Consider the following 115,343-nt stretch of genomic DNA (forward strand, 5'->3'; position numbering starts at 1 on the left):
GGGATACGCCGGAAATTCGCACAAGAAATCGGTTTTTTGCCTCCAGTTGTGCATATTCGCGACAATCTTGAATTGCGTCCAAGTGCATATCGTATCACTTTGAAGGGTTCCGTTATGGGGCAAGGTGAGTCTTATGCCGGCATGTATTTAGCAATTAATCCTGGGCGGGTTACGATGCAATTACCCGGTACAGTTACCAGCGATCCGGCATTTGGACTTCCTTCCGTTTGGATTGAATCCTCGTTGCGTGAGACGGCACAAATTAACGGTTATACCGTCGTTGATGCAAGCACAGTAGTGACAACCCATATTAACCATCTCATCCATTTGCATGCGGCTGAATTATTAGGTCGTCAGGAACTGCAAAAGCTTTTAGATCATTTGAGTACGCAATCGCCTAAATTGATCGAAGATTTAGTGCCTAAATTGTTGCCTTTGTCTACGGTACAGAAAGTCCTCCAAAATTTATTGGATGAAAGTGTCCATATCCGTGATATGCGTACCATTATTGATGTTTTGATTGATCATGCAGTTGCAACGCAAGATGCTGCTGAATTAACTGTACTGGTCAGAAATGCGTTAGGTCGAGCAATTACCGAGCAATATTTCCCGGCTGGCGCAGAATTGCAGGTGATCAGCTTACATCACGAATTGGAAAGTATTCTGGTGCAACTGATGCATGCTGGTAGCACCCAAGCTAGTGGGGGTATGGAACCAGGACTTGCCGATACCTTATTAAAAGAAACGCGTAACGCAGTGGAACATCAAGAAAAATTAGGATTGCCAGCGGTATTGCTGGTGCCTAGTTCTATACGTCAATTGTTGGCGAAATTTCTTCGTCGCGCTATGCCGCAGCTCAGGGTTCTATCGCACTCTGAAATCCCAGATACTCGAAAAATTAAAATCACTTCCATCATTGGAGATAATAAATGAAGGTAAAAAGATACGTCGCGCCGACATCGCGTGAAGCATTGCGTCAAGTCAAAGATGAATTGGGAAGCGATGCTGTCATACTTTCAAATCGAAAAACTAGAGATGGGGTCGAAATCATGGCATTAGCTGAAGCAGAAATGTCAAATCTAGTGCAATCAAAAACGACGATAAGTAACCAAGAACAAAATGTTGATAGCAATGCGATATCTTCAACAGCATTGTACATGAAAGCATCGTCGTTTCAACAGAATGAAGAGTCAGTCATTGCGGCTAAGACACTCCCAGATGTGCTATCCGCTGCCTTTGCACAAAGCATCATTGCAGAAATACAAGCGATGAAAACTACTTTGGAAGATCAATTAGCCAATGTTGCCTGGGGTAACTTTACACAGCGTAAACCGGAGAAAGTCAAAATACTTCGTACTATGTTGGAAGCTGGCTTCAGTCCATCACTATCGCGTCGTTTGGTCGATAAGCTGGCTGCGGAACTTAATTATGAGCAAAGTTTGAAACAGGCAATTTCTGCTTTGTCAATGAATCTACAGACAGTAGCTAGCGACGAAATGATTGAGAAAGGCGGCGTTTATGCACTCATCGGTCCTACCGGTGTCGGAAAAACAACTACCACAGCCAAACTGGCGGCTCGGTGCGTGATTCGTCATGGTGCCGATAAGGTTGCGTTGCTGACGACGGATAGCTATCGTATTGGTGGCCATGAGCAACTGAGAATTTACGGTCAATTACTCGGTATTCCAGTTCGCAATATCAAAGATACCGAGGATTTGCATCTGACTTTGTCGGAATTGAAACATAAGCACATGATATTGATTGATACTGTGGGCATGAGTCAACGAGATCGCATGGTAACAGAGCAATTGGCGATGCTGATGCAATGCGGTATCGAGGTCAAGCGTATCTTAATTTTAAGTGCTGCATCAAATGGTAAAACTTTGGATGAGGTCATTTCCACTTACCAAAAATATGGCATTCACGGTTGCATTATCACCAAAGTAGATGAAGCGGCATCGTTAGGCGTGGTGTTAGATGTTGTGATACGTAGAAAATTGCAATTGCATTACGTTGCAAATGGACAGAAAGTTCCAGAAGATATTCATGCTGCACATGCCCGATATTTATTACACCGCATTTTTAAATCGTCGCAATCTGATTCTGCATTCACTCTTCAAGACGCAGAATTTGCTCTGGTTATGGCGAATCAAAATCAAGAAGAATCCTCGCGGTTGAATAACAAATCACTGACGGGGTTTGGATATGACTAGGATGATCTTGCACGATCAGGCAGCTGGATTAAGGAATTTAATTCCGCTTAAATCGCACGACCGTGCACGTGTATTTACTATTGCAGGTGGCAAGCCGCGTATTGGTAAAACAAGTATTGCTATCAATCTTGCAACTGCATTGGCCAAGAATGGTCAGCGCGTGCTATTGATTGATGAAAACCCGTGTCATAACAATATTTGTAGTTATCTAGGATTGCGTGCTCGTTTTGATTTATTGCATGTTATCCGTCGAGATAAAGCAATGCATCAAGTGCTACTACAAGGCCCCGATAGTATTAGTGTGCTATCGGCTACGAGGGGTATACGAGAATTAAATAAGCTAAGTCCTATCGAACAGGATTGGCTGATTCAAAGTTTTTCTGAGTTGACGCAGTCAGTAGATATCGTGTTAGTCGATACAGCCATTACTGGCTTGACTCATGTGTTGCCGTTAAGCTTAGCGTCTGAACAGGTCATTATTGTCATTTCAAGTTCGGCAGCGTCATTGACTGGGGCTTATGCGCTGATCAAAATCATGAGCCAGGTATATGCCAAAAAGCACTTCCTGATATTGGTTAACAAAGTTAATTCTGAAAAAGAATCATTTGCTATTTACCAGAATTTATATAACGTTGCGCGGCAATATCTGTCTGTCACGCTGGAGTTTGTCGGCCATATTCACAACGATGAGCGATTACGAACTGCCACACAATTATGTAAATCAGTGCTGACTACATTTCCAAACTCTGACGCATCAGTTCATTTTAGACAATTATCTCACGATATCTTTTGCTCATCTTGTCCGGATAAATATAACGGAGGAATTGACAATTTTATGCAACGACTCATCCGAACAAGCCATTTGAGTATGGCAAATCTTATGGCGTAATGGATATGTATACAGCGAGTGGAACTAGAAAAATAGATACCGAGCAATTCATTATAGAGTACACGCCATTGGTCAAGCGAATTGCTTATCACATGATGGTGCGTTTGCCTGCTAGTGTACAAGTGGATGATTTGATTCAAGCTGGCATGATCGGGTTACTCGACGCGATTACTCGTTATGAAGGTTCTTATGGTCGGCAATTTGAGAGCTATGCCGCACAGCGTATCCGAGGTTCTATTTTAGACGAATTACGCGATGCAGACTGGCTATCGCGTGGTCTACGTAAAAAGATGCGTCAAATAGAAGCTGCGGTAAATTTGTTAGAACAGCGTAATGGCCGTGCACCCAGTGAGCAGGAACTTGCCGATGAGTTGAAAATGTCGCTGGATGAGTATCAATCCACACTGCAAAGTGCTCGCGGTGCTCAGCTTATCTATTATGAAGATTTTCAACAGGATGACGAAGAGCCTTTTTTGGATCGCTTGGTGAGTAGCACTGAAGGCGATCCACTCAATGCATTGTTAGATGACGATTTCCGTGCAACCTTAATTGCTGCGATCGATCATCTTCCACCACGTGAGAAGCAGGTAATGGGCATGCATTATGAGCAAGAAATGAATCTGCATGAAATCGGAGAAGTTCTTGGCGTCAGTGAGTCTCGTGTTTGCCAATTGCATACGCAGGCCATCGCCCGTTTACGTAGTAAGCTGAGGAACACCTAAATAAGTCATCATCAATTTTAAGTGGTTATGTAATCTTGCTACAAGATAAATTGCATGTGGTTTCTGGGTTAAATGGATAAAAAATCGAATCTGGATTTTAACAGTGTCTTTGGCCTGTTGTTGGCTTTCGTGGCCGTTATTGGCGGACAAATACTTGAAGGTGGGCATGCCGGTTCACTGATACAAGCTGCAGCATTTTTGATTGTCATTGGCGGTACAGTCGGCGCTGTGTTACTACAAAGCCCGATCAAAGTTTTTGTTCGTGGCGTTAAAATGGCCAAATGGATATTTTTTCCTCCCAACTATTCTCCGCAGTCTTTGATAAAACAAATTATTAGTTGGGCTCATGTTGTTCGTAAGGATGGCTTGCTTGCACTGGAAGCCTATGTTCCTATTGTTAAAGATCCATTGATGAAAAAAGGCCTACAACTGCTAGCTGATGGTAGTGCAGCCGATAAGCTGCGTGAATCGATGGAGATTGATATTTCGATGCTTGAGAACCAACAACGCCAATCTGCACGTATTTGGGAAGCTGCGGGGGGCTATGCGCCAACTATTGGCATATTAGGTGCGGTATTGGGTTTAATTCAAGTGATGGAAAATTTATCTGAGCCCAATCTGTTAGGAAGCGGTATCGCGGTTGCCTTTGTAGCTACAATTTATGGTGTAGGGTTTGCGAACTTGGTTTGCTTGCCGATAGCCAACAAATTAAAAAGTATTATCAATGAACAATTGATCATGCAAGAGATTCTGGTGGATGGTATGGCTGCTATTGCCAATGGTGAAAATCCACGCTTTATAGAGAGTAGATTACAAGGTTATTGTATTTAAGATAACTGTCATCTTACAAAAATGTCAAAGCGAAGAAGACGTAGAAATGATGATTCCAGTAGCGACAACCCTGATCGCTGGCTTGTTTCTTATGCTGACTTTATTACGCTTTTGTTTGCTTTTTTTATTGTGATGTATGCTGTTTCTTCTGTAAATGAAGGAAAATATCAAGAATTAAGCTATTCATTAGTGACTGCATTTAAAAATACTGCTTCGGAAAGTTTGGTGTTATCCACAGAAGTTACTCCTATCCAGCTGCAGCAATTAAAGCTAAATAATGGCATTGAGCTACTAGAGCCCGTTAATAAAGTGGAAAAGCGTGAAAAAATGCGCGGTATGGCTAGAACCATTCTCGATGCACTAGAGCCACTAGTGAGAGATGGGCAGGTAAGGGTAACACAAAGCGCATTAGGTATCACTGTTGAAATTAATGCAAGTGTTCTTTTTTCACCTGGACAAGCAAAGCTTGCAGATAATTCGAGCGTGGCTTTGCAAGCGGTAGCGAAGATCATTAAAGACCAAGAGCATGAAATTCAAGTAGAAGGCCATACCGATAATTTTCCCATTAGTACCGATAATTTTCCTTCAAATTGGGAGTTATCGACAGCGCGTGCAAGCAGCGTAGTTCGGCTATTCATTGAACAGGGTGTTGATGCCAGCCGATTGACTGCGATTGGATATGGCGAAAACAGGCCGATTGAATCGAATGAATCAACCGAAGGAAGAAAACGTAATCGTCGTGTCGCGATTATGATTCTTTCTGCTGATCCAGACAAAATTACCGAATTACCAATTGATTAAGAACGTGCTATCAGACGTTTTGTGATCTAACTAATTTAATGAAATGAGGTTTGTCTTGTTTCTTAGTAATAGATCAAATCTATCGTTTTGTCTTGAGCATTATTAGTTTTTTGTTCTTTCAAAGAGCGCCAGTCACACCAAACTTTCTCGGCTTCTTTTACATTATTAAAGGTCCATAGTACGACACCGTCTTCGGTCATTAATGTTGCCATTTTATTGGGCCATTCTTTGATTAAATATTGCATGATTATTCTCTCTCCTTTGTGATAAACATTGAAAATGCTCAGAGAAGCTTAACAAGTCATTGTGACAGTGTTATGACAAAAATATCGAAAGGTTTTGTAAAATGAAAATTATACTAAACTGCTGGTTTTCCGTAATTTCTTATAAATAAGGTTTTTTTAAAGGCTTTGGTGCGACTATAATTAATTTTTTCTCTTTCTGTGTTGATATTAAAAAGGAGTTGTTATGAATAAAACAAAATGTACTCAATTAAGTATTGCCATTACAATTTTATTTTTAGCGGGGTGCGCTGCGAATCCAGGAGTTAGTACTTCCGATGGTGTTGCAGCACAAACAGGTCAACAGGCGCTCAATGCCGGTAGCGCTGCTGCGAGTAGCAGTGCGGGACTTAACCAAATTGGTTTGGTCGATATATTAGTTCATCGTCTGGGGGTGTCACCGCAACAAGCTTTGGGTGGAGCTGGTGCTGTCTTCCAAGCGGCAAAAGGAAACATGGATCCCCAGGCATTTACGTCGCTTTCTGAATCAGTACCGGGTATGAGTACTATGCTTGGCGCAGCGCCTTCCTTGTCTGGGGCTACAGGATTGGGTGGAATGTCTTCCATGTTAGGAGGAGCAAGTAGCGGTTCATCAGGTAGTCTCGCAGCACTTGCCGGATCTTTTCAGCAGCTTAATCTCTCTCCCGATATGGTTGGGAAATTTATTCCTGTTATAACGAATTACGTTCAACAATCGAGCGGGCAAGCTTCAGCACAACTATTACAATCTGCCTTGGGCGTACGGTAATATAGAATTTCTTGCGGAGAGAGGGAGTGCGTGCGATGTGTATTTGATAACATCACACGCACTAGAAGTGAGGATTGTAAGTAATATTTCTAGAACCCTATTCCTAAGTAACCACCTGCTGTCATACCGCTTAAGTTGATATCGTCCGTTTTCCCAGCGGTTAACTGATAGCGTCCGTCAATACCGATAAAGAAATCTTTCCAGATATTGTAGTCAATTCCGGCACCAAACTGCACGCCTGGTACAATGTAGGTAATCGATTCACTGGGTGGACTCATAACGTGAATGGCCAGACCGGCGGGAATAACCCAAGGTCTAATTTTTGAGCCCTCAAAAAATTTAATTTTGGGCGACGCTGTTATTGTTAATTGATTGACCGTTACATTGATCGGATTTAATGAGCCACCTGCTAGCATGCTAGGTGCATTACCTACAGCGCCATTGCCAAGTACGTGTGAGCCGAATTGTTTGTATTCAACCATCAGTTCCGCAAATACAGTGGTTTTGGGAATATATCCCCACACATCCCGGGTTAAACCCCAATCGAACCCAGCGCCGGCATACCAGCCATCTTTATCGCTACGATCTTGTGCGCCGATAGGAAGCACCTCATTCTTTATGGTAACGCCATCACGATGATTCATCATGTGCGCAAAACCACCGCGAAAAAACAACATGCGCGTTTTTTCTGTTACATCGTCACCTACCCTTTCTTTCATTTTTGCTTTTGTTTGTTCGAGATCGCTACTAACCTTTTGCACATTTTGATTGGTAGTTTTTTCTATCGTATTTACTTTCTCTGTGGCTTGCGACGATTCAGATTTCACTCTTTCAAGTTCTAATTGAATGGACTGAAGCTTTTGTTCGAGCAACCTAATGCGATCATTAGCCGAATCACGTGCCCAAGAATAAGGTGCAGCGATGGTCAATACGGCGACAGATAAGCATGCTAATGGGATACGTAAGGTAGTTTTTCTAAAAAAAGTCTGCATTGAGGCCTCCAATAATATGCTGTGATTTTTATCGTTATGCTGGATTGAGTAATAATCCGCCTTGCAGTATAAAAAATGTAGTTGCCGCTTATTTGATCTGAGTCAAAGAATGTCTAATTAGTATTTTCCCTAATTTACATAAGGATTTATGCGCTTTTGCTTGATGATATGCTTAAGAAACTGATTGGAGTATCAATTTTCGATAAAATATAGGATGCTGATGCGTGCTAATGTTGTTACTGGATAAATGTAACTAAATTCGTACATACAACATACATTGAGATAAGTAGTTATTTGGAACCATGCTATAATTATAAATTGAGCTAACATTTTGTATTATTTATTAATTGCTAGTATGTGTTCTAAAGTTAGGCTCTATTCAGTTAGCTTGAGGCGGAATTTGATGATTTGATACTGTCTCAATTTAGCATCACATGTATGCTTCAATTTGGCAATTTTCTCAATCATTTGAAAAAATGACTATGCAATTTGTGTAAAAGTATTCTTTTTGTGTGTATTGGCAATGTATGCAGAAGTCCTATGGCCGAAGGTATATTTAAGCAATTGCTCATTGGATCGGAAGTGGATTGCCGAGCGAGTTCTGCTGGACTCCATGCTTTAGTGGGAAGACCACCAGAGCCTTTTGCCTGCCAACTTCTACTAAAAAAAGGGATTGATATTTCTAGTTACCGGGCATGTCAAATTAATTCTGGAATGATTCGCAACGCTGACTTAGTTTTGGTAATGGAATTGAATCAAAAAGCTATTGTTGAGAAGCGCGATCCGAGTGCAAGAGGGAAAGTGTATCGATTGGGTGAGTGGGGGAAGTTTGATGTCGGCGATCCTTATCGGAAAGGGATTGCGGTATTTGAGGAATCACTCAAGCTAATTGAGACCGGAGTGTCACAATGGTTAGAAAAACTGTAAATAACGCAAAGAAATAATTTTTTGCGTATATAAGATACGTGCGATATATTTCACGTTTTTAGACCTATAATGAAAGCCTATAATGAAATTAAACCAGCAAAAAACTCATAAATTCTAAATAGCAGAATGAAGTCCTCCAGAGAACTTGATCAGCATATTTTCAATAAGACTAACATATTAGAAGCACTAAAAATACCGAAAATTTTTACATTGAATTGCTATTTACTTTTTTCTGTTCTGAAGGAATGTTTCAATAAAATCAATCATCTATTTCTTTCGGTATCGAATAAAGCACTTTTTTTAGCCAAATTAGTGTTTGTTCCAATCATAATCGTTCAGGTTTCTGCGTGTACGATAGTTCCTGGGCAGCATATGCGCCAGTTCGCCACGGAATCTAGTATTGAATTTCCGGTTACCGAAAATAATGATGTCATTTTCAAAAAACTTAATATTCAGACCATTAACGCTCAGCTCATTATTGATTTAGAAAAGAATATTAATAATAGAAGCTTGGGTGTTAATAATGTAGCAAATCATTACTTTGATTACCGTATCGGCGCTAAAACAATCAAGGCCGTACCGACGCAAGGAGCTTATAGTCAATATCGTGTCGGGCCGCGGGATATCCTTAATATTACTGTCTGGGGGCATCCTGAACTTACTATTCCGGCGGGTGAATTTCGATCTTCCTCGATGGCTGGTAATGTTGTTGGCGAAGATGGTATGTTTTTTTTTCCTTTTGCGGGAGTTATCAAGGCAGAAGATAGAACCGTTGAAGAAATACGTGAAGAATTAACCAAAAAATTATCCCGTTTCATTGAGAATGTTCAACTGGATGTCAGGGTCGCAGAATATCGGAGTCGACGTGTTTATGTGGTTGGCGAGGTAAGCAAACCGGGTGTTTATCTCGTTAGGGATATACCTTTGTCTGTTTTGGAAGCCATTAATGGTGCAGGTGGTGTGACACCCGATGCAGATTTGCGCAATATCACGCTAACCAGAAAAGATAAAACTTATAGCATCAATTTGTTGAGTCTGTATGAAGGAGGAGACACTAGTCAAAATGTGTTGCTTGAACAAGGCGATGTTTTGAATGTTCCAGACAATACGTTTAATAAGGTTTTTGTATTAGGTGAATCAATGTTTGGTCGTGGATTTGGTATTCGGCCGCGTAGCGTCATTATGAATAAAGCACGTATGACATTGACGGAGGCTTTATCTGAATCAGGTGGGTTCGATCAAGAGACAGCTGATGCGGCAAGAGTTTTTGTTTTTAGATCTGCTTTGGGGAAATCTGAGATATTCCTTCTGGATGCAAAATCTCCCGATGCTTTGTTGTTAGCTGAACGCTTTCCAATGCAACCACGTGATGTTGTATTTATTGATCGAGCTGAAGGTATACGCTGGAACCAAATCGTTGCTCAGGTTATACCGACAGTGCAAATGTTGAATCTTTTTGATGGTTCACTGAATGTTCAGCCATTCATGTCTCGCCCATGACCATGCACTTTCCTTATGGAGTGTAAATACTATATGCAAGTTAGGAATTTGTTTGGTTTTTTACGATGATAGATCCAAACAATACTAAAAAAATGACCGAATTCCAACCGGCTCGTGATGATACTGAAATCGACCTGATTGAGTTCTTGGCTATCCTAATGGACGGGAGATGGATCATTCTTTGGGTGGCATCGCTGATCCTATTGTTAGGAGTGGCGAAAGCTTTCCTTGATGAACCTATCTATAAAGCTGATGCAATTTTGCAGGTTGATGATAAACCTAAGATATTGATTGGAATGAAGCAATTGGATGATACTTATCAAGGCAACTTAACAGCATTGGCTGAAGTTGAGCTCATAAAATCAAGAAAAGTATTGGGTGAAGCAATAAGAAATCTTAATTTGGATATCGAAGTGAGCCCAAAGTATTTTCCGATCATTGGGAAAACGATTGCAAGTCAATTTCAAAAAGAAGCCGAGGAGAATCATAGAAAATCGTCGCTGAATAATATTTCTGTTCTTGCACAATATGCGTGGGGTGGAGAATCAATTCAGATCGATATGCTTTCAATACCGAAATCATTGCGCGATAAAGAATTACTTTTGCAAGCCGGCGAGCAAGGGTATTTTCAAATTATTTATGATGAGCAAATCATACTTGATGGAATAGTTGGAAAATTAATCAGTAAACCTATTCAAGATGTTGAGGGTGTTTTCGAAATTCGGATAATACGCTTAGAGGCAAATCCCGGCACGTATTTTACGTTAAAGCAATTTTCTGAAAATAAAGCCATTAATTTATTAAAGGAGAATTTGTCTGTTGCTGAGAAAAACAAACTGACAGGCATACTGGAGCTTACTTTTGAGTCAAAAAGCCCGGAGATGGCCGCCCGTATATTGAATGAGATCGCGAGTATCTATGTACAGCAAAATGTTGAGCATAAGTATGCCGAGGCTCATCAGACATTGGAATTTCTGGAGGAACAATTACCGATACTTCAGAAGCGAAAGGATGAGGCTGTCAATGCATTAAATGTCTACAAGAATAGCAAGGGTTCAGTCGATTTTACTACTGAAACCACTAATGTCCTCAGCGATTTGGTAAATTTACAGACACAAACTACTTTATTGGAGCATAAGCGCGATGAATTGAGACAGACTTACACACAATCACACCCAAATGTTATTGCCATTGACAAACAAATTGCCCGGCTGAAAGCGCAAATTAAATCGCGCGATAACATGATCAAGGCGTTACCTGAAACGCAGCAAGTTATTTTAGGATTGTCTGGAGATGTGCAAATCAGTAGTAATCTTTATAACACGCTATTTGATAAGGCCCAAGCACTCAAGGTAACCAAAGCGGGTACTGTGGGGGATGTTAGGGTGATAGATTATGCGATCGTACCTAACATACCGATCAAGCCGAAAAAAGAATTCATTATCGTAATTGCGTTAGTAATTGGAGTAATACTCGGTATTGCGATTGTATTTATCCGCAAAATGTTGCGTCGTGGAATGGACGATCCAGATCTTATCGAAAAACAATTAAATGTTCCGGTATATGCGACCATTACTTATAGTAAGAATCAGGAAATTCTTAACAAAAAAATTGATAAGCCCAATGCACACCAGAATAATGATTCTCTGTTATTGGCTAAAAGCTATAGTGAAGATAGCGCTATAGAGAGCTTACGTAGCTTTCGAACTACTTTGCACTTTTCTTTGTTAGATGCAAAAAATAATATTATCTTGATTTCTGGACCGAGTCCCAATGTTGGTAAATCTTTTGTTTCAGCAAATCTGGCTGCGGTTGTTTCCGATAGTGGGAAAAAAGTACTATTGATCGATGCGGATTTACGTAAGGGGGCGATTCATAAATTATTACGTGTTAAGAGAGAGCGTGGATTATCCGAGATTATTTTAAACGCCACATCGATTGAAAAAGCAACACATAATATTCCGGTAGCGAATATTGATTTTATTGCGACAGGGACATTACCGCCCAATCCTTCGGAGTTATTATTGCATGAAAGATTCGGTGCTCTTCTGGAAGCATTAACCGTGCGGTACGATTTGATTATTATCGATTCTCCTCCCATTTTGGCTGCTACGGACGCGGCTATTATAAGCCGGTTTGCCAGCGCAACATTCATGGTCATAAAAGCAGGGTTACATACTCGAAGAGAGCTGGACCAAAGTATCAAGAGATTTTCTCAGTCAGGTACAAACATTAAAGGCATTGTGTTTAATGGAATGCTTGAAACATCATCCCGATATGGATATAGCTACAATAGGTACGTTTATCAATATAGTTATAAAAATACTAAGCGATAATTTCTTGTTTAGAACAGATACTAGTATCTGTAGTGTGATCGGACACAATTAATGCTGTGAAGTCTGTATAGTCAGCAAAATTCTTCAAGGTATTTTATTGTGTCGCTCTAAATCAAGCTGTGGTCGAATATTATTTCCCCATACGGCGTGGTATGCGGCGATCATTTTTTCAAGGCTAAAGGTTTCCACGACTCTATTGCGTGCTGCTACGCAGCGCGATTGCCATTCATCGTGATTGCTATAGCATACTAATGCCGAATGGATGGCATTTGCAAGTAAACCGGCATCTGAGGGGGGGGCTATCCAACCCGTGTGACCAATAATGTATGCAGCATCACCGACATCCGTAGTAACACAGGGTGTGCCGCACGCCATCGCTTCGGCCAATACATTGGGAAATGCCTCGCAAGAGCTGGAAAGGATATGTAGATCTAACGCATTCATTACTGCGGGTATATCCGTGCGTTGACCAAGCAATAGCACCTCATCTTGCAAATCGTACTGCTTTATCCAGGAAACAAGCTGCATATTATTCCCATTGAGATCACGGCCTACCAGTATGCAACGAAAAGACACGCCATTTTGTTTGATTATTGTAAGCGCCGCTAAAAGATTGTGGTGATCTTTTTGTGGATCAAAACGCCCTACACAACCTAACAGCAGCGTTTGCTCGTTTATTCCTAATTCTGCACGTAATTTTTTTCTGCTTTCGCTGTCGGGTTTGAAATGATCAAGATTATATCCATTGGGTATCACGGTAAATCGGTCGACTGCAAATCCTAATTGCTGATGTGTTTGCTGTGCCCGTTCGGCGCAACAGATAATACCGGTTGGTACCCAGCGCGATAACAAGGCATTGGTATAAGCCACAGCAATAGTGCGCCATTTAGACTTTCCAACTTCCAGGGAACTGGTACGTATTCCCCAATAGATTTTATGGATACCCGCTAGGCGAGCAACCAAACCGCCAATGAGGTCAGCATGATACATCCAGGTTTGTGCTACATCTGGCTTTAAATTCCGTACCAATCGATATAATTTCAGAATGCTTGATAGTGTTACACGTCCTCTTGGCATGTCCAATTGGTAAACTTGAATGCCTTTTTCTCGCAATAACGGACCATATTTTCCCTTATTAGTCAGTGAAATAACGATGTTGATATTTGTTTTGTCTTCTGAACACAGACGATAGAGCACTGCTTCTGCACCTCCATCACTTAGTCCTGTAATGATATGAATAATCTTCACCTGTTAGGCCCTATAGTACTAAATTTAGAATAAATTCCTCTAAAATTGCGAGGACAGTGGAGTAACCTTAGAATATGGCGTTCTTTGCTATTAATTTTGTGCAAAGATATTATACAGTATCTCCAATCTTAGGAACTTGAGTATTAGTTCTTCAAGATGTTTTATTGTGTCGCTCGCTCTAAATCAAGCTATGGTCGAATATTATTTCCCCATACGGCATGGTATGCGGCGATCATTTTTTCAAGACCAAAGGTTTCCACGACTCTATTGCGTGCTGCTACGCAGCGCGATTGCCATTCATCGTGATTGCTATAGCATACTAATGCCGAATGGATGGCATTTGCAAGTAAACCGGCATCTGAGGGGGGGGCTGTCCAACCCGTGTGACCAATGATGTATGCAGCATCACCGACATCCGTAGCAACACAGGGTGTGCCGCACGCCATCGCTTCGGCCAATACATTGGGAAAAGCCTCGCCGTAGGAGCTAGAAAGGATGTGCAGGTCGAGCGCATTCATTACTGCGGGTATATCCGTGCGTTGACCAAGCAATAGCACCTCATCTTGCAAATCGTACTGTTTTATCCAGGAAACAAGCTGCACATTATTCCCATTGAGATCACGGCCTACCAGTATGCAACGAAAAGACACGCCATTTTGTTTGATTATTGTAAGCGCCGCTAAAAGATTGTGGTGATCTTTTTGTGGATCAAAACGCCCTACACAACCTAACAGCAGCGTTTGCTCGTTTATTCCTAATTCTGCACGTAATTTTTTTCTGCTTTCGCTGTCGGGTTTGAAATGATCAAGATTATATCCATTGGGTATCACGGTAAATCGGTCGACTGCAAATCCTAATTGCTGATGTGTTTGCTGTGCCCGTTCGGCGCAACAGATAATGCCGGTTGGTACCCAGCGCGATAACAAGGCATTGGTATAAGCCACAGCAATAGTGTGCCATTTAGACTTTCCGGTTTCCAGGGAACTGGCGTGAATGCCCCAATATATTTTATGGGTACCTGCTAGACGAGCAACCAAACCACCAACGAGGTCAGCATGATACATCCAGGTTTGTACTACATCTGGCTTTAAATTTCGTAGCAATCGATACAGTTTCAAAATGCTTGATAGTGTTACACATCCTCTTGGCATGTTCAATTGATAAACCTGAATACCTTTTATTCGCAATAATGGGCCATACTTGCCTTCTTCTGTCAAAGATATGACGGTATGAGTGTTTGATTTATCTTCTGAACACAGACGATAGAGCACTGCTTCTGCGCCTCCATCACTCAACCCTGAAATGATATGTATGGCTTTCATTTTTGCTATTATATTGTTGTTTTTAGTGTTTTATTTTCGAGAAAAAGATCATAATATTTTGAGAAAAAAGAAGAATTATTGAATGAGTGTTGGTAATTGACATTGCTTTTATTTATGGGATAGGGAAGCAAGATTTAAGCAGCTTATTCAAGATTTTTCTCAGGATTCTACTACCATTCAGGTAATACAGTTGTCCTATATTTCATTTGTCAATGCTAATATGCGATTACTGACAGGTATTTAGTATGGTAGTTTCTGTGATGAAGTGGTAGAAACAGGTAAATTCGAATCTTTAAGCGTACGATTTTTGGGAGATGAGGTATCAGATCATTCGATGTTATCGTACTTCAGATAGAACTTTTCGCGATTCGCTTTGACCGTTTCTGGGTTTGTACGACTATGGCTTGCCGATCGCCGTGCTATTTATGAAAATCTAAAAGTACCTAAAAATAAATATGGATCTTGAGCTTACATAGAAGCTAGGGTTTTAGCTGGCCTACGTATGGTATTTTCCGGCTAGCAAACGAGATCGCATGTTTGATATTCTTGATGGTAATATTAGCAATACGAAAAATAAAAGATCTTGGTTTTAATCGAAATCGCACGAACCGGAGCGGAGATTTTGCAGGTCATGTTTTTGAAGAGCGTATTCGATATCAAGTAACGCCTGAAATTGGCACCGTGCTAGGTATGCACACTTATCGCGGAAGATTTGTAAAAGCAGAATTGCTGTTAATCCTTCGTGTGCAGCGGTTTATGTGCGCTTTCGCATTGATCATCGCTTTAGTAATATCAGTTTTCTGTATGAATTAGATACACGGCTAACAATTAACAATGATTTTTTATTTTGTGGAAAATAAATTCTATTATCAGTGGCTTGGGTGTATTTATTTTATATCGAAAGGCAGAATTACCTTAATAAAATGATCCATTTTACCGTAAAAAAATTTTAGGTTTTATATTAACATAGCTCTGCTACATTCAAATCACTAAGGAATTATTGACAATGTTGACACACCTGCAGCGCCTCGAGGCAGAAAGCATTCAGATCATGCGGGAAGTGGTTGCGGAATGCGAGCATCCTGTAATGCTCTATTCTATCGGTAAAGATAGCGCTGTTATGCTGCATCTTGCGGTGAAAGCGTTTTATCCTTCCAAACTACCTTTTCCATTATTGCACGTGGACACTACCTGGAAATTCAGGGAGATGATCGAGTTTCGTGATGTTATGGCAAAAAAAATAGGTGCTGACTTGATTGTTCATATCAATCCAAATGGCATTGAAAAAAATATTAATCCTTTTACCCACGGGTCCGCCGTTCATACGGATATTTGGAAGACCGAGGGTCTGAAACAAGCGCTGGATAAACATGGATTCGATGTGGCCTTTGGTGGGGCGCGCCGAGATGAAGAAAAATCACGTGCAAAAGAACGTATTTTTTCAATTCGTTCAGCGCAGCATCGCTGGGACCCAAAGCTACAGCGTCCAGAGCTTTGGCGACTCTATAATGCACGTAAAAACAAAGGCGAAAGTATCCGTGTATTTCCATTGTCAAATTGGACTGAACTGGACATCTGGCAGTACATTTATTTGAATAATATTCCGATTGTGCCTCTGTATTTTGCTAAAGACCGCCCTGTTGTCGAACGGGATGGGACATTGATTATGGTCGATGATGATCGCATGCCGATGAAGCAAGGGGAGGTGCCTATGATGAAAAAAGTACGTTTCCGCACGCTGGGTTGTTATCCACTAACAGGTGCTATAGAAAGCGATGCAGAAACGCTAACATCAATTATCCAAGAAATGCTACTGACTAAAACTTCCGAACGCCAAGGTAGATTAATCGATCATGATTCAACGGGCTCAATGGAGAAGAAGAAACAGGAGGGATACTTCTAATGGCGCATGTATCTGATTTGATCGCAGAAGATATCGAGTTATATTTAAAAACTCACGAGAACAAAAGCTTACTTCGTTTTATCACCTGCGGTAGTGTGGATGATGGAAAAAGCACTTTGATCGGGCGGTTGCTGTACGAATCTAAAATGCTATTTGAAGATCAACTGACGCAATTGGAAGTGGATTCTAAGAAAGTAGGCACGCAAGCTGGTGATCTGGATTTTGCGCTTTTAGTCGACGGGCTCGCCGCAGAGCGAGAGCAGGGAATTACGATTGATGTAGCCTATCGATTCTTTTCTACCGACAAGAGAAAATTTATTGTCGCTGATACTCCGGGACACGAGCAGTATACCCGCAACATGGTTACTGGTGCTTCTACGGCAGATGTCGCTGTAATTTTGATCGATGCACGTAAAGGCGTATTAACGCAGACTCGTCGTCACAGCTATTTAGTTTCGCTGATTGGTATTCGTCATGTTGTGTTGGCAATCAACAAGCTCGATATGGTTGGGTATTCAGAAGAAATTTTTAATCAGATCAATGGGGAATATCACGTATTTGCAAAGAATCTGGGATTACAAAATATCGTATCTATTCCGATGTCTGCACTGAAAGGCGACAATATTACCGAGTTGAGTGCCAATACACCTTGGTATCAAGGACAAACATTGATGGGATATCTGGAAAACTTACAGGTTGAGAATGCCGTGATCGAACCGGGTGTTTTTCGCTTACCCGTGCAGTGGGTTAATCGTCCCAACCTGGATTTTCGCGGTTTTTCTGGTATGGTGGTACGCGGTAGTATCAAGCCCGGTGATACCATTCGAGCATTACCTTCGGGTAAAGAAAGTAAAGTTGCGCGCATTGTCACCAGTGATGGGGATCTCGATAAAGCAATTACAGGACAATCCATTACGCTGACACTAACCGATGAGATCGATATCAGTCGTGGTGATGTGATCGCCGCAACCGATTCTCCTCCCAGTGTGGCGGATCAATTTGAGGCCACCGTGGTATGGATGTCCGAAGAACCAATGCTGCCCGGCAGGCCGTATTTGATGAAAATTGGAACAAGAACGGTTACTGTAACTATTTCGATGTTGAAACATAAGGTTAATGTCAATACGTTGGAGCAGATTGCGGTTACAAAATTAGAATTAAATGAGATTGGTGTTTGCAATCTCAGCTCTGACCGCTTGATTGCCTTCGATCCGTATAAGGAAGATCGCGATACCGGTGGGTTTATCTTGATCGATCGTTTGACGAATAATACGGTTGGTGCTGGTATGCTGCACTTTGCGTTACGCCGATCGCAAAATATTCACTGGCAGGCAATCAATATCAATAAGAAAGCTCATGCGGCGCTTAAAGGACAGAAACCTTTTATACTCTGGTTTACTGGCCTATCTGGCAGTGGTAAATCAACTATTGCTAATTTAGTTGAGAAAAAGCTCTACTCGCTTGGTAAGCATACCTACTTGTTGGATGGCGACAATATCCGTCACGGATTGAACAAGGACCTTGGTTTTACTGATGCAGATCGCGTGGAAAATATTCGCCGTATTGCGGAAGTTGCAAAATTGATGATCGATGCAGGGCAAATTGTTCTCGTATCCTTTATTTCGCCATTCCGCTCTGAACGCAGAATGGCGCGCGATTTGGTCGAGCAAGGTGAGTTTTTGGAGATATTCATCGACACTCCGATTGAAGTGGCTGAACAAAGAGACCCTAAAGGATTGTATAAAAAAGTGCGTCGTGGTGAACTGAAAAACTTTACCGGTATTGACTCACCTTATGAAGCGCCGGAGAATGCTGAGGTACGCGTAAATACGGTGAATCAAGAACCTGAGCAAGCAGCTGAGCAAATCGTAAATTACTTGATAGAAAGCGGCTTACTTGATTCGCATTGACACGATTGTTTTAAACAACGCACCCACAAATGAATCACTACTACGTATTTAATGGCGACGCTGATGGATTATGCGCATTGCATCAATTATGTTTGACCAATCCGGAGGAAAGGGATGTCAAGCTTATTACCGGCGTAAAACGAGATATCAAACTGTTGGATCGAGTGGAAGCCGAATCGGGTGATCGAGTCACTGTGCTAGATATTTCGCTTGATAGTAACCGCAATGGTTTGGTGCGTTTATTAGATGCTGGAGTGCAAGTTGCATATTTCGATCATCATCATGCCGGAGAAATACCGCAATATTCAAATTTGACTGCACGAATCGATTTGTCGCCGGATATATGTACTAGTCTTTTGGTCGATCAGCATCTAAGCGGGCAATATCATTTGTGGGCAATGACTGCGGCGTTTGGCGACAATCTCGTAAAGAAAGCGCAACAGCTTACAGCAGAAGCGGGGCTCTCTCCGTCTGCATCTGAGCAATTAGCTTATCTCGGCGAATATCTAAATTACAATGGATACGGAGATCATCTGTCGGATCTGCATTTCCATCCTGTGGCACTCTACGAAGCAATCAAGCACTATACTAATCCTTTTGATTTTATTGCACAGTCTAATGCATTTACAAAATTGGCTGATGGCTATCGAGAGGATATGCGATGCGCAAATTCACTATGTCCGTTAGCGGGTGACGACAAATATGCAGCTTATGTATTACCGAATGAGGCTTGGGCTCGTCGTGTGATGGGTATTTTTGCCAACAAATTGACAAATGAAAATCCACAACGTGCGCATGCTGTGATAACGCCTAATCATTCAGGCGATTATACAGTCAGTGTTAGGGCTGCACTGAGGAATCCACAGGGCGCTGATTCGTTGTGTTTGCAATTCGATACGGGGGGAGGACGTAAAGCTGCTGCTGGTATTAATCACTTGCCGATTGATGCACTGGATAATTTTGTTGCAACATTTAAACAGCATTTCTGTAATTAAATATAGTGACAATTTTCGAAGAACTCATAGCAATTTAATTTATTTTTTAAAGGTACGAGATTATGATTCTTGTCACAGGCGGAGCCGGTTATATCGGATCACATACTTGTGTTGAATTACTTAACGCGGGTTTTGATGTGACTGTTTTTGATAATTTTTGTAATAGTAGTCCTGAAGCATTAATTCGTGTTGAACAGATTACGAGAAAGAAATTAACTTTAATTACAGGAGACTGCCGAGACCGGGGTGCTATGATAAAAGCGCTTAAGGAAAGTCAGGCATCTGCGGTGATTCATTTTGCTGGGTTGAAAGCAGTGGGTGAATCAGTTGAGAATCCAACGATTTATTATGATAATAACGTTGTTGGGACGTTACGGTTAATCGAAGCAATGCAGGAATGTCAATTAAAAACCTTGGTTTTTAGTTCTTCAGCAACCGTATATGGTGACCCTGTTAAATTACCTTTAACCGAAGATCATCCGTTGGCCCCAACCAATCCTTACGGACGTAGCAAGAAGATGATTGAAGAAATGTTATGCGATCTTTATCAGAGTGATCATTCATTTAAGATCGCCATTCTGCGTTACTTTAATCCAGTAGGTGCTCATGATAGTGGATTAATCGGTGAAGACCCGAGAGGTATCCCTAATAACTTAATGCCTTTTGTGGCTCAAGTGGCTGTGGGGCGGCAGGAATCGTTAAGTGTATGGGGTAGCGATTATCCTACTCCGGATGGCACCGGTGTGCGTGACTACATTCACGTGGTGGATTTAGCTCTGGGTCACCTGAAGGCCCTGGAAGCATTGAAGATTGCCAGTGAAAAGCGAAACAGCTGTTTGACGATTAATCTGGGCACGGGGCAAGGTTATAGTGTATTGGATGTTGTACGTGCTTATGAGAAAGCAAGCAAAAAAAATATTCCTTACCGTATTGCGCCAAGACGACCCGGTGATATCGCTTCTTGCTATGCCGATCCTAAACGTGCACACGATGTATTGGGATGGCAAGCAAAACTTGGTTTGGATGAAATGTGTGCTAACAGTTGGCATTGGCAAAGCAACAATCCCACTGGCTATCAGCAGAATTGATTTATTTTAAGGAGATATCGGTATGAAAGCGATAAGAAAGGCAGTATTTCCTGTTGCTGGACTTGGTACAAGATTTTTACCGGCAACCAAAGCTAATCCAAAGGAAATGCTGCCGATCGTTGATAAACCGCTGATACAATTCGCCGCTGAAGAAGCAGTTGCAGCAGGTATCGATGTGCTTATTTTTATTATTGGACGGAATAAAAATTCAATTCCGGATCATTTCGATAAGGCATTCGAGCTTGAGACCAAGCTGGAGGAAGGGAAAAAGCAAGAAATGTTGGGAATCGTGCGCAATATCTTGCCATCCCATGTCGATTGCGTTTACATTCGGCAAGCCGAAGCGCTTGGGCTTGGACACGCGGTTTTGTGCGCTCAATCAGTCGTAGGTGATGAGCCTTTTGCGGTACTTCTTGCCGACGATCTCATTGATGCGGGAGAACGCACTTGCCTAAATCAGATGGTAGACATTCATAACCACCATCATTGCTCGGTCTTAGGAATTGAACGAGTAGAGCCAGAAACTGTGAATCGCTATGGGATTATTGATAGTTCTGCGATGGCTGAACGGCTTACAAAAGTCAATGCGATCGTAGAAAAACCGGCTATTGACAAGGCACCCTCTAATTTGGCGGTAGTAGGGCGTTACATTTTGACACCTCGTATTTTTAAACTGCTCGAACAGACTGAACGTGGTGCAGGTAATGAAATTCAATTAACCGATGGAATTGCAAAGCTTCTTAAAGAGGAAACTGTACTAGGATATGAGTTTGAAGGAAAGCGTTTCGACTGTGGAAGTAAGTTGGGTTATTTACATGCTACTGTGGAGTTTGCATTGAAGCATACGGAGCTAAGAAAAGATTTTGAAAACTATCTTCGCGACCTAACTGAAAAAATATAGAAAACACAGCTTTGACAACCCCGCATTCTTATCCTCAGTAAGTTAAAAACATTTTCCTGTTTTCAATCTATTTGCTGAGAATAAGAATACGTGTATCTATTGGATAGATACCATCATTGCATGAGTTTTCTCAACACGTAAGGCAAGATTCCACCGTGATTGTAATAATCTGCTTCAATGGGTGTATCGATTCGGCACAATAGCTTTATCGTTTGACTAGAGCCATCCTTTTTGCGGACAATCAAAGTAACGTCTTTTTGTGGCTCAATCTTTTCCAAACCTTCAATATCAAATTGATCGTCTCCCGTGATATTTAATGATTGCACTGTGTCGTTGTTTTTAAATTGTAGCGGAAGAACCCCCATGCCAATCAGATTACTGCGGTGGATGCGTTCAAAACTGACAGCAATCACTGCTTTAACTCCCAATAGTTGAGTCCCTTTTGCAGCCCAGTCTCGACTTGAACCTGTACCATATTCCGCCCCCCCAAATACAACTGTTGGAATTTTTTGCGCCTGATATTTCATCGCAGCATCATAAATGCTCATTTCTACTGGTGCAGCGGGGTTCTCTGCATAGCATAATGTGATACCGCCTTCGCTACCAGGAATCATCAAATTTTTGATTCGAACGTTGGCAAAAGTACCTCGCATCATTACTTCATGATTGCCACGACGAGAACCATAGCTATTAAAGTCAGCCTTATCAACGTGATGATCTAACAAATAATGTCCGGCCGGTGAAGTATCTTTGATTGAGCCAGCTGGGCTAATGTGATCAGTTGTAACAGAATCGCCAAATATTCCCAAAGCAAAAGCATTTTTGATACTGACAGAGGTAGCACTGGGTTGCAATGAAAACTCATCAAAAAAGGGTGGTTGTGCAATATAAGTTGATTCAGGCCAGTCAAATACATCCCCGGTCACTGAAGTGATATTGTTCCACAGATGGTGATCTTTGGTGAGATCACCATAAAGTTGTCGAAATTTATCGGCATTGGTCGCAAATTTCAATAAATCGTGAATCTCGGTACTATTAGGCCATATATCTTTTAACCAGATTGGTTGATTATTGTGGCCTATGCCTAAAGGCTCCTGGGTAAGATCTTTTAAAATGGTGCCTGCGATTGCATAAGCTACAACCAGAGGTGGAGAAGATAGAAAATTTGCCTTTATATTAGCGTGAATACGCGCCTCGAAATTTCGATTGCCTGACAAAACAGCTGCGCATACCAAATCATTCTTGATAATGGCTTCTTCGATCGGACGAGCTAGCGGCCCAGAGTTTCCAATGCAGGTTGTGCAGCCGTAGCCGGCCAAATAAAAGCCTAATTGCTCAAGATAGGGCATTAATCCGGTAATTGTCAGGTAATCCGTGACTATTCGTGAGCCAGGTGCGAGCGATGTTTTGATGTGTGGTTTTACTGATAGCCCTTTCTCAATCGCTTTTTTAGCCAGTAGTCCTGCAGCAAGTAGGACGCTTGGGTTTGAAGTATTGGTGCAAGAAGTGATAGCCGCAACCAAAACATCACCATGCCCCAATTCAACGGACGATCCAATGCATTTTGCGTATTGATCTGTTTTTCCATGGACTGGCCGATTACTGGTCATTTCAGTAACATTTCGTATGGCTGTCTTAGATTCAGCTGCGTTAATTGCAGTGTTTTCCGCCATTTCTTCAACAGTATCAATAACGGTGTCAGATGAAATACATATATCAGAATCTACTTTTTGAATGTCTTGTGTCTGATAACGTTGGTAAATATCTTCGTTATCTTTGCCATATCCGTTATTCGTGACGGGTTTATTAAATAATTCAACAAATTTATTTTTGATCTCACCGAGATTGATACGGTCTTGTGGCCGTTTAGGGCCTGCCAGGGAAGGAATCACCGAACTTAGGTCAAGCGTCAATACCTGTGTGTAATCAATGCTGCCTGTCAATGGGATTCCATAGAGTCCTTGCGATTTGAAATATGCTTGAAACAAATCAATTTCCGATTGATCTCTTCCCGTTTCTTTGAAATATTTGATTGTTGCATCATCAACTGGGAAGAAACCCATTGTGGCGCCATACTCGGGTGCCATATTGGCAATGGTGGCGCGGTCAGGTAATGCGAGGGAAGCTGTTCCTGTACCAAAGAATTCGACAAATTTACCGACCACATTGGTTTTTCGCAGCATTTCAGTAATCGTTAGCACCAAATCAGTTGCGGTAACACCTTCAGTTAGATGTCCCGTAAGATTTACACCGATCACATCGGGTGTAAGGAAGTAGATCGGTTGTCCGAGCATACCGGCTTCTGCTTCAATGCCGCCTACTCCCCAGCCTACGGTGCCAATACCGTTGATCATAGTGGTGTGTGAATCCGTACCCACCAAAGTATCCGGAAAAACAACACCTTCTTTCTGATGTACGCCTCGCGCAAGATATTCCAGATTGACTTGATGAACGATACCGATTCCAGGAGGAATTACTTTGAAGTTATCAAAAGCTTGCATACCCCATTTAATGAATTGATAGCGCTCATGGTTTCTGGAAAACTCCATTTCCATATTATTGCTCAACGCTGTTTTGGTACCGTAATAATCAACTTGTACGGAATGGTCGACTACCAAATCAACCGGAACGAGAGGTTCAACCAGTTTGGGATCTTTTCCAAGATTAACTGCGGCACTGCGCATAGCAGCCAGATCTACTAATAAAGGTACGCCGGTAAAGTCTTGCAAAACAATACGTGATACCACAAAAGGTATTTCATCCGTCCTGACCGCATTGGGTTGCCAATTTGCCAGTTGGCGTACATGTGCTTCGGTAATTTTTTTTGCATCATAATTGCGAAGTACAGACTCCAAAATAATTCGAATTGAGACAGGCAGGCGGGAAATTTTTCCAATGCCATTTTTTTCTAGAGATGGTAATGAATAATATTTCAATTGACTTGATTTATTATTTGGTAATTCGCTCAATGTGTTGAATAAATTATGATTCATATAGAATTCCTGCAAAAAATATGAAAAGGCGCCTAAGTATGCATGTGATGATATATTTTTGAACAAACAAAGTCACGTTCAGTGCTATTGACCGCATTCTTAAAAGAAAAGAATCAGGTGAGTTGATTAAATTCGTGAATGAAGATATTTTTGGGAGAAAATACCAATGCCTGAACATAAACACGGAAAACCCGGACTCGAGAAAATTCGTCGGTGCATACTAAGCTAAGCCAATATTTTATAAGTCTTTGTAAGGAGGATTTCATTGTTAAGTACTGGTTACCAGAAAATAACTGCCTTGCTCAATAGCGGTACCGATCTATTTCCGCTTTTGATATTACGGTTAATCCTGGCCTATGAGTTTTGGGATGCAGGTTTTATGAAACTCAATAGTAAAAACTGGTTTGATCAGCTTAACTTTCCTTACCCTTTAAATCTGATCTCTGATGATAGCTTGTGGATTATGAGCACCTGGCTTGAAATTGTTGGTGCGATTGGTTTGTTGTTGGGATTAGGCACTCGTTTCTTCACCGCAGCATTGATGGTGTTGACTGTTGTAGCCATTTACACGGTACACTGGCCTATCGAGTGGCATACTTTGGCTGATCTCAGTAAAGGCTTTGTCATCACGGATAGCGGTTTCGGGAATTTTAAACTGCCTGTTATGTACCTTGCTATGTTCATGCCGCTACTATTTGGTGGCGCTGGAAGATTGAGCATAGATTACGTTATTAATAACTATTTGCGGAGAAAGAAATAAAGAACCAATGTGCTAGGTTTTAAAAGGTGGCAAATATTTTTAAGACGTAATTTCTATTTCTTATTGGACAACTTGGCTCATAAGTCTTGGGTAACCGCCGCATGTAATGAGTATTTTTTATTCCTGGCTCGAGATTTATTACGCTTAGATAAGATTTTCCTCTTACAGATCATGGTAGTATTCCTCTTTGATTCGATCGACATAATCAGTCAGATTGCGCTTTGATAATGCATATTCTTTCAGTGGCGATTCAATTGGACAGCGAACAATGTTGATGAGGTGGCCGAATGCGGATGCATCGAGTGTCGTCGGTTGATTTCCTAGGAAGTATTGCTTATTATCAAGCGTCGTAGATAGTGCATCGATATCTTGTTTGCCGAGCATGAAAATTTCTTCAGCTTGGTGTCTACCGGTGCCGTGCCCATAAATCTGTTGTTTTATTTTTTGCCGCCACACACTGCCAGCGATATCTCGAATAATGGGTGGGAGCCCTCCAAAGATTGCTTTCTTATTGATTTGCCAATTGGCATCAGTGTATTGCCAGCGTGTATACATTACAGCCCAGAATAAATGCTCGTCTAGCAAGCGTTGCATGGCTAACGATATTGCTCGTTCTGTATCATTGAGCGTTTTGTCCAAATCTTGATAGGTTGATTTGAGATAAGCAACGATAAAGCTGGAATCACCTAAAGCTTCATTGCCATCTTCTATAAAAGGTAATTTGCCTTTGGGTGCGCTAAAAGGGAGTGCCGGTTTGATGTCATATTCGATATCGGTCATTCGCAAATACGTTTCTATCTTACAGCAAAAAGGACTTAAGTTTGGAATGCCCCAAGTGCGTTCAAATTGGTAGAGCTTTATCATGTTGTTGATCCTTATCGTTATATTATTAATTGCTTAGGGTTGGTTGTATAATGCAAGTCAATATACTTTACATGCTTGTTAATTGCAAGTTATTATATTGTGACTGACTAAATGCTTTATTTCTTGAAGGTATGTTTCTTTATGACGAATGATTCGGACAAGCCAATTTTCGAGCGATCATGTTGTCCGGTTGCTTGTGCACTTGATCTACTAGGGGATAAATGGACATTGTTGATTATCCGTGACTTGCTGCGGGGTAAAAAACGCTATCAGGAATTTCTGGAATCGCCGGAACGGATTGCCACGAACATATTGGCCGATAGATTGAAGAGAATAGAATCCGCTGGACTTGTGATTCATCAAGCTTATCAACAAAAGCCGGTTCGTTATGAGTATGCTTTGACAAAAAAAGGAGAAGATCTGACGCCGATACTTCAGGCTTTGGTGAAATGGGGGAGAGCATATTATCCTGATACCAAAGTTTTTGAATCAGTAGAAAAATGATTTGTCAGATAAATTTGATTCTTGTTGCATTTAATCTTCGTTGGAATTATCAAAAAATATCTGCGTTATTACCCATCGTATTAGGAATTGAAACAACGGTATTTGATGTATAGAAACTACCACTCATTATTTATTTCCATAAAATTCGCGGTGACACTGCGGATATGATGGATGAAAAAACCTTATTCCTGCAGATTCATGGCTGATCACTCACAATCCTCGGAATCCCGTCGTTGGCTCGATATTAAAATGGCGGCCAAATTTATTGCACCCTATAAACGTCAAGTGATCTACAGCCTGCTGGCGTTGTTATTTACAGCAACAATCATGCTATCGATTGGACAAGGTATCCGTTTGTTGATTGATCAAGGATTGGCTACGCAATCAAAAGATATGTTGAGTCAATATGTGGGAATATTTTTGATGTTGGTAGCGGCTTTGGCTTTCGGAACATTTACCCGCTATTACTGGGTTACCTGGCTGGGTGAGCGGGTTATCGCAGATATCCGCCAAGCGGTATTCAATCACCTGATCCAATTGCATCCTGGATTCTTTGAAGAAAATCGCAGTCTTGAAATTCAATCTCGCCTAACGGCCGATATGACCTTATTGCAAACGGTTATTGGATCTTCCATCTCGTTTGCACTGAGAAATTTTATTATGATGCTTGGCGGCATGATCTGGTTATTTATCACGAATCCGAAACTGACCGGATTAGTATTGATTTGTGTGCCGTTAGTAGTCGTTCCGATTTCGATCTACGGTAGACGTGTTCGACGTCTTTCGCGTGAAAGTCAGGATAAAATTGCAGATGTAGGTGCTTATATAGGAGAAGTGCTTGGTCAAATTAAAACGGTACAAGCCTACAATCACCAATCGATTGACCAGCAAAAGTTTCATGATGAGGTAGAAGAAGCTTTTGTAATCGCCAAGCGGCGTACTATGCAACGCGCTTTGTTGATTACTATTGTCATTTTGCTGGTATTGGGTGCTGTGGGCATGATGTTATGGGTAGGTGGCATCGATGTGATTGAAGGTCGGATCAGCGCCGGGGAATTGGCTGCTTTTGTTTTTTATAGTGTCATTGTAGGATCAGCGGTTGCTGCGATCTCAGAAATTATCGGTGAATTGCAGCGTGCGGCCGGTGCGGCCGAACGGACGATGGAGTTGCTACAAGCAGCTAGTTTGATTCAATCTCCAGTCAAGCCCGATACATTATCGGAAGTTTCTGGAAATATCGAGATTGATCGTTTATGTTTCTCCTATCCATCGCGTCCCGAGACGCTCGTCATCGACAATTTGACTCTGAATATTAAAGCAGGGGAAACTTTTGCATTGGTGGGGCCTTCTGGTGCCGGAAAATCAACGATATTTGATTTGCTGCTGCGTTTTTTTGATAGTCAATCCGGTTGTATCAGGCTTGAAGGTGTTGATATTCATAATCTGGATCTTTTTGCCTTGCGTCGATGTTTTGCTCTGGTATCGCAAAATCCGGCACTGTTTTATGGCACGATTATCGATAATCTGCGATACGCGCGCCCTGATGCTAGCGATATAGATGTACAAGCAGCAGCGAAGGCAGCTTATGCGCATGATTTTATTTGTAAGTTTCAGAAAGGCTATGAAACACATTTAGGTGATCTGGGATTGGGTCTATCGGGCGGTCAGAAACAGCGCTTAGCCATTGCTCGTGCGATTCTAGCTGATGCACCGATTTTGTTATTGGACGAAGCCACCAGTGCGCTAGATGCGCAAAGTGAGTATTGGGTACAACAAGCGCTGCAACGATTGATGGAGAATCGAACCACGTTGGTCATCGCTCACCGGCTCACTACGGTACAGTCTGCAGATCGAATTGCCGTACTGAATCATGGCCGTTTGGATGCACTTGGCACACATACCGAATTGCTTCAATCGAGCGAGCTATATGCGCGTTTAGCGGCTTTACAATTACAGAGATAATTGGAGCAACGCAAGCACTCAATTTGTATGTTTTCTATAAAGTAGACAGCAAACTCTTCTTTCTTGTAATATAAAATGGAGCCTTCTGGCTCCATTTTATATTGAATAACCGAAATGAAAAGAACTAGCTTTCCGTAGCCGTGACGCTGATTTTCTTAGGTTGTACCGCTTCACGTTTGGGTATTACCACTTCCAGCACACCATGTTTCGATGCGGCAGAAATTGCATCGGCATTAGCTGTATCCGGTAAGCTAAAACGTCGATAGAACGAGCCATACGTGCGTTCTACACGCTTATAACCAGTATTCTCAGTTTTGGCTTCCGTTTTTTTCTCACCTTTGATGGTCAACACGCCATCGTGCATACTGATATCGATATCTTCCGGTTTAACGCCCGGGATATCGGCGTGAATCACAAACTTATCGGCTTCTTCCTTGATATCCACAGCGGGCGCCCACTCTGCCGTTGCCGTAGATCCTTCGACAGTACTTCTTTCCAGTTCTCTTTGTAATTGACTTAATAAGCCCCAAGGCTCATATCGTACAATAGCCATAATGAATCTCTCCTTATCAGTGAGTACTAATACAATTGACAACTTATGCGTCGGCAATTCCCTCAGTCAATCGTTGATTGCGCTAACGCATCTTCAGTGTTGTATATAAGGATGATTCGGTGTTTTTCAAGTGAAGAATTTTTAACGAACGCTACGGTAGCGCCGCCATTGGAAGCTTGCAGCAAACAGTAAAAATCCCAATATTGCTATCCATAAACCATTACGTTTGAGCCATTCAGACCAGTTTGCTTGTACTAAAAGGTTTGCTTCGGCGAGGTCGAGAATTTTATTGTTTAATTGCGAACCATCTTGTGTCATGAGGTGCAATTGCAAGGTTAATTCTTGTTGCCCGGAAGACTCGGGGGTAACACGCCAACGCCAATTTGATAAACCTTGATAGGTAGAAACGGGTTCTTGCGCGCCTTCTCGGTCAATCAGCCAATTTTTGCCGGTTATCTCCGCTCTCATATTGCTTGATACAGTGCCTACGATACCTTGATATGATGTGCCTTCCGACGCGCTTGAAACAATCTCGTTGAGAACTTTAGCAAGTTGAAGAGTTTCCAGGTTGAGTGCTACTTCGAAAGATTCATATTGTTTAGCACTGGATGGAATGGTTATTGCAGCATTATCCACCGGGATTTTCATAATCACAGGAGCGACTTGTCGTTGAGGCGATAATAAGTGCAATAAAGCATTAATCGAGAAAGGCACAATTAACAGCACTGCTAGCAATGCGACGGGTACTATTAAATTTAGATTTAAACTCGATTCTGTTTCTGAATCACGCACTTTGTCTCCTTTAGATTTGTTCATCCCGGTAGATGAATATTACGAGTTACTTTTTCTTGGGTTCTATTTTCTTTGTTTCGACTTTTTTCGTTACGGTTTTCTTACTTTCCAGGATAAAAGTCACTTGAAGATTAACGCGATACTCAACAATCTTCCCGTTTTTGATTTCTAGCTTTTGTTCCTTGACCCATGCGCCACAAACGTTACTAATGGTTTCGCAAGCGCGTGCGATGCCTTCATTAATAGCATGTTCAAAGCTTTTGTTACTGCTTGTGCTGATTTCGATCACTTTAGCTACAGCCATGAGTCATCTCCTTGAAAAGTTATATCGTTATTTTAACGATAGATTGGTGCAAGACTATGATTTCCTGCACTGACGTGAAAGTACTGAATGTTAATGGTATTTGTCAAGGTATGAATGCTCTTTATTCTGGTAGTGTGTGAAAAATGTCAGAGCATGCGTGTAATCAAATAGAGAGAATCTCAGTCACTGCGTTTTGTAGATGTTACTCACACTATCCAATAGAGGAGTGCATTTCCATTTCCCTGCGTTACCTGCAAACCAGGTTGTGTGGTTTTTACAAATATGTCTCGCTCCATTTTCGCGCGCCTCGGCTTTTTGCACAATTCCAATAACTCCTGCCGCTTATTGGTATTTCAGGGAGAGTTACTCGATATTGTGGTAAAAACAATTGTCTGGATTCGCCTATAAGGAATCCCGCGGCTCGACACCAAGTTTGTATCGAAGTGATGTGGGAACCAGATTACCGGATAATTACTTGGGAAGTCTACCTAATGCTAATAATTCCACCATTGTAGCCTCCTCGAATTTTTGATCCAATCAAAAGTAGAGGTTATTGAGATTTTGCTATTGCTGATACTTTCGTACTTATATTGGTTGCAATGACACTCGGTGTATTCATACAATGATTGGAGATATGGCACCAATAGAATTAAAGATTTAATAAAGTGTATCTGGGTAAAGAACCTCGGATATTGGTGCTGACATTAGTTAATGTTATTACTGTTCACTAAATTGATCTTCCTCAACGGGATCGACGAAATACTTTTCAAGGAGAGCTGTTCAGTGCAAGAACCAGATCAAGAACTAGATCCCAACCAAGCTACACAAGGAGAGCACGAAGCATCTTTTGCAACGGCCTTGCGGCTGTGGATCGTCGCCGCAGTCTATAGTACTTATCTAGTGATATATTTCGTCACTGGTAGCGTGCCATATGATCGTGAGTATTTCTACTGGCATGAAGGGGTATTGCTCGCTTTAGTGATCGTCGTGCTATGCAGAGCTGCAGCGCGGGCTAAAGGCGGAGATAGGCTGTTTCTGCTCGGCAGTGCGGTAGCTGTGATCATGCTACTGTTGGGTGAGGTTAGCCATGGGCGCGACATCGGACTGTGGCATGGTGACGATGGCGATGTTCTTATACTATCAAACGTAGCCTACACAGGGTTCTTGTTCACCTGGGTGGCGACCTGGACGCTGATGGCAACGATCCAAGTACAGCGGCAGAAACCAGGGACTAGCTCCATTGCCGTATTCACAGTGCTGATGATCGGATTAGTATTATTGTTCTTCAATTTCTATTCTCAGTTGTACGCGCAGCACTTAGGCAATGCCGAAGGGCGTCTTAATGTTGCCATAGCCATACTCGAACTGGCTGCACTGGTGGTTGGGATTGCGGTGACGCTGCTTGGTGCATGCTATCCGGTCGTAATGATGTTCGTAGGTATCGCGCTTGCGGCGGCTTCCGATATGTTATACAGCGTAGGGAATGAAGTAGTTATCGCCAATCCTCTGTGGATGCTAGGCCTATGCCTATTGTTAGCTGGTGCATTAGTGCTGCGGCCCGTCATCGGTAACGGATCGCTAATGCGCGAAGGTAATCGATCCGTTTTATCAACGCTGTTGTTGACGTTGTCGCTCGGTGCGGTATTGGTTTCTGCAGTCGTTGGGCAGGAAATTCAATTTCAAGGGACTAGCGGCTCGGCGCATGGAACTCTCTTCTTTGTGTTGTTTGTAATCGGGCTGGTAATCGTGATGGTAGCATTGACGGATCTCTTTGACCGCGCCATAACACGGACCAGCGAACACGTTGCATGTTGGCTGAATCAGAGACTCAACGGTCCTGACTGGCGTACAGCTCCAACGCAAATGGTGTGGGTGCTGAAAGTCACTGGCTTAGGCATGGTGCTCGATCGCTTACAAGATGCCGCCACGGCATTGCGGCGCGATGTAATCTTTCTTGGACCGGAGCGCTTGAATCCACCACCGCAGGAACCAGCGCCCAATGCAAAACCCACATGCTTCATCGTTATGCCCTTCGGACAACCTGAGTCGGGCTTAGTGCATCAAGTGTTACGCGATGCTTGTTTACGTGCCGGATTCCAACCGGTTCGCGGAGACGACCTGTTTACTCCGAGCGATATTCTCGATGATATCTGGCGTAGCATCACTAGCGCACAATGTGTCATCGCTGACATTACGGGTCGCAATCCAAACGTAATGTACGAATTAGGTATTGCCCATACGTTGGCAAAGCCAGTGCTGATCTTATCGCGGTATGCTGCAGACATTCCAATCGACTTGGCAACGCGGCGCGTTATTCTCTACGGTACCGGAACGGATGGTAAAGACCCAGATTGGGCCGAAGTATTAGCGCAGCAAGTGGGACCGGCGATTGAGGGGCTAAGAGCAAGTGGGGTATAAAACAGTAAAGCATATTCTCCCCTGTGCGCATTACGTACCTTTATGGATCTAACTCCATAGCCGCAAAATGGGATAGCCTGACTTTAGCGATGCCTTTTTCTGGCGCAAATTAAAGGCTATCGTGCATTCCTAAATATGGAAGTAATTAATAAACAAAAGATTCAAGTTAAATCACTATTAACAGCTTGTAGCAAAGGGATGCAAGTGATTCAGAGTGACATTTTTCTGAGCGTAAGTGACCCCAATACGTTGAATATCAGATATGTATTTCACTGAATCCATAACTTGCACATTTTCTGACTTTACCGTATTAAGACCCAATGCATCAAGACCTGTCTGACTGACATCAGGATCATAGCGTACATAAGTAAACTGTTTCTGGCCGGTCCAATTGGATTCGGCAGCACCAAGAGGTTGCACCATGTCTCCAAGTTCACGATCAATGGGCGCGCCGAATCGACAAGCGCCTAGTGTTCGACAAGCCATGTCCCATCCGGCGCTGGCTCCATTCATTAAAGCTGCCGGTATGTTTTTTGCGTGATCAATGAGCCAAAGCTCGCTCGCTTTTAAATCAGATCGTGCTTTGGCCGCATTACCTGTTCCCACCGATACGATCAATAACTGATCAACTCCTGTTTTCCAATTGACCTGATAAGGTCCTGCAGTGGCCATTTGGAAAGCAAGAAAAGCTGGATTGTTGTAAGTTGTTACACCGCCATCCACGAAAACAAATTGATATTCTCCCGGTGTTTCTGGTGCAAACGTAACGACTTCAGGTGGAAAAAAAGTCGGTGCTGCAGCACTCGCACGCGCTACTTGCCATAATGGTAAGTGGAGATTGCAATCTTTGCGATCCAGTTGATTATATTTTGCATCCGGGTTGTTCCATACCGGCCATGGAGAATCTGTACTATGGTTACGCAACACCATCATCAGTAATGTACGCAACCCCTTATCACCAAGCGTTGCTAACGATTCCTTTTTTCTTCCAAGTGCTTGGTTGATTTCGAATTTAAGCTTCTCTGCTAATGGCTCGTCGTTATAGCTGTAGTGCAATCGCTTAAATATCGATGCTTTGTCGAACATCAATTCTCCACTACTGACATAAAAAGCACGAATAGTATCCATCGACATGCCGGTTGAAATACATGTGGCGATCATAGCGCCTGTACTCGTGCCGCACACAAAATCAAACCAATCCGCAAGCACTAAATTCGGTTTTCCAAGTTGCGCACGGAGATCTGCCTCTAATTTAGCCAAAATTTCCACGCTGATTAACCCAAGAATACCTCCACCATCACAAGATAGAATTTTTTTAGGGCCAGGCGATGTCATACGTGCTTTTACTTTCTCGCTCATATTCTTTTCTCCAAGAAGTTATTATTATTTAGGAATCTTTGTCACAAAACATTAAAATGCTAAAGACTACGAGTGTCAATACGCGTGACTTTTCCTGTTCTGCGATTGACTTCCTCGTACATGTGCGCCGTGCCACCGGGACCATCGCTCCCACCACCGTCCCAAAGACAAACGAATATTACCTTATCAATACCGTAGGACAAGGCAGTATAGAGTAGCCAGAGATTGCAGCGCTCATATGGATTCACGCCTGCCGGGGGTGGACCCAATTGTTCTGGTGCCGAGCGGACTCCCTGCTGGGTAAGCTTGGCTTTGGCCGTCATATAACGCTCTCGCCATGTTTCACCACTGCAGACTACCGATTTCTGAATAAACTCTGACTCATTAAATGGTTGCAGCCATTGCACCTTTACCTCCAGTTGCTGGCAAGCTTCGGTGAATAAGAGATCGCCACCGCAGGCACCTTGCGTAAGTGCGAGATCATCTGGTCCAGCGCCCCATTGATTCAATACTTCTGCAATTTTTTGCCCAGCTACCCCTTCTTTTTCTGCCGGGAAACGTGGAGTGGCCCTTCCCGGCGCATCAATCATATGGCCGCTAAAGAGAAACACTTGTCGAGGTTGCCAATGCTCTTCTGGCTTGACAAGTTTTTGCAAGGCACGATCAAAGATGGCAATACCGGCCTCAACATTTTCAGAATGAAAGCCCAAATCCTTAAGGAATTTTAGTTGTGCGAGACTGGAATAGAGCGCAAACCAATCCTTGCCATTCTTGGCGATAGCTTCTTTATATGCAGCCTTTACGGTCTCCGGCGTACCAACCAGTACTTCCAAATCCCCAACAGTTGCTTTTGACCAAAATAGCTCCGATTCATCGGTAACACACTCAGCAGCATATCGAATAGCCCCTGCCATTATGACCATGTCTTTGTCGTAACGTGAATCATTTGTGAGACCTCGATACAGATGCATCAAGGTCAGCGCATTGATACCCGAATAGTAGTGCCCAGGATTATAACGATAGCCCATTGCATAACTCTCAATCGCGGCACGTAACAATGCATCTTCGTAGGCCGCTTCTTCCCGCAACTGTTCCATGGATTTACCTGGCTGATACCACGCAGCTATCCAAGCATCCTTATCGACCCGACCCAGTAGCGCCCAAGTTTCCGGATCGCGTTTGTGGTTTTCTTGTTCCACCATATTGCGATAATGCGCGCGCGCGCGATCTAATGAATGACCTAGTTTTCCTGCAAGTGCTAAGCGCTGAAGACAGATGCCTAATTCCCGAAGTCCTTGCAAATTATCCGGTTCAATAGCCAAGCCACGCTCAAGTTGTTCAAACGCAAAACTAAAGTGCTCAGCTTGGCGTAATGCTTTTCCTGCTGCTATCCAAGCTTCAGCCCGAAAAGCTGCGACCGGTGCTTCATCAGCAAGCACCAATACATCGCCAATAAAATCGGTTTTTCTCGCTAATGCGATGCGCTTTTCCCAAGCTTCGTACTGCTCCCAGAATTCACAAACGTCACCAATACGGAGCGATTTCCAGTCTGGTTCTTGAAGATTCGGTAACAAATGATACACCGGACTGATCTTGCGCCCATGCCACGATTCCATCGTGGCTTTTACCATTTCAGATAGCTTCTTCATGTCCTTTTCAAGGGTAATAGAATCGGGGCCAGCGTCCTTGATGCCATAACGCAATTTCCGATCGGTGTAGAGATCGAATGCTGTAGTCGCCCGCCCGCCACTGATTAAAATAACACCCCGTGCACGCAAGGCATGTCGTACGCCAAGTTCATACCAAACATTGGGATTATCGATCGTGAGATCCGCCACTACGAGATCCGCGATCAGAAGTTCTTGAAACATATCCGTACGGATATCGCCAGCACGCTCCTCTTCATCCGCGCGAAATGCATCCATACCTGCTGCTTCCAATGCGGGTTTGATTAATTCGTTATAAATGCGATTAAAATCTATTTCGTTACCTTGACCATCTTTCTTTAAGCCAAAAGGCATTGCCACAAATGCATGAGGTCTCATGATCGCACCTACTATAATCTTCCTTAGATGGGAGCCTACAATACACTACCCCATCACAAAGTGATATTAAATAATTACATGGTTTGCTACAACAGCCCATTAAATGGGGCTGTAGTAGATTAGCTTAGTTGTTACGTTAATCAAATAAAGGTAAGTCATTGTAGATTATTAAAGAAAGTACAGTTAAGGTTACTGGAATTTTTTGTGCTGGAAGTTACAGCAAAATCAGCAGCCAATATACTCGGAATACACCCAATAGCGCCGCGTTATTTGCGCAAGGCAAGAATCACATTAACGGGATTGAGAATTTTTGGAATCAGGCCAAACGTGTTTTAAGAAAATACAATGGAATTTCCAAAGAATCATTTCTATTCATACTTAAAGAATGTGAATTTAGATTCAACTATGGGGCACCTAAACATCAACTAAAAATATTGAAACATTAGACTCAAATTTAAATTGATCTACTACAGCCCTTATAAAAATTGTCCTCTGTCGTATCATTATGAGACACGGAGCTTAACTGCTTATTTATATGGGCCAGAGTATAGGTCAGCACGACGATCTATGTAAGTAATCACAACACAACAAGTCGTCATTTAAAAAATTACTCGATCAAGTTTATTACAAGACTCGGTTTAACGTCTATGCTGACCATTTCTATTGGTTCGAAATTAGTATAATCGGATCAAAGTTCCTAAAATTCTTCCCAATCCTCTTCGCTACCTGCAGCTTTACGAGTCGTCGTAGTTGATTTATCGGAATTAACAGCGACCTTTCTTGTAGACATATGGCTTTGCATTTTGGTGACTGTGGCCGCTGGACTAGAACGATTGCTCTTTCTTACCGCAGTTATTGACGCATGGTCATCCGAGAGTTTGAATGTACTCACAGCTTGTATGAGCGCTTTGGCTTGATCTTGCATAGCTATTGCTGCGGCTGCAGCTTCTTCTACTAATGCTGCATTTTGTTGGGTCGATTCATCCATTTGTGTAACTGATTGATTGACTTGCTCGATACCGGTACTTTGTTCGTTTGAAGCTACAGAAATTTCGTTCATGATGTCAGTGACACGTTTTACAGAATTGACAATCTCGCCCATAGTCGTGCCAGCTTCGTCGACTAATCGCGTGCCTTCACTAACTTTACTGACTGAGTCATTGATTAATTCTTTAATTTCCTTAGCTGCAGCGGCAGAGCGTTGTGCTAATGTACGAACTTCTGTTGCAACCACTGCGAAGCCACGGCCTTGCTCACCTGCGCGAGCTGCTTCTACGGCTGCATTCAGCGCTAAAATGTTAGTTTGGAATGCGATACCGTCAATAACACTGATGATGTCAACAATTTTATGCGAGCTTTCGTTGATCGATTTCATCGTGTTGACAACCTGGCTGACCACCTCACCACCCTTAATTGCAACAGTCGATGCACCTTCAGCTAGTTGATTGGCTTGACGAGCGTTGTCGGCATTCTGTTTGACAGTCGAAGTCAATTCTTCCATCGATGAGGCGGTTTCTTCCAAGCTGGATGCTTGTTCTTCCGTGCGATTGCTTAGATCAGAGTTGCCTGATGCAATTTCAGAACTAGCTGTCGCGACACCTTCAGCATTTATACGAATGGTATTAACAACGCTGGCAAGTTTTTCTTGCATGGTATCCATGATAGATAGCAATCTACCTTCTTCACTATGATCCGAAGCGCTAATCTTTTGATGTAAGTTACCCTCAGCAAAACCTTCTGCAATGTTATTTACTTGCTTCAATAAAGCCGAAGTACGATTTCTAACGACAAGTAACGCTATCAAAACCATAATCGACATAATAATTGTTGTAGCTATAGCTACATATTCCCAGCGTGTGCTTAGGGTTTGAGCGCTAATTAGCTCATTTTGTGTGCGTTGATCGAGCAGCAGAAAGAACTCATTGACTGGTTTCATAATTTTGGCTTTATATTGATGATAAGCCAAGTTATGCATCATATCACGGGCTTTTGCCAAATCTGGCTCACCTTTCACGGTAAAACCGCCATTGCTATCTGCGTATAAGCCTTTCACCATATTCATCGCAATCGTTTCAGTTTGTACCAATTCGTTTGAATTGTCCTGTGCCTCAGAAAGCTTAGCAAGCTCGGCTTCTGAAATACCATATTTTTTCATCAAATCGATCAAAGCAACTGTTTCACCTGAACCCTTCGAAGGATCAATATCGGCAGCGCGAAAGTCCCAATAAATTTGCTCATAGCCTTTGGGGCGCGGTATTTTACCGTTGCGGATATCGAGAATTTCAAGATATTGTTTTTCCCATTTGATCTCGCCAGCACTGACAACATACGTACGGGCTAGGCGTGTTAAATCATCGGAGCTTTGACGCATCTCATCGGCTAATTGATACATTTTGTAGCGATTCGTTGCCGCGTCATTTAATATGCCCGAGTAGTGCCTACTCATGATAATACTACCAATAGCAATTATCGCTAACAAAGCAACTAAACTTCCCATTGCTGTAAAAATTTGCTTAAGGCTCCAGTTCATCGCACAATTCCTTTAATAAATTTGAGTAACTAAATTTTTCGAATAGATCGAAAATGCAATTGTGAAGAAAGCTATAAAAATTTCTCTGGAAAATATAACAAATTTATTGATAGCTCTTTTTTGTAAAAAGAACCATTATAGGTAGGCATTTTTTTATATCAGCAAACCTAGATGCAGAGGTAATCTGCTCATTTTTAGAGACCTTACATGGACGCCCACAATTTGCAAGGCATTCAATTTGATGTATGCTGATATTCATGGAGTCCGAAGAGTTTCATAAAATGAGGGGATGAAATGGAGGATAAGAATGGAATTACCGCGTACACAGTATAGTTAGGAGTTTCGTAAGGAATCAGTAAAGTTTTTCAAAGCAAGTGGATTGACGTTGGTTGAAGCGGCAAAGCGACTGTCATTACCCAAGGGGACGCTAAAGAACTGGGTTTATGCTGACGGGGAGAACTCGCTGCGGTAGGCAAGCGTCAGAAGGCGCTGACTGAAGTTGAACTAGAGCTATCCAGAGTGAAACGGGAATTAGCGGAAGTGAAGCTGGAACGTGATGTTATAAAAAAGTGTGCGACGTATTTCGCCAAGGGGTCGCGGTGAGATACGATCTGATCGAATCGCTGCGACAAAGCTATCCGGTTACGCTCATGTGCCGGGTGCTTGAATTCAAGGTGACGACTAATTCTAAGCATAATCTGCCAATTGTCCCCAATATTTTAGAACGGGAATTTACTGTTAGAGCGCCCGGTAAAGTATGGGTCAGTGACATGACTTACATTCCTACCGATGAAGGTTGGTTGTATCTGGCTGGAATAAAAGATCTATTTAATGGCGAGTTAGTGGGCTATGCGATGAATGAGAGAATGACAAAGAGCCTGGTTATGCAAGCATAATTTCGTGCAGCTGCAAGTAAACATTTAGATCAAGGTAGCCAATACTGTGCGCACGATTACCAGAAGCTATTGCAACAATTTGGCATAACCGCCTCCATGAGCCGCAAGGGTGACTGCTATGACAATGCCCCGATGGGAGGAAGCTTCTGAGGGATACTCAAAACCGAACTGGTGTATCACCGGAGATTCAAAACACGCCCACTTTTTGCCAAGCTTTCATTCAATGATTTGAGAAAGTAAAGATTGCTGCCATACATCCGGACTCTGTATGAGGCGCATTGCCTCTGCCCCTGATGGAATTCGCTGAGTAGCGCCTTATCACCTCAACGTGCTTGATGCACTATGTGCTGTTCAGGTTTAGCCACTCACGGTCTAACCAGTCTCGCCATCATGTTATGATTGCCTGTGCAATCGGTGGTAATCTTTCTCTTTAAACTCGTTTTTAATGCAACAACCAATACGCCTCTATTCAACCGTCGCGATCAGTGAGCTGCGGCAGTTGCTACCATAGTGTGATCGGGGTGAAATGTAGCTTTTTTGGTAAGCAATACCCAGATAATGCGGGCATTTTTGTTTGCCAAGGCAACAGCAGCAACGTTCTTATTGCGCCGCGCTATCAGCTTGCACAGCCAGCTTCCGGGCTCGGCCTTTTTCTCGGCAATGCGGATGACTGCTCTTGCTCCGTGGATCAGCAGGGTGCGAAGATACGTATCTCCGCGTTTGCTGATACCGAGCAATAACTGTTTGCCTCCGCTTGCATGCTGCTTGGGCACCAACCCTAGCCATGCCGCTAATTGTCTGCTGTCCTTAAACTCCATTGCATTTCCTACGGTTGCCACAATGGCGCTCGCTGTAATCGGGCCAACACCAGGAATGGCTTCCAATCTTTGGCTGGCCTCACTCTCCTTGTGCCAAAGCTTGATTTGTAACTCTAATTCGTCCACTTGGCGATCCAGTTCTTTAAGGTGGTCTTCAGTCTTTCCAGCAATCGGCGCATGGTTCCTGGCAATCCATTTTCAGCATCTTCCAGAATGTCAGGTATGCGTTTGCCAATCGATTGGATACCCTGTGGGATGACGATACCAAACTCAGAGAGTAGGCCCCGTATCTGATTTGCCTGCGCAGTTCTAGCTTTCACAAAACCCTGTCTGGCACGATGCATCGACAGAATTGCTTGTTACTCAACGTTTTTGATCGAGACAAAACGCATGTTCGGTCAACTCACCGCTTCACAGATCGCTTCTGCATCCGCCATGTCATGCTTGTTGGTTTTGACGTAGGGTTTGACGAATTGGGGCGACATGAGCCTGACGGTGTGCCCAAATTCACCCAGCTTCCTCGCCCAATGGTGTGAACTACCACAAGCTTCTATGCCAATCAGGCAGGGCTCAAGATTGGCGAAGAACCTTACCATCTCGCTGCGGCGCAGTTGCTTGCGAAGCACCGCTTTACTATGCATATCTACACCGTGAACTTGAAATACTTCTTTTGCCAAATCAATGCCTATCGTTGTAATCTTCATATCGGACCCTCCTCTCTGGGTTAGTGGGTTTTATTGCACCACTACTTTGGCACTTCGATGCCGTTTAGGGTAGTGGGCGTCCATTCCATTACCTCACCTTCGGTTTCTGCCGTATTAGGAGGGCTCTAAAAGCTGCGCGTGTTGACCATCACTCTTTTTGTATTATATTGTTGTTACTGATATTGATATCTTGACTCCAATTCATAGGATTAAAGTAAGCACAGCGAATCACTCTTACCAGAGTATATTTCTTGATTATCTCGACCAATCCAATTGCCTTGATAGCCTAGTCACTAGTCAAAAATGCTTTGCTATATCTATATTTAAGAGCGGTTTGATGTTTTACTCATTTGTTCTTGCTTAGTAATATACCGTTGAATCAGCGATTCTGTTTTTGGTGGTAGATCTATAAACTCACATCCTACACGTTGATAAATATTACCGGTTTGTGATTTGATTTCATTAGTGTTTTTTACTTTAATGGTTGTTTTTAGAATTCCGATCTCTGGTAAAGCGATTTGACAATTGATATATACGCTGCCTGGCTCTAGATTCAATGAATTTTGCTTATCAATAGCACCAATGCCTCCGCAACTGATATCTAGTAACGTAATTTCCGCATTAGTCGATCTGCTTTCCATAACTAGCGGGATGAGGCATTTAATTGGTTTAGCAATAGGTGTCGGAACCCGATAACTATCTCTTCTTTGTATTCGTAATAAAGATTCAGGAATATTTACAGAGAATGCATCTTTCCCATCATATTGGGTTTTTTTTATTTGATTGCAGATAAACTCAATTTTAATCCTATTCTGCCGAGTGACAAATAATAACTCGTTGCTGCTAAGGACTCGTTGGTTAGCTATTGCGTCAGTTCCGTAGTCGATAATAATTTCATTATTATCGACGTCTATGTGAAGAATTGATGTAAGAATGAAGCTGTTTTCTTCTCCAAAATAAAGAGTAACAAGCGAGTCTGATTGTTTTAAGTCTTTTAAAATAAATAGAATATCCACTCTCGAATGTAATCGGAAATTTTCATTCTTTTCATCTTCAGGAATCCAAGTTTGTTCTGGAGGACTTGTTGTTTCATCTGTTGGATAAGTTTTTTTCATCATTAAAACTCCCTTAGATTTTTGACATTACATTTGAATTAATTGTATTTTTATTTGGTGGAATATTGCAGTTATGCTCGAGGCGATAAATCCAAGCTAATAATTCAGCGACAGCAACATATAATTGCGGTGGAATACGGTCGTCCAAATCAACTTCCATGAGTAGCGCAACTAATTCTCGTGATTCATGCACATATATACCCGCTTCCTTGGCACGCTTAATAATTTCTTCAGCGATTAGGCCACGACCTTTTGCGACGACTTTAGGCGCTACTTGCCCTTCCTGATAAGCGAGGGCAATAGCGGATGTGGGTGGATTATGTTCCGTCATCATGGCTTTGAATTTTAATTGATTGAATATTAATTCCTGAAGCATGCATCTCACTGGCAAGTGGGTGCTGATTATTTTTTAACAGACAACTTGTTTCTGGTTGCAAAGCATTAATTTTAATTTCAATATTATGATTATATAGGGACATTTTTATTAGGATTTCTCCAAGATTAGGCAATGATAATCGTATTTGACTATCCCAGGAAGCGAGATGTTCTGATTCGTTTTCTTTATCACCCTGTTTTTCCTCATGAATATCCCAATCCATCAATTGGTTTTCCCAAACTATTCCTCGCCAGATTATATGGCCTGTCTCCAAAGTTGATAATTGTTGAGAAACTAGAGAAATGGCTTGGCTAGGTATTGATAAATCAGTGGTGTGTAATTGGGTTGTTGTTTGCATTTTGAGTGTAGATGATTCTGATGCAATCGTTGCAATTTTGTTTTGGGGCTCTTGCCGCAAATTTTCAAGTGTGTTTTCTCCGTTTATCCACTTTGCTTGATGTGACTCATAGAATAATCCACTTTGGGCAATTGTTTTTTGCAATAAACTGGGTAATTCTGTGTTATTTAAATTCGTATCGGCTATAACCGGAGTTTGGGATACAATCGTTTGTGTATTATTGGGATTCTGATTTTTGAGTAGATCTTGTGCAAGATTACCTAGAAATCGCCCGGTGGCGCTGAGTAATGTATGCTCATCCTGCGTTTTAAGTTGAGCTTCATTGACAATCGTGAATTTGAGTTGTGGTTCGACTGATGCAACCATTAATGTGAGCTTAGTGCCTGGTTGGAAGATGTCAGGTAATCTGATTTGTAGTTGTTTATCTGCTATGAGGATTTGTGCATTGTTATTGGGTAAACGTGCTTCAACAAGAACTGGGTATTTTTCACCTTGCTTGAATTCGGTTTTTGGAAGATTTGAGTTAAGAGGAATGGTTGCAGATGTAGAAGACCTTATCTGCAATAAAGTGGCGATTAAGTCGTTTTTTGTTATCGATGGAATCACGATAATTTATCTTTATTTTGTTTATATTTGTCGATCAATAGCATTTTGGATTTAATAAAAATTATATGTTATCAACTGAATGGTAAGCTTGTTGGATTCTATGAGAGTGATCGGTCGTATTCAGCATATATTGTAGTTTTTCCATCCAGGGTTGGGTAATTGCTCTAATTTGTGCATCGTCGTCCAATATTTCCTGAATTATTCTTATCTTATTTTTTAACAGGTCTTCTTCAAAAATAGGTTGTGGGTCATTATTTATTAGCTTATCTGTAAGGCTTCTGCATTCTTTTTCTAAAATGATTAACTCATTCCATTGGTTGTTTCGAGCTGCAGATAGCATTTGTCTTGTAATTGCTAAAATAGCTTCATAAATCATAATTGTTTCTGCACTAGTCATATATTTTACTTTTCAATTTTTTTGGACTAAACCGCAATTGTTTTTGCTGGTATTAACATTGATTCGGTATTTCCAATCTGCCTCCAGGCATCGTATAGCTCGAATAAAAGCTTACTTACCTCATCAACTGTCTCAAAATTATTTTGAATATTGGCGATTAATAATTGATTTGCCATATATTCGTACAAGGCGTGTAATTTTATGGCCAAATCGCCCCCAACATTCATATCGAGACTTGCTTTTAATCCATGATCAATGATCATAATTGCTTTTGAGAGCATCTGTCCCTTCTCTGCAATCTCATTGTGTTTCATATGTTTTTTTGCTCTAGCCAAGGCTTCCTGTGCCCCTTCAAATAACATCAAGATAAGCTTGTGAGGGTCTGCTGATTCCACGCCTGTTTCCACACCGACACGTTGATAAGCAGATATCGCATTGTTTGCATACATTTTTATTTCCTCTAAAGAGCTAATTGTCAATTGATAATTATTTTGTTTTGGGTATTTCGATAGCTGTCGTTATTTGTTTGCGGATAGCTGTTGTTGTAAGAAGTTACTTGTTTTGGTCATGTTGGCAACCATGGAATCAAGGGCCGTGAATTGTGCTCGAATGCGTGCTTCTACATCAACCAAGCGGCGATTTAAAGTTTCGCGCTGAGTATTTATGTCTTTTATGGATGAATTTATACCGTCTATTCGACTGTCAATTAAGTGATTGCCGAGCATTTTATCTACCAATCTGTCTAATTTTGCTGCAAAACCATGTGCAAAATTGATTTCTCCTCTGGCACCGGTACTACCACCAATGATATTCAAAACCAATCCGCTACTATCGCCTAAACCAGTTAATTTTTGACCTGAGCCTATAGCCGTAATACCATTAATTGAACCTGCTACATCTAATCCGGCGGTTTCAACGGGAGTGCCAAATAGACTTGCTTTCGCATTTCCTCCTGTTATGGAAACAGTTGATGTTGAGCCATATTGATCAGATGAGATTTTTAATACTCCTGCAGATTCGATTACAGCTACTTTAAGACCCGCTGATGTAATTGCTGACGAGCCATTGATTTTGGACTGAATCTCTGCCGCTAAAGAGGCTGCTGTATAAGTTCCTGCTGCAATGGTGATATTTGTGCTTATTCCGTGAATAGAAAGATCAAGCCGATCATTCGATCCTGAATTAATAGTCAGAGATGCCGCGCTACTTCCTAAAGCCATGCCTTGAGTTGCCATTTGTGTGATATCCAATGAATATTTTCCATTCATTGTGTCAGGAGTGGCGCTTATGAAAGATACTTGACTGTCTGTCGTTTTCCCAATCGAAGCAAATAAGGTCGAAATATCTTTAGTAGAATCGCTTAATGCTTCGGATAATTTTGTTTGATCGAGTGTAAGTGTTCCATCGGCCTGAAAAGATACACCGATTTCTGATAATAAACTTAATCCACCGCCCGCAGAATTCAGAGGATTCGATATTTCGTTACGTAAGCTTGTCTGTATGGATCGTACCGTTGAATCACCCGTTAAAATGGAAGCTTGTTTTGTGGTTGCATCATATTTAGAGAGGTCGACAATGGTTTTGTTTAAATCGTTAAAAGATTTTACAAACGAAGTAACAGCGCTTTGAACACCTGCGGCATCATGCGCCAGATTTAAAGTCGTTGTTGCGCCTGGGTTCGTTTTTAGTAAATCGATCGTGACACCTTCAATTGCATCGGTGATTTTATTGGATGCTTTACTGATTGAGATTCCATCAATAATAAAGTTGGCGTTGCTGGCTGCTACCGTTTCAGTTAGGTTCGATATCCCTCCCGTAGAGGCATCATAAACAAGCTGAGACAAGCCAGTATTGTCCGAATTGTTTCCATCGGAATCTATAGCAGTAATTTTTAAAGCGTTGCTTATGCCAGTATCTTTTGATGCAATGACTAGGCGATTGCCGGAACCATCATTGACAATACTTGCAGTTACTCCTGCATCAGCTTGATTGATAGCATCACGGATTCCTGCAAGAGACGAATTACTCGGTGAGATAGTAATTGATTGCGCTGCTTTATCCGCATTTAATGTGAATGTGCCACTGCTGTATGTGCCAAACTGTATTGTTAATGTTCCGCTACCTACCGTAGTATTTGTAGTCGCAAAGTTCGTCGATTTCAGTTTTTGTGATTGCGCTAGTGATTGGATCTCTAGCGAATAACTGCCTGCTACTGCAGACGGCGTGGCGCTCACATTGGCTAAAGTTGAGTCGGAAATAGTTGCCGTTCTGCCATTAAATTTTGCCGGATCGGCTAATGCTGCAACGCTACCTTGGAATGAGGAAAGGGCTCCTTTTAAAGCACCAAAAGCCGACAATCTTGTTTGTAGTTTGGCTTCTTTGGTATCAAGAGCGGTCAGGGGGCGACTCTCCAGCGTCATCAGCTGTTTAACGATACCGTTAACATCCAAGCCTGATCCAATTCCTGGCGATGCGAGTGTTTGCATTTTAATTCTCTTTGTTTAGATTTTCATAATTGGATTAAGCTTTATCACTAAACAATAATCCTTGTACTCTATCAAGGGTATGCGCAATTTCAATGGCTTCCTTGGTTGGGATTTGACGAATAATCTCGTCTGTATGCACATCCATTACTTTTATAATGGTTCTGCCGGTATCCTCATCAATAGAAAAACGCAAGTTATGTGCCAGGTTTGCTACAGCTTCTTGTATTTTTTGTACGGCATGTTGGACATCTTGATCTGAACTGGAAGTGGTTTCAGATTGAGTATCTTTAACCTGCGAAGGTGGAAGAACCTGCAAATAATTAGTTGCTGATTTTTGCGTATTAGCAGTTGGAGGTGGTAGGTATACGTTTGTTACGTTTAATGCATTGATATTCATGATATTCTCCTTAAGGCTGAATGGAACGCGAGAGCTTCTAGCTGTACTCCCGCGCCTCCGGCTTTAGTGAAAACGTTAAGTCATTACATGGAATGATTAACGGAGTAATGAAAGAACGTTATTGGGTAGTGAATTTGCTTGCGCAAGAATCGCCACGCCTGCTTGTTGCAAGATTTGTCCGCGCGTCATGTTAGCGGTTTCCTGAGCGAAGTCGGCATCTTGAATGCGACTACGGGAAGCTGACAGATTTTCGGAAGTGCTTTGCAAGTTCGCAATGGTTGAACTGAAACGGTTTTGAATCGCACCCAGATCACCGCGTGTACTGTTAATTTGAGCTAAGGCGGCATCGAGTGTTTTTAATGCTGCTTGCGAATTCGTGGCTGTTAATAGATCCAGCGTAGCTACTGAATTGAATGCACTGACGGTAGTTCCAAACACATCAGCGTTTGCATTGCCTGCAGTAATTTGCCCTGCAGAACTGGCAAGCTCAATTTTGCCGGTTATTGTTGTTGAATCTGTGTCAGCTACACCATCTAACGTCTGTGTAGTTGTTCCTGCTACGACGCTAGCCGTTTTGAGGGTATCGGTATTGGAAAAGTCATTAATGACGATATCTCTGCCATCAGTGGTCGATAACGTGATCACGGATTTGTCATTCGGAGTTGCAAATGAGGCCGTGACGCCAGTGGTTGATTGCAAACCATTGATCGCGGCAGCGAAGCTGCTTAAATCGGATTTATCGGTCACCACGGCTGACACTGTGTTGCCATTCAGTGTCATAGAGACTGTTCCAGCGCCACTTAGACTACCCAATGTCGCACTATTGGTGGCGGTTGCAGTAATGCCGATACTCGAAGCTGCGGTATTAATAGCTGCTGCAATGGTTTTTGCGTCAGCACCAGCCGCATAACTAATACCAGTTGCTACACCTTTGCTGGTTGTAAGCGCCAAATCGGTTTCGGCAGTGACTCCATTTTCAGGTGTTGAATTGTCATGAGGAGCAGTTGCTGTTCCCATGGCAGTTCCAGTGGTATTTAAAATATTGCTACCCAATGCAGTCGCGCGTGAATCACCAATCGAGGAGATATTGATCGTTTGATTGGCATTGGCTCCAACCTGGAAGCTCTGATTCAGGAAAGAACCATCTAGCAAGTTTGTGCCGTTGAACTGGGTTTGACTGGCAACACGCGTTATTTCAGCCGTTAACTGCGCAGCTTCCGCTTGAAGTGATGCACGGTCACTGGCGCTGTTGGTCGCGTTAGCAGATTGCACCGCCAGTTCACGGATACGTTGCAAGTTGTTACCGATTTCTCCTAATGCGCCTTCAGCAGTTTGTGACAGAGAAATACCGTCATTTGCATTACGCACAGCTTGGTTCAAACCGCGGATTTGTGAAGTCATCCGTTCTGAAATTGCTAAGCCTGCTGCATCGTCTTTGGCACTGTTGATTCGTAAGCCAGAAGAAAGGCGTGTCAAAGAGGTATTCAGTGATGATTGTGACGTATTTAAATTACGTTGTGCATTCAATGAGGCGATATTTGAATTAATGATTTGTGGCATTTGAGTTCTCCTTTTACTTCACTAAGTAGTATTGGCAAAATTGCCATTTCCATTGGTTTTCCCCGCAATCCAAGAGGGTTTGTAACCGCTGTTGTAGCAGTAATCGGATAGCATTTTCAAAAGTTTAGAATTTTATAGTTCGGAATTAATACTTAATTGACTGATTTGTGTTAGTAATTAACGAAATAAATGGCTATGTTATTTATAAATAATCTTGTAAAATATTTTACAAATTCAGTTGGTTAATTCGTGCTTATCCGGTTAACTCCCAAGGTAGCTAGATGTAGTAGTGGGCCGTGATTTTTTTGTATAAAGTTCAGCATACGTCGGCGCAGTGACATCACCAGCAATGCCAAGCAGGGAACGGAATGCGTTGAAAGGGTAGAAACGGCGGTTGAATCGAAACGTGAATTCGTTGAGATAGGCTTGCAGGTGTTGCGGGCTGACGCCGTGGTGAATGCCACGTAACCATGTTTTGAGATTGGAGAACACGAGGTGAATGATGGGCAGAAAAGTTTCGGCAACTTGCATGTCGCCACGTTCCGCAACGGCGGTATGAAGATACCCTCGCTTTTCAAGCGCCGCGTAGCCGCTCCAGTCATCGGTAATGATGGTGGCGCCTGGCGTAACGACGCGCTCAATGAAACCGCCCAACGATTTGGCACTGCGGTCTGGCACCACAGCGAGCCGAACACGTCCGGCGTAACGCCCAGTCCTCCGCTTATTGAGGCTGCCACCGTGCTTGCGCTGTTTAACCTCGACCGCACCGGCGACGAGAACCATGTCGTGAACGCCTCGACCCTTGCCGCGAGTACGTCCTCCGACGTAGGTTTCATCGGCCTCGACGGCATCGAAGGGGTTGCCACCAATCCGATCTTGGTCGGGACGCACCATGCCGACCCGCAGTTTGTGGAGAATCTGGAAAGCAGTCTCATAACGCGACAGCCCGAGTTGCCGCTGGAATTGGGCAGCAGACATACCGGGTGTTTGGCTGGCAACCAAGTAGGCTGCCCAGAACCATACGGAGAGAGGTGTGTGGGTGCGTTCCATGACGGTGCCCGCAGTGAGGCTCGTGTCTCGGTTGCAGTGACGGCACCGACAAACGCTGGGGCGATTGGCGAAGCGATAAGGCTCTCCGAGTGTGCCGCAGTAGTCACAAACGAATCCGTCGCTCCATCGGGCGCGCTCAAGATAGGCCGCGCAGGCCGCTTCGTTCGGGAACAGTCGCTGAAAATCAGGAAGCGAGCGAGGGAACGGCAAATCGTCTCGCTCAAGCACGTCGATAACCATGACCACCTCAGGTTGGCGCAGATGCTCAACATACTACCGGTAGTGGGCTTGGGAGACAACCGGATAAGCACGGGTTAATTGTTAGAGCAATTTAGATTCTCGACTTCGATCAAGAAGGGACTTGGATGGCCAATAAAGATAAACTGAAGGTACTAATGGTTGAGAATTCCGAGCATGATGTAGAGCAAGTTATGTTGTTGCTTGCTAGAGGCGGATTTCAAACGGAGCACTTGCAAATAACTTCAATTGAAGCATTACAAAATGCATTGTCAAATCATTGCTGGGATTTGATTTTATCTGATTACGATTTGCCGCAATTGACTGTCCATGATGTGTTGCGGATTGTCCGTGAAAAAAATCTCAACATTCCACTCATTATATTATCCAGCCATACCGATGAAACAGCGGCAGAGCATATTATGGCTTTGGGTGCGTATGACTTTATGATGAAGCATCACTCGACTAGATTGGTGCCGGTGATACGCCGCATGCTAAATGAAGCCGAAAACCACCAACGTTTTATCGTGGCGCAAAGCGCGTTACAAAAAAGTGAGGTGCTATTTCAAGCCATTACAGCCAATCTTCCGAGTGTCGTTTTTCAGTTCTTATTGACGAGTAATGGAGAAACCAGTTTTCTGTATGCGAGCGATGCAAGCGAAACACTGCTGGGTTTGCGTCCAGAAAAACTAATTGATTACCCCGGTTTATTTCCTGAACTAATATTGCCTGACGATAGGGAATCTTATTGTCAGTCATTTGTGGTATCTGCGGAACAACTTTCTACCTGGGATTGGGAGGGTTGCATTCAAGTTAAGGGTGATAGCGATATCAAATGGATTAGCTTACGCGCTACGCCAAGAAGGATAGATAATGAGGCTACGGTGTGGGATGGCATCATGATCAATATAACCCGCAATAAATTAGCCGAACGTGAAATAGCGCGTTCACGTGAGCAATTGGCTGAATTGTCTTCATATATGCAGAAAGTCAAAGAGCAGGAGCGTGCGCGTATTGCTCGGGAGATTCACGATGACATAGGTGGAACCCTGACGGCTATTAAATGTGAGCTTTTTCCGTGTATTGATCGAGAATCCAGAGCCCCTGAATTTTATCAACAGAAAATGAAATCTGTTGAATCGCTGGTCGATCGCGTTATTGATAGTACACGCCGTATTTCCTTAGATTTGCGCCCAGGTATTTTGGACTGTGGTATCGTTGCCGCAGTCCAATGGCAAGCTAAGGAATTTAGTGCTCGTACAGGAATCGCTTGTAAAGTTTCTTGTGATAGTGATGACATAACGCTAGACTCGGATTTGGCGATTGCAATTTTTCGTATATTTCAAGAAGCGCTTACCAATATTTCGAAACATGCCGGAGCATCTCAAGTACATGTTACGCTCACTGATCTAGACCAATTGATTCTTCTTGAGATTGGCGATAATGGCCGTGGTATCACTAATACAGATATGGAGAAACATGATTCTTTTGGAATTAGAGGAATGCGTGAACGTTGCCAACAGTTGAAAGGAAGTTTTTATATTTCCGGAGGCCCTAATGAAGGAACAAAGGTAACCATTCTTATTTCCAAAGGCGACAATACAATCTCTGCAAGAGAACCTATTGATTTTGAAATGGAAACCAATAGAGAATGTTTTGCCAATCATTCAATGAGGAAGTGATCTCATGGTTTTGAATAGCAGAAGATATATATGATTAATGTCATGATAGCCGATGATCATGCAATTGTTCGTCAAGGCCTAAAACAAATACTTAGCGAGACCGATGACATTAAAGTAACCGGAGAAGCTGAAACAGGGTTTCAAGCAGTTAAAATCGCGCGGCAGCAATCTTTTGATGTAATGTTGCTTGATATATCACTACCTGACAGAAACGGTATCGAAATTCTTAAACAAGTTAAAAAAGATAGACCTACTCTTGCTGTTCTAATGTTGAGTATGCATAACGAGCATGAATTTGCAATTCGCGCATTAAAAGCTGGTGCCTCCGGCTATCTAAACAAGCAAAGTGCACCAGCGCAGCTGGTTGTGGCGATTCGACAGGTCGCTACTGGCAACAAGTATGTCAGCCCAGTAGTGGCACAAGAGCTAGCAAATATCATTAATACTGACGCCGATAAACCACTACATTCGACTTTATCGGATAGGGAATATCAAACTTTGTGTTTTATTGCTGCAGGGAAAACATTATCAGAAATATCGGGTGAAATGTTTCTAAGTCCCAAGACAGTAAGTGTTTATCGTGCACGTTTATTGGAAAAGTTAAAATTGACCAATAACTCTGAACTCATTCGTTATGCGATAAAAAATAAATTGGTTGATTAATGCATTATTTTTTCCACAATGAGGAAAGAATTCAGTCGATATACTGATTCGTTTCTTTTAACATGTAAAGTGGCTAGGCATGAGCAACGCGGCACAAATATTAGCAGTCGTTTACAATATTTTTTCTATTGCGGTCTTTCGAATTGAATAGCTATGAACGAGTTAAAAAACGCAAACCCAACAATTGTTGCTCGTGAAACCTTAAAGCAGCTTGCTACGCTCAAAATTCCTCCAACACCTGATAATTATTACAAGCTTTATAATCAAATTGCCGGGGTTTCTGATAGCTCAGTAGAAGCGAATTCCTTAAGCGCTGATGCTACTGCAAATCAGGCGATTGATAATGCTAATTCGATTTCTGAAAGTCCCCTGAACTGGGGGGAAACACTGGAAATGTTATTGAAACAACTGGAAAGTAAGCACGGTAAGTTAACGGTTGCCAAAAAAAGGGAAGGTGTTACTCGAGTTTTAAGTAAGTTTTCCAAAGACTCTAGTCAGTTGCATATCAAGCTAAAAGGATTAATAGATTCATGGGGGGCATTAGCCGCCGTTCCCCCTAAGTCATCTCAGGATGATCTTGATGAGCGACAAAAAGTACCGCTCGAATTGACACCGTCCGTAGAATCTGTAATCGCTGAGACAGAAAATACACAAAGGCTATTACTAGATGAGCAAGATATTCAAATTGACATCGATCAGATAGTAGATGTTGCAGGACAAATTTTGGGTCGAATCGTCGCATGTCAGATTGAAGATACTACCCTATCAGAAGAAGCTAAGGAGTTAGCGCATCAAATACGCCAGGTAAGCAGTCAGTCGGAATTGGCATTATTTGTAACGTGTTTCCAGCAATTCTACAGTAATTTTAATGCTTATGATAAAGATCAAAAAACGCTTCGTCAGGGATTACTGAAGCTGTTAGGTATGCTTATGGATAGCACCGGAGAATTATTAGCAGGCGATCAGTGGATCAAAAACCAAATCGATAAATTGCGTATAACGATGTCGAAACCATTGAATCAAGCAGTTATCGAAGAAGCGGAACAGTGTTTAGGAGTAATAACGCAAAAACAAGACCAGATTCGATTGAGCCTAAATGAAGCCAAAACAACACTAAAACAAATGGTGACCTCGATCATCACTAACATCGAAGAATTAACCGATGCTACTGGAGAATACCAAGAGAAACTTGAGGATTATTCAGATAAAATCAGCAAGGCAGATGATATTGTTGATATAAATCAGCTGCTTGGATTGATCATGGGTGAAACTAAGCAAATGCAAAAGAATGCACATAGCTACCGTAATGATTTTCTGGCAGCTCGTGCCGAAGTTTCTAAAGCGCAAGAAAAGATTAACCAGCTTGAAACTGACCTCATGGAGATGGGAGAAAAAGTTCACGAAGATCATCTGACAGGTATATTGAATCGACGCGGCTTGGACAGCGCGTTTATGCGAGAAACTGCTCGCTCAATCCGCCACCGTATTTCTTTATGTTATGCCTTGCTTGATATTGACAACTTTAAACAACTCAATGATACGCATGGTCATAAGGTTGGCGATGATGCATTAATCTACCTAGTTCAATCGATCAAAGAAACAACGCGACCTGAAGATGTTGTTTCACGCTACGGCGGAGAAGAATTTGTAGTTTTATTACCGAACACGGAAAAAGAAGAGGCTTTTGAAGTATTGTCCAGGATACGGCGCAATTTAACCAAGAAATTCTTCTTGCACGACAATAATCGACTGTTGATAACGTTTAGTGCGGGTATCGCGCAATTTAGTCCGGGAGAAAGCCAAGAAAGCATTTTCAAACGAGCGGATGAGGCGCTATATCGCGCCAAGAAATCTGGCAAGAACCAGATACTTATGGCTGAATGATTGTTTGTGATCTCTACCATCAATGTATTTCTTTAAAACAGTTTAAATAACACTAATTCTCCTTTTTATTTCTTCAATTCAACCCCAAATTCCTCTGTTAATGTTGCTGATATGGCAGTGCATAAGCGGGATATGGGTTCTCCTTCGCAATCCAACGAAAAACTACCCCCTGGTCCGCGGCGCAGGCCTTCATACGCTTAATGAGGAGGTTAGTAATGCAAAAAGCCACAAATAATAAAAGAGGAATGTTGAGACTAGTTAAGTCACCAAACTTAGTTGAAAGTGAGCAGAAACCTATGACTGACTCAGAGAAATACTATAGGCAAGTTCAACAATATGCTGAACAGATACGTAATACGAGAAATGCCGATGAAATTGTTCGGATTCTTGATATTGTTTTGTCCGAAACGCGAGAAGTGAAGTTCAGTGATGAAGCATTCGTCGCACAGGAGCAAGTGAAACTGGCGGAACAAAAAATAGAATCGCTAAAGAATGAAGTTGAACAGTTACGCAACCTTGTGCAGACAGATCAAATGACAGGCGCGTTTAATCGTCGAGGTTTAGAAGATATTTTTAAACGCGAGGCAGCTCGTGCTGATCGGAATGCGCAATCTCTGGGGGTTGTTATGGTTGACTTGGATGATTTTAAACGAATCAATGATTGCTTAGGGCATCCCTATGGCGATAACGTTTTGATTAGTCTGGTTACCGTTGCAAAGGAAACACTACGTCCTACTGACGTGGTGGTGCGCTTTGGTGGTGAGGAGTTTGTCATTTTATTGCCTGATGTTGAAATGAATGAAGCGCTAACAATTGTGCAGCGGATACAAAATAACCTCGCAAAAAGCAGTGCCCTCCCACTCGAAAACCAACTTATGCCGATTACCTTTAGTGCAGGTATTGCGCTGCGCGCTTTTGGAGAAAATCAAAACTCGGTAATTAGTCGTGCTGATCAAGCGCTATATCAAGCTAAGCGCATGGGGAAAAATTGCACCATTCCTTCAGTGGCTTGAGATTACTATATAAATTAAAGTGTTATTTTACTTTGATAAGCATTCCTTAAAGCACTAAATTGCTGGATAAAATTATGAATCAATGTGGAGAATTAGTATGACCGGCTTTTTTCTTGGACGGCAGCCCATCTTAGATCGCGATCAGAATTTAGTGGCATTTGAATTGCTATTTCGGCAAGAGGAGAATGAAGAAGGAGTGACTGTCACAAACGAGTTAGCCGCTTCTTCCAATGTTATTGTAAACGCTTACGGTCAATTTGGTATCCAAAATGTACTTGGAAATCAACGTGGATTTATCAATGCGGATCCGGAATTGATCATGAGCGATATCATTTCTTTGTTACCAAGTAAGCATGTCGTTTTGGAACTAAAAGAAACGGCAGAGATCACCCCTGAATTTTTACGTCGCTGCGGTGAATTGAAAAAAACCGGATATCAATTTGCACTCGATAATGTTACTGCTATTAATGCTCAAGTAGAGCAGTTATTGGCCATCGTGAGCATTGTAAAAGTAAATGTTCTTGATCTCGATGAAGAGAGCCTCACTAAATTGGTGACTGCATTAAATCGTTGGCCTGTGCTATTGCTGGCACTAAAGGTAGAAACTCGTGAGCAACAAGTACACTGTATGAAACTGGGTTTTCAAATGTTTCAAGGATACTTTTTTGCTAAGCCTGAAGTATTGACGATAAAACGTGCAGATCCAGGGAAATTAGCTTTATTGCAATTATTGGCTGTTATCACAAGTGATAGCGATATAGAAGAAATAGAAAAAGAATTTAAACACCAACCAGGCTTAAGTTACAACTTGATGCGTATGGTAAATTCGGTTGCTAATGGGTTGCCGCAAAAAGTTAATTCGATTAAGCATGCCATCACGATGCTTGGTCGAAAGCCATTGCAGAAATGGATTCAACTATTACTTTATACCTCTAATCAGTCAGGCGACAGCATGTCAAGCGCTTTGCTACAAACTGCAGCTGCGCGTGGCAAACTCATGGAATTAATCGCGATAGCTGAGCGACCTCACGACAAAAATCATCATGAAAGAGCTTTTATGGTCGGCATATTATCACTTCTAGATGTGTTACTCGGTATGGACATGCAACAGATAGTGGATAATCTCGCTATTTCTGAAGACATGAATCAGGCACTCGTATCGCGTGGCGGTCGTTTAGGACAGGAATTGAAGCTAGTAGAAGCCAGTGAAAATAGTGAAGTTGAAACGATGCAATCGATTTTAACTGAATTAGGATTTTTAAGCCTAAGCGAGTTAACCAACATTGAAATGCAAGCAATTGGATGGGCTAATCGTATGAGCGAAGCTACAGGTTAGGAAAAGTTTGCAATCTAAATTATTTATATTCCAACAAGTAATTTCTCGATTCGGAATCGGTAATAAAAATACTATAAGTGATCAGCGATGCAATAAATAATAATTTAGCAATTCACTTTTCTCCCGTGTTAAAAAATTGACTCTCACTCATCGTGAGATGTTGTAGCAATGCTCTACTGACCATAAAGAGTTTCAATTAAATTACAACAGGTAAGAGGAATAATAGGTAAATGACCAAAACAATTCTTACGGTCGATGATTCTGCATCTATCAGGCAAATGGTTGTTTTTACGCTTAAAGGTGCGGGTTATGAAGTAATTCAAGCAGTTGATGGTGAGGATGCGCTTGCAAAGGCGAATCAGCACACTGTTAATCTAGTGCTAACCGATATCAATATGCCGCGAATGGATGGTTTGAAACTTTTAGCGTTGCTACGGAAATTATCCAACTATAAGACGATACCTATTTTGATGCTCACAACAGAATGCAGTGATGACATTAAGGCCAAAGGCAGGGCTGCTGGTGCTACTGGTTGGTTGGTCAAACCATTTGATCCGAAGAGATTACTCGAAGTGATTGCTAAAGTTATTGAGTAATTCATGCATCAACCAGATTCATTTTAGTGAATAGCTAATTTTTATGGTTTTGTTTTTTATTTTATTCACTTAAATGCAGTGTTAGGCTATTCGCTATCTTGAAAACCTAAATAGGTAATCTATGAGTGATGATCTTGAACAATTCTATGAAATATTTTTTGAAGAATCTTCAGAATTACTTGCGGATATGGAAGCCTGTTTGCTCAGGTTAAATGCTAATTCGCCTGATCTCGAAGATTTAAACGCGATATTTCGTGCTGCACACTCTATCAAAGGCGGAGCAGGAACATTTGGTTTTGTCGATATAACGGAGACAACGCATATGCTGGAATCATTGCTCGATAAATTGCGTAAAGGTGAGCTTGAGGTACGCAGTGAAATGATTGATGCTTTTCTTAAAGCGGGAGATGTGATTAAAAATCAGCTCGCGGGGCATCGTGGTGAAGGCGCGGCAGATCCTGCTGAAGTAGCTATGGTTTTGGATGAATTGAAAAAACTAAGCGATGAAACGCAACTATCATCGAATAAGGAATCCTTCAGTGCTGAGGGTAAAACTGATGCTTCTATTGAAGGCTCTCGAGCTGTCGAGAATGTCACTGCGGTAATAGAAAATAAACTAAAGCATGTTTATAGTATAGAGTTTTCAAAATTTGGTTTAAATGAGGCCATATTAGAGAATTTATTTAATAATCTTCGGTTATTGGGTGCTCTTGAAGACGAAGCTAGGAATAATGATGACCATTTGTGCAGACTAAAGCTGGCTACCGAAAATAGTGAAGAGGATATTTGGGAGACTCTGGCTTTTGTTGTAGATCCCGAGAAATTAAAAATTGAATCTGAGGCATCAAGTAATATCAATGAAAATGTGCATAGAGAAAAAGAAATTGTGGCTTTACCCCGTCCAGACGTACCTGTAGATCCTCAAAAGAATGATTTCTCGGAAATAGTAGAAAAGTCATTACTCCATCCGAATACAGGCCAACCTCAAACGGAAAAAACGACTACCAAAACTAATGTATCTGCTACATCGAATGAAGCTTCTTCAATTCGAGTAAGTATCGAGAAAGTGGATCAGATGATCAATCTGGTTGGGGAATTGGTGATTACACAAGCGATGCTGGCTCAGACAGCTTCTCAATTTGATCCGATTGTTTTTGAGAAATTACACAGTAGTATGAACCAATTGGAGCGAAATACTCGTGATTTACAAGAATCTGTGATGTCGATTCGCATGATGCCAATTAGCTTTGTATTCAGTCGATATCCTCGTGTGGTGCGTGACTTGGCTTCAAAAATGAATAAGCAAGTGGTATTAAAAACAGTCGGTGAAAATACCGAACTTGATAAAGGACTCATCGAGAAGATTGCTGACCCCCTGACACATTTAGTTAGAAACAGCTTAGACCATGGAATCGAGCGGCCTGAAAATCGTAGAGCCGCAGGTAAGCCGATGCAAGGTACGATTACGTTGCGTGCGTTTCATCAAGGAGGCAGTATTGTGATCGAAGTTAGCGATGACGGTGCGGGTCTTAATCGAACAAAAATTCTTGCCAAAGCTCGGGAGCGTGGATTGTCAATTCATGATGGCATGACCGACCAAGAAGTTTGGCAGTTGATTTTTGAAGCAGGATTTTCTACTGCTGAAACTATCACGGATGTTTCCGGCCGAGGTGTCGGAATGGATGTGGTGAAGCGTAATATTCAAAGCTTAGGCGGGCGAATTGATATCGAATCTTCGTTTGGTGCTGGTACGCGGATATCCATTCGTTTGCCATTGACACTGGCAATATTGGATGGATTGTCTGTTGCAGCCGGCGATCAAATGTTTATCATACCGCTCAATTATATTATCGAGTCATTACAACCGACTGCTGCCGATATCAAAACCGTCAGCGGCAATGGCAGAGTTGTGCAAGTGCGCGGAGAGTATCTCCCTGTCATAGCTTTGCATGAGATTTTTAATCTACATCCTAACGTTGCTTCAGTACACGATGGTATTTTGGTTATCCTGGAAGCAGAAGGTCGCAAGGCGGCACTGTTTGTCGATCATTTGGTTGGTCAACACCAAGTCGTCATCAAGAGTCTTGAAACTAATTATCGTCGAGTTAAAGGCGTATCGGGTGCAACGATTATGGGTGACGGAAAAGTTGCACTCATTCTCGATACAGCAGCTTTAGTAATGGCATCACAGCAAGAAATGGTGTGATGCTGATGTCTTTTTGAACGGTTATTCTTTGATACAAATATACGCTAGCCGCCATCCTATAAAGCTTATCAATACGAGTTTCTTAACAGTATAGAACACTAATTTTCGCACGAAAATCTGATCGTTAAGTCAAATTTTAATGTGCGTTTGATTTTCTAGAATAAAGATAGAAATTGGCATACTATGGAAATGAGTGCGGACAGAGAGATTGTTGATAATAATGAGCGAGAATATGCTTTTACTCAGCAGGATTTCGAGTGCATTAAGAAGCTTATTTATCAACACGCAGGAATCTCGTTATCATCGAGTAAGCAGAATATGGTTTATAGTCGTCTTGCACGACGAGTTCGCGCAAATGGCTTAAGGAGCTTTAAAGACTATTTAAGCTTTTTGGAGAAAGGCAATGCTGAAGAATGGGAGGCATTTACGAATGCGTTAACAACTAATTTAACGGCTTTTTTCCGTGAACAACATCATTTTCCTATCTTTGAGAAGCATCTAGAACAGCGTAAAAATCAGAAGAAGATACAGCTTTGGTGTAGTGCATCTTCAACAGGTGAAGAGCCTTATTCAATGGCTATGGCAGTGACTAACGCGTTTAAATCCATGACTCCGCCGGTACATATTTTGGCCACCGACTTAGATACCAATGTGCTCGCAAAAGCTCAGCTTGGAATTTACCCATTAGATCGGTTGGAAAAAATTCCCAAAGAAAAACTTCGTCAATTTTTTTTGAAAGGCAAAGGCCATCATGCCGGACTAGCTAGGGTTCGTCCAGAGTTACGCAATATGGTCACATTCCGGCAATTAAATTTACTGGATGAAGTTTGGCCAATTCGTGGCCCTTTTGATGCGATATTTTGTCGTAATGTGATGATTTATTTTGATAAACAGACGCAGTATAAAATCCTGAAGAAATTTGTTCCGTTGTTAGCACCCGACGGATTGCTATTTGCCGGGCATTCGGAAAGTTTTCAGCATGCATCTGATTTGTTTAGGTTGCGCGAGAAAACAGTGTACGAATTAGTTCATAAATGAGGCAGCGTTATGGCTCAAACTCCTGTTGGTCAGGTTGCGACTAATTTTTATTTTGATAGAAACTTTGACATTGAAGCGGTTAAGCTGCTACCCGGTGAATATTTTGTAACCGACAAAGATATGATGTTGGTCACAGTTCTTGGGTCATGTGTGGCGGCTTGTATCCGAGATCATCGCAGCGGAATTGGTGGGATGAACCACTTTATGTTACCGGATGCTGGGGGAGACTCTAATAATCCGCTCAATGCATCAGCCCGTTATGGCACTTATGCAATGGAAATACTAATTAATCAACTTCTAAAGCTAGGCGCCCAGCGATCGAATCTTGAAGCGAAGCTGTTTGGCGGTGGAAATGTCATCGAGGGTATGACCGTTACTAATATTGGCCAGCAAAATGCAGATTTCGTCTTGAATTTTCTTAAAGTAGAGAAAATAAAGGTGATAGCGCGGGATTTGGTCGATATATTTCCACGCAAAGTCTATTTTTTTCCAAAAAGTGGTAAGGTAATGGTAAAAAAACTGAGAAATATCCGTAATATCGAAATTTCGGTGCGCGAGAGTGCTTATAAACAAGCTTTGAATAAGGTAAATATGGGTGGTGGAGAAATTGAATTGTTTCTTAAGTGAGCCATTAGAATAAATGAGACACTATTATGAACAAAATTAAAGTCTTGGTTGTTGACGATTCTGCATTAATACGTAAACTACTTGCCGAGATAATCAATAATGAATCCGATATGGAAGTTATTGGTGCTGCTGCTGATCCGCTCATAGCACGCGAGATGATTCGTGAGAAAAATCCTGACGTGCTGACACTGGATGTCGAGATGCCTCGTATGGATGGCATTGATTTTCTAGAAAAATTGATGCGCCTTCGACCGATGCCGGTGGTAATGGTATCCACCCTGACCGAGAAAGGATCCGAAGTAACTTTTCGCGCTCTGGAACTCGGGGCAGTGGATTTCGTATCAAAACCTAAAATTGGCATTGTGGATGGGCTTAAAGAATATAGTAGTGAAATTACCAATAAAATTCGTATTGCAAAAGCTGCACGAATAAAAAAGTATACTGCGATTACAGCAACTCAGAGCAATGCCGCGGATGTGGTTTTGTCATCATTGTCCAATCGCATCGTCTCAACGGAGAAATTGATCATTGTTGGGGCTTCTACTGGAGGCACGGAAGCAATTAAAAATTTTCTTATACAAATGCCTCCTGACTCTCCGGCAATCTTAATTACGCAGCATATGCCAGAAGGCTTCACGAAATCCTTTGCTAATCGGTTGAATAGCCTTTGCAAGATATCAGTGACAGAAGCGCGTAGCGAAGAACGAGTTCTACCGGGGCATGCATTTATTGCGCCAGGACACTCGCATTTACTATTGAAACGTAGCGGTGCAAATTATATTACCGAATTGAATCAAGGTGAGCCGGTGAATCGACACCGTCCATCGGTTGATGTACTATTTCGCTCAGCGGCGAATTGTGCGGGTAAGAATGCGATTGGTGTTATTATGACGGGCATGGGAAGAGATGGTGCGTCTGGAATGTTAGAAATGCACAATGCCGGCGCCTATAATTTTGCCCAAGATGAGGCTAGTTGTGTGGTTTTCGGGATGCCAAAAGAAGCGATTGCGGCTGGAGGGGTCGATGAAGTTGTACCGCTAAAAGATATTGCCAGAAGCGTGCTGTCGAAGTTATCTTCTATGGGGACCCGTACCAATCGCGTATAGTTAAATTTCCTTCATTTGTTGGAGACCAATATTCAATGTTGATTGTGCTGAATATTGTCCGATTCGTGGTACTGATTTTTGCTACTAGCTTGCTAATAAGCTGTGGAATTTTGCAAGAAAGAAGCTCGCCATCACTCAATACTGCTAAGTTGGCTGATTCTGCGTATGTAAAGAAAGTACTATACTCTCAATTTAATGACTGGCAGGGCGTTCGTTATCAATATGGTGGCTTAAGTCGCGCGGGAATTGATTGTTCAGGCTTTGTTTATATAACGTTTAAAACAAAATTGGGACTGGATCTGCCCCGAACAACTGCGTTGCAAACTAGACTAGGGAAAGTAATCAACAAAAGTGAGTTAAAGGCAGGCGATTTGGTTTTCTTCAAAACAACTTTTCAATCAGGGCACGTCGGTATTTTTTTAGAGAGTAATCGTTTTTTGCATGTTTCCGAAAAAAAAGGTGTCACGATATCTCGACTGGATGACAATTATTGGAACTCCAATTATTGGAAGTCGGTTAGAATATAGTCTCTTCTCAATTAATAAATTCAGTGTTTTTCAAAAGTGATTTTTAGAGACTATTAATTTTATGCCTGAATCAGAAGTTCTATTTTCTGAAGTAGCACAGTATCTTAAGCCCGAAGACGTTGAACAGCTGAAAATTGCGCATTCCTTTGGTAGTGGTGCGCACTCAGGGCAATTTCGTAAATCTGGCGAGCCTTATTTTTCCCACCCAATTGCAGTAGCAAGGATTCTAAGTTCTTTGCATCTTGATGCACCTACATTAATGGCGGCTTTGTTGCACGATGTAGTCGAAGACACTGAAATTTCCAAAGCCGAAATTGGAGAACGTTTCGGTGATTCCGTGGCTGAATTGGTGGATGGTGTCTCTAAACTAGCAAAGATCAAATTTCAAACGCAAGAAGAAGCGCAAGCGGAGAATTTTCGCAAAATGCTGTTGGCAATGGCGCGTGATGTGCGTGTTATTTTGATTAAGCTAGCGGATCGATTGCACAATATGCGTACGCTGGAGTCTATGAGTTTCGCAAAACAACAGAGTATCGCACGTGAGACACTAGAGATTTATGCTCCTATCGCTTATCGACTAGGTCTTAATAATGTTTTCCAAGAATTGCAGGAGCTGGGCTTTCGTTATTCCTATCCAATGCGTTATAACGTATTGGTTAAAGCCACAAAAGCAGCGCGAGGTAACCGCCGTATGGTGGTTGGTAGAATCCTCGATGCGATTAAAATAAAATTGAAAGAAGCAGGTTTGGATGCGGAAGTAACGGGACGGGAAAAGCATCTTTATAGCATCTATACCAAAATGTTAGATAAGCATTTGTCTTTTTCTGAAGTACTTGATATTTATGGGTTTCGTGTGATTGTCAAAGATATTCCTGCTTGCTATGTAGCCTTGGGAATATTGCATGGGCTGTATCGCCCTATTCCTGGAAAATTTAAAGACTACATTGCGATACCTAAGAACAACGGCTATCAATCGTTACACAGCACTTTATTAGGGCCATTCGGCTTGCCGATTGAGGTTCAAATTCGTACGATCGAAATGCATAGCGTTGCAGAAAATGGTATAGCGGCGCATTGGCTTTATAAATCCTCAGATAATAGCGAGTTCAAAAACGAACACTTGAAGTCTAGTCAATGGTTGCAAGGATTACTAGAGGCGCTATTATCAAATACTTCCGATTCTTTGGAGTTCCTGGAGCATCTTAAAATTGATCTATTTCCTGGCGATGTGTATGTATTTACCCCGCAAGGAAAAATATTGACCTTACCAAGAGGTTCTACAGCAGTTGACTTTGCATATGCGGTACATTCAGATATAGGGAATTGCTGTGTTGCGGCAAAAATTAACGGCGAAAGCGCTCCTTTGCGCACTAAATTAAAAAGCGGCGATCGCGTCGAGATTGTTACAGCGCCTTACGCAAAACCTAATCCTGCTTGGCTCAGTTATGTGGTAACCGGAAGGGCGCGTTCTCATATTCGTCATTTTCTCAAGAATATTCAATATGACGAATCGGTGAAATTGGGAGAACGATTATTAAATCAGGCGCTGCAGTCATTCAATATCAATCCAGAAGCGATTACTGACGCACAGTGGGAAAAACTTCTTCGTGATACTGGTGTGAAGTCTAAAGATGATTTATTTGCAGAAATGGCTTTAGGAAAACAACTTCCTGCTGTTATTGCAAAACGACTTACTTCTCCTCTTGAATCTATTGCTAACGAACAAATAGCAAACCCCATCATAATACTAGGAACAGAAGGGTTGACCGTTCAATTTGCTAAATGTTGCCGGCCGATCCCAGGGGATGAAATTGCAGGTATCATTAAAAAAGAACATGGCTTGATCATTCATACGCATGACTGCGCAATCATTGCCAATAGTCAGAAAAACCTAGAGAACTGCTCAAATTGCTTGGATGTGGCTTGGGGTAAAGATATTGACAGAAGTTTTGAAGTAAGTATTCGGGTTACTGCGGCAAATAAAAAGGGTGTACTGGCGCAAGTTGCGGCTGAAATCGCCAAAGCTGAATCTAATATTGATGATATCGATATGGAAAGCGGGGATGACTACACTTATATGCGCCTGATTATACAAGTCAATAATCGCCAGCACCTTGCCCAGGTGATGCGAGGACTTAGGCACATTAAAGACATCATTAAGATTACCCGAATCAAGGATTAGCGGCTTCCTCTTAATCGCTTATTTTCTTGCCTCATCATAGTCTACCAATCAGTTAAAAATAGATGAATTCCGTGCATTATTTAGCAGGTTTGATGTTGGTTTTGTTTGTGAGAATTCTGCTAAAATATAAGATTCTATTTTGTACAAAGCGTTTAGCAAGGAAGAGTTGTCATGGCTTATGTAGTAACTGAAAGTTGTATTAAATGTAAGTATACAGATTGTGTGGATGTGTGTCCGGTTGATTGTTTTCGTGAAGGTCCTAATATTTTAGTTATTGATCCGGATGAGTGTATCGATTGTACATTGTGTGTTGCAGAGTGTCCGGTGGAAGCAATTTTTGCAGAAGATGATGTGCCCGATGGACAAACACATTTTATTGCATTGAATGCAGAGCTCTCCAAAGAATGGCAACCAATCATTGAGAAAAAAGATGCATTACCAGATGCTGATAACTGGGCCAAAATTAGTGACAAATTTGATCAATTGGAACGTTGATTGATTACGGCGGTAATTTTTCTACCGCATGACCGACAGATTTTTCAAATTCTCAGAAATTCCCATAGATGAAGTTTTGAGTCGCCTCAGAGCGGGCGCTACGGTTGTTACTCCGAACCGCAGGCTAGCTTTGACACTGACAAAAAAGTTTAATCGGAACAATGCTTGCTCTGCAAAGTTAGCTTGGAAAACGGCAGATATTCTGCCGTTTTCCGCTTTTCTCGAAAGAATATACTCCGATGCGTTTTATTCATCGCAGACGCAAGTTGCGTCGCAATTGCTTTCCGATTTGCAGGAGCGGTTGTTGTGGGAATCGATTATTTGCTCCTCAGATGTCGGGTATGGTTTACTACAACATTTCCAAACCGCTAAACTAGCACAAGAAGCATGGCAGTTTTTGCATGCCTGGAAAATTTCTCAGGTGTTTGCAAGTTATCCTCTTGGCGATGACGCTAGTACTTTTTTAGCATGGGCTAGGTTATACGAAAAAACAACGTGCAATCATCTACAAATTGATCAAGCACGGCTTTGTGATTGGGTTTCTGAAAATTATCAAAATATATCCATAAAAAAAATAGCTTCATTGATCTGCTACGGCTTTGATTTTTTTACTCCGCAGCAAATTCAATTACTGGAAAAACTCCAGAACAGTGATTGCGAAGTAACAGTAGCCTATTCGATTTCCTCTCATCAATTCGATGCGAATCGACATTTCAAGAAAATAGGCAAAGTTGGATTTTTAACCAGCAACGATGAAATTAAGCAAGCTGCTATTTGGGCTCGTACACGCTTGGAAGAAAATCCTCAGACCTCTATCGGTATCGTCGTACCCGATTTAGCCAACTATCGTAGTGCAATTTTGCGCATTTTCAATTCCGTGATGTATCCCGATGCGCATTCTTTATTACCAGGAGCTGATCGTAGAGCAGTTCCTTTTAATTTGTCATTGGGACTTTCTCTGAGTTCTTATCCACTAATTGACGCAGCTTTGATTTGCCTTGATTTATTGCAGGCAGCAGTTCCATTCAATCGAGTGAGTCAGCTTTTACATTCACCTTTTATCGCCGGCTCGGAAAGTGAAAAAATGCCGCGCGCATTACTGGATGCTAAATTACGCCGATTTAGCGAACCTACCATAACGCTTGATCGTTTCATTGCATTGATACGGTATATTGATGACGGAGTATCTTGCCCACTGTTATTTCAATGTTTAAATAAGCTAGCCGCTTTTTGTAAAGCAAAGCAATTGAATTCGGGTAGTTATGTTATTTATTCCGAAATGATTACTGAATTATTGCAATTACTGGGTTTCCCGGGCGAGCGACGTTTAAATTCTGATGAATATCAAACCTACCAGAAATGGCAATCGCTGCTGATAGATTTCGCATCGTTAGACCGTGTTAAATCGGAAGTTTGTTTTAATAAAGCAATATCACATTTAAAACAAATAACGCATGACACCTTATTTCAGCCTGAATCACCATCTGTACCGATACAGATTTTGGGGGTATTGGAAGCCAATCTAATCACATTCGATCATCTCTGGGTGATGGGTCTTTCAGACGAACAATGGCCCTTAAATGCCGATCCTAATCCATTTATCCCACTGGAATTACAGACTAAAACAGCATTTCCTTTTGGATCTTCATCGCAGGCATTCGCATATTCTAAGAAATTGACGCAGCGATGGCTTCTCAGTGCTAATGAAGTAATTCTAAGTTATCCTGAAAGCAGTAATGATGGTCATGTGTTATTACCGAGTCCATTGATTCACACGGTTGCAAAAATTTCTATCGAACAGCCTTCCTGGAAATCCTACGATGAACGAATTACTCAATCTTGTACGCTAGAAACGATCGAGGATCATCAAACCTTTCCACTACCGTTAGAAATCCTTAAGCAACCTGTCACTGGTGGCACTGCTGTTATCAAAGATTATGCTGCGTGCGCAATTCGCGCTTTGATCAAGCACCGGCTAAAAGTAAAACGCTTAGAAATACCCCATAACGGACTCAATGTTATGGAACGCGGCATACTCATGCATGATGCCTTGGCCTACCTATGGAAACAATTGGCGAGTAAAACAGAACTAGACACACTCAATGATGTGGATTTGGAAGAGGTGCTTGCGAGCAGTGCTAATAACGCGCTATCGAATTTGCAATCGGATAAACACACTAGATTTTCTCCAGGCTTCTATGAAATTGAATTACGGCGGTTGACAAATGTGCTCAGCAATTGGTTGGATATCGAAAGAAAGCGATCTGGTTTTACGGTAGCTGCAATCGAACAAAAGGAACTTATACAAGTCGGTAATCTGATTCTGAATGTTCGTATAGATCGCATAGATGTGTTGGAAAATGGCCAATCGATCATTATTGATTACAAAACAAATCGACAATCGATTCAAGCTTTGATCGGCGACTATCTGGATGAGCCTCAGCTACCGTTATATTTGGTCATGGCGAACTTGCATCAGCAAGCGTCGGGTATTGCATTTGCTATTGTCAAAGCAGGTGAGTTTGGGTTTATAGGCATTTTGCAAGACTCGGATTTATTGCCTGATGTGAAAGCCTATTCGCAGCTAACTGGCTGCAAACACTTTGGTTCTTGGCGAGAACTGATAGCAACTTGGCAGCAGCAATTGATAGTGCTTGCCGAAGGATTTTCCAGTGGTGATGCACGTGTTAATCCTAAAAACTACCCTGTAACGTGTCAACAGTGCGATATGCAATTGATCTGCCGGATCTCTCAGCGTTTGAATGTCGACTCTTTTACACAGTCAAAGAGCGAGAATGATGATTGATCATCCTGTTCCTGATGTTTCAGAACGTTACCGCGCTTTAAACCCGGAAAATTCGTTTATTGTTCAGGCACCGGCCGGATCTGGAAAAACCACGTTGCTGATTCAACGTTATCTAAGATTGCTGGCTTGTGTTAGTTCACCCGAAGAAATTGTTGCCATTACCTTCACGCGCAAGGCTGCTGCAGAAATGCGCACACGTGTTTTAGCGGTATTGGAGATTCAGCAAGGTGAAGAACACAACAATTCAGGCATAGAGCGGGATCGACTGAATCGCGAATTATCAATGGCGGTACTGGATCGCGATCAACAGTTAGGCTGGCAACTAATCAGTAACCCGCAGAGATTACGCATACAAACCATCGATGCATTATGCGCTTCGCTTGTACGGCAAATGCCTATTTTATCAGAATTTGGTGCGCCACCAAGAATCGCTGAGCATGCTCACGATCTTTATCGTGAGGCGGCGCGCATTACCCTGAACTTAATAGAAAAAAACGAAGTAATTGCACAAGACATAAAAAAGTTATTGGTGCACTTAGATAATGATTGGGCCAGAGTAGAATCCTTAGTCGCAGAAATGCTAGCAAAGCGTGATCAATGGTTACGTCATTTGATGATCGGGAAGCCCAGAGAAGAATTGGAAATTGCCTTGCAGAATGTACGCAACAATGCACTGCAATCGGTTTATCGATTATTTCCGCACGAACTTCAAAATGAATTATTGCAATTAATAAGGTATGCAATAGGTAACCTTGGACAAAGCGGGCCAGAACAGCAAGCTTCAGAAATTAGTATGGCTAGTGAATTAGAAAATCTGGCTACAGCAAACATTCAACATTGGAATGGAATAGCAGCATTGTTATTGACTGGAAAAGGTGAGTGGCGCAAGAAAATCACGGTCAATGAAGGTTTTCCTTCTGGTAACAGCCAAAATGAAAAAGTATCGGCAAAGAAGTGGAAAAGTAGGTTGATGGATCTATTGGAATTGTTGCGATCAAATGAAGAGTTGCGGCAATCTTTGCAGGCTGTCCGGTTATTGCCACCTCCTAATTATTCTGAGCAGCAATGGCAAATCATCGCTGCGATTACCAGTTTATTGCATCACGCAGTAGCCGCACTGGAAATTGTTTTTCAACAATCTGGTCAGGTGGATTTTGCCGAAGTTACCCTACGAGCTTTGCTAGCGCTTGGGGATTCAGAATTTCCTACCGATTTGGCCTTGGCTTTGGATCATCGCATCAAGCATCTGCTGATTGATGAATTCCAAGATACCTCGATCAGTCAATTTCAGTTAATTGAAAAGCTGACAGCGGGATGGGAAATAGGAGATGGCCGCACTCTATTTGCAGTGGGCGATCCCATGCAATCCATTTATCGTTTTCGTGAAGCAGAAGTAGGGTTGTTTCTGCAAGCAAGACAGCAAGGTATCGGTAACGTAGTGCTGCAACCAATCACACTGACGGCCAATTTTCGATCACAACAAGGTATCGTGGATTGGGTGAATGATACTTTTGGTCGTGTCATGCCTGCCGAAGAAGACATTTCTAAGGGAGCGGTAGCATATGCTGCTTCGATAGCCATGCATGCTTCGGATACTGAAAAGGCAGTCAAAGTGTATCCTTTTTTGACCCGCAATGATGTTGAAGAGGCTTATCAAGTACGCGATATTCTTGTAGAAACCAGACGTAACAATCCAAACGATACGATTGCAATTCTGGTACGCAATCGGAATCACTTGGTTGCAATTACCGAGGAGCTCAAAAAAGCCAAGATTGCTTTCCGAGCGGTTGAGATTGAACCGCTACAAAACAAATCCGTTGTGCAGGATTTATGGGTTTTGATCCGAGCACTCCTCAATCCTGCTGATCGTATTGCTTGGATCGCTCTTTTACGGACACCTTTTTGCGGCATTCGCTTGGATGATTTGCTTGCTTTAATCGACTCTGGACAACAGCATAGCCAAAGCAACCTCACACTAGGTGAGGTAACAATCTGGGAGTTATTGTGCAATGAAATTTACTGGAAGAATCTTTCAACCGATGCCACCGAACGTATTTGCAGATTAAGGGATGTGTTGCAGCTTTGTATTGAACACCGCCAGCGTCGATCATTACGCGATACCGTTGAAGCAGCTTGGCGAATACTGGGTGGACCGGGCTGTGTGGATATTTATACTGGAAATCACGCGCAGCATGAAATCGATTTAAGCGATGCAATGGTTTTTCTAGATTATTTGGAGAAACAGGAAAATGCATGCAGCATTCCGGATATTGCGAATTTTGAAGCGGGCCTGAATGAACTATACGCATTGCCTGATCCAAGCGCCGATGATCGATTACAGATTATGACTATCCATAAGGCCAAAGGGCTTGAGTTTGATACCGTTATTGTTCCTGGACTGGGCCGCAATCCTCGCAATAAAGACAAACAATTACTAAAGTGGATTGAGCAACCGAGTCATGAAAAAAATAAGACGCAAAATGTAATAACCGATCTTCTATTGGCTTCTATCGAGAAAACTGGTGAACCGCCGGATTCTACCTATCGTTGGATTGATAGCCTTAATCAGGAAAAAGAGCAATTTGAGTCAGTGCGATTGCTTTATGTTGCTGCTACCCGTGCGCGAAAATATCTGCATTTATTAGGCCATGTTAATTTGGATGCTACACAACAAGAATTGTTTGTTAAAGAACCTGGCGCACGTTCTTTACTATCGCCGTTGTGGGTAGTTGTTGCACCGGATTATCTGGCTGTAGCAACAAAAGCGCAAATTGAGGGTAAAGTTCACTCACTACAGGAAGATAACAAAGCAATCAATCAAAATTTTTATCGCTTGCCTAGAGATTGGAAACTACCTAATGCTTTTCCTGCTGTGGTCTGGCAAGAACCACCGTTGAATGAGGAGTTTGAGCATGTTATTGAGTTTTCCTGGGCCAGTGAAATCGCTCGATGTGTTGGCGTAGTCACGCATCGTTGGTTGCAGCAAATTGCGGAAGATGAAATGCGTGAATGGAATGCGGTAAGAATACAATCGATGCAGAATCAACTCAAAAAGAATCTGTTTGCGGTGGGTTTGAATACCAGTGAAGAAAAGTTAGACAACGCAATTGATCTAATTACACATGCATTGACGAATGCGGTAACAGATCATATAGGTCAATGGATATTGGGTCCGCAACAAAATGCGCAAAACGAATTAAGAATTACTGGTGTTGTGAAGAGTGGTTTTGTTCAAGGGGTGATTGATAGAACCTTTTATGATTCCGATAAAACACGTTGGATCATAGATTACAAGATAAGCAGCCATGAAGGTGCAGATTTACAGGAATTTCTTAATCGTGAGCAGCTTCGCTATCAGCATCAACTGGATCAATATAAACAGTTAATGCAACAAATAGATCCCAGTCCGGTAAAGCTGGCGTTGTACTTTCCTCTAATGCGCAGTTGGAAGGTTTGCTAAAGTGGATCAATTCTGAACTACTACATCTGAACATACTACAATGTATGTTACTTAGCTTTGTCACCTGATGGTTTGTAAAAAAGAAAATCTTCAACTTCAGTCGTTTTTATATATTCCTTGGACCAAGAGGGTGAGACCTTCTTGTGATGAAAATACAAAGCACCATTTGTTTGATCCACTAATTGATGATTCAACGCTTTTCGAGTAATTTCCTTTGCAGTAGCATAAGATTCGTCCTCTTTTGCGTCATCTGGACGGCCGTCGCACCACCATGAAAATTGACACGCCCCTTTTTCCTGCCCTTGTTTCACTACTCCGCAAACAGTTTCTGGAAACCCCTCATGACCAACCCGATTCATTACAACATTGGCCACGACCTCCATTCCAGAAATACTTGTGCCGCGCGCTTCCCAATAAATTGTACGAGCTAGACAAGTGATTGCATCTTCCATGGGTTCTTTACCTGACGGATCAACAGCCTGTACTTGAGTTTTTGTAATTAATTGACTGGTTGGGGGCGGAGAAGCTTGACTTCCCTCAGTTGCAACTTTCTCTTCTAGAACCTCAGCTTTTTCTTTTGCAACTTCAGCTTTCTGAGCTTGGTCGTCTGCAAAAGCTAATGAAATTGATAATATAGTTACTAATTGAATCCCGAATATAATTATTTTCATGAATTTTTAATACGCTGTTTTACGACTATCACATTTGATAACCAAATTCTACTGGCTTGTAAGGTCATTTTAAATAGGAGAATAGTCCTATGTATTGATACCGATTTAAAACTGATCATCCACTGCCGTTGAGAAATGACAAAATCAATCTGTAACACATCGGCAAGGGTGCTGGCATAATCAAGGGCAGAAATGCGCGGATTGTCATTAAAAACCACTTTCTCGTATAAACACAGATGTGATCATTTCATAGATTCTCGTTGCGAATGAGATGGGAGTTCCTGAAATAAGAATGCTTCCTTTAATTTCTTTTTGCGGTACTGCGGAGGAAACATTATCTAAGTAGACAGCATAAATCGTTTCTTCCGGTACGAATGTACCATTCTTGCCACTCCGAGTAGCCACACTTCCACCATAGTTTGAAACCAGATAGGTCAAGTCAAGGTTCCTGATTTCGCTTTTATCGATTCTATTAACGGAAGCTGTTAATTTAGGTAATTGAAGATCCTCAGGATAGAATGAGGCTTGTTGTCCAGGTTCAATTCGATTCAACTCATATTCTGAGACAACGCCCCTGATTTCAGAGGTGTTCGAGTCCATAATAGAAAGAAGTGGTGTCGCGCTTTTAACCCAGCGTGATACGTGCAGTGTTTCGTCCATTTCTGTAACGACACCCGAAAATGGTGCACGCAGGGTAAGCTTCGTCTGCTGTTTTTCCAATCCTTCCAGTTTGCTAGATTCTGATGCAATTTCTTCCAGTATTACCTGCAGATTATCCTGTTCTTGACGACTGATCACTGATCTTGTGGCGCGCAGTTCTAGTAACTCGAGTTGTCTGCGTGTAAGTGCTATTTCTACATCGAGTTTCTGAGATTTCAGTACTATAAGAATTTGATCCTTATCTACTTTCTGTCCTGTTTGAATCTCAATGGAAACAATTTGGGCGGATTCAGGTGTGAAAATCGTACTGTAATTTGCTGAAGTCAATACGCCTGGAATATAAATATTTGAATTCCAAGGGATAAATAAAAGGCTTATAAGACTTATAAAAATAAGTATCCATATTCGTAACCGATTATTTAACCGGATGCTATTTTTTAACATCCACCAATACCGAATTTCTTTAAAAAGAGGAACAAGAATAAGTGCAACGATCTCTACTGCGAATAGAATAATACCTAGTAATTTGAAAAATAAATGATAAACCAATAGGGCAATTCCAATGAATAGAATCAAGCGATAGAGCCAGGTAAACCATGCATAGCCAATCAATTTAAATTCTATTTCAGGGGAGAAATGCTCAGGTTTTTCTTCGATGGATCCAAACAGTAATTGGCGCAATTTCCATTTTGCTAGTAGAAATGATCGCTGCTGCAAATTATCGATACCCCACCAGTCTGACAAAATGTAGTAACCATCGAAGCGCATAAAGGGTGTGATATTGATCAGCAGACTACCAATCAAACTGGTAGTTGCAACTACAAAACAAACGCTACGCAATATTCCTTCGGGTAAAAATGCCCAGATAAATAAACAAATACCAGCGATTAGCAGTTCATTCAAAACTCCAGCCGCAGCTACATGCATTCGCTGCCTTTTTGAAGATAGCCGCCAAGTATCCGACATATCGCTATAGATCATTGGTACCATGACCATGAAGGCTAACCCCATGCTAGGTACGCGACAACCATAATGCTTCGCCGTATACATATGTCCAAGTTCGTGAATGGTCTTTACGCCTATTAATCCAACCGCATAAACCAGAATGCCTTGCAACGAGAAAAAGTAAAGAAATGTGCTTACAAACTCATCCCATTGACGTGAAACCAAATATAAGCCTGCTATACAAATCAGAATAGCAAAACTTAGAGAGGTGACAGAAAAGAGCTGCTTGATAAAAGGATACGTTCGATTCAGAAATACATCAGGTTGAAAAAGAGGAATACGAAAAAATAAATATTGATGGGCTATTTTCATCAAAAAACTGGTATGAGTATTTCTATGTTGCATTAAATACTCAGAGGCTGGCTGCGTGTGGGATTGATTCGTTAACTGGTTGTACTGTAGGAAGTTAATTAGGGTTGTCACATCTTCTTGCGTCGGTTTAAAAACGGTTTCATTTGCGATCTGATCTATTATTTGCTGACTATTATTAATTGACCATCTGCTCAGCATATGGTGGATCAAAACGCTTATCCGGTAAAAACGATTATTGACTGGATCGTATAAAGTCCACGTGGTTGATCCATCATGGGCATTAGGCGCTTTTAAGAAATGCAAATCGCTTCGTAATGAAGGTAAGGATTGAATATCGTTTGAAGACATATTTTCTTTTTCCCCAGAACACATCGTGCCAATCTCTTAACTTAAAAATCAAAATATTGGCGAGCTGCTGCAAGAGGTCTACGAAAAAGATAAAAAAATAAACTAACCGAGTTACCATATATTTTAGCCGTACCTTGCCAGCCAATTCTAAGATGATCCATTGTCTGTGCTGCTTCAGCATCGATTCGGTAAACTAGAATATCTCCTGGTATTACTTCAGCACGAAAACCGATATTAGTAACTTCTGCACTGATTGACCTAAGTGGATCAATGTTTAGGTATATTTTTACCGGGGCTCCGATAGAAAATTCAATGTTATTTTCAACGGGTAAATCAATACGAAACATGAATTTTCCAGTTTCTGCAATTTCCATCAGTCTTTCACCAACAATCACTGGCTTCCCAATTAATTCCAGCTTGTCACCAAATAACAAAAATCCGTCTTTATCTGCCATCACATTAAGATGATCAAGCATTTCTTTTGCGTAATCTCTTTTGATGTTAGCTAATTCAACTTTTGTTTTTAATAAAGCAACTTCTGCTTTACTTTTTTCATCTTGGAATGCGCTTTGCGTCGCTTTTTTCAATTCGGCTTCGGCGACGGCCAAGGATTGCTGAGCAACCACATATTCGTTTCTATAGCTGGTATCTTCATAATTGACTAATATTTGTCCTTGAGAGATCGATTGATTGGGCTCAACTGGTATTGATGCGATTACTCCGTCGATAGGCGCGCTCACAATCAATGGATCTTTGGCAATAACTTTAACGGATCCTAAGGTTGAGTGCTGGATGGGTAGAAAAAACAAGATTACCGCCAGAACACCAATTACCCATCGGGTTTTTCGAGAAGCAAGCCATGTTTTTAATTGTTGATGTTTATCAAAATAGCCCCAAGCATGTGCATAGGTATCGGCTAATCGCTTTATCAAGAACAGTTCGTTATCATTCCACGCGGTTTCTCTTTCAAGCCATAAAGCACCTATTAACATGCCATTTGGTAACCGCATGCCAACCCAAACAGGAAATGGTAGTAATAAGCTCTGGTGATCTTGTTGCAATTCATCTGGGAGTTGTTCAAAAATGACTTGAAAAGGCTGATTGCTCGAAGATTCTTTTCTTTGATAATGAACGATGCGTTCAATCAATTGGTTTTTGGGAATTGTGCGATCAACTACAGTAAGACCTGATGTTCTGATTGTTTGGAAACTAGGGTTTTCCAGTCCGATAGCTTTTAAAAGTGTTGCGTGCCGGTATTTTAGTAAACGCCGTGTTTCATTGACTATAAGATAATGTAACGCCAATAAATCTTCTGCATTACGTGCATCTGCTTCTAGCTGAAGTAGGATTAAAGTCGCTTTATTTTCTTCTGAAAAGTCTTTCCTGTCATCCATGACACATAGACCCTTATGTGTTTTTCTAGATCAACATTAATCTGGGGAATTAATAGTAACGGCTCCGCTCATTCCAGCCAAAACATCTGCTGCATCGCTCTTAAAGCCTGAAAAGATACGTATGGTTTGAGAAACAGGGTCAACTCGGGCTCCAATTCTGGATATTTCGAGATCATAATTTTTCCCCGTTTCATCGATTGCTATAGAAATATTGATACCGGGTTTTATCCATTTTAGCCAACCGGATGGGACTATCATTTCAACCTCAAGACTTTTATCATCCAAGATTTTCATAATTTCACGACCTGGCTCAATTACTTCGTGTGCGTTTGCTTTAATCTCAGTGACTCGTCCATTCCATGGCGCTCTAAAAGAGCAAATGAAGTAATTGCCAATTTTGATTGCCTCCAATTCCGCCATGGCCTTATCCAATTGCACTTTGGATACTTCCAGTTCAAGCGAACCGACAGCATTAAATGTCGAAAGGCTTTCGTTATTCTCGGAAATCATTTTTTTTGTTAAAACCTCAGCTTCTGCTGCTTTTAGTTGTGCCCTTTGTCGGCTACATTCAAACTGTACTAGTTTTTCTCCTTGCTTAAAACGATCTCCTTCTTTGACATTAATATGCGTAATCTTAGCGATTACATCGGTTGATAGCACAGCTTCACGTAACGGTTTAACCAAGCCTCGGATCTTGGTCGTTGCAGTGGAAGAGGGAGTAGATTGTTCTTTAGTTTGTTTTTCTATAGTACTCAAGACAGATGCAGCCTTGGGTGCGGTAGGTTCCGCATAACTATTTGTTATGTAGCATGAAACAGAAAATACAAAAATGAATGCAATATAACTAGAAACTTTCATTTGATCTCGGCTCTTAATAGGATTAATAAAGATGTACGATGAAAGCAATAAGTCAAAGAATTCCAATTCAACACTATGTATTTATAGCATATTAAGTTAAGGAAATGTCACTGATTAACGATAAAAAGTTTCTTTTCGGTTACCAAACTAAGTTGTTTAAGGGCAGTATAAGCGTGTTCTTTTGGCATAGGGTGCCCAAGTAAATAACCTTGAGCTTCATCGCATTTTAAATTGTATAAATGTTTAAATTGTTTTTCAGTTTCTACTCCTTCTGCTACAACAATCATTCCCATTTTTTTCGACATTTCAATGATTGCCAAAACGATAGCACTATTGCTGCTATTCTCATTAATGTCGCTGATAAATGAACGATCTATTTTGACGATATCGATAGGGAATTTTTGTAAATATTGGAAGGATGCATATCCCATACCAAAATCATCAAGCGCAATTTGAACTCCCATATCATGGAGTTCATTTAAAAGCTGTGCCGAGCCTTCGATAGATTGCATAATCATGCTTTCAGTGATTTCAAGCACTAAATTCTTGGAGGGTACTTCATATTTACGTAAATAGCTGAGTATTTTTTTAGCCAAATCTTCAAATTGCATTTGTGTGGCTGATATATTCACTGATATTTGTATTTCGTCTGATACTTCTTTGCGCCAAATAGCAAGCTGTTTGATTGCTTCACGAAGAACCCAGTCGCCAATATGTAGGATCAAGCCGCTTCGTTCGGCAATGTCAATAAAGCTTGCTGCTGTTAGAATTCCTTTTTCAGGATGATGCCAACGTAGCAGTGCTTCAAATTTGCTGATCACATTATGTTTAATGTCAACGATGGGTTGATAAAAAACTTCGAATTGGTTCAGCTCAATGGCATGTATAAGATCTGACTCAAGTTGTATTTCTGAAAAATACTGGTGGTTCATTTCTTTTGAATAGAATTGGCATGTTCCTATGCCGCTAGACTCAGCATTATTTAATGCTAGGTCAGCATAATTCAGTAAATTAATAGGATTCAGGTCATCGACTGGATAGATACTAACGCCAATTGCGCTGTCAGTATTGATGTTGAAGCCATCAATAATTAATGCTTGATTTAGCGCAAGATAAATACGGTTAATAATCTGTGTTATCGGTTCGTTTTTCTGTAACTCAGAAAGTAAAATATAAAAACCACTTTCATTCTTTCTCGACAGCATTGAATCGATACCTGCGGTTTCCGTTTCAGAGGATACGGCATCCGTTGTGCGCAAAATATTGCTTATTCTGCGAGAGGCGTTGATGATGAATTTTTCCGCCGCCTCATAACCTAAAGTGTTATAAACCCGTTTATAGCTATTTAATGAAAGGGAAAGGATTGCCACATAGCAATCTGATCTAGCGGCATAGGAGATTGCCGTTTTAAGTCGCTCCTGTAAACCAAAACGATTCAGTAGGCCGGTTCCGGAATCATAGTTTATATGACGTTCAATCAGTTTTTGTTGTTTTTCATTGAGCTGCTCCAATTCTTTGATTTTTCCGATTAATTGATCAATGTCGATGTTAGCTCTATCGTGAACTACAGCTATTGAGGTATTATTTTCTTCCATATTGTCTACCGTACTAGCACTGCCTTCCTGCTGTGCAATATCTTTCCACAAGGTAACGCGGTTCCGGCCGTTTCTCTTAGAAAAATAAAGTGCCTTATCTGCCAAATCAATCATTTCATTAGTATTTTTTGCGCCATCTGCTATCAAAGAGATTCCTAAACTGATAGTCACGCGTTCAATTCCAAAAGCATGGTAAGCAGTAGTATTCATTACGTTGGTACGAATGCGCTCGGCAATTTTCAAAGCAATCTCAGTATCAATATTTGGTAGTACAAGACAAAACTCTTCCCCTCCATATCGACCTACAATATCTGTATCTCGTAAACTTTCTCTGGAAATCGTGGTAACTAATTTAATGATCTCATCGCCGACCTGATGTCCGTAGTTATCATTTACAGATTTAAAGTGATCGATATCGAGCATAATGCAAATAAGATTGCTGTCTTGCTCGCGTGATAAATTAAAAGCTTCGTCGAAATAGAGAGTCAATGCTCGTCGATTATAAAAACCAGTGAGCGGATCGACGTCTGCTAATTTTTTTAATTCATTATTTTGGCGTGATATTTCGTTCCTTGATGATTCTAGGTCTTTTAACATTAAGTCAAGCTTAAGATTGTTTTCTTCAATTTCTGTAACATCATCAAAAGTAACTAATGCACCTTTGCACTGATTGTTATTACCCATAATTGGTGAACTATTAATCATAAAAATGCTTTTATTCTGTTGCGTTGAATTAAAAACCAATCGTATACGTGTTTGTATTTTTCTTCTTTTAAGAGATTCAAACCAGGGATAGAGCCAATCTTCTTTCAATTGTTCTACGGAGCACTTTTCCCAGTTTAATTTTGAAACTTCTTGACCAATTAAACTATCAGGTGGCAGCTTTACTTTTTGGCTGAATGCGTTGTTTGCTAATAGAATACGTCCTTGTCCATCAAGAATCAGTATGCCTTCGGTTAAGGTATCAAAAGCAGATTTAATTCGTTGCGGTACAACGCCTGAAGGATCCAGTTCCCTTAATACGCGTTTAAGCATTAATAAGTAGCCAAGAAAACCAAATACGGTAACAAACAGTACAAAACCCCAAAATGAGTTTTTTATTTCATCTAATAGATTATCACCAAGGAGAGGCGCAAAGCTTATTTCAACGACTCCCCATACCTGATCATCTTGCAAGATAGGTACCTGAATATGTGTCAAGGATGGGGTGCCATTTTCATTAACTTGCCAGTGCTCATCATGAGCACCTGCAATTGCAAGAAACACTCCGTCACTTTTTCGAATGGCACCTGAGAGAATATCTGAATTACGACTGACTAGAATATTTAAAGTCTTTTCTATCTGGGTGAAATCATTTTTTTCTGCTGCTAGCGCAAACTGTATGGCAAGAATCTCTGTTATATTTTTGCGGTTTTCTAAAAGGGATTGTGATTTATCAGGAGCGATGCCAAGCGATTGAGCAATCAATAAAATACCTAGGATTAATGCAATTAACCCTAAGCTAAGTCGAACGTATGGCCGCAGTGTAAACATGCGTAACTAATTATTTATCTGGATGAAAAAGCTCTTCGGCAGAACTCTCTTTTTGTTCAGTATCATCGCTATCCACTAAATTTCCAAAAATACCTTTGCCTGATTTTGCAACGACTATCGAAAGAGGATCCACACTCTTCCACGCGGGAACGATGCTTAAGAAACTTGCCAGCATCGAACCTGATCGTATTAACCATCCTACGACACCTGCAGTTAATGAGATACCTGCAACAGACGCAACATTTGTGGTTAATTCTCTTTCATCGAATGCTTTTTGAATGTCTGTTTGTATATTTTCAACTTCTTCCCATAACTGTTGGCCGGCGACTACAGTGTTCTGTGTAAGTAAAGAATGTGAGGTTCGGCTACTAATTTCTTGTAAATATTCAGGGAAATTGCTATTTTCCTGATCTTGCAGGAATCTTGTGGATTGAGATGGTGACCTGGTGCTTTCGGTCGTATTTTCTGAAACGGAGGCGGCGGTTGGCTCAAATAAATTCTGTATTACTGGTAATGCAATTGTAGGTGTTACGGGTGGTATTGTTCCTTGGACAGAGGTATGGGAATCTGTTACTGGCGTCGTCGAATGTGGTGTTATTGGTACTATTGGTGGTGACGGTGTTTCGGGTAATGGAAGCACCACCGGGTTCACGGTTAATATTACGGTAACAGGAGAAGAATTTCCATAACCATCGTAGATGGCATATGTAAACGAATCCACTCCGACAAAATCTTTATTGGGAGTGTAAGTAAAGCTGCCGTTGGAGCCCATAACTAGCGTACCGTTTTCGGGGCCACTCACTGGAATGATTGATAGCTTATCGTTGTCGACATCACTATCATTGATGAGTAGTCCAGGTGCTTCTATGGACAATATAGCGTTCTGTATTAACGTGTAATTATCATTTAAACCAACAGGAAGGCTGTTGTCGTATATAACATTAATAATGACAGTATCAATGTCTCGTGCTGAATCGCGATCGCTACTGATGACACTTAAAGTGTCAGTTCCGATGTAATTGTGGCTACCTTGATAGATTAAGCTTGCCAAGGTTGCATTGATATCAGCGAGACTGCCTGATAAAGTCAGAGAATTTGTACCATTACTTCCAGCGCTAATGCTAGCAGTACCTGATAATGCAATGTTTAAAGTACCATGTGCAACGACTAATTGCACCGTATTTAAATTATTATCCGCATCAGAAACAGATATTCCTCCAAGGGTCAGTGGCGTGTTCTTATTAACAGTTTGGGAATCTGGCACTATGTTTATCGGCGCTTTATTGCCATTAGTCAGATTGATAGTAAAGGTCTCACTATAGGTCTGCCCTCCTGAGTCGGTGACTCTGACGGTAATGCTATGATGAGTGGCTGCTTCGTAGTCCAGTAACATGCCATTAGCCACGGTAATTTCGCCGGTGCTGCTGTTAATGGCAAAACGCCCGTCGGCAGTATCGATGAGGGTATAACTGAGGATATCGCCACTATCGGGGTCGGTTCCGGCCACAGTGCCCACCGGTGTACCGTTGGCGGCGTTCTCGGCGACACTGTTGCCAGCCAAACTTAAATTGGTGGGAGCTTCGTTAACGTTGGTTAGATTGACAGTGAAGGTCTTATCATAGGTCAGTCCACTAGAATCGGTGACCCTGACGGCAATGCTATGACTGGTAGCTGTCTCATAGTCCAGTAACGTACCATTGGCCACGGTAATCTCGCCGGTGCTGCTGTTAATGGCAAAACGTCCTCCGGCGGTATTAGTGAGGGTATAGCTGAGGATACTGCCATTGTCGGGATCGATTCCTGAGACCGTGCCCACCGGTGTGCCGTTGAGTGCGTTTTCGGCGACACTGTTGCCAGCCAAACTTAAATTGATGGGAGCTTCATTGACATTGACCAAATTGATGGCGAAGGTTTTATCATAGGTCAGTCCACTGGAATCGGTGATCCTGACGGTAATGCTATGACTGGCAGCTGCCTCATAGTCTAGTAACATGCCATTGGCCACGGTAATTTCACCGGTACTGCTGTTAATGGCAAAACGTCCGCCGGCGGTATTGGTGAGGGTATAGCTGAGGGTATCGCCATTATCGGGGTCGGTTCCAGCGATCATGCCAACTGGGGTGCCGTTGGTGGCGTTCTCAGCTACTGTGTTGCCGGTCAAGTTTAAATCGGTGGGGGCTTCGTTAATGTCGGTTAGATTGATGGTGAAGACTTTATCGTAAGTCAATCCACCAGAATCGGTGATCCTGACGGTGATGTCGTGACTGGTGGCTGTTTCGTAGTCCAGTAACGTACCATTAGCCACGGTGATCTCGCCGGTGCTGCTGTTTATGGCAAAACGTCCGCCGGCGGTATTGGTGAGGGTATAGCTGAGGGTATCGCCATTATCGGGATCGGTTCCGGCGACCGTACCGATAGATGTACCATTGGCGGCGTTCTCAGTCACCGCGTTGCCAGTCAAGCTTAAATCGGTGGGGGCTTCATTACTGTCGGTCAGATTGATGGTGAAGGTTTTATCATAGGCCAATCCGCTGGAGTCGGTGGTCCTGACGGTAATGTTATGGCTGGTGGCTGCTTCGTAGTCCAGTAGCGTAGTATTGGCTACAGTAATCTCACCGGTACTGCTGTTTATGGCGAAGCGTCCACCGAGGTTGTACATAAGACTGTAGCTTGGGGTGTCGCCACCATCAGGATCGATTTCGGTGACCGTACCTATCAGGGTACCGTTGGGAGCGTTCTCAGCCACCGTATTGCCGGTCAAGCTTAAATCGATGGGAGCTTCATTACTGTCGGCCAGGTTGATGGTGAAGACTTTATCATAAGCCAATCCACCGGAATCGGTGACCCTGACGGTAATATTGTGACTGGTGGTTGTTTCGTAGTCCAGTAGCGTAGTGTCGAGAATAGTGATCTCACCGGTGCTGCTGTTAATGGCAAAACGTCCACCGGCAGTATCGGCGAGGGTATAACTGAGGGTATCGCCACTATCGGGATCGACTCCGATAGCTGCAGCTACAAGAGTGTTGTTGGGGGAGTTTTCAGCGACGCTGTTGCCGGTCAAGCTTAAATCGGTGGGGGCTTCGTTAATGTCGGTTAGATTGATGGTGAAGATTTTATCGTAAGTCAATCCACCAGAATCGGTGATCCTGACGGTGATGTCGTGACTGGTGGCTGTTTCGTAGTCCAGTAACGTACCATTAGCCACGGTAATTTCACCGGTATTGCCGTTAATGGCAAAACGTCCGCCGGCGGTATTGGTGAGGGTATAACTAAGGTTATCGCCATTGTCAGGGTCGGTTCCAGCGATCGCGCCAACAGTGGTGCCGTTGGCGGCGTTCTCAGCCACTGTGTTGCCGACCAAGCTTAAGCTGGTGGGGGCTTCGTTAATGTCGGTTAGATTGATGGTGAAGACTTTATCGTAGGTCAGTCCACTGGAATCGGTGACTCTGACGGCAATGCTATGACTGGTAGCTGCCTCATAGTCCAGTAACGTACCATTAGCCACGGTAATTTCACCGGTGTTGCCGTTAATGGCAAAACGTCCGCCGGCGGTATTGGTGAGGGTATAGCTGAGGGTATCGCCATTGTCGGGGTCGGTTCCAGTGATCGTACCGACAGAGGCGCCGTTGGCGGCGTTCTCAGCTACAGTATTCGCGGACAAGCTCAGATTCGTCGGTGCGCCGTTTACTGGCGTAATGTCGATCGTCATCGTAGCCGTCGTACCGATTTCCGCATTCCGGTCGTAGGATATCAACTCGAAGTTATCGAAATAGGTTCGCCCGCTGTCACCGATCATCCACAGTCCAAACCATTGCCCGTCCTGTGATGCGAATGCTCCGCCGTTCACCTGCATGGTGACTTGGGTGAATGATCCTTGAATCTCAGCCACCTGCGTTTGATCAATGGTGCCCAACCCTGTACCGCCGGCCCACAGTTCGATGCGATATTGGCTTGTAGGAAAGCCGCTCTGCCAACCGACATTAAGGCTGAGCACATAGTCGTTGGTTGAGTTGAAGTGGGTATACAAGATCTGCCCCACCCAGGTACCGCCCGCCTCAACAAAAAACGCATTATCATGGTCCCTGCTAAACTGGGCAGTTGTCGGGTTCTCCACCCCCGCGGTATACGGTGACACCGTATTCACGGTCCAACCGGTTACACTCTGCTGCTGCGTCCCTTCAGTGATGACGTCGGCTTCGGCATTCGGGTTGTTCATCATAATCGGAGTGCCTTGAACCGGCGCAAAGTTGAACTGCGCATAGTCATTGCGCTCGTTCCCTACCCCTGAAATGCCGTAGCCATCGTATCCACTTTGCTCTGCGACGGGCACATAGCGCAGATTCCCCGCATCGATGGTGGCCTTTGTGATGATCTGGTTCACGACCACTGACTTCCAGTCTCCATCCACCAGTGTTTGCAGACTGCCCAGCACCGGGAGTGATCGGATCTGCAGCGCGCTGTTCGCCGTAATTGCCGAATCGACATCCGATATGTTGAACTCGACCCAGGTGAACACCAGCGGCGTGTCCTCGACACCCGTCACTGAACCGCCGGCGGAGATTGGGGCATCATTGACCGGCGTAATACTCACCGTGACACTGCCGGTCGTCGTTAAGGACCCCCCACTGCCTTGACTCCCATTGTTGTGATCACTGAATGTCCAATTAATCTGCACCGAACCCGGCGGCGAATCACTTGAGTTACTGTACGCAATCTGCCGCATCGCTGAGTTCACCAGGACGTTGGTCGCATTGCCATTGAAGGCGACCATCAGCGTGCCGCCGCTGTTGGTATAGGTGCCGATCGTTGTCCCCCCGATCACCACATTGCCGCTGGCGGCCGAAAGGGCCCCCAGCGTGCCGGTGGCGCTAAACACATCCTCGGCGTTGGCCCCGCCATTGCGAACAAGGGTGAGCGTTGCCCCGTTGAAGTTATTGGCCGTACTCAGCTCGGCATCGAAAATCTGGACATCGGCATCCAGCACCACCGGCATACCTCCTCCGATAAAGGTCGGCGCCGCATCGAGAGTGTTAATCAGCGCTGTACCAAATCGGGAATCGAGAGAACCATCCGTGTTGTAGCGCAACAGAACGATGTCATAGTCGGTACCATTCCAAGATTTTCCGGAGACAACAATCTTTCCGTCTGATTGAATTGCAACAGCCAATCCTTCATCTTCGCCAGACCCGATCGCAGTGGTGACCACTCCGTCACCACCCCCAAAGCTGGTGTCCAATGTTCCATCACTGTTGTACCGCACCACAGCAACATCATTATTGCTGCCAGTATCGGTATACCCAACCGCGACCATCTTGCCGTCACTTTGAAGGGCAAGGCCGCATCCGCTGCCGGCACCAGGGCCGAGGGTCGTAACGACAATTCCTGTTCCGCCAAGACTCGTATCGGGCGACCCATCGGTGTTATACCGGGCAAGGACCATTTCGTTGCCTGAATACCCGCAAGCCACAAGCTTGCCGTCCGACTGTATCACCAGACCGGTAAACGATTCCACATTAAGAATATTGACATTGGTGGCCACCTGCCCACCAGTGCCGAAACTGGTATCCAGAGACCCATCGCTGTTGTATCGGACAATCATCAGGTCATAATTTCCTCCTCCTCCAGCAACGACGATCTTGCCGTCCGGTTGTACGATCATATGGTTTATGGTGTCGCTGGCACTCCCGCCAAATGAGGTGGTCACGATCCCATTACTGCCGAAGCTGGTATCCAGCGACCCATCTGCCTGGTACCGAGCGACCATAAAATCGACTCCGGCTCCGTTGGTATAGCCCCCGACGAGAATCTTGCCGTCTCCCTGCACGACCACCGTCGTTGCAGTATCATCGGAACTTATGTCCGTGGTCACGATGCCATCGCCGCCGCCGAAACTCGCATCCGGCGAACCGTCGGCGTTCAAGCGCACCAACAGAAAATCGCCCTGAGAAGCAGGATAAGAATAGCCTGCGAGAAGAATCTTTCCGTCCGTTTGCAATGTCAGAGCATTTCCCTCCTGTTGGACAGCGGCAGGAAGACTATAAATTCCGTCGCCGCCGCCAAAACTGGTATCAAGAGAGCCATCGCTGTTGTAGCGTGTCACGATCATTGCCGTGGGGCTCCCGGAAGTCCCGACCACCAAAATCTTCCCGTCCGGCTGCACCACCACATCTTCGCCAGTTTCACTGAAAAGCACATCCGTCGTAACGATCCCACGACCAACCGTAAACGTCGGTCCTTCGTTGACCGCCGTCACGTTCACGTCGATGATATCGGTGGCACTCGAGAACGCCGTCGTCCCCCCGCTGCTCGCCGTACTGACTTTGCTGCCTGCGGTCCCACTCGTCTGATCCCACGCCCGCACCGTCAACGCGCCCGGACTCGTCCCGTTGTAGTCGGCGTTGGGGGCGAAGTAGAGCCGCATGCTCCCCGTATCGGATAGCAAGAGCGCGGACGTCGGGCTCACTGTTCCCACGGTCGTCCACGTCGTCCCGCCGTTCGTCGTGTAGTACCATGTCCCGTTCGTCTCATTGCTCCCCGTGATCGCCAGCCCCTTCGCCGCCCCACTGTCCACGTCCGTGATCCCGCCCGTCCACGCACTCACCAGCGAGCCTACCGCCCCGCTGGGCGGCCCCGCATCTTCCGGCACCGTCAGGCTCAACGCCGTATCCGTCAGCCCCGGCGCATCGTTGATGGGTGTAATGTCGATGCTCATCGTTGCTCCAGCGCCAATGTCGGTGGCTCTGGAAAACATGTTCAGCGTAATGTTGTCAAAATTGGCTTGGTTACTAAGTCCCACCATCTTGATTGTCAGTGATTGTCCATTGAGTGCATTGAAGCTCGTACCATCAATGGCCAACGTCCCGTTCACGAACGAACCTTTGACCATCATCACGCTTGTTTGATCAACGTACCCCAGCCTCGTGCCACCGGCCCACAGCTCCACCCGGAAGCTCGGCGGCGTGGGGTATCCGACATCACCCCGCCACCCAGCTTCGAACGACAAGCTATAGTCATTGGATGAGTTAAAATTCGTCGGCAGTATCTGGGATAACGTTGCACCGCTATTGACGTACAGATTGTTATCGTGATCATTAGTAAACTCTGACGTTGACAGGTTTTCAGCACCGGCATCTGCACCTGAAGTCGTCCAACCGGTGGCTGGGTCGATCCAAGCACCTTCGGCGATCACCTGTGACTCACCGCCCGAGTTGGCAATCACAATAGATGTACTCTGTACCGGGATAAAGTTGAACTGTGCGTACGTTTGGAGGCCATTACCGACACCAGACATCCCATACCCATCGTAACCGGACTCATTGGCATCCGGTACAAAACGAACGTACCCCGCGTCGATGGTCGATTTAGTGAGCACTTGGTTTACTGATACAGTGAGCCAGGTACTGCCATTGTAGTATTGCAACGTGCCGTCGGATGGCAGTGTCGACACTCGCACGGCCGTATTCCCTCCAGTGGCCGTATCGACATCAGCGACATTAAAGTCAGTCCAACTGAAAACCTTAGCCGTATCTTCAGTCCCAGCGACGCTCCCGCCGATCGAGGTGGGCGCCTCGTTGACATTGGTCACCGTCACGGCAATGGATTGGGTATCGGCCCCGCCATTGTTATCCTTCACCGTCACGAGGACGTCGTACACATTATTGCCGCCGACGTCGGTCGGCGACTCGTAGTTGGGTGCGGAGATAAAACTCAACGCGCCGGTACTGCTGTTGATCGTAAACTTGGTAGCATCGGCGCCGCCGCTGATCGAATAGGCGCGCGTCGCCCCAACGTCGGCGTCGGTCGCTGTCACCGTGGTGACGGCCGTGGTATTCTCGGCAACACTGACCGAAGCCGTCACTCCTCCTCCGTTGCTCGTAATTGTCGGGGCACTGTTCCCCCCGGTAGCCGTATATCGCTGCATAAACATCCCGGATGCGTCGCCCGTGCCGTTTCCGGACCAAGTGACTACAACTTTCCCATTCTGGTAAGCAATAGCAGCGTAATCTTGGTCTCCCGAGATGGTGGTTGCCACAGCCCTTTCCGTGGTGAGCGCAGTTCCCGTGGAATCGTATTGCCTGGTATACGGTCCATAACCTGATCCATCTTGAGAGTCACTCTCCCAAGACACGACGAAGTTTCCGCCCGCATCCATCGAAACATTCGGGAGGTCTTGCCAATAGGATGTGGTATTGGTGACAGAAATGACACTGCCTTGCGCAACTCCTGAGCTATTGAACTGCTGTGCTTGAATGTCGGAATCCGTATTGATCTGGCGATTCCATGTCACCACGAAATGACCACTGTCATTCATGCTGATCGAAGCATGTCGATCAGTGTCGCTGGCAACTGCATTGATCAGAAATTCTCCGCCCTGCGCTACACCAGATGAGTTATACCGCTGACCGTAAATGCTATATACGCCACTGCCGGCGGTGCGCTCTGCTTCCCAAACGACCACGGTGTTCCCTGCAGAGTCCATTGCAATGTCAACCTGGTCTTGATCTCCCGCTGTTGTTGTGTTGACCACAAAGTTGGAGCCAATCTTCGTCCCCGCAGTGTCATACCGTTGGGCATATATGTTGTCGTAATACGTCCCGGCTTCTTGATTGCCTTGCCAGGTCACCACAAAGTTGCCACTTAGGTCTATCGCCACTTTGGCATAGTATTGGTCATTGGTCGTAGTTTCATTCACAAGAAATCCGCTGCCGACCGCCGTGCCGAACGCGTCATAGAGACGGGCATAGATATCACGGTCGCCGGTTCCCTGATTCTGCTGCCATGTCACCACGAAGGCGCCGTTCGCATTCATGGCAACACTGGCATTGCGTTCAATTGCAGCATTCGAAGCGATCACAAACTCGCTACCTTGAACCGTTCCCCCGCTGTCATATCGCTGCCCATGAATATCGCCAGCGCTCTCCCATACCGTGACGTAGTTTCCACCGGCATCCATCGCCACACTCTTCGTAGTTCTGTCCGTCCCCGCGGGATCGACGCCTTGGAATCCGTTTGTGATCGTGTTGATTCTCGTTTCACCGCCGCTGGTGGTGACGCTCAACAGATTGAACCAATTCTCCTGGGTGTCGTCATTAAGCGCAATCTGGGTCTCGATAGCACCCGTCTGCACTTCTAGATTCCAGTCACCGCCGAGATCAGTATGCCCGGTTTCATTGTTGGATGCGGCTACATCTGCGCCTGTTAGTTGCTCCAGAAGTATTGTCGTTTCCTGACCAATTTGTCCTTCGGCAAAATCGCATCCATATATCAGAATATCCGCTTGTTCGGATAACGCTTGTTTGATCACAGCCATTTCTGCGACGTACTGCTGTGTCATAGAATCGAGTGTGAGTGATCCTGTTCCAAGTTGTAGAGATCCGGAGCTGCCGTGAGAAATGATATGAATCGCATCTACTGACTGGCGTTGCGTCAGATAGTCCGCTATTTGCTTGACACCATCCTTCTGACTGTCAAGCAGGACTATTTGTATGTTTGGGTCGATTCCGCCTAGAATCGCTTCATAATTCTCAACATGAGCGTCAACGAAAACAATCTCGTTGACGGGATCGGTTGGGGCTTCATAATTCAATAGCCATTTTTCCAGTTCGTTTTCTAATTGGATTGTTGGAAGATTTTGGTAATCTGCTTCAGTGTCAAGAACCCCGGTGTCAGTCGAAGTTAAATTGGATAAGATTGAATGATCAGCGGAATTGTTTTGACTCGTTTGTTGATTCATTGAGTCAAATAATGATGTTTGCTCTGTCACCTCTATCGCAGTACTCACGGCGGCGCCGTCGAACATCATGCGAGGTTCTAACTGCCACAGAATACCCAATCCGTGATTGGATTTGACTTGGGGTGGTTGATGAATTTGCTTGGATCTTTTTTCCGCCACGTTATTAATCCATTTTTTGATGGACTCACTTATTAACAGTAATAGATAATTTATCGGGATTTTTGCTAAAATCCTTTAATGAGTAAATTAATTTATTGTTTTTATTGAGTTAAATTCTGGAAGGGGAGAGGATGAAAAAATCTCTTACCGTTTATGCCAGTGTTCAGCTAGTTCAGCGGTCAATTCTGATAAATCTTTATTATTTAGGTTACCGGGAATAGGATCGACTCCTAGCGAAACGTAAATGCCTGCGTAAGAGTTTTCTAAATCGGAATAAATAGAATCACATCGAACTTCTGCTAAGAGTGTATTGAGTTCTTCGCGAATTAAAACATGACCGCTAACTTTTCCTACAGTTGCTTCAATCCGGGTTTGCTCAGTGATGCGTTTCTGAACCTGATAGTAATCATAAGCAGATCGATATTCTTCATTAAAATGACTGAATTGAGCTAAGCTGACGTGTACTTGAGCGAGTACAGCCATACTCATGGATAAACGTTCGATGTCTAGTAGCTTTTCTTTAGTCTCCAGTTCAGCGAGTTTCGTGGGCGCCGAAATGATGCTAATCAGATTCCATGATAATTGTGCACCAAGGCTTAACCAATCCGGATTAAATAGAAAATTATTAGAGCTATAGTTATATCGACTTCCTAGCTCGATACCGGGCAACATCTGTAGCATCGCTGCACGGACTTCCTTTGCATTGGCGCGTTTTTTATAGAACAATTCGCGCAACTCAGGGCGACTTTCAAGCGCAATTTGCTCCATATCTTCAATTGTTATATTGATCTTTTTGGTAAATAAATCCCGGTCTGGTATGACTAGCGTAAATTCTGTGCCTGGTTTAATATTCATCAACTCAGCTAATTGTGATTTGGCTAGTAATAAGTTGCGCTGCAATAGATTGAGTTCTCGTTCTATGCCGTATAAATCACGTTTGAAAGTAAAATTGATTTTGGGATTATTGATCCGCTCATCTCTCATTTGATTCACTTGATCAAGCGACTCGCGTACTTTCGTTTTTAGGCTATGCATTCGTGAAATGAGTCGTTCATAACTGACAGCACGCCAATATGCTGATCGTACTTCTTGCACAATTCGATTGACCGCATTGCGTTTCTGTTCTTCTTGGATCAAAACGTTATCGGCTGCTTGTTGAGCGCGATAATACGATACCCCGAAGTCAAGAATGTTCCAGCTTAGCCCTAATGCGGAGGAGAAAATATCTTTGTCGGCGGAGGTAGATGGTTCGAGTGATGTTCTTCCAGTTAACAATGACTGGCTTCTTGCGCCGCTATAATTGCTACGTGAATCATAATGCAGGTCTACCACCAGCTTTGGTAGCATGTCGTAACTCTTAAGATTGAGTTGTTTCTGAGCCAGTGTTTTTTTGGTTAGTTCAATTTGTAATTCGAGGTTATATTTCAATGCTCTGGCAGTTGCTTCTTCCAGGGAAATAGGGCCTTGTATCGGATCGTGGATTTTTTGGAGTAACAAAAGATCGCTGGATACTCTGTGCTTGTTTTCTTCTTCAGTTACTACCTTAGGTTGTATTGCGCAACCCGATAAAATTATTATGGCAACAATAATGATTGAGCATTTGCAATAGATGCCATCATCTTGGTGTGGTAACTGATTGCAGTGATAAAGTTTATGTCTCACGAGATATTCCTATAATGCATAAATATATCGGTTATGAGCTATGTTTGTATGCGCAAGCAGATTGACTTTTAAGTCTTATTTTCAAGAATATGTGGGACTCAATGGCGTTGAGCTGCATAGCAAGCACCTGCTTGCCGCTTAGTAATATTTGTCATTCAGTGAATAAATAGTGGGGAAAAATTATTTTTTAGAGGTGACTCACTGGCAGAATAAGTCGTAGAACGCATTTAAAAAATGCGTGAAAAACAAAAATGGTTTAGATTGAATCAGGCTTTGAGATGAATTTAGCTAAATGTTTGATCAATGTATCTTCTTTGTAGGGCTTTCCTAGGAATACATTAACACCCAATTCTTTGGCTAATTTTTGATGTTTTTCTGCTGTTCTGGATGAGATGATAATAATAGGGATTTCTGCCGTTTTACTGTGAGTGCGGATATTTCTGATCAATTCAAAACCGTTCATCTTGGGCATTTCTAAATCGACCAGCATAACATCTGGTATCGTATCTTGTAAGATCCTAATTGCTTCAGCACCGTTCTTCGCAATTAAGACATCACACCCTTCGCGTTCTAAAAGACGGCAGGTTACTTTTCGGACTGTTAAAGAATCATCGACGACCATAATCGTGGGCGGTGTTTTGGTTTTTTTACGTTGATTTCGGTCGAATGATAATTTTGTCGGTGTATTCAAAATCTTTTGAACATCGCTGCGCGGCATTAATTTCACCGGATTCATAATCAGGATCATTTCACCGTTGCCTGTAATGGTCGCACCTTCGATTCCCGGCGCTTGTGTTAATTGTGCCCCGAGATTTTTAATGACCACTTCAGTGTTATCAAGTAGCTCGTCAACATGGATAGCTAAGTGCTGTGTACCACTATGCAAAAATAATACTTGGCTTTTCTTATCTGTCTCAGGTGTATGATCTGGTTCTCCGAGCAAGTGTGCTAAGTGCGAAAACGGATACTGCTTGTCATTAAATAGCACATAGTGCTTCTGATACGCTTGTTTCAACGCGTCCAGATCCATTTCACAAAAACTAGCGACAATAAAAGCCGGAATCGCATAATGTTGTTTTCCGACACGAACCATCATGACCTGTGCAACGGACAACATCAGCGGCAAATTAAGGATGAAGGTGGTACCTTTGCCTGGAGATGAGTTAACACTGATGCGGCCGCCTAAAATAGAAATTTCATTTTTTACGATATCTAAGCCAATACCGCGTCCAGCAATGCCTGTAACTGCTTCGGTGGTTGATAGTCCCGGTGCGAAAATTAAAGACATTGCGGTGTCATCATCCAATACACTAGATTCTTCTATTAGCCGCAGTCGCCGAGCTTCTTCACGAATACGTGGCAGATTTAGGCCTTGACCATCGTCGGACAAAGATAAAGTCACTTCGTTGGATTGTTGATGTAAACGAATGGAAACTGCACCTACTTCAGGTTTTCCTATTTTGGTGCGTTGTGCTGAACCTTCTATTCCGTGTGCAATAGCATTGCGCAGCAGATGTTCGAGAGGCGGATTCAGCTTTTCTAGTACATTACGGTCAATTTCGACCTCAGTGCCATGAATCTCGAGATGCACTTTCTTGCCCATTTCTTCAGCAACTTGCCGAGCAATGCGATAGTATCGCTCGGCATAATTACCAAAAGGTATGGTGCGAATTTGCATCAAAGATTGCTGTAGTTGCTTATGAATGACAGCTTGCTGCGCTGTAGCTTCTTCAGCAATGTGGTGCGTGGTACGTAGGCTTTTTTGTGCGGTAGTAATATCATCGACACTTTCAGCCATTAATCGGGTAAGTTCTTGGAATCGAGTGAATCGATCAAGTTCAAGCGGATCGAATCCTTGTTCAAGATCGCGCTGTTGTGCGTTGTGCGCTTGCATCCGCGTTTCTGCTTGAATTTCAATTTCACGCAGTTGATCGTGTAGTCGATGTGTGCTTTCCGATAAATCTTGTAGCGATAATTTAAACGCATTTAATTGTGTTTCAATTTTTGAACGAAGCGCGTTCACTTCACCCGACTCGTTGACTAAGCGGTCAATCAGGTCTGCATTGATTCGAACGATGGATTTCGATTGCAACAAGCTACTGTCGTCCGAGCCATCTACGGTCGAATGAATGGATGGAATATCCGTATCTGGCAAATCTTGATCCGGAGCAACAGCATTCACTTGCGCGGTTTGTAGTTGTTCGATTTCTCCGCTGATGACATCAAATTCGTTTTCAAGCTGATCGAGAGCAGTTTCTGCAATATGGTGTTGCTGGAATGCTGCAGCAACATGGCTTTCGAGTGTATGGATTCGGGTGCCTAGATGTATGGCGCCGATCATATGAGAACTGCCTTTTATCGTATGAAGCAGGCGCATCAACGCATGATGGATATCTTGATCTTGTGGCAAGATACGCCAAGCGCGTAATTTACTGCCGATCTGCGGAATGATATCTTGCGTTTCTTCAATAAATACCGGCAATAACTCATAATTAATCTGATCGTCGTTGTTTTGATGATGCAGTGGTTTATCGACTTGAGCAAATTGTGGCGTAGAATCAGCCAACGTGGATTCTCGAATCGGGGTAGGGATGGCGGTGACCGGTATGTCGTCATTTGTGATAACAGTGGTAACTACCTTATCAGGTTTTGATGTGTCGGCTTCGACAGCAACTAAGGGGTGATCTTTTGTAGTATTAAGTAACTCCGATGCAGATCGTAATAAATCTTCAGCTTCAATGTCTGTTGCACCATAAGTACTTAAATTTTTGCACCATAAGCTATAGGCGTCGATAGTTCTTGAGATCAGATCAAGTAATGGATTTGAGGCATACCTTTTTTCAATAATCCAACGATTTAGGACTTGTTCAAGATGCCATGCCACTTCGCTCATTTCATCAAGCATGACCATGCGACCACTGCCTTTAAGCGTATGAAATGCACGTCGCAGGGCAACTAATGCGACGCCATCGTTAGGATTTTTCTGGCAATTTTCTAAGTCGTGAGTAATACTGGCTAACAACTCATCGGCTTCTTCGAGGAAAATATCCAGCAATTCTCGATCGGGCTCTGGTTTGGTTGTTTTTTCTAGGACTTCGGAATCTGCGGAATCTGGCTGCTTGGTAGCTTCTGCTCCAACCGCAGCCTCTAGTGCAAGTAATGATGCATCTTCCGGCAAGGAAGCAATTTCAAATAAAGAAATAGCTTCCTCGAGGATTTGATAGCTATCAGGACGACCATTATTCAACGATGCAATGAAAAAACTGAGGCTACTTAAGCCGTCGACTAATAGAATCTGCTCGGCTTCAATGATTTTATGTTCCGAATTCAAAAATTTTGTGACCAGATTCCGGCAGAGTTCCAGTAAATTACTGGCACGCTCCAGTTCTAGTACAGTAAATGCACCGGAAATCTGCTTGAATAACATGGGAAGCTTAGTCAGTTCTGAACGTTTCTCAGGTTCGAAAAAGAAGGTATCTAGAATATTTTCGATTGATCCTAAGTTAACCTGAATTTCTTGTGCAATTTGCGCTAGCAGTTCTTTTTCTTGTTTACGATTATCAATGATGCTAAATGACAGGTGTTCCAGATCTGTAGAACTTGTTCCGCTGGATATCGTAACTTGTTGCAGTCGAGCAGTCAGCGCTTCAACTTGTTGCGGTAAGTCAGTGGAAAGCTGATTAAAGTCATCAATAATACTTTCGGCCAACAGTAAAGCAGTGGCCATTTCCATCGCCAGTTCTTCATCGATGTCTGCTTGTTTATCGTGTAGATAACCGACAGTTTGACTAATGCCTTCCACTAATTTCTCTAGTGGTGTGCATTGTGTTTGCTGTGACAATTGTTTTAGTTGCTTAACATTTTCACGAAGTGAAATCAGGCTTTCTTGATGACCAGCACAATACTCTCGCCAAATGTCATTGGCTTCCATTAGCCTACTATGGAGTTTGCTAAGAATCGGCGATAAGGCTTCCGATTGTTCTAACGTCAGCGGGCTTGTTTTTGTGTCTTGTCCGGGCCATACATAACAACGTTTGATATCAGCAATACGTTGGCTGGATTCTTCGCTATGTGCAACGTGATATAGCAATTCGCGTAATAATGATTGTGTATCGACCAACGCTTCGGTGGTTAGGTGGCGCATGGTCTGTTCAATTTTTCCACATAGCCGCCGAATCGCAAGATCAATCTCAGTTGATTTAAGTTGCATCAAGTCTTCAAGAAATCCAGCGGTAACCCACCAAAAAGCACGCTGCTCTAATGTTCCTGGTAATTTCTCAAATTGAAGGACTGCAGTGGCCATGAGCTGCAAGCCTTCCTGTTGCGTGGGATCTCGCAGCCATTTGAGTAATCCGGTTTGATATTCGCTACCGGCTTGCTTGATGATGCTTTTCGCCTCAAGAGCATCTGTTTGCATTGAAATTTTGACTAGAGGCGGTTCAATAGTCAATCGAGGGAAAAACAGATCGCTTTCAGGAATATATTCACTGCCATAAGCTTGCATCAGCGAACGGTATGCTGGAAATAGTTGGAGCGGGTTTTCGGATTTCCCCTCAATCAGTTCGCTTAAATAATGCTGTAAGGTTCTTGAGGCCAGTTGTAGAGCTTCTGGGATTTTTGGGTTTGCGGTGATTTTTTTGTCGATCTGCGCATCGATCAACTGTACCATCTGTTTACTGAGAACTGTGATACTGCTAAGTTCCAGCATTTCGAGCAAGCCATTCAATTGTAGAATGTAATTTCTGCAATCACGAATTAGACTAATCTTCTCTGGATGCTGTGTATAGCTATCCAAGTTCTGATCAATCAACGAAAAAACCTGATAGATTCCTTCTTTAATTCCGTAGATCGACGAAATATTGAGTTTATGTTGAGCGCTCATACTGGAATATTATCAGTCAATGTACTGATTGAAAACAAAGCTTACACTTTAAAGTTCGATACTGAAGCTTTTAGTTCAGAAGCAAATCCGGCAATTTGTTTAATTGAGGTAGTGGTTTTCTGGGTTCCTTCGGTGTTTTTCCTGGTGATACGGAGGATCTCTTCCATGTTGGCTACTACCTGGTGAGCGGCTCGCGTTTGCATATTGGTGACATCAAAAATGTGCGTTACTTGCTTTGCCAACTGTTTGGAAACTTGTTCTATTTCTTCGAGTGCGCGACCGGCAGCATCGGATCGTTGGGCGCCTTGCGCAACACCAAGCGTACTTCTTTCCATCGCGGCTATGGCGTCTTGCGTATCACCTTGAATGGTTATGATTAATTCGCCGATTTGTTTGCTGGCTTCGGTAGAGCGCTCTGCCAAACGTTGTACTTCCTGAGCGATGACGCTAAATCCGCGTCCTGCTTCTCCAGCAACATTAGCTTGTAATGCAGCATTTAGTGCGAGGACGTTGGTTTGATCTGTAATGTCGCTAATCAATGCAATAATTTCACCAATTTCCTGAGAGCTTTCTCCTAGCCGCTTGATGCGTTTCGAGGTATCTTGAATGTGTGCGCGAATTTCATTCATGCCGGCAATTGAGTCTCGTACCGCCTTCGTACCTCGTTCAGCAGTAGTTAACGATTGTTCTGCAACTTTTGCAGATTCAGTCGCTAGATTCGATACCTCACTGATTGATTCAGCCATACCCAGTACCGCTAAAGTGGTTTCCTCAATTTTAGCTGATTGATGCTGTGCGGCTGACAACAGTTCGGTCGATACATACTGTGCTTGATTAGAAGATTTGACAACCAGTGCACCAGCTTGATTAACTTGTTCTACCAAGGTATGCAGTTCTTCAATAGTGCAATTGATCGCATCAGCGATAGCGCCGGTGGTGTCATTTGTGATATCAGTGCGAACCGTCAAATCACCTTCAGCGATTCTTTTCATGTCACTGAGTAATTTTCGAATTGCGAGCTGCGTATGCTTGATTTCATCCTTGTTTTGGGAGGCTTTATCTTGTAAGTTTTGACGTACATGATAAATGAACGATATTAGACATAAAGTTAGGATGGCAGCAAGAAAATAAAATAATGTGTCTAATATAGAAATAAATGCAAAATTGTGTTCTCGCGCTTTATTTTTTATTTCTTCAATTGAGGTTATGACTTCATCACTTTTACTGCTAATTTTTTGTATCGTTGATTGCACAGTCATTGCTGCAGCGATTTCTTTCTGAACCAAATTGATGTGCTGGTCAAACTTTCTTAATAATGAATAGATGTGTGACAGTAAATCTTGAATCATTTCATCCTTGTCTGAAATTGCACCAAGTCCTTGTGAGCCTTGACTGATTGTTTGGGTGATAGCCGTAATCTGCGCTTGATCTTGGTTGAGTTGCGCGGCAATTTCTGCGAATGATAGCTCATTTAAGAAAATGACTTGGATGTTTTGGGTTGCATTGCGAGCGCGTGCGCGTATGGTTTCCATGATTCGCATTTCATGCGGTAGATTGCCTATCTCAAGCATGCGGTATAAGGTTTCATCGATTCTCCGCGTTAGTTGGCTATAGAGAGTTTCGATTGTCTTAATGCTACTATTCAGTTTAATGATAGCGTCCTGATAGTTGAGTAGTAGATTGATTTGTTCATCAATTTGTTGCCAATCACGTCGGTAAACTTCTAGTGTTGCTAGAGTAGCGGGGTCAGTTACAGCAACTACGGTTTCACCCTGATAGTTTCCACCTTCACTCATGATATTTATTAACGTATTGATTTTGTTTTTATAATCGAGTAAATGAGTAAAAGTGATCGAATGAGCTTGAGGAGTTTTTTGGATGTTTTTTGCTAGCTGCAGGTGAAGAATTGGTAAATCAGAAATCAGCAGTGTTTGAGTGAATGCACGCTGGTTATGGTATTTGCTGATGATCGAAACAGTCACTATGCACAGTATTAAGAATACGATCCAAAATCCCATGGTTCGCTGTTTATTGAGAAATGTTACATTATTCTTTCCGCTACCAGCTTTGGGGGATAACACAATAATTGGCAAATTTGCTCTTAGTGCAGAAATTCCCGTTGCCAGTTTTGATTTTGAAAAATGTTCATCCATTGACATCTCCAGGCTTAATCATGGCTTTTCAGAATGCCTCAAACTTCTTAGCGAGGTGATCATGCTTATCGAGGAGTAGCATAGCTGCTAACAGATTCGGTCAAAAACACAATAAGACCCGATAAATGGTGTCTTTTAGAAATTGAGGCGTCAGGCGAATTAGGTGACACAGGATAGTAATTTATATAAAGAATTACTATATTCTTTGGATGAACGCTCAATCATATATGCTGGAGTGTATTCATATAGCCATGGGTGAATTACTAAATACTGTTGAATTCAGTGAAGTGGAAGAATTGTGTTTTTGAGCGCTAAAGGGGAAGATTCGAATGCAGGTCTTTGGTGATTATAGTAGTGACTTCTGTGCAATACGCGTTAACACTGGTAGAAAAGTAGAGACCTCTGCATAACTGCGTAAATTGGTTGAAACCTTACATGGACGTATATGGACTCCTCCGTTTTGTGTGAGATTTTTTGATGAGGTTTTAGCTGAAGCACTTGCACTCGTATATCCGGCCTGTAATGGGATCTGTTTATTATATCCCTGACCTTGATGGAAATTCGCTGCTGGGGCCTCATCGCCCACTCGTGATCATAAGCCACTGTCCATGTATCAGGCTTCCCAGCTGCGGATGTACCCGCTTTACCATCACTCGAAATCACACTGCAAATCAAAGAAATCTATTACGTTTGTAGCATACCTCTATTTACCCTAATATTGGTGGCAAGCCAATACCGTATGCTAATGTTGTCTAGAGTTATCCATGGTGGCTTGACGCTGCACCCTCAATAGTGCTGAGCGACAAGTCGCTGTGGATAACTCGGGTCATAAGCGCAGTCGTTAGTAAGTACCGCCCAGATACGCCTTGCCGTTCGGTGTGCCATCGCCACCACCACTTTGTTGAGAGTCTTTCGTTGCAGCATTGCCTGTTGCCAACTGTTGAGCTTGTCGATACGTTTAGCATAGCTCAGGGCTGCACGAGCACCATGCACCAGCAGGCAACGCAGATAGATATCGCCGCGTTTGCTGATGCCCTGCAACTGGGTTTTGCCGCCGCTGGAATTTTGTCGCGGAACCAGCCCAAGCCAGGCTGCGAACTGGCTGGCGCTCTTAAAGTTCTGGATATCGCCAATCGATGCCACTACAGCCGTAGCAGTCAGCGGACCTACTCCTTCGATCTGCAGGATACGCTGACATTCCTTGCTGCTACGAAGATGCGATTCGATCTGCTTATCGAATACCTTGATCCGGCAAGTGAGATTGGTCAGCTCCTGAAAGAGTGAGGAAAACATTACATTGAGATCCCTGGGTATTTGGCTATCTTGTGAACTGATGATCTGTATCAGCCGTGTATTGAGCTGCTTGAAGCTCCGCGGAATAGTGATGCCGAACTCAGCCAATAGGCCACGAATCTGGTTGCCGAGTGCAACGCGTTGTTTGACGATGCCGGCACGTACGCGGTGTAACACAAGCACTGCTTGCTGTTCCTCACTTTTGATCGGTACAAAACGCATATTCGGACGTGTCACTGCCTCGCAAATTGCCTCCGCATCACGAGCATCATTCTTGTTGGTTTTGACATAAGGCTTGACAAACTGAGGTGGCATCAATCGTACTGTATGTCCCATATCCGATAGGCATCTGCCCCAATAATGGGCAGACGAGCAAGCTTCCATGCCGATCAGACATGGGGAAAGTTGTGTGAAGAATTCAATCATCTGTCTGCGAGAGAGCTTCTTCTTCAGGACAGTAAATCCTGACGGATTAGTGCCATGTATTTGAAAAACGTTTTTGGCAAGATCAATTCCTATTACAGCAACTTGTTTCATTTTGGTCTCCTCGGTTAGTTAAAGATACTACCGTACCCCTTCCTGGAGGGAGGAGTCCNNGCCATACATTCGGATTATAGTTGGAGAAGGTTCTCCTATCCCTGATGGAATTCGCTAAATAGCCCCTGATCATTGCAGCGCACTCGAAGTGCCAGGTCTCGTTAAGGTTAAGCTATTTACGGTCTTACCAGATTCGCCATCATGTCATGATTGCCCTAGCAATCTGTGAAAAATTGTCCCTATTTAAAATACCAGTCTGTTTTATCGATTGTTAATCAAATTAATTCCAATACCAGTTACACTGGTACGCAGTTGGCCTTAAAGGAAGTGCCTTTGGTCAGGAGTGCCCAAATAATACGCGCATTTTTGTTGGCCAAAGCGACTGCCACTACATTTTTATTGCGCCTGGTCAATATTTTTCCAAGCCAGTTGTCAGATATTTCCTTGTTATCGGCATACCGGATTACGGCGCGTGCACCATGAATTAACAAGGTACGCAAATAACTATCACCCCGTTTGCTGATACCGAGCAAGACTTGCTTACCTCCGCTTGAGTGTTGTCTGGGAACCAGACCTAGCCAAGCCGCTAATTGCCTGCCGTTCTTGAATTCTCGTGCGTTACCTCAGGTGGCTACGATGGCGCTTGCGGTAATGGGGCCAAGACCAGGGATTTTTGCCAGCTTCCGGCTGGCTTCGTTATCTTGGTGCCAGCGCTGAATTTGTATTTCCAGTTCATTGACTTGCTTATCTAGCTCTTTGAGATGATCGGTCAAGCGTGCTAATAATTGCCGCATGGTCTGTGTCAGCCCGTTTTCACCATCTTCTAGTATGTCCGGCATTCGCTCGGCGATAGTATAAATTCTCTATGTACCGACAGAATCGATTGTCGCTCAACGGTCTTTTGGGTGACAAAACGCATCGTCGGTCGGCCTACTGCTTCACAGATGGCTTGTGCATCTGCCACGTCATTTTTATTCGTTTTGACATATGGCTTGACAAATTGTGGTGCCATGAGCTTCACCCTGTGACCATAAAGCTCCAGTTTCCTAACCCAACGATGTGCACTACCACAGGCCTCCATGCCGATCAAACAAGGTTCGAGGTTAGCAAAGAATTTGCCATCTCACTTTGGCGCAACTGCTTGCGCAGCACAGCCTTGCCCTGCACATCCATACCGTGAATCTGAAACACTTCTTTTGCTAAATCAATGCCTATCGTTGTAATCTTCATGTCGGACGCTCCTCTCTTGATTAGTGGGCATTATTGCACCATTACTTTGGCACTTCGATGCCGTTTAGGGTAGTGGGCGTCCATATAAGGTCTCTGGTTGTGATTAATGAGAGAGGTATGCAAATGACAGTCGTTACACGTCATTTTGGTGGAAAGTGAAGTTTTTTCGCTTTTTTAGAAGAGTTTTTCCACTTATGCAACATATGGACGGATTGACCCCTTAATGGTTGATGCAAGAAGACTTTGTTGGCAACTTTTTTCAGATTCACGCAGATACTTTTCGGTATGACTTGGGTGTTGACTTTTACCGTACCGAAGTAGCTGTCGTGTCCCATTCTGAATAATTGTTTGATGGTGTCGAAACACTGTTTGACAATGTAGCGTTTCTTGCTGATTCATTGATTCGCCAGTTTCTGGCGTGTCGAAAGTGGTTTGTTCTTATACCTTATTGTGCGTTCACCAGGTAACTGCGGTAGCCAAACTGCGACTTCTTGCCTTTCTTTAGCCAGGTCCGTATCCGGATCCGCACTCTGCTCTTCAATACAACTCATTCCCGGTTGACTGCCATCTTCAAACTGAACGGCATTCCCTTCGGCATCCACGCTCTAGCGTGATGGTCTTTTTAGGGCGTGCCGCTGATTCAATCAGCGTGGTATCAATCACTGCCTCCGCTGGGCCCTTGATCATCAATCCGTGTGATTGAAGCTGTCCATTGATAGAGACCAGCAGATCATCTAGCCGGCCGTTGATTACCAGCCGGTTTCGGAACCGGCATAAAGTGATTTCGTCCGGTATCGCGTCCGGCAAGGACAACCCATAAAATTGTAGAAAATCAATCCGTATATTTAGCGCTTACTCCAAGCCCGCATCCTACAAACTATGCCACTGCCCCAGCAGGATTGCTTTGAACATCATCAGCGCATTAATCTTCATCAGAACATTATCTCGTTTCAATCGTTGTGCCAATTCCAATGTTCCAAAACTCATCTGCATCTCTTGCTACAACTCTCTTTTAGCTGCCACTATTTTAATGGGTTATTGCATTGACAGGCGAGGTCGTGCAGGAGTTTAAGTATGGAATTTGTTCTTTTGCGTTGGACCAGTAGCATTAGTTATACATTTTTTTAACCTTTTTACCTGAATTAAAGTACGAATGCGTTTTTTGGGCAGAGATTGTCTTTCTAGCATATAGTTATTTATTTTGTCTCGTAGGGTCATCGTGTCGGTATCGCTAGCTTAGGTTCTGTTTTATTAAGACGGCAATTTTTTGACTTGCTGCTTAATTTCTAGGGAAAGTTCAAAAACAAAGTAAATCACAATATAGCTAAAAAATTTCTTGACCGATTATTAGGAGTCTGTATAATTCCGTTTCTCGTTACTTAGCAGTATCGAAGCAGAAAGTAACGAATGCTCTTTAAAAAAACAATCGATAGGTGTGAACACTTAGTAATAGTGAAAGCAAAATAGTATTTGAAAGTTTAAGTTCAAATATTTATGTAAATATGAATCACAAGAGTTAAAGCAGGAATTAAACTTAAGAGTTTGATCCTGGCTCAGATTGAACGCTGGCGGCATGCTTTACACATGCAAGTCGAACGGCAGCACGAGTGCTTGCACTTGGTGGCGAGTGGCGAACGGGTGAGTAATACATCGGAACGTATCTTAGAGAGGGGGATAACGCATCGAAAGATGTGCTAATACCGCATAATCTCTGCGGAGAAAAGTAGGGGATCGTAAGACCTTGCGCTTTTAGAGCGGCCGATGTCTGATTAGCTAGTTGGTGAGGTAAAGGCTCACCAAGGCAACGATCAGTAGTTGGTCTGAGAGGATGGCCAACCACACTGGGACTGAGACACGGCCCAGACTCCTACGGGAGGCAGCAGTGGGGAATTTTGGACAATGGGGGAAACCCTGATCCAGCAATGCCGCGTGAGTGAAGAAGGCCTTCGGGTTGTAAAGCTCTTTCAGTTGAGAAGAAAAGGTTATGACTAATAATCATAATTAATGACGGTATCAACAGAAGAAGCACCGGCTAACTACGTGCCAGCAGCCGCGGTAATACGTAGGGTGCAAGCGTTAATCGGAATTACTGGGCGTAAAGGGTGCGCAGGCGGTTATGTAAGTCAGATGTGAAATCCCCGGGCTTAACCTGGGAATTGCGTTTGAAACTACATGACTAGAGTGTAGCAGAGGGAAGTGGAATTCCATGTGTAGCAGTGAAATGCGTAGAGATATGGAGGAACATCGATGGCGAAGGCAACTTCCTGGGTTAACACTGACGCTCATGCACGAAAGCGTGGGGAGCAAACAGGATTAGATACCCTGGTAGTCCACGCCCTAAACTATGTCAACTAGTTGTCGGATCTTAACTGATTTGGTAACGTAGCTAACGCGTGAAGTTGACCGCCTGGGGAGTACGGTCGCAAGATTAAAACTCAAAGGAATTGACGGGGACCCGCACAAGCGGTGGATTATGTGGATTAATTCGATGCAACGCGAAAAACCTTACCTACCCTTGACATGTCAGAAAGATTTTAGAAATAAATTCGTGCCCGAAAGGGAATTTGAACACAGGTGCTGCATGGCTGTCGTCAGCTCGTGTCGTGAGATGTTGGGTTAAGTCCCGCAACGAGCGCAACCCTTGTCATTAGTTGCCAGCATTTAGTTGGGCACTTTAATGAGACTGCCGGTGATAAACCGGAGGAAGGTGGGGATGACGTCAAGTCCTCATGGCCCTTATGGGTAGGGCTTCACACGTAATACAATGGCGCGTACAGAGGGTTGCCAACTTGCAAAAGGGAGCTAATCTCAGAAAGCGCGTCGTAGTCCGGATCGGAGTCTGCAACTCGACTCCGTGAAGTCGGAATCGCTAGTAATCGCGGATCAGCATGCCGCGGTGAATACGTTCCCGGGTCTTGTACACACCGCCCGTCACACCATGGGAGTGGGTTTCACCAGAAGCAGGTAGTCTAACCGAAAGGAGGGCGCTTGCCACGGTGGTATTCATGACTGGGGTGAAGTCGTAACAAGGTAGCCGTAGGGGAACCTGTGGCTGGATCACCTCCTTTCTAGTTATAGCTATTTTAAGTGTTCACAGCCTATCGATTGTTTGTATAGTAATCAAAATAATCAGGCGATTAGTAACAAGAGAATTAATATTGAGTGCGCAAAGACTTAATAAAAGGGTCTGTAGCTCAGTTGGTTAGAGCACACGCTTGATAAGCGTGGGGTCGATGGTTCAAGTCCATCCAGACCCACCATATATTGGGGGTGTAGCTCAGCTGGGAGAGCACCTGCTTTGCAAGCAGGGGGTCATCGGTTCGATCCCGTTCACCTCCACCAATTTTTTATTTAAAAAATATTAATGATTATTTTTGTATTACGATGCCTCGTTGATGATGACGAAGTATAGAACGACAGGTTTTTTGTTCTTTAAAAATAGAGAAAGAAAAGTAGATTCATTGAAGTGATACTTCAGTGAAAAAAGCGGATGATTGTATTAATAAATGTAATATTTGTAGTAATTGAGCTTAACTTTTAAATAAGTTTTTGTAAGTTATTAAAGTTATAGGATCAAGTGAATAAGTGCATGTGATGGATGCCTTGGCGATTACAGGCGATGAAGGACGCGGAAGTCTGCGAAAAGCTTCGGGGAGCTGACAAACGAGCATTGATCCGAAGGTATCCGAATGGGGAAACCCGATCCGAAAAGGATCAACATTGATTGAATATATAGATCAAATGTGGCGAACCTGGAGAACTGAAACATCTAAGTAACCAGAGGAAAAGAAATCAACCGAGATTCCCAAAGTAGTGGCGAGCGAAATGGGATGAGCCATCAATATTTAACATTCAAATTAATCAAATTTTCTGGAAAGTTAAACCATAGTGGGTGATAGTCCCGTAGGTAAAAATTTGAGTGTGGAACTAAGATTGAGATAAGTAGAGCGGGACACGTGAAATCCTGTTTGAAGATGGGGGGACCATCCTCCAAGGCTAAATACTCGTAATCGACCGATAGTGAACCAGTACCGTGAGGGAAAGGTAAAAAGAACCCCGGAAGGGGAGTGAAATAGATCCTGAAATCGCATGCATACAAACAGTGGGAGCTTAATAGTTTACTATTGAGTGACTGCGTACCTTTTGTATAATGGGTCAGCGACTTACATTCAGTAGCAAGCTTAACCGAATAGGGTAGGCGTAGCGAAAGCAAGTCTTAATAGGGCGCTAGTTACTGGGTGTAGACCCGAAACCAGATGAGCTACTCATGGTCAGGATGAAGCAAAGGTAACACTTTGTGGAGGTCCGAACCCACTAATGTTGAAAAATTAGGGGATGAACTGTGAGTAGGGGTGAAAGGCTAAACAAATCTGGAAATAGCTGGTTCTCTCCGAAAACTATTTAGGTAGTGCCTTACGTATCACCTTTGGGGGTAGAGCACTGTTATGGCTAGGGGGTCATTGAGACTTACCAAACCATTGCAAACTCCGAATACCAAAGAGTGCGAGCGTGGGAGTCAGACATCGGGTGCTAACGTCCGGTGTCAAAAGGGAAACAACCCAGATCCTCAGCTAAGGTCCCAAAGATACAATTGAGTGGGAAACGAAGTGGGAAGGCATAAACAGTCAGGAGGTTGGCTTAGAAGCAGCCATCCTTTAAAGAAAGCGTAATAGCTCACTGATCGAGTCGTTCTGCGCGGAAGATGTAACGGGGCTAAATTGTACACCGAAGCAAGGAATTTGCATTTTAATGCAAATGGTAGGAGAGCGTTCCGTAAGCCTGTGAAGATGATTCGTAAGAATTGTTGGAGGTATCGGAAGTGCGAATGCTGACATGAGTAGCGATAAAGAAAGTGAAAAACTTTCTCGCCGAAAACCCGAGGTTTCCTGTGCAACGTTAATCGGCGCAGGGTTAGTCGGATCCTAAGATGAGGCAGAAATGCGTAATCGATGGGAAACTGGTTAAAATTCCAGTACCTTTATTCAATGCGATGTGGGGACGAAGAAGGTTAGCTTGGCCAGGTGTTGGATGTCCTGGTTTAAGTATGTAGGTGTGTTGTTATGGAAAATCCGAACAATGAAACCGAGATATGATGACGTAACGCTCTTAGGAGCGCCAAGTAAGTAATACCAAGCTTCCAGGAAAAGCCACTAAGCTTCAGTTGAATAGAGACCGTACCGCAAACCAACACAGGTGGGTAGGATGAAAATTCTAAGGCGCTTGAGAGAACTCAGGAGAAGGAACTCGGCAAAATTACACCGTAACTTCGGAATAAGGTGTGCCTTTTGTATGTGTAGTGCTTCGCGCATGAAGCAGAAAAAGGTTGCAAAAAATAGGTGGCTGCGACTGTTTAATAAAAACATAGCACTCTGCAAACACGCAAGTGGACGTATAGAGTGTGACGCCTGCCCGGTGCCGGAAGGTTAAATGATGGGGTGCAAGCTCTTGATTGAAGCCCCGGTAAACGGCGGCCGTAACTATAACGGTCCTAAGGTAGCGAAATTCCTTGTCGGGTAAGTTCCGACCTGCACGAATGGCGTAACGATGGCCACGCTGTCTCCTCCTGGGACTCAGCGAATTTGAAATGTTTGTGAAGATGCAATCTTCCCGCGGCTAGACGGAAAGACCCCGTGCACCTTTACTGTAGCTTTACATTGGATTTTGATAGCATCTGTGTAGAATAGGTGGGAGACATTGAAGTGAGTTCGCTAGAACTCATGGAGTCATCGTTGAAATACCACCCTGATGTTGTTGGGATTCTAACCTAAATCCATTATCTGGATTGGGGACCGTGTATGGTAGGCAGTTTGACTGGGGCGGTCTCCTCCCAAATTGTAACGGAGGAGTACGAAGGTACGCTAGGTACGGTCGGAAATCGTGCTGATAGTGCAATGGCATAAGCGTGCTTAACTGCGAGACTGACAAGTCGAGCAGATGCGAAAGCAGGTCATAGTGATCCGGTGGTTCTGTATGGAAGGGCCATCGCTCAACGGATAAAAGGTACGCCGGGGATAACAGGCTGATTCCTCCCAAGAGTTCATATCGACGGGGGAGTTTGGCACCTCGATGTCGGCTCATCACATCCTGGGGCTGTAGCCGGTCCCAAGGGTATGGCTGTTCGCCATTTAAAGTGGTACGTGAGCTGGGTTTAAAACGTCGTGAGACAGTTTGGTCCCTATCTGCCGTGGGCGTTGGAAGTTTGAATGGGGCTGCTTCTAGTACGAGAGGACCGAAGTGGACGCACCTCTGGTGTACCGGTTATAACGCCAGTTGTATTGCCGGGTAGCTAAGTGCGGAAAAGATAACCGCTGAAAGCATCTAAGCGGGAAACTTGCCATAAGATAAGACTTCCCAAGGATTTAATCCTTCTAAAGGTTCGTTGAAGACTACAACGTTAATAGGTCGAGTGTGTAAGCATAGTAATATGTTCAGCTTATCGATACTAATTGACCGTGTGGCTTGATCCTATAACTTTAATTACTTAATCATATTTTAAAATATACCTAACATATATATAGTTAATATTATTTACCGATCATACTTGGTAGTCATAGCGCTTTGGAACCACGTCTTCCCATATCGAACAGAATTGTGAAACGAAGCTGCGCCAATGATAGTGTGCATTCGCATGTGAAAGTAGGTTGCTGCCAAGTTCTTTTTTAATTGTTACTAGTAGTGATAAGTTTTTATACTAATCTTATCTAAGCAGAGTAAAAGTAATATTTCTTTAGTTTTCCTGTATACTTTAGTTCTGGTATCTCCTGTGCGATTTATATCACTTGTAATTTTCCTGCACTCTAAATATCTTGAAATTTAGCTATATCTAGCTTAACTTAAACCGATGATATTGGTCAGCCAGTAAGCGTGAGTAGTGCTAATACGTAGCGGAATGATCGAGAGCTTTTTTGGAATGTGAACTGATCAGCAATTCTAGATTGGAGAACTAAAACTGGGACCTGAACAAACAATTCTCTTTTCACAACCTGAAAACTTCCCAGAACTTGCACCTATTTATGTAGGCTCTAGATTAGCAGAAGTAATATGTTAGTCTAGAAAGATGTTAAGAAATAGTAAATTAAGTGACTATTCAGTTAAAAAAATAATTCAATGCTTTTGCATTGATATACCTGCCAGCAAAGCGGCACTGCTGTTGGGCAAAAATCGTAACACGATTAATCGTTGGTATGGCATATTCAGGCAAGCAATATATGGCCATCAGACAGCGCTAAAAGACAAGTTGTTAGGTAGAGTGGAAGTTGATGAAAGCTATTTTGGTGCGAAACGTCACCGTGGTTATCATGGCAAACTCAAACGCGGTCGCGGCACGGGATATAGGGATAAACCTTCAAGCGAACGATTTTGACCACACTTTTGAATGAATCTAGTGTTTCTCATCAAGCAATCAAATTCAACCCCCAAAATTATCGAAATTTTTTCGACAGAAATTTAAATAAAAAGGCTGCTTATTTAAAGCAGCCTTTGATAAAACTAAATACGGTAGCGGTAAATTTATGATGCGCTATTGAAAGAATTGCTACTTCCTAATGCTCGTTCGAGTTTTGTGCGCATTGATGCTGTGATATTGCGTCTGCCATTCAAAACATGAGATAAATTGGCTGAGTCAACGCAGGATTCTTTGGCAATTTTCCTCGTACTCTGCTGATTGCACATGTCCTTAATCATCCTCAATAAAATTTGATTCTTCTGATCAGCCTGATATTTCTGAGCCTCTGAATCTTGAGCAGCTCGCATCAGTTTCAACCAGATCTCAACCCGAGGATTACGCTTACCCGACAATATATCGGAAACGTCGCCCACGGATAAACCAGCTTGCCGAGCAAGTTTTGCCAGGCCAAAGGATCGGCAGAGATTTAAAGTCGTGCCTCGTATTCGCTCCTTCAGTTCTGGTGAAACTCCGTATTCAATTTGCGCTTCTGGATTCTCCCCTAAATACAATTGCTCTTCCCATCGATTTGCTTCTTTGCCGATATACTTAATTGCTTCCACTTGGATATGCCGCCTTTGCACAATTCCTCGATCTAAATAATCTGCATTGTGGAATTTATCCTCAGGATGTAAGTGATACTGCGCTAAACATTGTGCATACGTTTTGAGTTGTTCCTTTGAAATGGACTTTCCCGTGTTTCTATCAAAGCAATTATCTAATGCAATTGCTGAATCTTTGCAAAATAGCGCTATCACCTTCGATAAATATTTTAATTTGATGTTTTCTTCATAATCATCTATACAACTCGCATGTTTTATTTTTGATGCCTGAAACATCAATAAAAAATTAAAAGGCTTGACTTGCTTGCTGTAGGATTTACCCTGATTATAGGTCTTGAACCAACGCAGTAAATGAGGACTTGTTGCCGAATAACGACTAACCGCTGGTAAACTCAATGCAGGATGATAGATTAAATCAACCTGGTCAGGATTACCATCTCAGGTGTACTGCGTGGCCAAAGGAAAAGACCACAAACAATACGAATATGGCAGCAAGGCATCGATAGCAAGCACCGCGCAAGGCAATCTGATCGTCGGTGTAGTCAGTCACGAACAAAACCGGCATGACAATCATACGCTGCCGGAAATACTGCGTCATGTTGAGGCATCTCGCGGCAAAGCCGTCAAACAAGCAGTATGTGATCGCGGCTATCGCGGCAAGCGAGAAGTTAATGGCACGAGTATTATTTTGCCGGGGAAAGCACTCAAACAAGATACTCGTTATCAAAGGGACAAGAAACGAAAGCAATGCAGAAGACGTGCAGCGATTGAACCCATCATTGGTCATTTGAAATCGGATTTTAGGTTGATCAGAAATTATTTAAAAGGTGCTATCGGAGATCGTATCAATCTATTGATGGCTGCTTGCGCATGGAATCTGAGACAATGGCTGCTGGCCATTCTTTGGCTGTTCTTCTCATGGCGAAAAACGCAAATTACCCCAATTTGTTAATGAAAACTTCAACCAGCGAAAGTTGTTTTCTACATGTAGCAAGGAAATCTGATCCACCCCAAAAAATAGCAATCGTCGAGGCTTTTTTCAGGGGCGACTAGTCTAGAGCCTTATGTATTGTCAATTCTTTCCAGTAGATTGATGTCAGCTGAGCGGAGTGGTTAGTCTGTAAGGTGTTTTAAATACCGTGGATTTTCTAAAAGTCTTTGAGAATTTGATCTACAGCTTTTTGTGCTAAGCCAACCGATCCATTCCATGAAGTTACATCTGGATAAACCTGAGCTGTTGTTGCCATATACAGTTTTCCTGGTATAAGTACTGTTGGTGGTTTGCGTTTTTGATAACCTACAGTATATAAAGGCTCCACAAAAGGCGCTCGGAACAAGAAGCGATCAACAATATCTCCATCTTGAAGATCTGGGAATAGTCTTTTCAACCCAATAATATAGCTATCAAGAATCTCATTCTCCGATTTATTAAACAGTGCGTCGGTACGGTGTATATAATTCATCAAATAAATCAAATGCATTCCGGCTGTATCTGATTTCTCTAGAAGAGTTGTACTTTCTACTACACCTTGGAATGGTATGTTTTCGTCAATTGCAGCTACCCAATAGTGTTTAGTGAAACCGCGGCGAAGCATAATAACAGCATTAACTACCCCTTGCATGTCAATAGTATCGTCAATTCTCGGACATTTTTCGGCTAATCGACTGCCACTTATTGCTTTGTTAAAAAAAGAGATTGGTGTTGCGATAACTACACGATCAAATAATTCTGTTTCAGAATGAGGAGTTAACACGGAAAGTTGACCTTCGGCATTCAAGTCTATTTTTTCAATCGAAGCTTGAAGTTTAATTATACCTCCTTGTCTCTTGATCGATTCAGACAGAGTTTCTACAATGCGTCGATAGCCGCCGTGAATATAGCCTTTGCATTCTTTTTTATTACCACCCTTCTCGCGGTTGAACCGCGTCCAGAACCAAAGCGCTGGAACTTCATGATATTGATTACCAAATTTGGCTTGCAGCATAGGCTTCCAGAATGTTTCGAATGCTCTTTTTCCTGAAAGGCGACTAAGCCACTCAACACATGTTATTTCATCTAATCCGTTCGGTGAGCAAATGCTTCCCCATAAGCCAGTTAAGCCAACTCTAAATCTATCTATAAATGGTAATGGGCGGAAACGTAACAATTCAAGTGGAGTATTAAGGCCATATAATTCTCCTTTGTGCATAAAACCAAAGCTAGTATCCTTCCAATAAACTTTATTTTCTAAATCGATCTCTCGTAGAAGACCTAGAAGATGTTTATCACTAGGCAGCATACAATGGTAAAACTTTTCAAGAGAAACATTGCGATATTGAAAAAAAGTCCCTAGTCCACCTAGCTGATCAGATGCTTCATATAGAGTGACAGGTGAACCTGATTTTGAAAGCCAATAAGCAATTGCTAAGCCGCTAATTCCTCCTCCGATGATTGCAGTACTGGAGTTTTTCATATCTTTGGAAATTTTAGCGCTATTAGTATCCTTAGTCATTCTATGCTCCGCTTCGTTTTGGAGTTGCCCGCCAGGAAATTGGTAGATAACCACGTGTTAATGTGACAACATAACGCCACATAGTACGTAGAATGCGCATTTTACTCGCCCCTTCTTTTAGGTCATATCGCAAAATTAAGGGGATTTCTGAGGCGCGGGCACTAAGGGAACGTAGATTAAGTAACAATTCAAACATGCAAGAAAAGCCATTTTCACGGATAAAATAATCACCAAAAGTTTGAATCAAATGACGCAGTGTTTCTGCTTTATAAGCGCGAAACCCGCACGTATAATCTCTTACACCTTGATATCCGACAAGTATGCGAATACCAGCGCTAGCGACATGACTGAGAAAAACGCGAAATGGTGGTACTCCTATTTCTTGAGCACCAGGTTGAAATCTGGATGCAATGACCACATCGAAGCCCTCTCCAAGCCGCTCAACCATACTTTTAATTAACATTGGATCCTGAGAGTTGTCAGCATCCAACGTTACAACGACATCGCTATCCTGTGCAGCAGCTTTCAGTCCAGTTCTCATGGCCGCTCCCAATCCCATGTTTTGTGGGTGTTGTATTAACTTTGCAGGCATTCGAGCTGCTGCTTCATTGACAATTTTTGCAGTGCGGTCATGTGATCCATCGTCTACGACAAGAATTTGATAGTTTGCCCACCCGCTCATTGCATTTTGAATTCGATCAAGCAATCCCGGAAGATCCTTTTCCTCATTATATGCAGGCATCATTACAGTAATTTTTTTATCTAACATTTCTTCTCCTGGTTTTAGGTAAGCGATATCTCATGAGGGATTACTTGGGGTTACTTGAGTCAAGTTTTGTCGATTGTTAACGATTGCGGCATGTTCACCAACTGTTTTCACATCAAAAAGATGAGTCAAGTTATCTAAACAGTGTTGAACAATATCGATTTTCTCTTTACTCGACATTTGCATGGAAGGAAAAAATTTTAATCGAGGCACATCCTCACCACCTAGAAAATCCAATGGGTGGAGCAGAATAGAAGGCTCTATTCCGAATATTTTGCAACTCCATAGGGCTGTATAAAAATAAGCTTTTGCTAATACAGGAGAAAATCCAGCAAGAAACATGACATAACTTAGGTGAATGGGTACTCGGAATATAGGAAAAGTTGTCACTGGCATTTCTAATAGGGTTGTTTGATCGAAAGACCAAAGATAAGGTTTTAACGGTCTCAATCCATCCTTCCAGCTACCAAATAATCGGTTCAATTTTTCGCGCTGTTCCGCACCAAAGTTTCCTGTAGCGAGATAATAGGCTCGCGCGAGTGGACCAATAAAGCTAGGTAACGAACTAGCATCGTAAACATAACCACGACGACGTAATACGCGCAGTAGCGCAAAAGATTGACTATAGCCAGGCCCACGAAATCCCGTTGGCTTATGTCCGGTTGCAGCTTGAATATAGCGCTCAGCTTCAGCCAACTCGTGTTCGAGCTCTGCCTCGGAAAATAAATGTAGCCAGGGTTCATGCTTGAGTGAATGATTGCCTATTTCATGCCCAGCGTTTGACAATTGTGAAAGCGCATGACGATTGTACTCAAGCGCGGCATCCTGGCCTACGACAAAGAAGGTGATTCTTAAATTCCGCGCCGCTAAATTATCCAGTATTCTAGGGATAACTAAATTTAAGTAAGATGGATAAGTTTCCCATTCTGGGTTTTCATGCGTCTTCAGATACGCCCATTCGTTATCCAAATCAAGTGACAGGTTTGCAATAGGCTTATTATTACTGCGAATGGATGAAGTCTGAGTCATGATTAACTATTTTTATGAGTTGCAAAGTAACTGCTGATAGCAGATGAGATTCGCTCTCCAGCATCGCCTTTTCCAAAAGGATTTTTTGTTTTTACCACTGTATCAAACCACGATTGATCATCTATGGCTGCTTCAAGCATTTCTCCAAGACGCTCACCCGAATGACCAACAAGTCTTCCAACACCGCAGGCTAATACTTCCGGGCGTTCAGTAGTATCACGTAATACTAGCAAAGGTTTGCCTAATGAGGGTGCTTCTTCTTGCACGCCTCCAGAATCAGAAGCAATTAACCAAGCATTCGAGAGCAAGTGTAAAAAATCCACATACTCTAAAGGATCGAGACAATGGATTCTTTCAATATTTGCAAACTCAGAATTTACAACCGCACGTACGGATGGATTAGGATGTACTGGAAAAACCAGTTCGATATCTTGGTGTCGCTCTGTAAATTTTCTTAATGCTTTTAGATGCGAAGACATTACTTGCCCAAAATTTTCTCTGCGATGTGTGGTTAATACTAACAATCGCTTACCTTTAGTACTTTCAAGAAAGTTAGTGAGCGTTTCGGAGCATCGTGAATTTTTCAGAATATGATGAAGCGCATCAACGACAGGGTTTCCTGTCAGAACTATGGATTCTTTTTTGATCCCTTCAGAGAGTAATATTTTTATATTTTCTTCCGTTGCCGCAAAATGTAAATCTGCCAGTTGACTGATCAAACGACGATTCATTTCTTCTGGAAATGGACTATACCGATCACCAGTTCGCAATCCTGCTTCAACATGTGCTACGGGTATGCGTGCATAAAAACCCGCCAAGGCACCCGCAGTAGCGGTTGTTGTATCACCTTGAACAATAATCAAATCAGGTTTTTCCTTTAAGAATATTGGCTCAATTGCTTCAACAACCCGCGAGAGAACCGCATTAGGTGTTTGACCAGGTGTCATCACAGCAAGATCGTGATCTACATTAATTTTTAGATCACGAATAAAAGGACGCAGTAAATCCGTATGCTGCGAAGATGAAACAACAACGCTGCGCCAAATGTCGCTATGTTTTTCTAACGCCCAAATGACGGGGGCTAGTTTAATGATCTCGGGTCGTGTTCCGAATAACGTAAGAATCGTTTTTTTATTTGCATGCGTCGACGCTGGATTTCTAGCCTCTACCATTACTAGCTCCTGTTTTGTGTAGATTAAGTTAGTTACTTTCTATTTTTTGAGTTTCTCGACGGAATTCACTCAATCTTAACCAATAAAACGCACCAATAATCATGTATGGGATATTTACACAGCATGTATATACCACTGAAGCTGCAAAAGGAATTTGCATTTCGTTAATAGCGATTGAAAGACCAAGCGTAAATGCTAATTGAGTAGTTCCAAGTTGTGCAGGAGAAGAAGGCAAAGTAAGACCGATAACCATTAGTATCCATACTGCAATTGCCATAGCGACTGTGGCTGTATATCCAACAGCATAAGCGCATAGCCAAATGGCAAAAATTATGCAACTCCATTGTAAAATGGATAGAAAAAATACTTTAATAACTAACGATGGATTACCTAACGTAGAGAAGCCCACTAGACTGCGCTTGAGTTGACTCCTTATCATTACCGATAGTTTTTCTGGAAAATAACGAATAACCATCAATCTGATACTTCTTCTGGTTTTAGATGGAACCAATAAAGAAACAATCGCTATGAGTCCTGCTA

75 protein-coding genes, 2 tRNA genes, 3 rRNA genes and 5 pseudogenes (2 of these 85 only partly in view) are annotated in these 115,343 nt (G+C 42.8%); 44 read left to right on the forward strand and 41 right to left on the reverse strand.

The genetic code is table 11. The annotated features are described in order from the left end of the window. From flhA to motD, 6 genes are all read left to right on the forward strand, one after another. On the forward strand, positions 1–933 hold the 3' portion of the coding sequence (gene flhA / locus W03_RS01315) for a flagellar biosynthesis protein FlhA (RefSeq protein WP_244073672.1). It extends 1,152 nt beyond the left edge of the window; the window shows 933 of its 2,085 coding nt (coding positions 1,153–2,085); its start codon lies off the left edge, out of view; its stop codon occupies positions 931–933. After that, positions 930–2,213: a flagellar biosynthesis protein FlhF gene (gene flhF / locus W03_RS01320; RefSeq protein ID WP_244070666.1), complete on the forward strand. Its 1,284-nt coding sequence runs from the start codon at positions 930–932 to the stop codon at positions 2,211–2,213. The genes flhA and flhF overlap by 4 nt, the downstream gene beginning before the upstream one ends. Continuing rightward, positions 2,206–3,102: an AAA family ATPase gene (locus W03_RS01325; RefSeq protein WP_244070668.1), complete on the forward strand. Its 897-nt coding sequence runs from the start codon at positions 2,206–2,208 to the stop codon at positions 3,100–3,102. Before flhF ends, W03_RS01325 begins: the two co-directional genes overlap by 8 nt. Before the next feature lie 5 nt (positions 3,103–3,107). After that, complete coding sequence (locus tag W03_RS01330) at positions 3,108–3,824, forward strand: RNA polymerase sigma factor FliA (RefSeq protein WP_244073673.1); 717 nt, start codon at positions 3,108–3,110, stop codon at positions 3,822–3,824. Positions 3,825–3,896: 72 nt separating this feature from the next. After that, entirely contained in the window at positions 3,897–4,655 is a 759-nt protein-coding gene (locus W03_RS01335) for a flagellar motor protein (RefSeq protein ID WP_244070670.1), read from the forward strand. A 21-nt stretch (positions 4,656–4,676) separates the two neighbouring features. Next, the gene (gene motD / locus W03_RS01340) at positions 4,677–5,456 is read left to right on the forward strand and encodes a flagellar motor protein MotD (protein ID WP_244070673.1); all 780 of its coding nucleotides are present in this window, start codon (positions 4,677–4,679) and stop codon (positions 5,454–5,456) included. Positions 5,457–5,518: 62 nt separating this feature from the next. Here the strand turns inward: motD and W03_RS01345 are convergent, their stop codons facing one another. Next, the gene (locus W03_RS01345; RefSeq protein WP_244070675.1) at positions 5,519–5,701 is read right to left on the reverse strand and encodes a hypothetical protein; all 183 of its coding nucleotides are present in this window, start codon (positions 5,699–5,701) and stop codon (positions 5,519–5,521) included. Between the two features lie 223 nt (positions 5,702–5,924). On the opposite strand from W03_RS01345, the gene W03_RS01350 reads away from it, so the two are divergent. Next, the gene (locus W03_RS01350; protein ID WP_244070676.1) at positions 5,925–6,485 is read left to right on the forward strand and encodes a DUF2780 domain-containing protein; all 561 of its coding nucleotides are present in this window, start codon (positions 5,925–5,927) and stop codon (positions 6,483–6,485) included. Between the two features lie 89 nt (positions 6,486–6,574). Here W03_RS01350 and W03_RS01355 read toward each other — a convergent pair whose 3' ends face one another. Beyond that, the gene (locus W03_RS01355; protein WP_244070679.1) at positions 6,575–7,477 is read right to left on the reverse strand and encodes a porin family protein; all 903 of its coding nucleotides are present in this window, start codon (positions 7,475–7,477) and stop codon (positions 6,575–6,577) included. A 510-nt stretch (positions 7,478–7,987) separates the two neighbouring features. On the opposite strand from W03_RS01355, the gene W03_RS01360 reads away from it, so the two are divergent. The 3 genes from W03_RS01360 (at position 7,988) to W03_RS01370 (ending at position 12,240) form a co-directional block, all read left to right on the forward strand. Then, positions 7,988–8,404 carry a low molecular weight phosphotyrosine protein phosphatase gene (locus W03_RS01360; RefSeq protein WP_279599980.1) on the forward strand — a complete coding sequence of 139 codons (417 nt, stop codon included), beginning with the start codon at positions 7,988–7,990 and terminating at the stop codon, positions 8,402–8,404. 312 nt (positions 8,405–8,716) lie between these two features. Beyond that, entirely contained in the window at positions 8,717–9,904 is a 1,188-nt protein-coding gene (locus tag W03_RS01365) for a polysaccharide biosynthesis/export family protein (RefSeq protein ID WP_244070683.1), read from the forward strand. A 65-nt stretch (positions 9,905–9,969) separates the two neighbouring features. Next, entirely contained in the window at positions 9,970–12,240 is a 2,271-nt protein-coding gene (locus W03_RS01370; protein WP_244070685.1) for a polysaccharide biosynthesis tyrosine autokinase, read from the forward strand. 84 nt (positions 12,241–12,324) lie between these two features. On the opposite strand, the gene W03_RS01375 is transcribed toward W03_RS01370, so the two are convergent. Continuing rightward, on the reverse strand, positions 12,325–13,488 hold the full coding sequence (locus W03_RS01375; RefSeq protein WP_244070687.1) for a glycosyltransferase: 1,164 nt from the start codon (positions 13,486–13,488) through the stop codon (positions 12,325–12,327). Positions 13,489–13,676: 188 nt separating this feature from the next. Continuing rightward, the gene (locus W03_RS01380) at positions 13,677–14,810 is read right to left on the reverse strand and encodes a glycosyltransferase (RefSeq protein ID WP_244070689.1); all 1,134 of its coding nucleotides are present in this window, start codon (positions 14,808–14,810) and stop codon (positions 13,677–13,679) included. Positions 14,811–15,359: 549 nt separating this feature from the next. Between W03_RS01380 and W03_RS01385 the strand changes: the two genes are divergently transcribed. The 6 genes from W03_RS01385 to galU all read left to right on the forward strand — a co-directional run bounded on the left by W03_RS01385 (position 15,360) and on the right by galU (position 21,607). Further along, positions 15,360–15,623: an alginate export family protein gene (locus W03_RS01385; protein WP_244070690.1), complete on the forward strand. Its 264-nt coding sequence runs from the start codon at positions 15,360–15,362 to the stop codon at positions 15,621–15,623. Between the two features lie 193 nt (positions 15,624–15,816). Continuing rightward, positions 15,817–16,713 carry a sulfate adenylyltransferase subunit CysD gene (cysD, locus tag W03_RS01390; protein ID WP_244070692.1) on the forward strand — a complete coding sequence of 299 codons (897 nt, stop codon included), beginning with the start codon at positions 15,817–15,819 and terminating at the stop codon, positions 16,711–16,713. Then, entirely contained in the window at positions 16,713–18,623 is a 1,911-nt protein-coding gene (gene cysN / locus W03_RS01395) for a sulfate adenylyltransferase subunit CysN (protein ID WP_244070694.1), read from the forward strand. The genes cysD and cysN overlap by 1 nt, the downstream gene beginning before the upstream one ends. 29 nt (positions 18,624–18,652) lie before the next feature. After that, a complete protein-coding gene (locus W03_RS01400) occupies positions 18,653–19,618 on the forward strand; it encodes a DHH family phosphoesterase (RefSeq protein WP_244070696.1) in 966 nt (321 codons plus the stop codon). Positions 19,619–19,680: 62 nt separating this feature from the next. Beyond that, complete coding sequence (galE, locus tag W03_RS01405; protein ID WP_244070698.1) at positions 19,681–20,706, forward strand: UDP-glucose 4-epimerase GalE; 1,026 nt, start codon at positions 19,681–19,683, stop codon at positions 20,704–20,706. Between the two features lie 22 nt (positions 20,707–20,728). Further along, complete coding sequence (galU, locus tag W03_RS01410; protein ID WP_244070700.1) at positions 20,729–21,607, forward strand: UTP--glucose-1-phosphate uridylyltransferase GalU; 879 nt, start codon at positions 20,729–20,731, stop codon at positions 21,605–21,607. Between the two features lie 113 nt (positions 21,608–21,720). Here galU and W03_RS01415 read toward each other — a convergent pair whose 3' ends face one another. Beyond that, positions 21,721–24,600: an aconitate hydratase gene (locus W03_RS01415; RefSeq protein ID WP_244070701.1), complete on the reverse strand. Its 2,880-nt coding sequence runs from the start codon at positions 24,598–24,600 to the stop codon at positions 21,721–21,723. A 265-nt stretch (positions 24,601–24,865) separates the two neighbouring features. On the opposite strand from W03_RS01415, the gene W03_RS01420 reads away from it, so the two are divergent. Next, positions 24,866–25,360 carry a DoxX family protein gene (locus W03_RS01420; protein ID WP_244070703.1) on the forward strand — a complete coding sequence of 165 codons (495 nt, stop codon included), beginning with the start codon at positions 24,866–24,868 and terminating at the stop codon, positions 25,358–25,360. Between the two features lie 162 nt (positions 25,361–25,522). Here the strand turns inward: W03_RS01420 and W03_RS01425 are convergent, their stop codons facing one another. After that, positions 25,523–26,224, reverse strand: coding sequence for a glutathione S-transferase family protein (locus W03_RS01425; RefSeq protein WP_244070705.1), 702 nt, complete (start codon positions 26,222–26,224; stop codon positions 25,523–25,525). Between the two features lie 141 nt (positions 26,225–26,365). Here W03_RS01425 and W03_RS01430 point away from each other — a divergent pair, with 141 nt between their 5' ends. Together W03_RS01430 and W03_RS01435 are read left to right on the forward strand one after the other, a co-directional pair. Next, the gene (locus tag W03_RS01430; protein ID WP_244070707.1) at positions 26,366–26,728 is read left to right on the forward strand and encodes a helix-turn-helix domain-containing protein; all 363 of its coding nucleotides are present in this window, start codon (positions 26,366–26,368) and stop codon (positions 26,726–26,728) included. 198 nt (positions 26,729–26,926) lie between these two features. Then, positions 26,927–28,690, forward strand: coding sequence for an ABC transporter transmembrane domain-containing protein (locus W03_RS01435; protein ID WP_244070709.1), 1,764 nt, complete (start codon positions 26,927–26,929; stop codon positions 28,688–28,690). Between the two features lie 124 nt (positions 28,691–28,814). On the opposite strand, the gene W03_RS01440 is transcribed toward W03_RS01435, so the two are convergent. The 3 genes from W03_RS01440 to W03_RS01450 form a co-directional block, all read right to left on the reverse strand. Continuing rightward, positions 28,815–29,243: an Hsp20/alpha crystallin family protein gene (locus W03_RS01440; RefSeq protein WP_244070711.1), complete on the reverse strand. Its 429-nt coding sequence runs from the start codon at positions 29,241–29,243 to the stop codon at positions 28,815–28,817. A 141-nt stretch (positions 29,244–29,384) separates the two neighbouring features. Further along, positions 29,385–30,035, reverse strand: a complete 651-nt coding sequence (locus tag W03_RS01445; RefSeq protein ID WP_244070713.1) for a hypothetical protein — start codon at positions 30,033–30,035, stop codon at positions 29,385–29,387. Between the two features lie 46 nt (positions 30,036–30,081). Then, the gene (locus W03_RS01450) at positions 30,082–30,339 is read right to left on the reverse strand and encodes a dodecin family protein (protein WP_244070715.1); all 258 of its coding nucleotides are present in this window, start codon (positions 30,337–30,339) and stop codon (positions 30,082–30,084) included. A gap of 783 nt (positions 30,340–31,122) precedes the next feature. Here W03_RS01450 and W03_RS01455 point away from each other — a divergent pair. Then, the gene (locus tag W03_RS01455; protein ID WP_244070717.1) at positions 31,123–32,757 is read left to right on the forward strand and encodes a hypothetical protein; all 1,635 of its coding nucleotides are present in this window, start codon (positions 31,123–31,125) and stop codon (positions 32,755–32,757) included. A gap of 177 nt (positions 32,758–32,934) precedes the next feature. Here the strand turns inward: W03_RS01455 and W03_RS01460 are convergent, their stop codons facing one another. Further along, a complete protein-coding gene (locus W03_RS01460; protein ID WP_244070719.1) occupies positions 32,935–34,116 on the reverse strand; it encodes a patatin-like phospholipase family protein in 1,182 nt (393 codons plus the stop codon). Positions 34,117–34,175: 59 nt separating this feature from the next. After that, positions 34,176–36,161: a tetratricopeptide repeat-containing protein gene (locus tag W03_RS01465; protein WP_244070721.1), complete on the reverse strand. Its 1,986-nt coding sequence runs from the start codon at positions 36,159–36,161 to the stop codon at positions 34,176–34,178. 260 nt (positions 36,162–36,421) lie between these two features. Here W03_RS01465 and W03_RS01470 point away from each other — a divergent pair. After that, positions 36,422–36,607 (forward strand): annotated as a pseudogene (locus W03_RS01470) (IS1595 family transposase); the annotation flags it as partial. A gap of 251 nt (positions 36,608–36,858) precedes the next feature. Here W03_RS01470 and W03_RS13335 read toward each other — a convergent pair. Beyond that, the gene (locus W03_RS13335) at positions 36,859–38,691 is read right to left on the reverse strand and encodes a methyl-accepting chemotaxis protein (RefSeq protein ID WP_279599982.1); all 1,833 of its coding nucleotides are present in this window, start codon (positions 38,689–38,691) and stop codon (positions 36,859–36,861) included. 337 nt (positions 38,692–39,028) lie between these two features. Here W03_RS13335 and W03_RS01480 point away from each other — a divergent pair. Beyond that, positions 39,029–39,824, forward strand: a pseudogene (locus W03_RS01480) (IS3 family transposase); the annotation flags it as partial. Positions 39,825–40,069: 245 nt separating this feature from the next. On the opposite strand, the pseudogene W03_RS01485 reads toward W03_RS01480, so the two are convergent. From W03_RS01485 to W03_RS01530, 10 genes and pseudogenes are all read right to left on the reverse strand, one after another. Further along, positions 40,070–41,109 (reverse strand): annotated as a pseudogene (locus W03_RS01485) (IS110 family transposase). Positions 41,110–41,432: 323 nt separating this feature from the next. Continuing rightward, a complete protein-coding gene (locus tag W03_RS01490; protein ID WP_244070723.1) occupies positions 41,433–42,227 on the reverse strand; it encodes a flagellar brake protein in 795 nt (264 codons plus the stop codon). Positions 42,228–42,237: 10 nt separating this feature from the next. Then, positions 42,238–42,555, reverse strand: coding sequence for an EscU/YscU/HrcU family type III secretion system export apparatus switch protein (locus tag W03_RS01495; RefSeq protein WP_244073674.1), 318 nt, complete (start codon positions 42,553–42,555; stop codon positions 42,238–42,240). After that, a complete protein-coding gene (locus W03_RS01500; protein ID WP_244070725.1) occupies positions 42,542–43,564 on the reverse strand; it encodes a flagellar hook-length control protein FliK in 1,023 nt (340 codons plus the stop codon). The genes W03_RS01495 and W03_RS01500 overlap by 14 nt, the downstream gene beginning before the upstream one ends. 61 nt (positions 43,565–43,625) lie before the next feature. After that, positions 43,626–43,961, reverse strand: a complete 336-nt coding sequence (locus W03_RS01505) for a flagellar protein FliT (RefSeq protein ID WP_244070726.1) — start codon at positions 43,959–43,961, stop codon at positions 43,626–43,628. A 26-nt stretch (positions 43,962–43,987) separates the two neighbouring features. Beyond that, positions 43,988–44,410 carry a flagellar export chaperone FliS gene (gene fliS, locus W03_RS01510; protein ID WP_244070728.1) on the reverse strand — a complete coding sequence of 141 codons (423 nt, stop codon included), beginning with the start codon at positions 44,408–44,410 and terminating at the stop codon, positions 43,988–43,990. 69 nt (positions 44,411–44,479) lie between these two features. Beyond that, complete coding sequence (fliD, locus tag W03_RS01515; RefSeq protein ID WP_244070730.1) at positions 44,480–46,447, reverse strand: flagellar filament capping protein FliD; 1,968 nt, start codon at positions 46,445–46,447, stop codon at positions 44,480–44,482. A gap of 34 nt (positions 46,448–46,481) precedes the next feature. Next, the gene (locus W03_RS01520; RefSeq protein WP_244070732.1) at positions 46,482–46,844 is read right to left on the reverse strand and encodes a flagellar protein FlaG; all 363 of its coding nucleotides are present in this window, start codon (positions 46,842–46,844) and stop codon (positions 46,482–46,484) included. A 96-nt stretch (positions 46,845–46,940) separates the two neighbouring features. Next, entirely contained in the window at positions 46,941–48,404 is a 1,464-nt protein-coding gene (locus W03_RS01525) for a flagellin (RefSeq protein ID WP_244070734.1), read from the reverse strand. 261 nt (positions 48,405–48,665) lie between these two features. Beyond that, entirely contained in the window at positions 48,666–49,694 is a 1,029-nt protein-coding gene (locus W03_RS01530; protein ID WP_244070736.1) for an IS1595 family transposase, read from the reverse strand. A 125-nt stretch (positions 49,695–49,819) separates the two neighbouring features. On the opposite strand from W03_RS01530, the gene W03_RS01535 reads away from it, so the two are divergent. The 15 genes from W03_RS01535 (at position 49,820) to W03_RS01605 (ending at position 71,312) form a co-directional block, all read left to right on the forward strand. Further along, complete coding sequence (locus tag W03_RS01535; RefSeq protein WP_244070738.1) at positions 49,820–51,373, forward strand: histidine kinase; 1,554 nt, start codon at positions 49,820–49,822, stop codon at positions 51,371–51,373. 30 nt (positions 51,374–51,403) lie between these two features. Then, a complete protein-coding gene (locus W03_RS01540) occupies positions 51,404–52,036 on the forward strand; it encodes a response regulator transcription factor (RefSeq protein ID WP_244070740.1) in 633 nt (210 codons plus the stop codon). Between the two features lie 153 nt (positions 52,037–52,189). After that, a complete protein-coding gene (locus tag W03_RS01545; protein ID WP_244070742.1) occupies positions 52,190–53,920 on the forward strand; it encodes a GGDEF domain-containing protein in 1,731 nt (576 codons plus the stop codon). 215 nt (positions 53,921–54,135) lie between these two features. Beyond that, positions 54,136–54,933, forward strand: a complete 798-nt coding sequence (locus tag W03_RS01550) for a GGDEF domain-containing protein (RefSeq protein ID WP_244070744.1) — start codon at positions 54,136–54,138, stop codon at positions 54,931–54,933. A gap of 97 nt (positions 54,934–55,030) precedes the next feature. Beyond that, positions 55,031–56,269 (forward strand): EAL and HDOD domain-containing protein, encoded by a 1,239-nt coding sequence (locus tag W03_RS01555; RefSeq protein ID WP_244070746.1) that lies wholly within the window; start codon positions 55,031–55,033, stop codon positions 56,267–56,269. A 230-nt stretch (positions 56,270–56,499) separates the two neighbouring features. Then, positions 56,500–56,865 carry a response regulator gene (locus tag W03_RS01560; RefSeq protein ID WP_244070748.1) on the forward strand — a complete coding sequence of 122 codons (366 nt, stop codon included), beginning with the start codon at positions 56,500–56,502 and terminating at the stop codon, positions 56,863–56,865. A 121-nt stretch (positions 56,866–56,986) separates the two neighbouring features. Then, entirely contained in the window at positions 56,987–59,071 is a 2,085-nt protein-coding gene (cheA, locus tag W03_RS01565) for a chemotaxis protein CheA (RefSeq protein ID WP_244070750.1), read from the forward strand. Between the two features lie 189 nt (positions 59,072–59,260). Then, positions 59,261–60,109, forward strand: a complete 849-nt coding sequence (locus tag W03_RS01570; protein ID WP_244070752.1) for a CheR family methyltransferase — start codon at positions 59,261–59,263, stop codon at positions 60,107–60,109. A 9-nt stretch (positions 60,110–60,118) separates the two neighbouring features. Further along, on the forward strand, positions 60,119–60,736 hold the full coding sequence (cheD, locus tag W03_RS01575) for a chemoreceptor glutamine deamidase CheD (RefSeq protein WP_244070754.1): 618 nt from the start codon (positions 60,119–60,121) through the stop codon (positions 60,734–60,736). Between the two features lie 26 nt (positions 60,737–60,762). After that, positions 60,763–61,842, forward strand: a complete 1,080-nt coding sequence (locus tag W03_RS01580) for a chemotaxis response regulator protein-glutamate methylesterase (protein WP_244070756.1) — start codon at positions 60,763–60,765, stop codon at positions 61,840–61,842. A 35-nt stretch (positions 61,843–61,877) separates the two neighbouring features. Further along, the gene (locus tag W03_RS01585; RefSeq protein WP_244070758.1) at positions 61,878–62,369 is read left to right on the forward strand and encodes an NlpC/P60 family protein; all 492 of its coding nucleotides are present in this window, start codon (positions 61,878–61,880) and stop codon (positions 62,367–62,369) included. A gap of 61 nt (positions 62,370–62,430) precedes the next feature. Beyond that, positions 62,431–64,551, forward strand: coding sequence for a bifunctional (p)ppGpp synthetase/guanosine-3',5'-bis(diphosphate) 3'-pyrophosphohydrolase (locus W03_RS01590; RefSeq protein ID WP_244070760.1), 2,121 nt, complete (start codon positions 62,431–62,433; stop codon positions 64,549–64,551). A gap of 171 nt (positions 64,552–64,722) precedes the next feature. Next, positions 64,723–65,046 carry a ferredoxin FdxA gene (gene fdxA / locus W03_RS01595; RefSeq protein WP_244070762.1) on the forward strand — a complete coding sequence of 108 codons (324 nt, stop codon included), beginning with the start codon at positions 64,723–64,725 and terminating at the stop codon, positions 65,044–65,046. A gap of 28 nt (positions 65,047–65,074) precedes the next feature. After that, positions 65,075–67,852 (forward strand): PD-(D/E)XK nuclease family protein, encoded by a 2,778-nt coding sequence (locus tag W03_RS01600; protein ID WP_244070764.1) that lies wholly within the window; start codon positions 65,075–65,077, stop codon positions 67,850–67,852. Further along, complete coding sequence (locus W03_RS01605) at positions 67,809–71,312, forward strand: exodeoxyribonuclease V subunit beta (protein WP_244070766.1); 3,504 nt, start codon at positions 67,809–67,811, stop codon at positions 71,310–71,312. Before W03_RS01600 ends, W03_RS01605 begins: the two co-directional genes overlap by 44 nt. Before the next feature lie 47 nt (positions 71,313–71,359). Here W03_RS01605 and W03_RS01610 read toward each other — a convergent pair whose 3' ends face one another. From W03_RS01610 to W03_RS01670, 13 genes and pseudogenes are all read right to left on the reverse strand, one after another. After that, positions 71,360–71,983, reverse strand: a complete 624-nt coding sequence (locus W03_RS01610) for a cell wall hydrolase (protein ID WP_244070768.1) — start codon at positions 71,981–71,983, stop codon at positions 71,360–71,362. Between the two features lie 207 nt (positions 71,984–72,190). Further along, positions 72,191–74,308 (reverse strand): HlyD family efflux transporter periplasmic adaptor subunit, encoded by a 2,118-nt coding sequence (locus W03_RS01615; RefSeq protein ID WP_244070770.1) that lies wholly within the window; start codon positions 74,306–74,308, stop codon positions 72,191–72,193. Between the two features lie 41 nt (positions 74,309–74,349). Continuing rightward, entirely contained in the window at positions 74,350–75,702 is a 1,353-nt protein-coding gene (locus W03_RS01620) for an efflux RND transporter periplasmic adaptor subunit (RefSeq protein ID WP_244070772.1), read from the reverse strand. A 36-nt stretch (positions 75,703–75,738) separates the two neighbouring features. Further along, positions 75,739–76,560 (reverse strand): efflux RND transporter periplasmic adaptor subunit, encoded by an 822-nt coding sequence (locus W03_RS01625; RefSeq protein WP_244070774.1) that lies wholly within the window; start codon positions 76,558–76,560, stop codon positions 75,739–75,741. Between the two features lie 107 nt (positions 76,561–76,667). Next, entirely contained in the window at positions 76,668–79,622 is a 2,955-nt protein-coding gene (locus W03_RS01630; protein ID WP_244070776.1) for an EAL domain-containing protein, read from the reverse strand. A 76-nt stretch (positions 79,623–79,698) separates the two neighbouring features. After that, positions 79,699–89,580, reverse strand: a complete 9,882-nt coding sequence (locus tag W03_RS01635) for a cadherin domain-containing protein (protein ID WP_244070778.1) — start codon at positions 89,578–89,580, stop codon at positions 79,699–79,701. A gap of 144 nt (positions 89,581–89,724) precedes the next feature. Then, complete coding sequence (locus tag W03_RS01640) at positions 89,725–91,242, reverse strand: TolC family protein (RefSeq protein WP_244070780.1); 1,518 nt, start codon at positions 91,240–91,242, stop codon at positions 89,725–89,727. A gap of 256 nt (positions 91,243–91,498) precedes the next feature. Then, positions 91,499–96,124 (reverse strand): response regulator, encoded by a 4,626-nt coding sequence (locus tag W03_RS01645; RefSeq protein ID WP_244070782.1) that lies wholly within the window; start codon positions 96,122–96,124, stop codon positions 91,499–91,501. Between the two features lie 41 nt (positions 96,125–96,165). Beyond that, positions 96,166–98,277, reverse strand: a complete 2,112-nt coding sequence (locus W03_RS01650; RefSeq protein WP_244070784.1) for a methyl-accepting chemotaxis protein — start codon at positions 98,275–98,277, stop codon at positions 96,166–96,168. 786 nt (positions 98,278–99,063) lie between these two features. Then, positions 99,064–100,107: an IS110 family transposase gene (locus W03_RS01655; protein WP_244070393.1), complete on the reverse strand. Its 1,044-nt coding sequence runs from the start codon at positions 100,105–100,107 to the stop codon at positions 99,064–99,066. Between the two features lie 296 nt (positions 100,108–100,403). Beyond that, a pseudogene (locus tag W03_RS01660) lies at positions 100,404–101,337 on the reverse strand (IS110 family transposase). 395 nt (positions 101,338–101,732) lie between these two features. Beyond that, a complete protein-coding gene (locus tag W03_RS01665) occupies positions 101,733–101,939 on the reverse strand; it encodes a hypothetical protein (RefSeq protein WP_244073749.1) in 207 nt (68 codons plus the stop codon). Beyond that, the gene (locus tag W03_RS01670) at positions 101,908–102,150 is read right to left on the reverse strand and encodes a hypothetical protein (RefSeq protein ID WP_309296079.1); all 243 of its coding nucleotides are present in this window, start codon (positions 102,148–102,150) and stop codon (positions 101,908–101,910) included. The genes W03_RS01665 and W03_RS01670 overlap by 32 nt, the downstream gene beginning before the upstream one ends. A 717-nt stretch (positions 102,151–102,867) precedes the next feature. Between W03_RS01670 and W03_RS01675 the strand changes: the two genes are divergently transcribed. The 6 genes and pseudogenes from W03_RS01675 to W03_RS01700 form a co-directional block, all read left to right on the forward strand. Next, positions 102,868–104,405, forward strand: a 16S ribosomal RNA gene (locus W03_RS01675). Between the two features lie 115 nt (positions 104,406–104,520). Further along, positions 104,521–104,597, forward strand: a tRNA-Ile gene (locus W03_RS01680). A 6-nt stretch (positions 104,598–104,603) separates the two neighbouring features. Continuing rightward, positions 104,604–104,679: transfer RNA gene (locus W03_RS01685), tRNA-Ala, on the forward strand. A gap of 229 nt (positions 104,680–104,908) precedes the next feature. Continuing rightward, a 23S ribosomal RNA gene (locus W03_RS01690) occupies positions 104,909–107,804 on the forward strand. A gap of 73 nt (positions 107,805–107,877) precedes the next feature. Then, positions 107,878–107,990 (forward strand): 5S ribosomal RNA (rrf, locus tag W03_RS01695). Together the 16S, 23S and 5S rRNA genes with 2 tRNA genes alongside form the textbook arrangement of a ribosomal RNA operon. Positions 107,991–108,394: 404 nt before the next feature. After that, a pseudogene (locus tag W03_RS01700) lies at positions 108,395–108,664 on the forward strand (IS1595 family transposase); the annotation flags it as partial. A 182-nt stretch (positions 108,665–108,846) separates the two neighbouring features. Here the strand turns inward: W03_RS01700 and W03_RS01705 are convergent. Next, positions 108,847–109,740: a helix-turn-helix transcriptional regulator gene (locus W03_RS01705; protein ID WP_244070788.1), complete on the reverse strand. Its 894-nt coding sequence runs from the start codon at positions 109,738–109,740 to the stop codon at positions 108,847–108,849. 55 nt (positions 109,741–109,795) lie between these two features. On the opposite strand from W03_RS01705, the gene W03_RS01710 reads away from it, so the two are divergent. Further along, positions 109,796–110,296, forward strand: coding sequence for a transposase (locus W03_RS01710; protein ID WP_244070790.1), 501 nt, complete (start codon positions 109,796–109,798; stop codon positions 110,294–110,296). Between the two features lie 196 nt (positions 110,297–110,492). Here the strand turns inward: W03_RS01710 and W03_RS01715 are convergent, their stop codons facing one another. The 5 genes in view from W03_RS01715 to W03_RS01735 are tightly spaced (at most 30 nt apart) and all read right to left on the reverse strand, a layout consistent with a single transcriptional unit that may run on beyond the window. After that, on the reverse strand, positions 110,493–111,836 hold the full coding sequence (locus tag W03_RS01715) for an NAD(P)/FAD-dependent oxidoreductase (protein WP_244070792.1): 1,344 nt from the start codon (positions 111,834–111,836) through the stop codon (positions 110,493–110,495). 1 nt (position 111,837) lies between these two features. After that, on the reverse strand, positions 111,838–112,605 hold the full coding sequence (locus W03_RS01720; RefSeq protein ID WP_244070794.1) for a glycosyltransferase family 2 protein: 768 nt from the start codon (positions 112,603–112,605) through the stop codon (positions 111,838–111,840). Between the two features lie 30 nt (positions 112,606–112,635). Further along, the gene (locus W03_RS01725; RefSeq protein ID WP_244070796.1) at positions 112,636–113,631 is read right to left on the reverse strand and encodes a polysaccharide deacetylase family protein; all 996 of its coding nucleotides are present in this window, start codon (positions 113,629–113,631) and stop codon (positions 112,636–112,638) included. Between the two features lie 2 nt (positions 113,632–113,633). Further along, positions 113,634–114,803, reverse strand: a complete 1,170-nt coding sequence (gene wecB / locus W03_RS01730) for a non-hydrolyzing UDP-N-acetylglucosamine 2-epimerase (RefSeq protein ID WP_244070798.1) — start codon at positions 114,801–114,803, stop codon at positions 113,634–113,636. Positions 114,804–114,831: 28 nt separating this feature from the next. Further along, positions 114,832–115,343, reverse strand: the 3' portion of a protein-coding gene (locus W03_RS01735; RefSeq protein WP_244070800.1) for a lysylphosphatidylglycerol synthase transmembrane domain-containing protein. Its footprint extends 484 nt past the window's final position; only the last 512 of its 996 coding nucleotides appear in the window; the start codon falls outside the window, past its right edge — the gene reads right to left on this strand; it ends in the stop codon at positions 114,832–114,834.

The sequence above is a fragment of the Nitrosomonas sp. PY1 genome (genome assembly GCF_022836435.1).
Classification (GTDB): domain Bacteria; phylum Pseudomonadota; class Gammaproteobacteria; order Burkholderiales; family Nitrosomonadaceae; genus Nitrosomonas.

Excerpts from the sequence above, each read along its gene's own strand:
- W03_RS01525 (WP_244070734.1), bottom strand. The coding sequence starts at position 48,404 with ATGCCACAAATCATTAATTCAAATATCGCCTCATTGAATGCACAACGT.
- W03_RS01325 (WP_244070668.1), top strand. The coding sequence starts at position 2,206 with ATGACTAGGATGATCTTGCACGATCAGGCAGCTGGATTAAGGAATTTA.
- W03_RS01330 (WP_244073673.1), top strand. The coding sequence starts at position 3,108 with ATGTATACAGCGAGTGGAACTAGAAAAATAGATACCGAGCAATTCATT.
- wecB (WP_244070798.1), bottom strand. The coding sequence starts at position 114,803 with ATGGTAGAGGCTAGAAATCCAGCGTCGACGCATGCAAATAAAAAAACG.
- cysD (WP_244070692.1), top strand. The coding sequence starts at position 15,817 with ATGTTGACACACCTGCAGCGCCTCGAGGCAGAAAGCATTCAGATCATG.
- W03_RS01490 (WP_244070723.1), bottom strand. The coding sequence starts at position 42,227 with ATGATGAAAAAAACTTATCCAACAGATGAAACAACAAGTCCTCCAGAA.
- W03_RS01540 (WP_244070740.1), top strand. The coding sequence starts at position 51,404 with ATGATTAATGTCATGATAGCCGATGATCATGCAATTGTTCGTCAAGGC.
- motD (WP_244070673.1), top strand. The coding sequence starts at position 4,677 with ATGTCAAAGCGAAGAAGACGTAGAAATGATGATTCCAGTAGCGACAAC.
- W03_RS01715 (WP_244070792.1), bottom strand. The coding sequence starts at position 111,836 with ATGACTAAGGATACTAATAGCGCTAAAATTTCCAAAGATATGAAAAAC.
- fdxA (WP_244070762.1), top strand. The coding sequence starts at position 64,723 with ATGGCTTATGTAGTAACTGAAAGTTGTATTAAATGTAAGTATACAGAT.
- W03_RS01495 (WP_244073674.1), bottom strand. The coding sequence starts at position 42,555 with ATGACGGAACATAATCCACCCACATCCGCTATTGCCCTCGCTTATCAG.
- W03_RS01335 (WP_244070670.1), top strand. The coding sequence starts at position 3,897 with ATGGATAAAAAATCGAATCTGGATTTTAACAGTGTCTTTGGCCTGTTG.
- W03_RS01585 (WP_244070758.1), top strand. The coding sequence starts at position 61,878 with ATGTTGATTGTGCTGAATATTGTCCGATTCGTGGTACTGATTTTTGCT.
- W03_RS01535 (WP_244070738.1), top strand. The coding sequence starts at position 49,820 with ATGGCCAATAAAGATAAACTGAAGGTACTAATGGTTGAGAATTCCGAG.
- W03_RS01615 (WP_244070770.1), bottom strand. The coding sequence starts at position 74,308 with ATGTCTTCAAACGATATTCAATCCTTACCTTCATTACGAAGCGATTTG.
- W03_RS01370 (WP_244070685.1), top strand. The coding sequence starts at position 9,970 with ATGATAGATCCAAACAATACTAAAAAAATGACCGAATTCCAACCGGCT.
- W03_RS01555 (WP_244070746.1), top strand. The coding sequence starts at position 55,031 with ATGACCGGCTTTTTTCTTGGACGGCAGCCCATCTTAGATCGCGATCAG.
- W03_RS01450 (WP_244070715.1), bottom strand. The coding sequence starts at position 30,339 with ATGGCTGTAGCTAAAGTGATCGAAATCAGCACAAGCAGTAACAAAAGC.
- flhF (WP_244070666.1), top strand. The coding sequence starts at position 930 with ATGAAGGTAAAAAGATACGTCGCGCCGACATCGCGTGAAGCATTGCGT.
- W03_RS01345 (WP_244070675.1), bottom strand. The coding sequence starts at position 5,701 with ATGCAATATTTAATCAAAGAATGGCCCAATAAAATGGCAACATTAATG.
- fliS (WP_244070728.1), bottom strand. The coding sequence starts at position 44,410 with ATGTATGCAAACAATGCGATATCTGCTTATCAACGTGTCGGTGTGGAA.
- W03_RS01430 (WP_244070707.1), top strand. The coding sequence starts at position 26,366 with ATGACGAATGATTCGGACAAGCCAATTTTCGAGCGATCATGTTGTCCG.
- W03_RS01355 (WP_244070679.1), bottom strand. The coding sequence starts at position 7,477 with ATGCAGACTTTTTTTAGAAAAACTACCTTACGTATCCCATTAGCATGC.
- galU (WP_244070700.1), top strand. The coding sequence starts at position 20,729 with ATGAAAGCGATAAGAAAGGCAGTATTTCCTGTTGCTGGACTTGGTACA.
- W03_RS01415 (WP_244070701.1), bottom strand. The coding sequence starts at position 24,600 with ATGAATCATAATTTATTCAACACATTGAGCGAATTACCAAATAATAAA.
- W03_RS01550 (WP_244070744.1), top strand. The coding sequence starts at position 54,136 with ATGCAAAAAGCCACAAATAATAAAAGAGGAATGTTGAGACTAGTTAAG.
- W03_RS01600 (WP_244070764.1), top strand. The coding sequence starts at position 65,075 with ATGACCGACAGATTTTTCAAATTCTCAGAAATTCCCATAGATGAAGTT.
- W03_RS01605 (WP_244070766.1), top strand. The coding sequence starts at position 67,809 with ATGTCGACTCTTTTACACAGTCAAAGAGCGAGAATGATGATTGATCAT.
- W03_RS01645 (WP_244070782.1), bottom strand. The coding sequence starts at position 96,124 with ATGAGCGCTCAACATAAACTCAATATTTCGTCGATCTACGGAATTAAA.
- W03_RS01425 (WP_244070705.1), bottom strand. The coding sequence starts at position 26,224 with ATGATAAAGCTCTACCAATTTGAACGCACTTGGGGCATTCCAAACTTA.
- W03_RS01610 (WP_244070768.1), bottom strand. The coding sequence starts at position 71,983 with ATGAAAATAATTATATTCGGGATTCAATTAGTAACTATATTATCAATT.
- W03_RS01570 (WP_244070752.1), top strand. The coding sequence starts at position 59,261 with ATGAGTGCGGACAGAGAGATTGTTGATAATAATGAGCGAGAATATGCT.
- W03_RS01385 (WP_244070690.1), top strand. The coding sequence starts at position 15,360 with ATGGTAATATTAGCAATACGAAAAATAAAAGATCTTGGTTTTAATCGA.
- W03_RS01520 (WP_244070732.1), bottom strand. The coding sequence starts at position 46,844 with ATGAATATCAATGCATTAAACGTAACAAACGTATACCTACCACCTCCA.
- W03_RS01650 (WP_244070784.1), bottom strand. The coding sequence starts at position 98,277 with ATGGATGAACATTTTTCAAAATCAAAACTGGCAACGGGAATTTCTGCA.
- cheD (WP_244070754.1), top strand. The coding sequence starts at position 60,119 with ATGGCTCAAACTCCTGTTGGTCAGGTTGCGACTAATTTTTATTTTGAT.
- W03_RS01380 (WP_244070689.1), bottom strand. The coding sequence starts at position 14,810 with ATGAAAGCCATACATATCATTTCAGGGTTGAGTGATGGAGGCGCAGAA.
- W03_RS01725 (WP_244070796.1), bottom strand. The coding sequence starts at position 113,631 with ATGACTCAGACTTCATCCATTCGCAGTAATAATAAGCCTATTGCAAAC.
- W03_RS01465 (WP_244070721.1), bottom strand. The coding sequence starts at position 36,161 with ATGAGACCTCATGCATTTGTGGCAATGCCTTTTGGCTTAAAGAAAGAT.
- W03_RS01350 (WP_244070676.1), top strand. The coding sequence starts at position 5,925 with ATGAATAAAACAAAATGTACTCAATTAAGTATTGCCATTACAATTTTA.
- fliD (WP_244070730.1), bottom strand. The coding sequence starts at position 46,447 with ATGCAAACACTCGCATCGCCAGGAATTGGATCAGGCTTGGATGTTAAC.
- W03_RS01530 (WP_244070736.1), bottom strand. The coding sequence starts at position 49,694 with ATGGTTATCGACGTGCTTGAGCGAGACGATTTGCCGTTCCCTCGCTCG.
- W03_RS01620 (WP_244070772.1), bottom strand. The coding sequence starts at position 75,702 with ATGGATGACAGGAAAGACTTTTCAGAAGAAAATAAAGCGACTTTAATC.
- W03_RS01545 (WP_244070742.1), top strand. The coding sequence starts at position 52,190 with ATGAACGAGTTAAAAAACGCAAACCCAACAATTGTTGCTCGTGAAACC.
- W03_RS01460 (WP_244070719.1), bottom strand. The coding sequence starts at position 34,116 with ATGAGCGAGAAAGTAAAAGCACGTATGACATCGCCTGGCCCTAAAAAA.
- W03_RS01560 (WP_244070748.1), top strand. The coding sequence starts at position 56,500 with ATGACCAAAACAATTCTTACGGTCGATGATTCTGCATCTATCAGGCAA.
- W03_RS13335 (WP_279599982.1), bottom strand. The coding sequence starts at position 38,691 with ATGAACTGGAGCCTTAAGCAAATTTTTACAGCAATGGGAAGTTTAGTT.
- cysN (WP_244070694.1), top strand. The coding sequence starts at position 16,713 with ATGGCGCATGTATCTGATTTGATCGCAGAAGATATCGAGTTATATTTA.
- W03_RS01655 (WP_244070393.1), bottom strand. The coding sequence starts at position 100,107 with ATGAAACAAGTTGCTGTAATAGGAATTGATCTTGCCAAAAACGTTTTT.
- W03_RS01625 (WP_244070774.1), bottom strand. The coding sequence starts at position 76,560 with ATGAAAGTTTCTAGTTATATTGCATTCATTTTTGTATTTTCTGTTTCA.
- W03_RS01590 (WP_244070760.1), top strand. The coding sequence starts at position 62,431 with ATGCCTGAATCAGAAGTTCTATTTTCTGAAGTAGCACAGTATCTTAAG.
- W03_RS01400 (WP_244070696.1), top strand. The coding sequence starts at position 18,653 with ATGAATCACTACTACGTATTTAATGGCGACGCTGATGGATTATGCGCA.
- W03_RS01435 (WP_244070709.1), top strand. The coding sequence starts at position 26,927 with ATGGCTGATCACTCACAATCCTCGGAATCCCGTCGTTGGCTCGATATT.
- galE (WP_244070698.1), top strand. The coding sequence starts at position 19,681 with ATGATTCTTGTCACAGGCGGAGCCGGTTATATCGGATCACATACTTGT.
- W03_RS01580 (WP_244070756.1), top strand. The coding sequence starts at position 60,763 with ATGAACAAAATTAAAGTCTTGGTTGTTGACGATTCTGCATTAATACGT.
- W03_RS01505 (WP_244070726.1), bottom strand. The coding sequence starts at position 43,961 with ATGACTAGTGCAGAAACAATTATGATTTATGAAGCTATTTTAGCAATT.
- cheA (WP_244070750.1), top strand. The coding sequence starts at position 56,987 with ATGAGTGATGATCTTGAACAATTCTATGAAATATTTTTTGAAGAATCT.
- W03_RS01440 (WP_244070711.1), bottom strand. The coding sequence starts at position 29,243 with ATGGCTATTGTACGATATGAGCCTTGGGGCTTATTAAGTCAATTACAA.
- W03_RS01720 (WP_244070794.1), bottom strand. The coding sequence starts at position 112,605 with ATGTTAGATAAAAAAATTACTGTAATGATGCCTGCATATAATGAGGAA.